Origin of the sequence: Novosphingobium resinovorum (genome assembly GCF_001742225.1) — a bacterium.
Classification (GTDB): domain Bacteria; phylum Pseudomonadota; class Alphaproteobacteria; order Sphingomonadales; family Sphingomonadaceae; genus Novosphingobium; species Novosphingobium resinovorum_A.
The window spans coordinates 170,345-284,439 of sequence record NZ_CP017078.1; the positions used below are offsets into that span (position 1 = coordinate 170,345).

Sequence of the window (114,095 nt, forward strand, 5' to 3'; positions counted from 1 at the left end):
CTGATGGCCGAGCGTATGCTGGTATCAGTGCAGACACTTCAGCGTCTCGAAGCTGGCGATCCGACGGTGGGCCTGGCCGTACTCGCCAGTGCCCTTCATGTGCTCGGAATGACCCAGCGCCTCGGCGAACTGGTCGCACCTGATACGGACCGAGCGGGGATCAGCGAAGACCTCGCGCGGCTGCCCAAGACGACCCACGCCGTCAGCAGCGACGATCTGGATTTCTGAGGCCGATGCCTACGGTCCGCAGCTATGTCTTCGTGTATCTCGCTGGCGAGCCCGTTCCAGCGGGGCTGCTGACAATGACTGACGAGCCGCGCAACAAGTTTGCGACCTTTGCCTATGGTCGCCGCTACCTCGCGCGCCCTGACCGCATCCCTGTCGATCCGGTGGCGCTGCCGTTGCATGATCCCGGCACTGAGGTGACATTCCGGACCGAAGAGGGCTTTGCTGTGTTCGGCGGGATCCGCGACGCGGCTCCCGATGGCTGGGGGCAGTACCTCATGTACAAGGCGATGGGTGACCGTCTGCCGAGCGAGATCGATCTGATCCTTGCCTCGGGCGATTACAGAGTGGGGGCACTCGCGTTCGGCCCCACGCCTGAGCGACCCGAGCGTATCACGCCGTGGGGCACAGGCGATGCGCCAGGCGAGCGCTTTACCTTGGAGGAACTAGCGGAAGCCGCTGAGCGCGCGCAGCACGTCGATGAGCTCGACGAGAACCTGCGCCGCCTGTTAACCGCCGGATCGTCGCTCGGCGGCGCGCGCCCCAAAGCGGCAACCGATATCGACGGACAGCCGTGGATCGCAAAGTTTCAGGCACGCAACGACACCTTCCCGGAATGCCGGGTTGAGCTGGCGACCATGCGTCTGGCGGCAGCATGCGGCCTCGACGTTCCTGCACTCGATTTCCAGCGCGTTCTTGAGCGCGACATCTACCTGATCGAGCGGTTCGACAGAGTGTCGCACGACAATTGGCTGGATCGACGGCCGTTCGCATCAGGCTTGACCATGCTCGGCGCGCACGAAAGCGAAGTCAGCCGATACAGCTATGCCGATCTTGCCGCCGTTCTGCGCCAGCACGGCACGCAGGTTCGCCGCGATCTCCATGAGCTGTTCCGCCGCATGGTGTTCAATATCCTCGTGACGAATGACGACGATCATTTGCGCAACCACGGCTTCCTGTTCGACGGCACAGGCTGGCGGCTTTCGCCCCTCTATGATGTCGTACCCAAACCACAGGTGGGACTTGATCGGCGTCTGGTTCTGGGTGTCGGGCCGCAAGGCAGGGACGCCACCATTCCCAATGCACTCGCAGGCGCAGCCGCTTTCGCGCTGAGCGCTGAGGAAGCCTTAGCCATCGTCGAGGACATGCGCGCACGGGTTGCTGCAGGTTGGGAGCAGCAGTTCAAGAACGCCATGGTCAGCGCGGCTGACCGCGGACGCTTTGCCACGTGCTTCCGCCTCGCCACCGAGGGCCGCTGACGGATCAAACCAGCCGCTTGCGGACCCCAAAGGTGAACGAAACGATCGGCGACTTCCAAATACATCTTTCGCTTAGACTTGCAATCTCGAGAAACATTGCGCTACAGGGTTCCCGTACCACTTTTACAAATAGTAACGGTAAGGATTATCGCCCCGTTGCAATGGTTTGCCGCTTTGCACAAAGTTGCGCCTCGTTGCGAAACAACAGCTTAAGCCGAATTTCAGGTTTTCAGAGACTCGCACGGCCAATTTCCTTACCCTTCCCTCGTTGGTGGGAGCGTGGCGATGGAGAGCTGGCGGGAGCGATATCTCGGGATCGAGGCGATCCCCGACGCGCTGACCGAGGCGGAGATCGAATTCTTCTTCCGCCTGGATGCAGCCGGCCGCCGTCTCGTCGCGAGCCGCCGCCGGCCCATGACGCGCCTCGGACTGGTCCTGCACATCGGCTTTCTCCGGATGAGCGGCCGGCACCTGCCCGCTCTCGAACGGGTGCCGTCATCGGTCCTGGCCTATGCCGCTGCCCAGGTTGGCGGAACGGCCCCGCAGCTGGCGACGCTGCGCGCCATCTACCGCCGGCGCCCGACCTTGTTCGCGCATCAGCGCCTTGCCGAGTCGGCGACCGGCTTCCGCGCCGCCGGCGAGGCGCAGCTGAGAATGCTGACGGCCTATCTCCGCCGGCAGGCCGAGACCGAGTTCGTTCGCGAGCAACTGGTCCTGGCGGCGCGCCGCTGGCTCTACGACCGCTCGTTCCTGATCCCCGGGGATCGCAGTCTCGAGCAGATAGCCGCCCGGGCGCAGGATCATGTCCTCGGCGAGCTGAAGACAGCGGTCGAGGCTTGCGCCGGCAAAGATACAGCCGCAGGATGGGCAGCTAGGCTGAGCGGCAACGGTCCGAACGCCGGTGAGGCCCTGCTCGACTGGCTGCGCGTGCCGGCGAAGGGCTTCGGCACACGCGCGTTGCGTGACATGCAGAACCGGATCGCCGAGCTTCGCAACCTGGGCGCCGAGCGCATCGTCCTGCCCGCAGTGCCGATCGAACGCATGCGCCAACACGCGGTGCGTATCGCCCGTCGCAAGGCAGCGACGCTGCCGCGGCTTGGCGAGCCGCGGCGCACGGTCGAGATCGGCTGCTGGCTGCGGCTCCAATTGCTCGAGGCGACCGACGCGGTCCTGATGCAGACGAGCCGGCGGATCGGCCAGCTGTGGAGTCAGGCTCGCCGCGCTGTCGAGGACCGGGCGCTCGAGCAACTCAGGCAATACCGCACCGGTGTCGGCGAGATCATCGGCGCGCTCGACGATCCCGCTCTGTCCGATCGCGAGTTCCGGCAGAAAGTCTCGGTCGCGGTGCAGCCGCTTCGCGCGGCGCCTGCGAGCCAAGGCAAGGTCCAGGCGATCCGCACCCAGATGGCCGCGACAACCGGACCGTTGCGCCTGCTGCTCAAGCAGGTCAGCATGCTCGACCTTCAGATCCCGGCCGATCACCCGCTCAAGCTCGCGCTAACAACGCTGGAGGAAGCCTACGACGAGCGTGAGCCAGGGTTGATGTCCTGGGAGGCTGTCCCGTTCCCGCAGGCACAAACCGGGGTCTTGCAGGCGGCGAGGACGCCGGCGGAGCGCCTTGCGGCCTACGAGGTCGCCACCGCCATGCTGCTGAAGCGCTCGCTCCGCAATGGCTCGATCAGCGCGCCGCACAGCGTTCACCACCGCAGCGTCGCCGCCAGCTGATGCCGAGCGCGCAATGGCACAAGGCGCGGCCGCAGGCGATGCGGGATAACCGCTGGACCAATTCCATCGAGGGTTACCTCGGGCGGTTTCGGGGAAGCGCTGTCGCTGCGGGCGACGATGCTCGATGAGGCGATCGGCGCCGGCGAGGTGAGCATCGTCAACGGACGGTTCCGCACCCGGTTCTCATCGCTCCTGCTGGGACGGGACGCCACCGGCGCCGAGGAGCTGGAGGCGCTTTATGCCGCCGTCCTTGCGATGGGCACCGAGAAGAATGCGGCCGAGATGGCGCGCATGGTCGACGGGGTCAGCGACGATCGGATCGAACTGGCCATGCGGGCTGTCGAGGAGAACGGCCACCTTCGCACCGCCAGCGACGCCGCGGCCGCGGCGATGCTCGCTCACCCGATCGCCGCGCAGTGGGGCTCGGGCGTCGCCGCCTCGGCCGACATGATGAGCCTCGATGCGACCCGCAAACTGTGGCTTGCGCGGATTGAACCCAGGCGGCGCGGGCCTGCGGTCGGCACCTACACCCATGTCAGCGACCAATGGGCGGTGATCTACGATCAGCCCGTGCTGCTCAACGAGCGGCAGGCCGGGGTCGCCATCGAGGGCGCGCTCAAGCAGAAGCTCTGCGAGCTGCAGCGCCTGGCCGTCGACACCCACGGGTTCACCTATTTTCGCGATGGCTGCGGCCAAGCTCCTCGGCTTCGATCTCGCACCGCGCCTCGCGGATATCGCGAGCCGCAAGCTGCATCTCCCGCACGGCGTCCTCGTTCCTCCAAGCCTTGAACCGATGGTCGAGCGTATCAGGATCAGTCGGGCTGCCCGGCAGGGTTGGGACGGGCTCCTCCATCTGGTCCTGTCGCTCAAGGCGGGTGATGGCTCGGCCGCGACGATCATCGAGCGCCATGGCAGCGCCGCCAGGGGCATGCCGGTCTACGAAGCTGGAACCCTGCTCGGCAAAGTGCTGCGCAGCCTGTTCCTGCTCGACTACCTGGTCAAGCCGGCGTTCCGCAGGGAAGTGCACCGCAACCTCGCGCAGGGCGAGTCCATGCACCAGCTGCAGCGCGCCATCTTTGCCGGCCGGATCGAGGCCAAGCATGGGCGCAGTCTGCGCGAGGTGGCGGCGATCTCCGGCGCCCTGACGCTGCTGACCAACATCATCATGGCCTGGAATACCGCGGCAATGCAGCAAGTCGTGACTCGCGACGGCGCGGATAGCTTCCCGCCGACGCACCTGGCCCGCATCGCGCCGGTCGCTTTCGGGCACATCTGAAGTGGACCCCGAATTTGGGACCGGTTGACTAATTGGATTTCGGGCCGTTCCGTTGCAACAAACGGAGCGGAGAATGACCCAGAGAACGAGACGTAAGATCGATGCGGCGCTGAAGGCGAAGATCGCGCTGGAGGCGTTGCGGGAACAGGCGACCGTTGCGGATTTGGCGCAACGCTACGAGGTCCATCCCAAGCAGATTTACGCGTGGAAGAAGCAGCTGCAGGAGCAGGCTGCCCGCGCGTTCGATCCGGGCATTGGCCGGGACGACGAGAGCGCACGCGAGCGCGAGATCGAGAAGCTTCATGCCAAGATCGGCCAGCTCACCGTGGAGCGCGATTTTTTAGCCAGGAGGTCCGGCAGATGAGCGCCCCGGACCGCAGAGCGTTGCTCGACCGGGACAACGACGATCTGTCGATCCGGAAACAGTGCAAGCTGTTGAGCGTGGCGCGCTCGGGCGTGTATCGGGCGCCGCGGCCGACCGATGACGACGACCTGGCGCTGATGCGGAGCATCGACGAGCTGTTTATGGCATGGCCGTTCCTGGGCTGGCGGCGGATGGGACGATGCTGCGCGCCGACGGCTGGCGGGTGAACCGCAAGCGGGTGCAGCGGCTGATGCGTACGATGGGGATCGTCGCGCTGGGGCCGAAGCCCAGGACGACCAAGCCCGCGCCGGGCCACAAGGTCTTCCCCTATCTGCTGCGTGGCCTGGCGATCGAGCGGCCGAACCAGGTGTGGTGCGCCGACATCACCTACATCCCGATCGGGCGCGGGTTCCTCTACCTGGCCCCGTGACCGCGAAGCTGTGCGGATTGGCGATTTGGGATTTCAGCGCCACAGCCCTTCGAACCGGCGGCCGGCGGTGCGGGTGTAGCGGGTCGCCGGTGAAGAACGCTGAAGCCGGCAGGAAAGCGTAGGTTTTGTCGAAGTCCAAGTAATCGGAATCACAAGGTTGTGTGGGGATTTGTGGCAAAAGCGATGCCGCGACCTCCCGGACGACACGCCCGTCATCCTCACCGATCTGGCCAGCTTCGACGCCCTGCTGGAGGGCTGCGCATGACCGCCCCCGCCATCTCCCCCACCGTCACCCATTTTCCAGCATAGCTCCCGACCGCATCTGCAATTACGCTCGTATCGGGAACGCTCGGAGTAGAGGTTGTGCGCTAATCTCCACCCCCACTCATTCCGACAATCCCCCTAGGGCTTATCAATATTGGAATGAAAAACCGTCGTAGGTTACTGTAATTGCTGGGGCAGAATAGCTTCCCATGCTTACGACGAGGGTTCTATTAATCGACCCGATCCGGCGCTTCTCGCTCAAGCGCCTTCGCCACCTGATCGCGCGTCCAAACGTTGAGATATTCGGGAGGATTGGGCGGGTTCGAGTTTGCGATGCGGGTCATCGGCTTCGGAAGATTAAACGGAGCCGCCCGCAAGTTCGCAAGCCTGAACCCTCCTGATTGGATGTCGGCCACGTTCTTCAGGCCATCGACGTTATCAACGATCAGGTATTGAATATCGGACTTGGCGAAGTTGTGCAGCGCCTTCGTGATGTCTGCAAAAGACAGGTGGAATAGAACGTGCCGGCACAGCCACACGTCGGCTTTCGGTAGCACATCGTCCACAAAGTCGATCACTTGGAACTGGCGGGCGTCCGTACCGTGTTCCGACTGTAATTTGCTGATGAGATCCGGCACGATGTCTGCGCCGATGTAGTGCATCCCGTCGGGGAGCTTCAGGTGCCGCATCCAGTTTAAATCGCCACAGGGTGCATCGAGCAGCGTGCCGACCTTCAAGTCACGCAACAAGTTGGGCAGCGCCGTGGTCAGCATATTCGTGGCAGACACCTCGCTTCCTGACCCGCTAACCGACTCTCCGCTTTGCCAGCGGTTCTCGGCGAATATGGTTGCAAAAGCTGTCTTGCGATCGGCGTATTCGCTGCCAGACAGATAGACGGTCTTACGCAGCAACGGGTACATCGCCCGCCAAGCGGGACGCACCAGCGCCGGATGTTTTGCCGCGAATCGCTTGATTGCCGATTTAAACATGATTGCCCCCGGAGGAAGATCTTACACAGCGCCACCCCTGCCACCTAACGAGATATTCACCGTCATCACTCCGGCCCCTGGTCCTGATCGTGGCCAACCTCGATCTGCATGTGCCGCCGCTCGAACGTCTGTCAATGGGCACCGAAGGTAACTGCGTATATGAGGGGTGATTGAGTCAAGGGGATTTACGTTATAGCGCACCTTATGGGCTGGACGGATATCGGGTCTGGGCTCGTTGCATGATCAGGCGCCATTCTGACGCCGGCTCCAACTTATATTCGGTCAGTGCACGAGGCGACTGAACCATCATCCCGCATGCTGCGGACGAGAGCCCAGGGGGGCGGAACCATTCTCACGGATCGGCATGGATTGCCCGGCAGTTACGCGGTCCGCCTTCCCGGCATCCGGCAGGGTCTGCAGACCCTGCGAGGATTTGCGGTTTCTCCTGACTATGCGGTTTTTGTGATGGCTCCCTCGATTATGACGCCTGAGCTGATGAACTTCCAGAACGCGACGATGAGCTTGCGCGCCAAGGCGACGATGGTTGACTTTTTCATGCGACCTCCATTTTCCTGGACGCGAGCCTTGAACCATTTGGTCAACCCGGACGCCGGTTGATGATGGATCCAAAGCCAGGCGATCTGGATCAGGGCTGTCCGAAGGCGCGGATTGCCCGCTTTGGAGACGCCTTGCTCTCGATTGATCTGGCCGCTTTGCCATGGCGTCGGCGCTAACCCTGCATAAGCTGCGACCTGGCGGCGATTGTCAAAATGCCGGCATAGCCCTTCTGTCCACAAAACAGGTGCGGCCTCTGACCCGATGCCTTTCAATGAGAGCAACAGGTCTGGTCCGGATGGGCGTTGAAGCGTCCCGGGTTTTCCGGAGGCGGTTTCAATTGAGTCATGCGACCATATCGAGGTTGTCTCTGGCCGCATAGTAGTTGGCTTCGGCTTCGGCGGGCGGGACATGCCCGATGGGGCCGAACAGACGACGGTGGTTGGCTCTGTTGCAAAGATTGGCGGCAGTCAGAGGTAGGCTGTCGCTCTGCGCCGATCAGGCGGCTGCTGCGAAATGGTGGTTGAGCATGCCCATGGCCTCCGTCAGCGCCGAGGGCCCAATGCCAAAAGCTCTCTCCACAAGGCGCACCTCGCCCCTGATGCCGGGCTGCAGGCACCAGGGGCGAGCCTGTCCTTTGCGCAGGGCTCGCATGACTTCGAATCCCTTGATCGTGGCATAGGCCGTGGGGATCGATTTGAAACCGCGCACCGGCTTGATCAGTATCTTGAGCTTTCCGTGATCGGCCTCGATCACGTTATTGAGATACTTCACCTGCCGGTGGGCCGTCTCCCGGTCCAGCTTTCCTTCGCGCTTCAATTCGGTGATCGCTGCACCATAGCTCGGCGCTTTGTCGGTATTGAGCGTGGCAGGCTTTTCCCAGTGCTTCAGGCCTCGCAGGGCCTTGCCCAGGAACCGCTTCGCTGCCTTGGCGCTGCGGGTCGGCGACAGGTAGAAATCGATCGTGTCGCCCCGCTTGTCGACTGCCCGGTACAGGTAGGTCCACTTGCCCCGCACCTTGACGTAGGTTTCATCCAGGCGCCAGCTCGGATCAAAGCCACGCCGCCAGAACCAGCGCAGCCGCTTCTCCATCTCCGGGGCGTAGCACTGGACCCAGCGATAGATCGTCGTATGGTCGACCGAAATGCCGCGTTCCGCCAGCATTTCCTCAAGGTCGCGATAGCTGATCGGATAGCGACAATACCAGCGCACCGCCCACAGGATCACATCACCCTGGAAATGGCGCCACTTGAAATCCGTCATCGTTCCGTCCGTCCAATCTCCGCCAAGCATGCTCAAGCTTCACGATTTTTGCAACAGAGCCCTCGGACCCGATCCCGGATATTGCCTCGCCCTACGCCCGCAGGACAAAGAGGGTCGCCAACATAGTCGGCCTTCTGGGGCACGGCACAGGCGGACGCCCGGGAGAGCGCTTGATGAACCAGCTCGGGATGCCGGTCAGCGACGACACCATCCTTCGGCACTTGAAGCGCATGGCTTTACAGATCGACGACGAGCCCCCCGCTCGGATCATCGGTATCGATGACTGGAGTTGGAGGAAATCGTGGCGCTACGGCACGATCATCGTTGATCTCGAGCGCCGAAAGGTCATGGACATTCTCGAGGACCGGAGCGTGGCGAGCGTTGCACAATGGTTGAAGCGGCATCCCTCCATTGAGGTGGTCAGTCGAGATCGATGCGGGCTATACGCGCAGGCTGCTCGTGAAGGTGCCCCGCAAGCGTCTCAGGTGGCTGACCGCTTTCATCTCTTCCAGAACCTGCGTCTTGCGATCGAGGAACAGATGAGCCTCTCCGGCCGAGCTACAGGCAGGGCACTGCTGCCAGACGAGGACATCGAGACTGATCATGACGATCGAGCTTTGCATGAGGAGGCGCCTGGAATGCGGTTGCGCAATCAGCTTCGACGGACACATAGGCAGTCCCGGAAGGAGGTGTTCGAGACGGTGCACGCCTTGAGCAAAGAAGGCCTGACCTGCTCGGAGATTGCGCGTCGCACTGGATATGGCCGCCGCAGCATCGCGAAATGGCTGACGTTTGAAACGCCACCCGACCGACGCAGGGGAGCGTTGCAGCCGACATCTCCCCTGTATTTCGAAGCCTTTCTCACCCAATGTTGGAAGGACGGCAACCGCCGTGGGCGGCATCTGTTTCATGACATCAAGCATCGCGGGTACACCGGCAGCTTTTCCAATCTTGAACGCCTCCTGGCAACCTGGCGCCGCGCCGAGAGACCGGAATCGGATAAGGATAAGGATAAGGATGATGCGGCGCCGGCTCGGGTTGGCGTCGTCGACAGTACATACGATAATGCGCCTGTGCGTGATCCGCACACTGGCCACTGGATCTCGCCGGTTGTCGCCGCTGCTCTCTGCATCAAGCCGCGCGGCGCGCTGACCGTCAATCAAGAGCGGAAAGTGGACGCCCTCAAGCAGGGATCAGATACCTTTGCGACTTTGCGCAGCTTATCCATGCGGTTTCGCGGAATATTTCATAGCCGAAATTCGGCAAGGCTCGAAGATTGGATTGATGATGCCATTCATTCTGGCCTGGTTTTCCTGGCCCGTTTTGCCCGCGTCCTTCGCCGCGATATCGACGCCGTCTGTAACGCCATCGACCTGCCTTGGAGCAATGGTCAAGCGGAAGGTCAGATCAACCGACTGAAGACGATCAAGCGCGCTATGTATGGCCGAGCGGGTGCAGAGCTTCTCAGAGCGCGGATGATGCCCATCCAATTGTCCGATCTCCACACAAAGTGAGGCAGACCCTTTTATCGTCCCTCCGAATGTTCGATATACGAACACTTGTTCGATACGGATAGAATATGCTATTCAGTTCATTCGTCAAGGCCGACGCAAGCCAACCAAACGAGACAGACGCTCGATGCGTTGGAACCGGGACTGAAATGCGCGCACCAAGGAGCGCGAACACTTGCGACTTGAGTGGAAGAATCGAAGAACTCGGTGGGAACGACACAAACGTGCGGTCGTCGACAGCTTCACCGAGGTGCTTCACCAAGACAGTGGCCTTCCGCCTGAGGGCTAAGAATCGCGCCATCTGAATTAGAACGCCACGATGTGGCCGGGAGCCGATTGATGCAAGATATCCCTCAGATCCTTGGGATCGTGAACATGACCAGCGACTCCTTTTCTGACGGAGGCTTGTTCTTGGATGAGCAGTCCGCGATCGCGCACGCGAATGGATTATGGAAGCATGGCGCCAACATCATTGACCTAGGACCAGCCGCCAGTAATCCAAACGCTGAGTTGGTGGATTCTAAAGAGGAAATTCGGCGACTAAGTCCAGTTATCACCGTGCTTCATAAAGCTAAGATTCCCGTCTCGGTCGATAGCTTTCGAGCAGAAACCCAGCGCTATGCAATTTCGAGAGGAGTAGAATTTCTGAACGACATCACGGGGTTTTCCGAGCCTAGCATTTACGCCGATCTTGCAGTGGCCAAATGCAAACTCATCGTCATGCATTCGATGCAAGCTGGCAACCGTGCAACAGAATCTGACTTTTCGCCACACGAGGTGTGGCTGCATTCGTTTCGGTTTTTTGAAGAGCGTATCGCTACCCTAATTAACGCTGGTATTGCGCCAGAGCGGCTCATTTTGGACCCAGGCATGGGATTCTTTTTAAGTGCCAATCCCGAAGCGTCTCTTCGTATCCTCGCTAATCTAGAGGACTTTTCACATAGGTTCTGCTTACCGCTCTTAATATCCGCTTCTAGAAAGTCCTTCTTAAGGAAGGTAACAGGCAAAGCTGTTGAGAAAATCGGGTCAGCGACGCTTGCAGCGGAGCTGCTCGCTGCTATGGCGGGAGTTAGTTATATTCGTACTCACGACGCTGGAGCATTGGCTGACGGCCTAGCGGTGTTATCGGCTGTGAACTCGAACAAGGGTCACTTCAGCAGCAAAGGCTGACCGCCGGAACGGTCTCATCCCCCAATGGCCGCAAGCACGAGCGGTACAAGAAACCACGATCAATGCATCGGATATTTCAGAATTTTATTGATTGCCTTTCGAGCGCGTCGAATTCAGATGCTCTTCGCGATGCCATGTCGCAGGCAGCAGCGGCGTTCGATCTGTCCTGTTTCGCGTACCTCTCCATGCCGGATAAAACAGGAGGCCAGGCCGGGTTAATATCAAACTATCCATTAGCTTGGACAACCCATTATTTGCAAAGGCATTATGAGCGCTTTGACCCCGTGATCGTTCAGGCACTCGGCCAACCCGAGCCTTTTGAATGGGGTCTCGGAATCGGATCGTTGGCGCCCTCAAAATGGGTCGTGCGGCTGAGCGGAACAGGAAAGTGTCGTAAGGGGCATTATTTTCTTTCAAAAGTCCCATTTGGAATTAGGTTGACGTAGCGGTCTGAGGCCGCCGTTTGCGACGGCGTCGGGCACGGAGAAATCGTAGCGCCCGAGGAAATTGATGTGACGCCAGGATATCGGCGAGAGTCGAGCGATATCGGCGGGCAGTGGCGGCGTCCCGGCCTCACTGAGTTGGCGCACGGTTTCTTGCATGTAGACAGCGTTCCAGTGGACGATGGAGTTGAGGGCGAGACCAAGGACGCCAAGCTGCTCCTCCTGGCCCTGGCGCAGAGGGCTTCTGATTTCGCCCCGATCGCCGTGATGGACGCGCCGACCGAGCTTGTGGCGCAATTCCTGCCGGTTGAGCTGAACCAATATCCGCCGGCGGAACGGTCGATCGTCGATGTATCGCAGGATGTGCAGCGTCTTGATGATGCGCCCCAGTTCAGACAGCGCCTTGGCCAGGGTCGTTGGGCGGTCTTTGACCTGCAGCATGCGCATGACGCCTGCGGCCTTGAGGTGGCCGAGCTTGAGCGATCCGGCCAAACGGATCAGGTCGGACCAGTTTTCCCTGATCAGATTGATTTTGATCCTGCCCCAGGCAATCTCATCGAATTGTCCGTAGCTCGCCTGGCGGTCGATGCGCCACAGCTTCGCGCCGCCGATGTCCGCCAGACGGGGGCTGAACCGGTAGCCCAAGAGCCAGAACAGCCCGAAAATCGCGTCGGAATAGGCGGCTGTGTCGGTCATGATCTCCAGAGGTTCGAGCTCGGTTTCCTGTTCCAGCAGGAGAGCCAGGACGACCAGGCTGTCGCGCAGCGTTCCAGGGATGACCGCTCCGGCCAGACCACTGAACTGGTTGGAAATCATGTTGTACCAAGTGACGCCGCGCTCCTGGCCGTAATATTTGGGGTTGGGGCCGGCGTGTATGGCGCTCGACGGAACGACAAACCGCATGCCGTCGGCGCTGGCCACCTCGCCTGCGCCCCAATGTTGGACGATATCCAGGCGACTGTGAGCGGCAACGATCGCGGCGTTGGCCGCGGCTATGGTCTCGGGCCGAATGAAATTCTGACCGACCCAGGAAAGCCGGTCGCGACGCAGAGCCGCAAATTCCGGGCGCACAACCGGCTCAAGGCCGATGTTACAGGCGCCGCCGACCAGGGTCGCGCAAAGGCTTATCTCGAAGTGCTCGACGGTGGCCTGACGCTCGCTCAGATGGGTAAAGGACTTAGCAAATCCGGTTCGCGCCATGACTTCAAGCAAGATGTCGGGCATCCCCGCCTTCGGCATGCGCGTTTGGACGGCGGCGCGAAGCGCACGAAGGCGCTCGGGTTCATCAAGCTTGTCGAGGGGCGTGACCACAATCTGGGTCTTGTCGGCGACCGTCTCGAAACGCAGGTCCAGATTGTCGCCCGCGCGCCCGGCGACATGACGATATGCCTCATCGAGAAGGCGGGAGAGACCGTCGATCTCAGTGTCGGCTTCCAGAGATCGGCCCAGGGCGCGTGCTACCATCAATCTGGAATTGTGCCAGGACTCGCCCTCGAGCATCCCGCGCCGGGGATCCCCGTATCGGATGCCGGGCTTGGCGAACACGTCGCGACGCTTGATCGCGAGACGCCATGCATCGATGATCGCGAAGACATAGGCTTTCGGGTCTCTCACCCTGCCTTCATGATCGAGGGCATGTTGCCTCCACGCCTTTGGGATCGCAGCGGTCGGTGCGCCGCGCATCTTGGCGAGAGACGACCAGTCGTCCACGCCCTTGAGGTAGCTGATCGCGGCCTTGACGTTTTTGCCGCCCGGGGCGGCGTCGATCTCGATGCGGGTGGTGATTTCAAAGAACAATCGCCGGGCGCCCCGCCATTTTGTTCGCAGTTGATCATATGGCTTGGTCTCTGCGGGCTTGGCGATTGCCTCCACCTTGGACATGGCGGCCTCGATGTCGGGACGGGGCAACCGCTCGAAGAGCACGTTTCGCCATTCATTGAGGGGCAGCCCGTCGTCGGTCAAAACCAAGAGACCCATCGCGTGGAGCAGCATCGCTGCGCCATCGAGATCGCGCAGGCTACGCAGGCGGGCCTGCTTGTCGGCGGCTTCAGCCCCCTTCACCAAGTCGGCAAGCAGAGCCTCGGCCAGCTCGGCAGCGTCGTCCTGGGCCGCCGCTTCGAGCGTATGGAAGAGCGCGGCTACGGTCGCGGTTCGACGAGGCTCCTGAAGGACAGCGATAGCCGAAGGCTTGCTGACGCGCGCCACCCGCGCGAGGCGCTCAAGGGTTGTGGCTGGAACACCGCGTGGTGGCGCCGGTCGCAGATTGAACGCCCGGACCGCATCGAGCCGATCAAGATGGCGGAAAAGCTCGGTCGGCATGCGCTTGGAGGGAATGGTCCGCAGCGCGTCCAAGGCGGCGAACGTGGATGTGTCGCCATCGTCAAACAGAGCGGCGATGCGCGCGCGCTGGTCATCGCTCAAGCTGGTGACCAGATGACACCAAAGCCTGGTCCGCGCACGATCGCGGATTCTGCCGACCAATCGCTCGACGACCGTGACGCCCGGCAGCAGCACCTTGTTGGCGATCAGCCAGGCCGCAGCTCGATCAATAAGGGGGCCGGGCCGATCGTCGCCGCTCCAGCAAAGGGCGTAGAGCCATCGGGTCAATCGGAACCGCGCCACCGCGTTGTCGCCAAAGTCCGTGAAGCCGCAGTGCGTCCGGATGAGCGCGAGGTGCCGGATGCGCCGGCTTCCCGCAAAATAGGCTTCCACGTCCGTGCCGGGTTCAAGAGCGAGTTGTTCGATCACGGCCGCCAGGACCGACGCGGGGATTTCGGCGGGCGAGACTGGAAATGCGCCCAGAAACCGGGCGCTGGTCAGCATCACCGCAAAGCCGAGCCGATTGTGGTCGCCGCGCAGAGTTCCAATGAGGTCGCGATCAGTTTGGTCAAAATGGAAATATCGCGCGAGCTGGTCGGCCGACGGTTCGCCGTCGAAGCGGGCAAAGCCCTGACGCTGGGCGTCAGTGAGGTGACGGGTGGGCATACCGTGCGAAACTTTCAACTTTTGCGAAGGCGGAGGCTTGTGCCGAAAAGTAAGGCTAATTTCTTCGCAAAACATATGTGCGAAATGAAATCATTTTGCAGTAACTTTCGCACGTCCCTTGGAGCCGCCGCATGAAGCTCGGCTATGCACGCGTTTCCACCGAGGATCAGAACCTGGAAATCCAGCGCGGTCGTCTCTCGGAGGCTGGCTGTGAGTTGATGTTCGAGGAGAAAATATCCGGAGCCGCTCGCGGCCGACCAGAGCTCGAAAAGCTCATGGGACACCTGCGCAAAGGCGACGTCCTGGTGGTCGCTCGCCTCGATCGTTTGGCGCGATCAACCATTGAACTTCTGCACATCGCGGAACGCATCAAGGAAAAGCAGGCAGGTTTACAATCGCTTGATGAACCTTGGGCCGATACCACGTCCCCGTCCGGCGTGATGATCATGACCGTGTTCGCTGGGATCGCCCAGTTCGAGCGGGCCCTCATATTGAGCCGAACCGACGAAGGTCGAAAGGCTGCGAGGGCGCGCGGCGTGGCTTTCGGCCGCCCAAAGAAAATGCGACCCGATCAAGCTGAGCTCGCTCGCCAACTCGTGCTCGAGGGCAAGTCCATCAGCGCCGTCGCAAGGACTTTCAACGTTCACCCGGCGACCATCTATCGCTGTATCGAGCCAAGCGGTTCCTTATGACACTTTTCTGTTCCGCTCAGCCGCACAACCCATAAAGGCAGTCATCGTCGCTGCTAGAATAGGCAGCAGCGGACGCCATCCAGTGCCGAGTAGTTTTTGCATCGGCGACTGTATCCCGGTAGCGGTCACGGCCAAGGCGAGAAGGGCAGGGGCGACGAGACCTCCCGCGTCGGCGGCTAGCGCTGGAACGAAGCCGATTGAGTTGATCGTCGCGACAACGAAGAAGCCTGCAACGAACCACGGAATACCGATGCCCTTGGTCCGCTCCCCTTCTTGAGGGGGAAGGAAGTATGCGACCAGAACGAGCACCGGCGCCAGCAAAGCAACGCGCGTGAGCTTGACGACCGTGGCGGTCTCTCCCGCCGCCGGGGAATAGGAGTAACCGGCGCCCAGCACTTGAGCAACATCGTGAATCGAGGCTCCGAGCAGGAAGCCCGCCTGCCTGTCGGTAAGTCCAAGAAGGTGGGCGGCGATCGGGTATAAGATCATGGCCAGCGAACTCATCGCCGATATTCCGACCAGCACAAGTGTGAGCTGTGCCTGAGACACCCGCCGCTCGCCAAGGACCGCATAGACGGCAAGCGCCGCCGAGGCGCCGCAAATCGCAACGGCGCCGCCGGCAAGGACTCCGAAGGCCGTCCCGGAACGAAGCCAACGGGCGGTCAGCATCGCGGCGATCATCGTCGCTACGACCACCAGCGTGAGCGAGGCGAGCGCGGAATATCCCAGGTCTGCTATTTCCCCGAGGGTGACGCGGGTGCCCAGGAGCACGATCGCGACGCGAAGCAACGTACGCGATGCAAGCCCGAGGCCGGCGGTGAGGCGTTTGTCGGCGCGAAGAAAGTTCAGCGCCAAGCCGACGAGCAGCGACATCAGGACGACGGGCGCACCGTAACGATCGGACAGATAGACGGCAGCAAGCGTCGCCAGACCCGTTACTATGAGGCCCGGCGCATAGTCGCGCGGCTTCGTCGCCGGATCCGGGGCGGCGTCGCCGTACAGGTCGGCGGCAAAAAGTGCGGCATCGGGGGATCGTTTCATCAGCCTTTTCCACCGTGGTTCGGCAAGCTCATTACTCCTAATGTGGCACGTAGCTTTCACTCAGCCGGATTAAACCCGGGTGATCCACGAGCAGCGATGGCGGACTTGTGAAGAGACCGTGGATCCCCTGTTGTCTATATCGAGGGCTACGATAATCGGCGACGCATCCATTTGCCATCGGTTATACGGCTCCGAAACAGCCGAACTACGAAGGGTGAAAACCCGGGTCGATCAAAACGCGGCAACATCATCATAAAACTGTGGAAGCGGTCCCTTGGGGCAACCTCTTCTTCAAGAGCTGATGTCGCATGTCCAGCCAAAGGGGCCGCTGCAATCAGGGCCGCGCAAGATTGGAGGCCGAATTCATAACACGAAGGCGCCTGATTGCTTCGGACAGCTCGAAAATCCTCTGGTGGTGATGATGTGAACTTATTCATTGGCTGGGCGATCTGGCGGAGACGGTGATCGTGGAACAGCCTCGTTTCTTGCTTGTGGAATCGTTTTGCGGCGCTGAGCGCGCGGGCGATATCGCCTATCGCTCAAAGAAAGACGAGGCCTTCCTTGCCGCCGGCATGTTCACCAGCAACAGCCAATACAAGAAGCCGCTGAGGCGGCCGATGCGGAGCACTTCGCCAGAGACAATGCGAAACGATCCGATATGCTCGACGTCGAGCACGTGTTCGTGGGCCAGAAACCTCGGCGTGGGACTGCTCACCCGGACCATCAGCATGGCCGCGCCCGCATCAAGATCGGCATGGCCAAACTGACCGATAACTTCCATGCGTCAAAGCGCGAACTGCGCCCGCTTGATCGCAAACTGCAGCAGGGGCCCGCCAGCGGAAATTTGCTACTCAGCACCCCCGAACGGCCTCCAAATCACGCCGCTTCCCAGCCTGACGTGCTCAACAGGGCCGGCGGAAGCCATCGGTTTTGAAGCGTCCAGCTTGAACGGTAGCATAGCCTGTGCTACGTGCACCGCACGCTCAGATCTCGAACGCGTTCGACATTCCCGCGGAAAAGCCCGCCAGCGGCACGGTGTCTTCCGTCATTCGAAATGCAAAACGCTAAAAAAATGGACAATGGGTTTGATCGTAAGAACGAGCGACCCGATCTAAGAGTACTGTTCTAATTAAATAATTGCAAGGATCAATTTCCCTGGATACAGGAAAATAAAGTCACCTTTCGGGGGGAATTATGGATACCATAGAGCTTCTCGAAAACTGCATCGATGAACGGATTGGAGAAGGAGTTCTTCGAGTTGACCGCCGAGCCTACACAAATCCGGATCTGTTAGAGTGGGAATTCGAACATATCTTCGAAGGAAACTGGGTATATCTCTGCCATGAAAGTCAAGTTTATCGACCGCGAGACTTTCTGTCGTTGACCGTGGGTCGCCAGCCGGTGTTGGTAACACGTAACAAAGAGGGCGAGCTACGGGCCTTCATCAATTCCTGTGCTCATAGAGGTGCGTTAGTCGCGCGTGAGACCACAGGGAATCGCGCTGCATTTACCTGCCCGTTCCATGGCTGGACATACGATCTGGACGGCCGCCTGGTTGACATCCCTTTGGAGGAAGGGGCTGGCTATCCTTGTCAATTCAACAAGAGCGAAATCGGATTAACACCTATCCCCCGACTGGAAAGCTATCGCGGGTTCGTGTTCATATCATTTAACTCTGACGTTCAGCCTTTAGGTCAATGGCTCGGAGATGCTACGACTTTCATCGATTTGATCGTTGACCAGTCTCCGGATGGATTGGAAGTATTGCCCGGTACAGCTACTTATACCTACAAAGGTAATTGGAAGCTTACGTACGAAAACCAAGCTGATGGTTATCATGCTGTCACTACCCATGGGAATTATATCCGTACCGTGTTAAATCGGCAAACGGAGAACAGGAAGGGCAGTATGACGGCTGATCAGCCGTCGATGGATCTATCTGAACTTACGCGAAGTGATGGCGGATTTTATGATCTTGATCACGGACACGTAATGCTTTGGTGGGATTGGGGCGATCCGAAGAGCCGACCCAACTTCGGACAGTATGATAATTATAAGCAGAGCGTCGGTGAAGAGCGGGCGAACTGGATGGTGAACCGCGCGCGCAATCTAATATTATATCCCAACGTTCTGTTGGCCGACCATATGTCGATGCAAATACGCGTTTATCGACCACTATCGGTGGATCGGACAGAGGTAACTATTTACTGTCTCGCGCCTAAGAATGAATCTCCGCAAAACCGCTCGCATCGGCTGCGCCAATACGAAGACTTCTTTAACGTCACGGGCTTGGCTACATGTGACGATGCCGCAGAGTTCGAGGCGCAGCAAGCAGGAGCTCAAAGCGGTCGGTTCGTACCCTGGAGCGACTTGAGCCGTGGGCTGGCGCACATGATCCACGGGCCTAATGAGCTTGCCAGCCGGCTGGGGATCAATCCCCGTTATTCCGGTTCTAAACAGGAGGATGAGCCGATTATGTGGGCCCAGTGCCGTCATTGGCGAGACACATTGCTTTCTAATGTTTTTCAGGAACAGAATAGAGCTCGGTCTCTGGTAAAGTAACCTTTTCCGCGGGGGAATTATGGAGAAATTTCTTGAGTTCATTCCAGAGGTCGTCGACTTTCTCAATACTGAAACGTATTTTGTCGATCGGCAGATGTGGGATGAGTGGCTTAACCTGTTTTCCGAGGATTGCGAGTATTGGCTACCCTCTTGGGAGTCAGACACGCAGCTTATCACCGATCCGCAGACGGAAGTCTCACTTATCTACTATAGTGATCGAAGCGGTTTAGAAGACCGGGTATTTCGATTGCGTACTGGAGCAGTTTCATCAGCTACACCGATGTCGCGCACGGTTCACATCACAAGCGGTGTTCGTATCCTTTCGGTATCTGGATCGGCTCTTGAGGTGGCTGCAAGTTGGGTATGCCACTGGGTTTGGCGTAAGGAATTCAACACCTATGCCGGACACTATGAATACATCCTCGAGCGAACCGGTGATGTACTTAAGATCAAGCGAAAAAAGATCGTCTTGATAAATGACGTGATTCCGAGGGTGTTGGACTTTTATCACATTTAAGAGGCGGTCGGAATATGCACAAACAGGAGGCCGGTGCCTCGGCAGACGGGGGCAGAGCCAAACACACAGCCTTACAAATACGTGTCGTAGTCCTCGCTTTCTTGGCAGCTCTGCTGGATGGTTTAGATCTACAGATAATCGCTTACGCAGCGCCCGCCATAGCTAAGAATTTGAGTTTAACGGAAACGTCACTTGGGATAATCTTCAGTGGTGGTTTTGCTGGCCTCGCTGCTGGTTCGATACTTGTTGCCCCTTTGGGAGACCGTTGGGGTCGACGGCCGATAATAATATCTTGTCTTGTGTTATTTGGCGCATGCGTTTTAATCACGCCATTCGCAGCCAATGCGCAGCAGCTCTTCGTGCTGCGGGTTTTGACGGGTCTCGGCCTCGGCGGTGTGATGCCCAACGCCATCGCGATCTCAATGGAGTTCGCGACATCCCGTTTACGTGCCTCCATGGTCTCGTTCACCTATTTCGGATTTAACATCGGAGGAGCAGCAGGTGGAATAGTGGCAGCCACCTTGATCCCATTAGTGGGATGGAAGGGAATGATGTTCATCGTCGGTCTTCTGCCGTTGATGCTCGCATTGATTCTGTTCTTCTTTCTGCCTGAGTCACCTGAATATCGTGCAAACAAGGAACGTGCGCCGAATAGGACCAATAGCATTCGTAATGCTCGGCGCGACGGCACCAATGAGTCTGCTGAGGATGGGCTTGCTTTGCGATCTTCCCCGATTCGCGAGATCTTTTCCTTAGAAAATAGAAGAAACTCTGCTTTGATGTGGCTGGCAATGTTCGCTAACTTGTCGGTGGTTTTCGGAATTCTGCAGTGGCTTCCGACCCTCCTTAACCAAGCTGGTTTTGCGTTGGGCAGCGCAAATTCATTAGTCGCCCTCTCATGGATATCGACGGTTCCTGGCGTGGTCCTTTTACTTTATGTAGCAAAGATGGTTGGACTTCCGAGGGCTGTAGGCCTGTTCCTGTGCGTTGGAAGTGTCGTGATCTTTGGGCTAGGAGTGGTCATAGCAACCGCCGCAAGCGATGCAATGTGGCTGCTTATGGTCGGAATTGGCATGACGGTCACTGCGGCGCAGGTCGGTTTTTACTCGCTGCTAACTGCCGTCTATCCGGGTTCCAGCCGCGTCACTGGGATTGGCTGGGCGCAGGGAGTTGGGCGCTTGGGCGCTGTTGTAGGCCCATCAGCGATAGGCTTTCTATTGGCTGGGGGCACGAGTACGATAGCTCTCTTCGCTTACTTCTCGATCCCCGTGCTGATATCAGCAGTTGCGGTATGGCAGGTCAGGCCATTGCGCTTAGCTGCGTAGGTCAGGAGCTGGGCACCTCTATCCAACCAGGGACCTCCAAAAACCCCTCGCCAACCCGGGCCTTAGAGTCCGTCTCGAATCTCATACGTAACGACCGAGCCGTCTGACGAGGATCAGGGCGGCAGCGGCATAGAGGAAGGCTGTTGCGGAGCGGATTGTGTGCTCGAAGTCCTTTGCGAGGCGGCGATTGCGGTTGATCCAGGCGAAGGTGCGCTCGACGACCCAGCGTCTGGGATGGACGACGAACCCGGTCTGATCGGCGAACTTGCGGACGATCTCGATGGCGATCGAGGTGGCGTCCGCGACGCGCGCGCTGTTGTAGGCGCTGTCGGCGAAAGCGCGTTCGACGAAGGGATGCCGCAGTCGCGATTGCTTGAGCAATGGCACCGCGCCGTCGCGATCTTGCACATCGGCCGGGTGGACGAGCAGTGCGAGCGCACGTCCGTCGGTATCGACCATGGCGTGGCGCTTGCGCCCCATCACCTTCTTGCCCGCGTCGTAGCCGCGTGACCCGCCGGCCTCGGTCGTCTTCACGCTCTGGCTGTCGATGACCGCTGCCGACGGGCACGGCTCCCGACCGAGGCGAACTCGGTCAAGCTGGACCAGATGATGGTTGAGGCTTTCGAATACGGAACGATCCCGCAGTTCCGAGAACCACCGATAAACCGCGCGCCAAGGCGGAAAGCTGTCGGGCAGAAGCCGCCACGGGCAGCCGGACCGCAGCACATAGAAGATCGCCTCGACGATCTGGCGCATCGACCAGCGCCGCCGCCGACCACGATGTCGGGGCGGCGGCAAATACGGCTCGATCAGTCGCCACTCCGCATCGGTAAGATCACTTCCATAGCGAAGGTTCGCGCGGCTATGCTGCGTTCGGGCGGTCGGGGTCCACATCGGTTCTTCCAGATCAGGTGTCGCAACCCCTGTGGAATCATACCGGAGCCCGATCGTCCACCCTCATTACGCTGCCGTTTCGAGACAGCCTCTAAGCAATGGTCGAATATCTCTAATCAGGGGGGCTTTGGTGTATGCTCCCCTGGTTGATGATCGTCGTGTAAGTTTGTTGGTTCGCATTCCAGTTGAGAGCTGATGTAACGGCTCTGTTGCAAAGATTGGCGGCAGTCAGAGGTAGGCTGTCGCTCTGCGCCGATCAGGCGGCTGCTGCGAAATGGTGGTTGAGCATGCCCATGGCCTCCGTCAGCGCCGAGGGCCCAATGCCAAAAGCTCTCTCCACAAGGCGCACCTCGCCCCTGATGCCGGGCTGCAGGCACCAGGGGCGAGCCTGTCCTTTGCGCAGGGCTCGCATGACTTCGAATCCCTTGATCGTGGCATAGGCCGTGGGGATCGATTTGAAACCGCGCACCGGCTTGATCAGTATCTTGAGCTTTCCGTGATCGGCCTCGATCACGTTATTGAGATACTTCACCTGCCGGTGGGCCGTCTCCCGGTCCAGCTTTCCTTCGCGCTTCAATTCGGTGATCGCTGCACCATAGCTCGGCGCTTTGTCGGTATTGAGCGTGGCAGGCTTTTCCCAGTGCTTCAGGCCTCGCAGGGCCTTGCCCAGGAACCGCTTCGCTGCCTTGGCGCTGCGGGTCGGCGACAGGTAGAAATCGATCGTGTCGCCCCGCTTGTCGACTGCCCGGTACAGGTAGGTCCACTTGCCCCGCACCTTGACGTAGGTTTCATCCAGGCGCCAGCTCGGATCAAAGCCACGCCGCCAGAACCAGCGCAGCCGCTTCTCCATCTCCGGGGCGTAGCACTGGACCCAGCGATAGATCGTCGTATGGTCGACCGAAATGCCGCGTTCCGCCAGCATTTCCTCAAGGTCGCGATAGCTGATCGGATAGCGACAATACCAGCGCACCGCCCACAGGATCACATCACCCTGGAAATGGCGCCACTTGAAATCCGTCATCGTTCCGTCCGTCCAATCTCCGCCAAGCATGCTCAAGCTTCACGATTTTTGCAACAGAGCCGTCTAGCGAGAAGCGGACATACCGCCGATCAATGCGTAGGTCCGGAAGTGACCCAAAGCGGACACGCCGGTGGCAGTTGGTGGCGGTCGCCACGGCTAGTCGATCACCCGATCAGCCCCGAGCGAGCGCACCAGCCCGGCGTTGCCCGCGCTGCAGACGCCAGTGACCTCAGCGCCGAAATACTTAGCCAACTGCACGCCGTAGGCGCCAACACAACCCGAGGCACCGTTGATCAGCACCTTCTGGCCTGGCTGGATCCTGGCCCGGTTGAAAAAGTCGAGCGCCGTGACGCCCCCAAACGGCACGCCTGCCGCGTCCTCGAACGAGAGGCCCTCCGGCATTAGCGCGACGCACTCGTCCTCGCGCACCAGCTTGTACTCGGCGTGGCAGCCAAAGACGTCGATGCCGAACACCCGGTCGCCCGGCCTGAACTTCGTCACCGCCTGCCGACTGCCTCGACCGTCCCGGCGAACTCGACGCCGAGCACCTTCTTGCGCGGCCCGAAGATGCCGAGCACCAGCCGCCCGGGGATCGCGAACGGTTTCGGCATGTTGAAGGCCCTCAGCCGCGCATCGCCCGAGGTGACCGAACTCGCCGCCAGCTTGACGAGAAGGTCGCGCCCGCCCGGCACGGGCTTGGGCACCTCCTGGATCGAAACGACATCCGGGGGGCCGTATTTCTTGTAGACAGCAGCTCTCATGGCATCCTCCTTGAAGGGGCGCGGGGTTCAGTCTTGGGATTGGCTTGGGGTCGGCCGTCAGCCCTTGGGCGGCTCGGCCTTCCACTGAAAGACCTCGCCGATCGGCACGCCGAACACTTCAGCGATGCGGAACGCCGCTTCCAGCGACGGCGAGTATTTGTTCTGCTCGATGGCGGCGATGGTCTGCCGGGTCATGCCGATGCGATCGGCCAGGTCCTGCTGCGTCATCTCGTCATGGTCGAAGCGCAGCCGTCGGATCTTGTTGGAAATCGGCGGCGCGGCCATCAGCTCAGCACCCGGAAGCGGATGATAATGATGATCTCGGCCAGCACGTTGGCAGCGACGGCGGCCAACAGCAGCGCGTTGGCCATGACGATGGCAAAGCTCCCGACCGGATCGGTTGGAAAGCCTGCCGCAAAGTCCCTGCCCCAGAGCAGTGCCGACGCCGAAATACCGAGTACCGCCCACTCGAACAGCGGCTTGGTCATCCTGGCTGCGCCGCTCTCCATCTGCTTTTCCAGCTCGTCGGGGCTGGCGCCGAAATCCTTGAGCCGACGCCGGGAGGCGAGCAGGTTCAGGCCGAGCAGCAGCACGACCGTGATCCCCATGCATACGAGGAACAGCGTCCACAGCGCCTGCCCATCCAGCACGCGCGCGCCGACGCCGCGCCAGACTTCAGAAAAATAGTATCCCCACACCACCAGCGTGGTGACGACGGCGATCCAGGCGGTTTTCTCGCGGAAGGACATTTGACGCCTCCGTGCACAATTTCTTGGGCGCTATATCTAACATTTCTTACGACATGTCTAGTATTTTTGACATGGTGACGAAGCTTTTAGGCGAGATGCCGCCCGAACGCCCAAGAGCGAAGTCGCGACGTTTTTCCCAGCCCGTGAGTGTCTTGTCGGGCACTGAGACCAGCGGCCGCTTCTGGCGCAAGATGCCAGGATGTCCTGCCTCCCTCATGTCCGCGTCTGGGCAGCGGCCTTTTGGGCGGCAATGACAGAAATGGGGACACGTTGCCGTCGCAGTGCGGCCGCCACCTCAACGGCGGCTTTCCCAGCCTCGCGGCCCAGAAGCCGTCAGGCAGGAATTCACCCCTATTCAGCCCTACATTGGGCGAACGGCCAGCCCGGCGGCGAGAGTTTCCGAAGCCCCCTGCCCTATCCAGCCTCGCCGAAATTATGGCGTTCGCCAAGACGCCGAGGTTGTTGGAAGCCGACCGTCAGGGTCAACAACCTTTAGAACCGGACCATCCGACTGGTTCCAGCGCCAGAGTGCGACACAGCTTCCACCTGGAGACATAAAAGAGGGATAGATGACCCCATCGACCTTCGCGTCAAAAAGCATTTGATATGCGGCATGCGTGGCAGCGACAGCCCCCTTGTCCAATTCCGACCGCCACTCCGTCTTGTGAATGTCCTGGTCGAAGCCCCATTCGTCGAGAACTACGGGATCGGTCGTGTCGACAAGGCGGGCGCCGGTCAGCTCGAGTTGAGCGATCAATGCTGGATGCTGCACGAACCCTTGGTTGTATTCTGCCCAGGCGGTCGACAATTCCCGCGCGGCGTAAATCGTGTGGACGCCGATCGGATTCCAACGGCCTCCAAAACGAGCAGCGCCCTCCCCCGATAGCGGTAGATGTGACCAGCGAGGAACGTAGGCTCGCCACAAAATGATCGGCTTAAGGTCTGTCAACTCAGGCATAGACGCCCGAGCGCACAGCCTCCAGATAGGCCAAGACCTGATCTGCCTTGCCGTCTCCCACCAGATCGTAAGCCGTCTTGCCCGCCCAGCCAGGAATTGGTTGGTGCTTAAACCAGATTACCGCACGATTTTCGTCGCCAGCCATCTCTGCGGCCATAGCCAGGATACGCACGATCGGGCTTAGCGCCGCGTCCACCTTCCGGGTGGCGGTTTTGGCGGTGAGCGTATTTCGGGCAATTCCGACAAGCTTGGCCAGCTCCGACTGTGTCACGCCGAGCTGTTCGGACAGCCGCGGCGCCGACAGGAAGGGCGAGCCGCCATCGCCAAACCGAACTGCACCTATCTCGAGACCCTGGGGCTGCATGAAGCACTCCAATCATCCATTTTTTGAGCACGTTTCATGCAATATGCGCTCAAACCATGCTCATTTCAAGTCGACCTGATCGGGCAACTCCATGCAACTAGGTTTCGCGATCCCACTTATCGATGCTCTTCCTCAAATTATCGCTGACCTCGAGCCGCTTCTGGGTACGATCGAGCCGTTGGGCGGCGCCCAGTTCGCCTTCGGCCTCCGTGACACCCGCCCCCGCCGCTTTGGCCGCGTCGAGTTTGGCCCTCAACAGCGCCATGATCATTGGCCAGGTCGAGAATTTCCCTTCCTTGGCCCGCTCCGTCAGATTTCGCAGGTAGCCCCCTGGCGACTTGATCTGATCAGACTTCTGGTAGATCGCGGCGATGGTGATTGCAGCCTGCTGTTCACCCAATGCCACTCGCGCGTCTTCCCAAGCGCTGGGGCTGATCCCCAACACCGGACGGGCCAGATCCGCCGCGGTTAGGAAATCTCGCCAATTACGAATGCCGCCGCCGCCCTTCACCAACCACAGCAGGTTCGGACAGGCATCCAGCACGATACCCAGAGGCAGTTCGCGCTTCGGCAAGCTCCGCAGGTTGTCAGATCCACCGGCGCTGCCGCTCGCTTCGTCTTTTATTCCTAAGCCGCGTTCAGATTCAGTTTTAGATTCGGTATTTGAATTCTGTATGTGGCGCTCAGTTTGAGACTCATTGGTATTCAGATTCTGTGATTTTACGAAGGATTCCAATACGTCACGGATTTGCGTCCAAAGGTCGTCGAGTTCTGCAGCTATGGCTTCGAGAACCTGGCGCGGCGCTGTCCTGGGTAGGCGGCCGACGATCGCCTGGTACTCCAGATGCACGCCGCCCCAGTTGCCAGGAACGCCCTCCTCAATACCGGCCTCGATCATCTTGACGATGTCGCGGCGGCAGATGGTTAACCGCTCCTTAACGAGCTTGTACGCCTTTTTCTCGGCGCGCATCGCTTCAGCGAACTCTTTGAACTCGTTGGCACGGGCGACGATCGGTGAGAGATCAAAGCCATAGGCTTGCTCAACCTCTCCGCCCTGCCCCTTGCGCGCGTAGCGCTTGCCATTGGGGCTATCCCGGCGGACGATCAGTCCGCAGTCAACCAAGTTGGCGAGGTGACGCCGCAACGTCGCCGGCGACATGCCATTGGCGCGACCGATGAGCATTTCATTGGATGGCCAGACGATCAGGGCGCTATCGCCATAGAGGGCGGTTTCCGGGTGGAAAGATAGGAGTGCGTCCAGGATGGCGAGTGCCCGATCGGACGCGCCTAGGGCAAGCCTGGCCTCCTTGATATCCCTGAACACATGCCACTTGTGCACGGTCGCATCTGGAGCTGCACTCTGGGCCGCCACCTGACTTGCAATCATGCCAAGCGACATCGGTCGCCGCCCAAAAGGCGTCGTTGCGGTATGCGTCTGCATTGTCTTTCACCTTGTGTAGGGCAAAAGAATTCCGGCCGCTGAAGCGGTGAGACCCGATCAGGGTCTTGACTGCGATTTCGGGAAGTGCGATTCTCGCGTTACCACACGTCGAGAAGGGCTTCCGGAATTCGCTTTCGGGGGCCTTTTTCTTTTGCGATTGGTCCAGGCGGTGAGGAGATCCCCTCGCCTATTGCTTCTGTTCTGTATCTCCCTCTTCATTGGCAAATTCGGAATAGAGTGCGTCGAGACGCGCTGCGACAAAAGCGGCGAACTCAGGGACGCGCCTTTCGTCGAAAGTGATTGCTGTGTGGGAGCCGCGACGCTCTACGAGCGCCGCCCGGCGCCCCTCTGGCGTGTTCCATGCTCCACCCTTCGATGAGCGTTCAGCACTTGGCGCCGTCACCTTGAACACCATGTTAAAACGGGTGTCGCTGTCGGCCGCCCGGAAGCCCTCGGAAGCTACGACGTCATCGATCCTGGCACCCGTCTTGGATTTATCAATGGCTTCAGCCAGTGTGTGCCATCGAGCACGCCCAGCTTTCACGGCCGGCCCAATCTGCCGTGCCAGTTCCTCGGGGATACGTCTGGCAATAGAGATGTACCGGCTTAGGTCCGATTTGTCGGTGGATATCGCTGACATGATCACTGCGCGTTCGTAGCCGGAGTCCTCCAGGCGCTTGGCGAAGAGCGCCTTCTCGATAAACGAAAGGTCAGCACGATCCAAATTCTCGCGGCCTTGGGCGACAACCACTTCATCGTCTGACAGATCACGAACGATCGCCTTCACCGGGTGCGCAAGTCGCACAAGCGCACGCAGGCGGCGTCGACCGTACGCGATCTGGAAGCGACCCGGAGCAGCCGGACTCGGCCGGACTAGGATGGGCACCTGCTGTCCGTCTCGCTCAATGCTCGAAACCAGTTCGTCAAAGCCAGGGTCGATCTCAGCCGGCAGGCGGTCGGCTATGGGCGAGGGATCAATCAGTGCAGGATCAAGCGAGACGACGTGATCCCCAGTAAGAAGCTGCTCCTGAAGTTTGGCAGCCGCTCGCGCGCCTTGCGTCAATTCCTGAAGCGAGGTGCCCATTGCACCGATCGCGCCACTACGGACACGTTCAGGATTTTTAACAGCCGAGCTGTTCGACGAAGGGGGGGCGGCCTTCCCAAGAAAGAGGGAGTTTAGCGCGTCCTTGCGGCTCATGCTTTGCCTCCTTGGAACTGGGAGAGTTGGGAGCTCCCAACAAGGCCATTTGGCAAATTTTGTGCATAAGAGTTGGGAGCTCCCAACTTATGGCCGTTCACTGAATATAGGTCGACAGTCATGGCCGACCCCAAGCTGCTTTCATCAGATGCTCGATCTCGCCATTGACCGCGTCGAGTGCTTCCATGGCACGATCATATGTGGACCTGGTGAGGTTTTCCCGGCCGATCTCGTAAAGGGTTTGCTTGGTGAGACCGGCGTCGGATACCGCGGCTGACTTAACCATTGCATTTGTCAAAACGTGGTCGCCAAACAGATTGCGGAGCAGCGCGGCTACTTTGGTCTGAGGGCCATCCTGCGGTTCGTATCGCGTCAGGAGATATCGGATAAAATCATACTGCAACCGGCCGCCAGCGTCGCGCACAACGCCCAGCAGATCCCGCGTCATGAGAAGAAACTGGCTCATCGACGCCACATCCAGCATTTGCGGATGAACGGTTACCACCATTGACGTGGCGGCGCATAAACCGCTGAGCGTTAAAAAGCCAAGCTGAGGGGGGCAGTCAAGCACAACGACATCATAGTCATCGGCCACCTCGTCCAATGCACTGGCGATGCGCGCGAAGAAAATCCCATCTCCGGACTTTGTGCCATCCATCAAGGCCCTGGGCGTGGTGTGCTCGAATTCCATGAGCTCGAGATTGCCGGGCACCAGGTCCAAGCCATCGAAGTAGGTTTTTCTGACGACGTCCTTAAGGCTCTTGCGACCTTCATCATAGCGGATTGCTGCGTAGAGAGTTTCGTTGGCGCCAACATCGGTTTCAGGGAGCACTCCAAGTAGGGCGGAGAGGCTGGCCTGGGGATCAAGGTCAATGGCGAGTACCCGATATCCCTGCAGTGCGAGATACTGGGCCAAATGAGCAGAGGTTGTCGTCTTGCCCGAGCCGCCTTTGAAGTTTGTTACTGCAATGACCTGCAAGTGTTCTGTTCCGCGTCGGTGCGGAATAAAATCAGTCGCTTCTCGGCCCCGCGTGCCGCTCGCCAACAGCGCACGTATCTCATTGATCTGGCCCAGCGTGTATAGGCGGCGGCCGTTACTCGTGGTTTCAGGCTGAGGTCCCTCGCCGGCGAGCGTCATCTTCCGAAGTGTTGAGTCTGAAACTCGCATCAATCGGGCGGCCTCACCGGATGTGAACCGCCGCAAGGTCTTTTGTGACGTTGGCGGAAACATCGCTTGGCTCAGCGCTTGCAGTTGGGCGCTGAGGAGTTCAGCATGGGCGCCGATGGTCTCATCAGCATCGGCGTTTTGCTGCGGCTCGTTGGCAACACTTGTGTTCACGGGCGTTTCTCTCGTCACGGAAGTTCGGCCACACATGCCAATTTACCGTGACGATACCGAAGCTGCGCGCGCTTGCAAGGAGTTAATGGTTAACAACTCGTTCTGGTGGATAACGCTCGCAGGACCCCTTCTGCCAATTTATGATTATATTCCAGAACGTTAGCCATAGTCTGAACCTACTCGGTCGGGCACAACGCGTCCGCGAAAAAGTGGGGTTATCCGAGGTCACCGTAGACATCCGAGGCGCTGGCTTATCACTTCGCCCTAATATTGCTGCGACTCGGCAGCAGCCACCAATTGGCTGCAAGCCCATTTGAGTTGTGCCCCGCGACGCTGCTTAACAGGACCATACTTGTCCGCAGCAAAACGAGAGGGCATTTCCTAGATGACCTTAGGCGAGTTAATCTGGTTTCGAAATTTCGGTTTTCCGAAGTTCGACCTGATCTCACTTGCTACCGCGAACCCAGCGGGGCTAGCGATCACAGGAAGCCTAAAGTATATGTCTCGTGAGACGGCACGTACCGTCTCGGGGCTTAGTAACCCCTCACAAGTCGGCTGATGCCACCGGAACGGCGTCAACTCCCCAAACCTATGGTCGGGGAGCCTGTGGCGTATGCAACAGGTTCTCGGACTAAAGGCCACAGGGACCGTACTTGTGCGGTTTACTAACTCCCCGATCACCAGGAGTAAGGAGGCTATCGTGGGGGCGTACCACGAATTCGGCCTTCTCCCTCGGGGAAGTAATGCCGAAGAACCGTGCAACGTCGAGCTCTCGCTCCGAAGAACTCTCGGTCGTCACCGAATGGTCCAAGTGCGAGCTCGAAGCGCTTGTGGCGGATGGCATCGTGCGGTACCGCGCAGCAGCGGCCACAGCTCAGAAGGCACATAACCGTTGGCGCCGATTCGTGGGTGCCGGGAATGAAGCCGAATACTCTATCCGACTAGTAGAATACCGCCGCGCACATGCCGACTGCGAAGCCCACCGTGTCGCGCTCAATCATCTCATCGATCAGTTGGGCTATATTCCCACCGTAGCCACCAGCACGCCGTCACTGCATACGGAGTCACAGTAGAATCCATTTCCGGTGCACAGCCACTCCGACTGCCTGGTAGGTGTTCACCACGTTGAGCCGCGCGCGAATGTTCTGCAGCTGGTATTCTACAGCGCGTTTGGTGGTGTTTCTAAGCACGGCAATATCGGCATTCGATTTGCCGTGCAGGAGCCAGGACAGGGTCTCAAGTTGGGTCTCGGTGAGGGGGCAGGCGGGGGCGCTCATCATTCCCTGATATCGGTCGCGGACGAACCCGTCGATGAAAGCGCCGAGCGCGAGGGTGGAGAAAGCGTCTCCCAAGAGTTCACCTTCAGCCTTGGTCTGGCTTGATGCGAAGGTGATCAGCGCGCGTCGGCCAAATCCGCCAAAGATCGGAATCGAGACCCCTGATCGAATTTCGAAGGCACGCGCGTTACTGTAGAACGCCCGGTGTTCCTTTCGGAGTGCCACCGGCGGCCGGGTCTCTGACCACCCAAAAGCTCCCCGTTTGGGATTGACCGCCTCGATAATCGGATCGATCGAGAACAATTGATGGTCGAGGTAATGTCGCTGCCACTCCTCGGGATAATTGGACAGACCGTAGACGTTGGCCTCGTGCACCGACAGGTAGGTAAACCAATCGAAGCCATGCTCATTGGCGTATCGTTGCAGGGTCTTTTGCACGGCCTCTCTATCTCGGGCCAGCGATAACCAGTCACGCAATAGGTCGAACTTAAGCCGTCTCGACACCCCCATCCGGCAGCCCCCGATTACATGATTAGTTTTATCATATTCTGTTGGACTAATAACAACTCCGTTGGCGCCTTGTCTCCCCACGATGGGAGAACCGATTTGCGGAGTACCACGGCTGCGTGGTTGATCGTACCGATGAGGGCCTTCGGTAAACCGAAATAGCCCCGAACGTCTGTTCCTGATTGGTTGCCGCCATACCAAAGCGGAGAGCCAACATGCGTCTTATCGCGGTCCAAAACCAAGGCCTGACTAGAGATTCTCATCTCATCGAGCAGATGCACGTGCTGCGTGCCCGCGTCTTTCGCGACCGCCTGGGTTGGGATGTTGATGTCGCCGGGGGGCACGAGGTTGACGACTACGATGCGCTAAACCCGGTCTATCTTCTGGTGGTCAGCGACAGCACCAAACATGTGGTTGGCTGCGCGCGGCTTCTGCCAGGATCCGGGCCGACGATGCTGGGGCGCACGTTTCCGGTTCTTCTTGATGGTGGGCCGCTTCCTAGCGGGCACCACCTCATAGAGAGCTCCCGATTTTGTATCGACACCGATGTGGCTGGAGCAAACACCGCGCGCGGGCTCCACCAAGCCACGATGATGCTCTTCAGCGGTATTCTGGACTGGGCCATTGCGCATGGGTACTCCCAAGTCATGACGGTGACCGATCTGCGTTTCGAGCGGATCCTCAAGCGGGCAGGGCTCCCTTTCTCGCGCCTGGGGTCGGCGCATCCAATCGGCAATACGATGGCCATCGCCGGCATTGTCCCGGCAACTGAAGAGACGGCCTTCTCGGTGCGACCAGCCGGCTATCTGCCGCTTGGTCAGTCACTGATCGCCGCCTGAAATCACCTCCTGCTTTCCATGTCCGGAGGAACCATCGTGTCCAACCGCCAATCTCATCAGCGCCTGGTCCACAAACTGCGCGAAGCCCTGGGGAGCACGCTCTGTAACGCACTCGACGACGCACTCGTCGTCGAGATCATGCTCAATCCGAATGGCCAACTCTTTGTCGAGCGGATCGGTGAGGCAATGACCTGCGCCGGCACTCTGGCGGCGCAGGCCGCAGAAACCATCATCGGCACGGTTGCTCATGCACTGGGGACTGAAGTCAACGCGGCCCGGCCGATCATCTCTGGCGAACTGCCAATTGACGGACACCGCTTCGAAGGCCTGTTGTCGCCGGTTGTCGCGGCGCCGGTCTTTACCATACGCAAGCGAGCCACGCGCCTCTTCCCGCTCCAAAGCTACGTGCTGGACAGGATCATGACCGATTATCAGGCCGCGATGATCCGGAACGCAGTGGAAAGCCGCATGAACATCGTGGTCGCCGGTGGCACCGGGACCGGCAAGACGACCCTGACCAATGCCGTCATCGCTGAAATTGTCACGGCCAGCCCGGAACAGCGCCTCGTCGTCCTCGAAGATACTGCCGAAATCCAGTGCGCCGCCGAGAACGCAGTGTGCCTGCACACCACCGAAGAGGTCGACATGAACCGGTTGCTGAAGTCCACCATGCGCCTTCGACCCGACCGGATCATCGTTGGCGAGGTGCGAGATGGTGCGGCCCTCACACTGTTGAAGGCCTGGAACACCGGGCACCCCGGCGGCGTCACCACCATCCACGCCAACAATGCGCTTTCGGCATTGACCCGCCTCGAGCAGCTAACGGCAGAGGTCAGCCAGCGCCCCATGCCGGAAGTGATTGGCGAAGCCGTAGACCTGGTCATCTGGATCGAGCGCGTTCCCAAGGGGCGCCGGGTGCGGGACCTCCTGCTGGTCGAAGGCTATCGCGATGGCCGCTATCGCGTCGAATCCTGCAATCCGGAGGACAGTCGCGATGTCGCGTAAGACACTTGGAATCGCGATCAGCGTGCTCATTGTCGGCGCGCTTTGTACACAACCGGCGCTGGCGAGCGGGGGAGGGGGGTTGCCCTGGGAAGCTCCGCTCCAGCAAATCCAGGAGTCGATCACGGGGCCGGTTGCCGCAGCGATAGCACTCGCGGCCGTCGCAATCGCCGGCGGCATGCTGATCTTTGGCGGCGAGCTTAACGATTTTGCCCGACGGCTGGTCTATGTGGTGCTGGTTGCCGGCATTCTACTCGGCGCCACCCAGATTGTTGCCCTCTTCGGCTCGAGCGGCTCGTCCATTGGCCAGGTAGAGAACCCGGACCCGGGTTTGGTGCGGATCGATGGCTGAGGTCGCCAGCCGACTGCAGCGCGTCCGCATTCATCGCGCCTTGTCACGGCCGAACCTGTTGTTCGGCGCCGACCGCGAGCTCGTGCTGGTCACCGGCCTTGCCGCCGTCATCCTGATCTTTGTGGTCCTGACGCCGATCTCGGCCATTGTGGGCGTGGCGATCTGGATGCTGGTGATCGGATTGCTGCGGATGATGGGCAAAGCCGATCCGCTCATGCGCAAGGTCTATCTCCGCCACCTTCGCTACCGGCCTAGTTACCGGCCGACCGCATCCCCTTGGCGCCGGTACTGAGGACAGGGGACATGGTGGCGCTTAAGCAATTCCGCAATACGAGCCCTGGCTTCTCCGATCTTCTGCCCTATGCAGGACTAATCGACAATGGTGTGCTCCTGCTCAAGGACGGCTCGCTTATGGCCGGCTGGTATTTCGCCGGACCGGACAGCGAGAGCGCAACCGACATCGAGCGCAATGAAGTCTCAAGGCAGATCAACGCCATCCTTGCCCGACTGGGCTCTGGTTGGATGATCCAGGTCGAAGCACTGCGCATCCCGGCCACAAGCTATCCCACACGCGAACAATCGCACTTTCCCGACCAGGTGAGCAGGCTGATAGACGACGAACGGCGCCAGCGGTTCGAAGCGGCTGACGGGCATTTCGAAAGCCAGCACGCCATCATACTGACCTATAGGCCACCCGAACCGCGAAAATCCGGGCTGGTCCGCTATATCTATTCGGACGCGGACGCGCGCAACGAGCGGTTCGGCGACAGCGCCTTGGGCGCCTTCAACACGGCCATCCGCGAATTTGAGCAGTACATGGCCAATGTGCTTTCAATCCGAAGGATGGTGACGCGAGAGGCAACCGAAGCGGGCGGCACCCGGATCGCGCGCTACGACGAACTGCTGCAATTCGTGCGCTTCTGCACCGTCGGGGAAAACCACCCGGTTCGCCTGCCGGCAATCCCGATGTATCTCGATTTTCTGGTGACAGCCGAATTTCACCACGGACTGACGCCGCTAGTGGACAACCGGCATCTCGCTGTTGTCGCCATAGATGGATTTCCCGCGGAAAGCTGGCCAGGCATCCTCAATGTCCTCGACGCCATGCCATTAGGTTATCGCTGGTCATCCCGCTTCATGTTCCTCGATCCGCTTGAGGCGCGCCAAAAGCTGGAGCGCACCCGCAAGAAGTGGCTACAGAAAGTCCGGCCGTTCATGGACCAGCTGTTCCAGACGCGGTCGGGAGCCATTGACCAGGATGCGGCGCAGATGGTGGCCGAAGCCGAGGATGCGATCGCGGAGGCCAACTCCCAGCTTGTTGCCTATGGCTACTATACCCCCGTCATTGTGCTGTTTGGCGAAGACGACGACCTGTTGCGCAAACAGGCCGAAGGCATCCGTCGTCTCATCCAGGCCGAAGGGTTTGGGGCTCGCATCGAGACGATGAATGCCACTGAAGCCTTTCTGGGATCATTGCCCGGCAATTGGTACGCCAATATCCGCGAGCCGTTGATCAACACCCGCAACCTTGCCGATCTCATCCCGCTCAACACGGTTTGGGCCGGAAGCCCAGTTTGCCCATGCCCATTCTATCCCGCCGGGTCACCACCCCTGATGCAGGTGGCCAGCGGCTCGACGCCGTTCCGGCTCAACCTGCATGCGGGCGACGTCGGTCACACGTTGATCTTTGGCCCCACCGGGTCGGGCAAATCCACGCTACTGGCGCTGATTGCAGCGCAGTTCCGCCGCTACGAGAATGCCCAGCTATTTGTCTTCGACAAGGGCCGGTCGCTGTTGCCACTGACGCTGGCGATTGGCGCCGATCACTACGATGTCGGGGCAGGGGAGGGGCTCACCTTCTGCCCGCTGGCATCGCTTGAAACGGACGGCGACCGCGCCTGGGCCACCGAGTGGCTCGAAACACTGATCGAACTGCAAGGCGTCAAGATCACGCCCGATCACCGCAATGCCATCGCCCGCCAACTCGGATTGATGGCGCAATCGGAGCGCCGGTCGCTCTCGGACTTCGTTTCTGGCGTGCAGCAGCGCGACATCAAGGATGCGCTCCTGCACTACACCGTCGATGGCCCGATGGGACACTTGCTTGATGCCGAACAGGATGGCCTGACGCTGTCCTCATTCCAAACGTTCGAGATCGATGAGCTGATGAATCTGGGCGAGCGCAATCTCGTTCCTGTCCTGCTCTATCTGTTCCGTCGTATCGAGAAGCGCCTGACCGGAGCACCGAGTCTCATCATTCTCGATGAAGCCTGGTTGATGCTTGGCCATCCAGTGTTCCGAGACAAAATTCGAGAATGGCTCAAGGTTCTGCGCAAGGCTAATTGCGCCGTGGTCTTGGCCACTCAGTCCATCTCGGACGCAGAGCGCTCCGGCATCATCGATGTCCTCAAGGAATCCTGCCCGACCAAAATCTGCCTTCCGAACGGGGCGGCGCGCGAGGTGGGCACACGAGAATTCTACGAGCGGATCGGCTTCAACGACCGGCAGATCGAGATCGTCGCCGGGGCCATGCCGAAGCGGGAGTATTACGTCGTTTCCCCCGATGGACGGCGTCTTTTCGACATGGCGCTTGGCCCGGTGACGCTCAGCTTTGTCGGGGCCAGCGGCAAGGATGATCTCAAGCGCATCACGGCGTTGCATCAGGAATTTGCTGGCGACTGGCCGGCCCATTGGCTCGCAGAACGAGGGATCGCCCATGCGCATGACTTGTTTGTCTAGACTGGCCTTCGGGCTCCTGCTCTACTCAGCTGCGGTGCAGGCGCAGGCGGCGGGACAACTTGTTGGTGCCACCGAATTCACTCAGATCCTGAACAATGCCGAGTTGGTCGGGCTCGCCGGCCAGTCCGGCATTCAGATCGACAATCAAGTGACCCAGATCGCTCACCAGGTCGAGCAGATCCAGAACCAGCTTCGCATCTACGAGAACATGCTGCAGAACACCCTTACCCTTCCCGAGCAGGTCTGGGGCCAGGTGGAGAACGACCTCAACCGGCTGCGTGCCATTGTTGGGGAAGGGCAGGGGATCGCCTTCTCGATGGGCAATCTCGACGACGTGTTGCAGCAGCGTTTCCAGAGCTACGCCCAACTGAAGGACGGTCCTCTCTCCGGTGAGGATTTTTCATCCGCGTACCAAAGCTGGTCCGACACCACCCGCGACACGATCGGGGGCACTCTCAAGGCTGCGAACCTGACAGCAGAACAATTCTCGTCGGAGGAAGCGACCATGGATCGACTGCGGACGATGTCCGGCACGTCTGTTGGGCAAATGCAGGCCCTGCAGGTCGGTCACCAGATCGCCACCCAGCAGGTCGCGCAGATGCAAAAGCTGCGAGGGCTGGTGTCCCAGCAGATGACGATGATGGGCACCTGGTACCAGTCCGAACAGGCCGCCAAGGATCTAGCCCAGACCCGGCGCGAAGACTTTTTCAGCACCACACGTCCACCAACCTCAGGTGGACAACAGATGGAGCCTCGCTGGTGAAGCCGATCGTTCTAATTGCAGTCGCTGTGTTCGGTCTCGGCGCAGTCGTGGCAGTCGCCCTGTTCCAGGCAACCTTCAAGACCGAAACTACTCGCACCAGGACGCTCGACTACTTCGATTCCGAGCGACCTCCAACACACGGTGGGCAGCAAATGAAACCCCGGTGGGGCGGTTAATGCGCTGGACCTCATCGCGCACGGCCTGGGTGCTGCTCATCGCCGTTTGGGTTGTTGCCTTTGGTCCGGCTTACGGCCAGGACGGCGCTGTTCTGACTAACCTTGAGAACGGCATCGCCAATGCAGCGGCAGGGTGGGAGACCACCATCATGCAAGCTGCGCGATCGCTATTTTGGATCCTTGCTGGCATCGAAGTCGGCATTGCGGCCGTTTGGCTGGCCATCCAAGGGGCGTCGCTTGACAATTGGTTCGGCGAACTGGTGCGACGCATCCTGTTCATCGGCTTCTTCGTCTTCGTACTCGAACAAGGACCAACGTTTGGCCGCGCAATCGTCGATAGCCTTTTCCAGATCGGCTCCAGTGGCGGCTCGGCCTCCCCCGTCGATGTGTTCAATGCTGGTATTGCCGTAGCATCCGACATGTCGCACGACGTGCGCTTCGGCTTGTTTGAGGACAATGCCCTCGCGATCGCGGCGGTGTTCGCTATGATCGTCGTGGTCATCTGCTTTGCCTTGGTTGCCGCCATCTTCGTCGCCGTGATGGTGGAAATGTACGTGGGGCTGCTCGCCGGCATGATCATGCTGGGCCTGGGTGGCTCGAGCTTCACCAAGGATTTCGCCGTTCGTTACCTGGTCTATGCCTTCAGCGTTGGCATGAAGCTGATGGCGCTTGTCATGATCGCCCGCATTGGCTCAGAGGTACTGATTGAGATGGCTGATGCCAGCTCGAGTGACGACAAGTTCCTGACCTCGCTCGCCATAGCGGGCATTGCTGTCGTCGTGTTCATGATCTCGATCTATGTGCCCGCCATTATCCAGGGCGTTATCCAGGGTGTTTCGATCACCAATGGCGGCGAGACACTACGCCCAACCTTTGGTTCTGCGCAGTTTGGTGCCGGCGTTGCGGCCATGGGTGCAACCGCAATGGGCGCTGGCGGCCGCGCCGCAGCTGGAGCCTTTGAAAAGGGTGGCTTTACAGGTGCTGCCGCGGCCGGATCGGCAGCAATGGCATCGACCGCCATGCGGGGACTTGCCGCGACTGCCTCGGCGGTCAAGGACCAGGCCATAGGCGGGCCCGGTAGTTTCGGCACCACCACTATGGGCCTGGCCAATGCCAAACTCGCAGCCAGCGACGCCCGCGCAAAACCCTCTTCCTCCGGCCAAAAGGCCGGCAAGCCGTAAGGCGCGCCGGAGCATCGAGCAATTCCCATGCCCAAGCATATGTCCGCAGACAATCCTTACCTTGCCGCGCGACTTGAGTGGAACGAACGCTACGGCGGTTTTGTCCGGGCTGCCAACAGCTGGCGTCTGGTCGCCGTCATCTCGATGGTCATGGCCCTGATCGGGATCAGCTATGCGCTCTTTCAGAGCACTCAGGTCAAGCTGGTACCCTACATCGTCGAAGTCGATCGGTTAGGAACCCCAGCGTTGGCGGGTTTCCCCGAGCAAATCGAGTATGCAGACCCGCGGGTCGTGCGATCCATGCTTGGCGGCTTTGTCGCCGGGTTCAAGTCGATCACGCCCGATGCCGTCGTCCAAAAGCAATACATCGACCGCACCTATGCGTTGCTGCGGACGACCGACCCGTCGACGGAAAAGGTGAATGCCTGGTTTCGGGGCGCAAATCCATTTGAGCGGGCCCGGACCGTCACGGTCTCCATCGAAATCAACAACGTCGTAGCCCTGTCCAACCAGTCCTACCAGATCGACTGGACCGAGTTCGAGCGCGACCGACAGGGCAAGGAACTCGCGACCAGGCGCTTTCGGGGCATCGCGACCGTAACGCTCTCCCCACCACTGGATGAGGCCACCATTCGCCTCAACCCCATCGGCCTTTACATCCGCGACTTCGATTGGACGGCCCAGCTGTGATCTTACCCAAGTTTTTTGCCATGACACCAATCCGACAGCACCACGGCCGCACCCTCGTGTCGCTCGCCTGCTTGTTCCTCACGTCAAACGTGGCCCTGGGGCAGGACATGACTGCCAATGAGACCAAAGGCACGAGCCTATCCAGCCAGTGGCAACACGGCGAAGGGCTCGTCACGCACGGGCCAGACGGCAAGGTTGTGTTCCTCTATGGGGAAGTGCAGCCGTCCGTCGTTTGCTCGCCCCTTCAGGTTTGCGACATCGAGCTGCAACCAGGGGAGGTCGTCAGAGATGTACTGGTCGGCGACAGCGTCCGCTGGAAGGTCGAGCCGGCCACCTCCGGCGCAGCCGGCGCTCAGGCCGTGCATCTGATCGTCAAGCCGTCGGAACCTGGTATCGAAACGTCCATGGTGGTGACCACCTCGCGGCGCACCTACCACATCCGTCTCAAGTCCCATCATGCCGACTACATGGCCCGGGTGGGCTTCGAATATCCCGACGATGTCGCGGCCCGGCTCGACGAAATCAACCAGCGGATGGAAGCCAGCATCATCGGCGGGGCAGGGGTCCCGGCCGAGAACCTCGATTTCGGATTCCGCACCGATGGCGCTGCCCGCTGGAAGCCCACCCGCATCTATACCGACGGGCTCAAGACCTACATTCAATTTCCCTCGGCGCTTGCCGGCAGCGATGCGCCGGTCCTGTTCGTGATCTCCGGCGGCGAAAATCGGATCGTCAACTATCGGCTGCAGAGCAACATGATGGTCGTCGACTACCTCATCGACCACGCAGTGCTTGTATCGGGCGTCGGCAACCGGCAGCAGAAAATCACAATTCGGCGGGGACAATGAAAAAGATCGCGCAGTTCGTTTTCGCACGGCAGATGCTCATTTTGGTGGGTCTGGCAACGAGCCTGGCCGGCTGCCAGACCTTCGGTCTCGGCACCTCTAGCGTCCTGGTCAGTACCGACCATGCACAAGTATCCGCGGCAGCTGCAGCTGTGATCGCCGAGGATCTGGTCGGGCGTCTCGCTGAGGTCGTCGGCCCGGGCACCGGCACGGTTTCGCTCCAGCCCGACGACTCGGCCTTTGCCCTCGCCCTGGAAACATCATTGCGGGACTGGGGGTATGCGGTCGCGGTTGATCAGAAGACCGATAGCGAGACCATCATACCAGTCGCCTATGTGATCGACGCATTCGAGGGGAGCGTGCTTGCGCGCCTCTCGACAAATACCGTCGATCTCGGTCGCGCCTATTCGCTGACCGAAACCGGTGCAACGCCAGTGAGTCCCCTATCGGTTCTGCAGCGCAGTTAGGAAGGCAGCAATGGCATCGCTCGATATCTCGTCGGAGCCGCGTGGTGGTACAGGCGGCCCCAAGGTCCGTCGCCTCAACCGCCTTCCTGTCATCATCGCCATTGCCCTCACGGTGATCTTTTCGGTGGTCATCATCTATGGGATTTCAACGAGGGGCATCTATGGACCGGGAGGGCAGGGGCTCGATGACACCGGTGGACTGCCCGCCAGCAGCTTCGGAGACCGTCTCAAACAGGGCGTACCCGACGGGGTCATCGAGGCACCGCAACCGGAGCCCATCCGCGTGCAACCAGAGCCGACGCCTGTTGTCCCCGCGGCAAATCCTTTCCAGCCAGCACCACCAGCGGCATCATCCCCAACGCCGACTGGCCCAGTTGTGGAACCAGAGGAGGATTGGCGCGCCCGACTGCATCGGGAGCAGGAGGAGCAAATGCTGCGCGAGCTACATCGGCAAAGGATGGCCAGTTTGCAGGCCGACCAGGCGGCACAGGACTCCCCTACTGCCGTCGATCTCAAGGACTTAGCGGTCCGCAGCGGCGAACCATCGAACCCTGCCGCACCCGGGGCAGGGCGCCCTGACCTTGCGGGCCTCTATGCGGCTTCGTTGCAAGGAGCCGGGCAAGAGAACGTCGATCCCAATGGTCAGGCTGCCAAGGAGAATTTTTTCAATCAGGATCTCAAGGATCTGGGATATCTGCCCAATCAGGTCGTGGCACCGATTTCGCCCTATGAGCTAAAGCGGGGCTCGGTTATTCCCGCGACCTTGATCACGGGCGTTAATTCCGACCTTCCGGGGCGGATCATCGCCCAGGTCAGCCAGCACGTCTATGACAGCGCAACGGGACACCATGTCCTTATTCCACAGGGGACTCGGCTCTTCGGCCGCTATGATTCCAAAGTCACGTTTGGACAGCGGCGGGCGTTGGTCATCTGGACGGACATCGTTTTTCCGAACGGCTCAACGCTTCAGATCGGCGGCATGGCGGGCGCCGACATGCAGGGGTACGGTGGGTTCTCTGACCAAGTCGACAACCACTATTTTGAGGTGTTTGGATCAGCGATTCTAGTCGCTGCCATCGGCGCAGGCATCGACATGGCCCTTCCGGATGACCGAGGCTCAGCAGACAACAGCGCCACAGATGCCGCTCGGCGATCATTTGCAGAAACTTTCAGCGAAGTCGCAGACCGCACCATTGGTCAGAACATGGATGTTCAGCCAACATTGGAAATCCGGCCGGGATACTTGTTCAATGTGTTGGTAGACCAGGACATGGTATTCCCGGGTCCATTTTGACGAATAGGGATGGTGGATAGCGAAATGGTCCTGCCGAGGTGATCCGGACATGTCCGATTTGGGGCCGGAGAACGAACCCGCTGCGCGGGAGGGTGGCCGCGGTGGGATAGCGGCCAGCGCCACCTTCGCCTTGAACACCGGCGTGTGATTGCGGCGGGGTCGTCTCGTCATACTCGCTCCTGCTCGCGGCCATATTGGCCGCCATCAGGCACAAAATCCACTCAGGCAACTGTCCGAATTTCCCGAGCCACCTCTTCTCGAGATGGCCGAGCAAATCGAGATGCTAACGACGCGTATCGAAAAACTCGACACGAAGATTGTCGCGGCAGTGAAGGCAGATGAGACCGCCCGGCGACTGACTAGCATCCCAGGCGTCGGACCGATTATCGCTGCGACAGTCCGAGTCACCATTCAGGATCCCCCAGCATTCAAAACGGGCCGCGATCTTGCCGCCTGGATCGGAATTAGTCCGCGAGCCAACTCCGGCGGTGGCAAGGAGCGGCTTGGCCGAATATCAAAACAGGAAATAAGCAGTTGCGTACGCTGCTGATCGTTGGCGCGACGTCGAACCTAGAACAAGCTCGCAGGGGCGTGGAGCTGCCCTCGTGGATCATCTCGCTGATGGCACGCCCGCCATATACGGGTCGTAGCCGTCGCGCTGGCCAACAAGATTGCCCGCACAATCTGGCGCTTCTCGTCAAAGGCGGCACCTACCCAGGCACCCACGATCATGACGAGCGCATAGAACAAAAGGAATTCCGGCTTCTCGCGCCGGGATCAAGCGGCAAGGTGCCAAAGCATGATGAACCCGAGGGACGATATCTCGATGCCGACCAGACCGTCTGACGCACTGCGCCTTCGAGCGCGTGAATTTGATTAGGCGATCGGTATCGCGGATCTCATCGTGGCCAGCGGTCAAGGGCCGCGCCAATAGGCCGGACATATGACTGCACCGTCCGACGGCGATTTATGCGACGAACACCTTGCTAACCGGGCCGTTCCACATATGCGTCAGAGCCAAATTTACACGCCGAAACACACCGCATCCCGCTTGCCCTCATCACAGAAATTGGCCTTCCTATACAGACCCTGTTTCGCAAACGACCCAAGCAAATGGCGACCATCGGGAAGTGAGCCGATGGTCACCGCCTTAATGATTTACCGGATCGAGCGAGGTGATTGTGGCGTTCAAGTCCGGCACAATGCGCCGAACTTGCGCTGCGATGAACATAACTGCCACCGGGTCTCCGAATGTGCCGGCAGACGGGGGCCCGATCACCCGCAGGGTTTTTTTGAATCGTGCCATCGCTTCCAACGCCTTCGCAATTTGCGGTAACATCGAAACCCAAGCCGTTTTCGTGCACACTTAGCATGCCCTGCTCGACGAGCGAAACGAGGACAGGATTATCGGACAAAGCGGATCTAGCATCTAGACCCGTACAGTTTATCACCAGATCGTAATCTCTGCGTAGCCGCGTCTTGTCAGCGCCGACTTGCATATCGGCTGTCACATTCAATGATTTTGCCGGTGCGTCGACATTAAGGAGGGTGGCAGCAAGAAAACGGACGCGGCCCTTTGCCTCTGCTTTGCGAACCATTTTATCGTTCATCACAGGGGCGCGAAAGCGATGCACATCATAGTAGACCCGCAGCTTTTTCAGGAAGCGTTGCTGCTCATCGATCGGCAATTGCGGCCAAAGCTTCCATACCGTGTCCCGAACGGCGTCGAAAGGATCATGCCAGCTTCCGCCCGCTTCCTGCACGCGACTGATTTCGGTACGCAGGGCGCGGCACCACCGACGGATAGAAGGAACTTCGTCCGCAAGAAAAGTGGGAACTGGCGCATCCGTATTCGGCACTTTCGGTTTTGCTGCCGCCGCGTCCTCGGATGGGCGTTCAACAATGTCGGGAGCATGTGCTGAGGGGCGTAGTCCGCGTCGGGAAATGACCGTTATATCGCATTGAGGGCGCTCCCGCAGCAATGTCGAAACAACATCAAGCGCGGTCAGACCACTGCCGACGACAAGAGCCCTGGCATTGTCAGCGACGTCGAGCAGACGCCGCGGCTCAAGCGGGTTGGCTACGATCGCCGGGTGCAAGTGGGCAGAAGCGGGAAACGGAGCGCGCAAGGAAGGCTCAGGATTGCCGGTCGCGATAACTAAAAGCTCGGCAGTCAGAACGCCGTGTTCTTTGGTCTCAACCTGATAAATCTCGTTAGCGCAGGTGACAGAGATGGCGACATCACGGACGTGTCGAAGCGTCGACCCGCACTTGGCCTCGCGCGCTTGCTTTGAAACTGTGTAGGAAAAGAACGAGCCGAGGTCGCCGCGCCGAAGGAATGCGTGTCCTGCAGGACCGAGGCAATCGGGGTCTCGATCGAGGATCCGCTCTGCCAAGCACCACTGCAACAACTCATCGGGGCAGGCTGGGTCTATCATATGGCCTTCCAGCGGTCCGTTGAGTCGGTGGTCTGGATCCATTGTTGAATAGGCTAGCCCCGCTCCGATCACTTCGCGTGGTTCAATAACGGTGATCGCAACTGGAACGTCGGTTGTACGCAGGACTTGAACCGCCAGGGTTGCCGCGCTGAAGCCGCCACCCACGATGATCATCCGTCGCATGGCGGCACCTTTGATAGGGGTAGAAACCTCGGCATCTTGCATTTGGGCCTCATCTTGGTTCATCTAATCGCTCCGGCTTCTTTTCGTCATGTGGACACTGCCTGCCGCAGTTCGACATTTGACTCCGTTGTTTTTGCATGGCTCCCAGAAAGGAGCCTAACCACCTGCCGCCGTCATCAACCCCGTTCGCGCTGGGCGACAGCACGCCGGTTTGGGCGCAGCCCTCAAGGAATTGGCATTGCAGGCTTTCTGAGTTTGCATGTGACGCTGCTGGTGCTCGGTTTTGTCCCAATCATGCCGCTTGTCGGACAGGAACCGTCGGTGTGGCGTCGGCCAGAACGACCTAGACCTTCTCCAGGGCGTCGATTGCTTCTGGCGTCTGCGTCAGCCGGTGGACCAGTCGCAAGGATCCGGCAGCGGTGAAGCCGCCATCCACCGGGATCGCGGCGCCGTTCACAAAGGTCGAATCGCTTGACGCCAGAAACAGCACCACTTTGGAAATCTCGTCGATTTCACCATGCCGTCGCGCAGGGCTGGCGTGGCGCATCGCTGTGAAATGGGGGAAGCCAGCGGAAAGCTCACTGATGATCGTGCCCGGGCAGACCGCATTCACTCGGATTCCGAATTCGCCCAACTCGGATGCGGCGGTGCGCGTTAGGCCCAGAAGCGCAGTCTTGCTACAGGAATAGGCCACGCATTTCACGCCCACGAAGGATGCCAGCGAACCGATGTTGATGATCGAGCCGTGCCCGGCCGCCTTCATTACGGAGCCGACATGCTTGATACCTAGAAATGGCCCGGTGATGTTCACGCCCATCACGCGGGACCAATCCTCAATTGATGTATCCAGCGTACCGTGCTGGTTAATAATTCCGGCATTGTTGACCAAAATTGAGATGCGGCTCTTCCAGTCCAGCACCGCCTGAACGACGCCCCGCCACTCATGCTCTTGCGCGACATCCAATTTGAAAAACTTGATTTCGTGACCGGCCTTCCGCATTTCTGCTGCGAAACGCTCACCTTCTTCGATCAGCACGTCGCAGATCGCGACGGCCGCTCCAGCTTCGGCGAACAGCCGGGCTTGGGACGCCCCCTGACCTCTTGCGCCCCCGGTGATGATGGCGACCTCTCCCGCAAGCCTTTCCATGTGTTCAGCTCCCCCTTCACTCACAGCTCTGACTAGCTCCAAATTTAGCGTGGTCGTGAAACGGAAAGCAATTCCTCTATTGATCGTCTTTTAGATTTCACCTACCGTTCGCGAATTTTCGATACCCGTTTGCCGGTTCGACAAATTAACATGCCGTAGCATGCTCAATTTGCTGCAGATTTTTGATAGAAATTCGGAAGCGGCGGTGTGCGGCCCCCGGTGAACATGCTTAAATCAGAATGATATATTAATATTGACCAATTTTCCGATACAGCATAGCGTTCTTCCGCAGGGCTCAGACGACAGTTGGTAGCCAGGCTTTAGAGCGCTTCCGTTGTCTTGGGCGGAACACCTTTTTGAGTGGCACGGAGAAAAGTCGACCGCCCCCGCGAGGTGTGAGCGGCTCTGTCGGTGTCGGAGATGCGGCCATCTGCAATGCTTGTGAAATATCCCATCGTCACGCAGCTCAAAATCGCCTTTCCCGGAGTTTCGATCTCGGTGCTGATCGCCGTCGCGGCGCAGTTTCTCTCGGAGCATTACGGGGCCCCCGCGATGTTGATGGCATTGTTGCTGGGGCTGGCGCTGAACTTCTTGTCTGAAGAAGGAACGCAGACCGCCCCAGGCGTCGCAATCGCCTCAAAGACTATTCTGCGTCTCGGGGTGGCGCTTCTTGGTGCGCGCATCTCGGTGGATATGCTGAGCGGCCTGGGGGGCTGGATGATCATCCTGATAATATCAGGAGTCGTGGCGACGATCCTGTTTGCCCTGGCCGCATCGCGTTTGTTTGGGCGTGGGTGGGGCTTTGCATTGCTGACCGGCGGATCGGTTGCGATATGCGGTGCGTCTGCGGCTATGGCCATCGCTTCGGTTCTGCCAAAGACCGAACGATCCGAAAGGGATCTGATCTTCACCGTGCTTTCGGTCACGGTCCTATCGACCGTTGCGATGATCCTTTATCCAATCTTGTCACAGGCACTGGGTTTTTCATCGCGCGCGGCTGGGGTTTTCTTGGGCGGGACCATCCACGACGTGGCGCAAGTGGTCGGCGCTGGCTTCTCCATCGACAATGAAACCGGAGAAAACGCCACGCTGGTCAAACTGGTGCGCGTCGCGATGCTGGCACCGGTTGTCTTGGCTATCTCGATTGTCGTGCGACCGTCGGAGACATCCCAAGCACCGGACAGCCAGAAACGGCAACCTTTGCTGCCCAGGTTTTTGATCGGGTTTCTTGTTCTTGCCGGCGTCAATTCGGTTGGTTTTATCCCTGACAGCGTCGGCAACTATCTGGCGGAGATATCCCGATGGGCATTGTTGATCTCGATCGCGGCGGTAGGGATCAAGACATCGCTTAAAAAGATTCTCGGGGTCGGTCCTGTCGCCATTGCGCTGATCGTGCTCGAGACGCTGTTTCTGGGGTCATTCATTCTTGGCGGGCTGCAACTGCTGGTGTGACCGACGCGACCTGGCAGGCCGCGGTGCGCAACTGGCCGGGCGGACTAATGGTGGAGCAAAAGATCGGCATGTCCAGCGCACCTGAAGCTTGGGTGGTTGCTGCAATAGCAGCCTTCCTTATTGGCATGGCGAAGGGCGGTTTGGCCAATGTGGGGGTTATCGCCGTTCCCTTGATGTCCCTGGTCAAGCCGCCGCTTACCGCTGCCGGATTGCTGCTCCCGATCTATGTCGTTTCTGATGCATTCGGCGTCTGGCTTTATCGGCACCGGTATTCTGCCTCCAATCTGCGCATCCTGATTCCTTCGGGATTTTTTGGGGTCCTGATTGGCTGGTTATTGGCCGGGCAGATCTCCGACGCGATTGCCAGTGTCATTGTTGGTTTCACCGGCTGCGGCTTCGTGGCTGTGCTGCTGGCACGACGAGGGGTGCCATCGGTGCCGCGTCAAGCCAACGTGCCCAAAGGATGGTTTCTGGGGGTGGCCACCGGCTTTACCAGCTTTTTGACTCATTCCGGTGCGGCGACCTTCCAGATGTTCGTGCTGCCGCAACGGCTGGACAAGACCATGTTCGCGGGCACATCAACGCTTACCTTTGCTGCCATAAACCTATTCAAGATTCCGTCCTACTGGGCATTGGGACAGCTTTCGACTTCCTCGGTCATGTCCGCGCTAGTGTTGATTCCGGTGGCCGTGGCCGGGACGTTCGCAGGTGTTTTTGCGACGCGCAGGCTATCGACATCCTGGTTCTTCATTCTGGTCCAGGCGATGTTGCTGGTGGTCTCCATTCAGCTTCTGTGGAGGGGAATGTCGGATATCCTGAACTAGCTGGAGATCGCAATGTCAGAACGCTCAATCAATCAGAATGTAATCTTGACATAGAATACCGTTCCGATTTATTGCTTCGAGTGAAGCTGCCCGTCCGCTGAGATGTCATGACATTTTCCCCGCTTGATTCCGCCCTGCTTGGACCGTTGTTCGCGACCGATGAAATGCGCACGGTCTTCTCCGAACGGCGTTTTTTGGCGGGAATGCTTCGTGTTGAAGTGGCCCTGGCGCGCGCGCAGGCGGCAGAGGGCCTTGTCAGTTCGGAATTGGCCGACGCGATCGAGGTTGTTGGTACTGCCGGGTTGGACCCCGAGGCGATGGCGGCGACTACTCGCATGACAGGAGTGCCCGCAATATCGTTCGTCCGTGCGGTGCAATCGGCCCTGCCGCCCTCACTGGCGGGTGGATTTCATTTCGGCGCCACCAGTCAAGACATCGTGGATACGGCCCACGCGCTCCAGCTGGCCGAGGCACTCGATATTATAGAAGTCGATTTACACGCCACTGTCAGCGCAATGATGAATCTGGCCGCTGCTCACTGCAATACACCCTGTATCGGGCGCACGGCCTTGCAGCACGCAGCGCCAGTTACGTTCGGCTACAAGGCGTCCGGCTGGTGCGTTGCCCTGGCGGAGCATCTGGTGCAGCTTCCCGCGCTGCGAAAGCGGGTTCTGGTGGCGTCGCTAGGGGGGCCGGTTGGTACCCTTGCCGCGATGGAGGAGCGGGCCGACGCTGTACTGGAGGGTTTCGCTGCGGACCTGGGGTTGGCCATTCCCGCCCTGGCCTGGCACACGCAGCGGGCCCGGATCGTCGAGGTGGCCAGTTGGCTGGCCATATTGCTGGGAATTCTGGCAAAAATGGCCACCGATGTCGTTCACTTGTCCTCCACGGAAGTGCGCGAGCTTTCCGAACCTGTAGCGCCGGGCAGGGGGGGCTCCTCGGCGATGCCTCACAAGCGGAACCCGATTTCCTCGATTACCATCCTGTCCCAGCATGCTGCGGCAGGGGCCCAGCTCTCCATTCTCGTGAACGGCATGGCCAGTCTGCACGAACGTCCGGTGGGGGCGTGGCATTCGGAATGGTTGGCTCTGCCGACGCTGTTCGGCCTTGCCGGCGGTGCCGTGCGCGAGGGCAGGTTTCTGGCCGAGGGGCTGCTGGTCGATGCCGACCAGATGGGTCGCAATCTACAATTGACCAATGGCCTGATTTTCAGCGACGCGGTAGCCGGCCAGTTGGCAAAGCACTTGGGTCGGGCCGAGGCTTATGCCGCTGTCGAGGATGCCGCCGCCGAGGTGTTGCGTTCAGGCGGCAGCTTTCAGGGTCAGCTGAACCAGCGCCTGCCCGATCACCGCGACGCTATCGCTATTGCTTTTGATACGACGCCGGCGATCCAGGCCGGGGCCGCCCGCTGCCGTAGTGCGCTGGATCATGTGGCTCGTATTCTTGGACCCGCCTCTACCATCGGATTTCAAGGAGGCTAATGACGTGACGACACTGTTTGAGGCGACGACCATCCCGATTTGCGAGGGCCCGCGCGACCAGACCGCCGAGATCCTTTTCGAGATGCCGCCGGGTGCGTGGGATACCCATTTTCATGTTTTTGGCCCAGTTTCATCGTTTCCATACGCAGAACACAGGCTCTATTCCCCACCGGAGTCGCCACTTGAGGATTATCTGGTGTTGATGGAGGCTTTGGGGATCGAGCGCGGCGTTTGTGTCCATCCGAATGTTCATGGTGCCGACAATTCGGTGACGCTCGACGCAGTTGCGCGGTCCGATGGTCGTCTGCTGGCGGTGATCAAGCCACATCACGAGATGACTTTTGTTCAGCTGCGGGACATGAAGGCGCAGGGGGTCTGCGGGGTACGTTTTGCCTTCAATCCGCAGCATGGCTCGGGCGAGTTGGATACTCGTTTGTTCGAGCGTATGTTGGACTGGTGCCGCGACCTAGGCTGGTGCGTAAAATTGCATTTCGCGCCCGCTGCGCTGGACGGTCTGGCTGAACGTTTGGCGCGCGTCGATATTCCGATCATCATCGATCATTTCGGGCGGGTGGACACCGCGCAAGGTGTGGATCAGCCGCACTTCCTGCGTTTGCTCGATCTGGCCAAACTGGACCATGTCTGGATCAAGCTTACGGGGGCAGATCGTATTAGCGGTTCCGGCGCGCCATATGACGATGTCGTGCCCTTCGCGCACGCTTTGGCAGATGTGGCGCCCGACCGCCTCCTCTGGGGTTCGGATTGGCCGCATTCAGGCTATTTCGATCCGAAGCACATACCCAATGACGGCGACTTGTTGAACCTTTTGGCGCGTTTTGCCCCCGATGCTGAACTGCGTCGTAAGATCCTTGTGGACAACCCGCAGCGCCTGTTCGGGGCTGCTTGAGGAGCCGAGCCGATGCAACCTTTCGTCTACGAAACAGCCCCAGCGCGCGTCGTTTTCGGGCGCGGCACTTCGCAGAATCTGCGGCGGGAACTTGAGGCCCTGAATTTTGGCAGGGCGCTGGTTCTTTCCACGCCCGACCAAAAAGAACAATCGCTGCGAATTGCCCAGGGCCTGGGTTCTCAGCTGGCGGGGTCGTTCCACGCCGCTGCCATGCATACGCCTGTCGAGGTCACCTTGCAGGCGCTTGAGGTGCTGAAGGATGTGCAGGCCGATTGCATCGTGGCGATTGGCGGCGGCTCAACCATTGGGTTGGGCAAGGCACTGGCCCTGCGCACCGATCTGCCGCAGATCGTCGTCCCGACGACTTATGCCGGCTCGGAAATGACGCCGATCCTGGGAGAGACGGAAAACGGGCTGAAGACCACACAGCGTAATCCCAAAGTGCAGCCGAGGGTGGTTCTCTACGATGTGGACCTGACTGTGACGCTTCCGGTGCAGGCCTCGGTTACATCAGGCATGAATGCGATCGCCCATGCGGCCGAGGCATTATATGCGCGGGACGGCAATCCGGTGATCTCGCTGATGGCCGAAGAGGCGATCCGCGCGCTGGCCCATGCCCTGCCGCGTATCGTTGCCACTCCCGACGATATCGAAGCGCGCAGCGATGCCCTCTATGGCGCGTGGCTGTGCGGAACGTGCCTGGGTTCGGCCGGAATGGCGTTGCACCATAAGCTCTGCCACACCCTCGGCGGAAGTTTCGATTTGCCACATGCCCCGACCCACACGGTCATCCTCCCCTATGCGCTCGCCTATAATAGTGATGCGGCCAGGCCCGCAATGGCAGCCATCGCGCGCGCGCTGGGCATGGCGGATGCAGCGATGGGCATGAGAGCGTTGTCCATGCGGTTGGGCGCCCCGACATCGCTGCGTGAGTTGGGCATGGCAGAAGCCGATCTTGACCGCGCCGCCGACCTGGCCACGCAAAATGCCTATTGGAACCCGCGACCCATCGAGCATGGGCCGATTCGTAACCTTCTGGGACGGGCCTGGGCTGGAACTCCGGTCTGAAGGACCTAGAGGACAGTCAATTCATTGATCTGAAGTCACCAACGAGGAGATATGGGATGAACGAGAACATTGCGATCCGCAAATTGGGCCGCCGACTCCGATTGGGCATTGCCGGTGGCGCGGGTCATTCGCTGATTGGTCCGGTTCACCGGGAGGCGGCTCGGCTTGACGATTTGTTCTCTCTCGATGCTGCGGTGCTGTCCAGTAACGCGGAACGCGGGGATGCTGAGGCCGCGGCTCTCGGAATTCCGCGCTCCTATTCGTCCACCGCCGAGATGTTCGCAATGGAGAAGGCTAGGCCCGACGGTATTGAGGCCGTTGCCATAGCCACGCCGAATGACAGCCATTACCGGATTCTGTGCGAGGCGCTGGACGCCGGGTTGCATGTAATCTGCGACAAGCCTTTAACCTCCACGAAGGCCGAGGCCGACGACGTGCTGGTGCGGGCGAAGGCCGCGGGCAAGGTTGTGGTCCTGACCCACAATTATTCTGGCTACGCCATGGTACGCCAAGCCCGCGCCATGGTCGCCGCCGGTGAACTTGGGAAAATCCACCAGATTCACGGGGTCTACGCTCTGGGCCAGATGGGCCGTTTGTTCGAGGCCGACGAAGGGGGCGTGCCTCCGGGGATGCGTTGGCGGATTGATCCTGCGCGCGGTGGCGACAGTCACGCCCTGGTGGATATCGGCACCCATGTGCACCATCTGGCTACCTTCATCACGCAGTTACAGGTCGTTGAGGTAATGGCCGATCTTGGGCCGGCGGTTCAAGGCCGCGCGGCCCATGACAGTGCCAACGTCATGTTCCGTATGGAAAACGGAGCTTTCGGATCGTTCTGGGCCACCAAGGCGGCATCGGGGGCCAGCAAGCTGGCGATCGAAGTCTACGGTGACAAGGGCGGCGTCCTGTGGGAGCAGGCCGACGCCAATAACTTGCTACATATGCGGCAGGGCCAACCCCCAGCCCTGATTGGTCGACAAGTTGCCGGGCTGCATCCTGCGGCAATCCGCGCGATGCGGGGGCCGGGTTATCATTTCGTGGAAGGCTATCGCGAGGCCTTTGCGAATATGTACGTGGATTTCGCCGAACAGATCTTGGCCATGATGGGCAAGGGGGCCGCAGATCACCTGGCATTGGAAGCGCCGTCGGTCGTGGACGGCCTGCGCTCCATGGCGTTCATCGAAGCCTGTGTGGCGTCGTCGCAGGACCGCCAATGGCGGCAGGTGGAGCAAGTCAGTTGATCTCTCAGCGGCTTCGGCATTTTTCCCGGGCTGGCGGCTCCCCGCAGCTCCCTCCGGTGGAAAGAACGGGTAATCAAAATAATATTCTGATTTTAAAGGATGTTCCAGACAGCTGATTATTCCTGAAATTTAGGGCTCTTTCGGCTGTAGCAATTGACTAAAAGCCGAATTTAAGGGTAATTAAACAAACGCTGTTCGTATTATTTAAACAGGTGAGTGATGGCGATATTCCTGGAAGGCTGGCCGATGGTTTCATCTGAATACCCGGCCAGAAGCGTTGAGGCGCACCCGGCCTATCTGACGCCAGACTATGTTTTCACGCGAAAGCGTGCGCCGACTCGACCGCTGCGGTTAATTCCTCAGTCTGCGACGGAGCTGTATGGCCCGGTTTATGGACAAGAGAGCGTCCGTCCGGGGGATAACGACCTGACCCGTCAGCACGAAGCTGAGCCGGTGGGGGAGCGGATTCTGGTGACGGGGCGCGTGACCGACGAAGACGGGCGGGGTGTCCCTAATACGCTGCTAGAGATCTGGCAGGCCAATGCCGCCGGTCGCTATATCCACAAGCTTGACCAGCATCTTGCCCCGCTTGATCCAAATTTCTCGGGGGCAGGGCGTACGGTTACGGGGGCTGATGGCTCTTATTCCTTCATCACGATCGTGCCGGGCGCCTATCCGGTCGTGGGGCTGCACAATGTCTGGCGCCCGCGCCACATCCATGTGTCGTTGTTCGGTCCGTCCTTCGTGACCCGCTTGGTTACCCAGATATATTTCGAGGGCGATCCGCTGCTGAAATATGACACGATCTACAACACGGCGCCCGACATCTCGAAGCGCAGCATGGTGGCGCAGTTGGACATGGGCGCCACGCAATCCGAATGGGGCCTGACCTATCGCTTCGACATCGTTCTGCGTGGGCGCAACGGCAGCTATTTCGAGGAACCCCATGACCACTAAGACCCCACTGACCATCACCCCCTCGCAGACTGTCGGGCCTTTCTATGCCTATTGCCTGACCCCGGAGGACTACGGGACGCTTCCACCGCTGTTCGGCGCGCAGCTTGCGACCGAGGACGCCGAAGGGGAACGGATTACGATCCAGGGAACGATCACGGACGGAGAGGGGGCCATGGTTCCCGATGCCTTGATCGAGATCTGGCAGCCGGACGGGCAGGGGCGTTTTGCTGGAGCCCATCCAGAGCTGCGGAATTCGGCCTTCAAGGGCTTCGGGCGCCGCCACTGTGACAAAAGCGGAAACTTCAGTTTCCAAACCGTGAAGCCTGGCCGGGTGCCCACTGCCGACGGCGTGATGCAGGCACCCCATATCGCTTTGTCGATCTTCGGCAAGGGATTGAACCGCCGGCTCTATACGCGGATCTACTTCGCAGACGAGGCATCGAATGCCGAGGACCCCGTTCTGTCGATGCTGTCCGAGGATGAGCGCGTGACCCTGATCGCCACCTCTGAATCGCCCGCCGCATATCGCCTCGACATCCGCCTGCAAGGCGACGGCGAAACGGTGTTTTTCGAGGCCTGAGTCGGCCGGCAAGTTTGCGGGGATCCGTCCGCCGCAATTGTGTTTCGCTATAGACGCCACGGCTGCCGCATGCCGCCGGGTGGAAGGGCCTTGCAAGGCCTGTCAACGGCGGAGTAAAATCCGGCCAGGCGGCGGAGTAAAACCAGGCCACTTGTGGCCCACGCATGAGACACCCGGGAGGGCGTAGCCCAAGCGGGGGTCTCATGCGTGTGCGGCGGTTTTCTGGGGGTTCAGCCAGCCTTGCGGGCGCGGCTTTGAGCGAGACGATAGCTGTCGCCGTTCATCTCGAGGATGTTGACGTGGTGGGTGATGCGATCGAGCAGTGCACCAGTCAATCGTTCCGATCCCAAGGTCTCGGTCCATTCGTCAAACGGAAGATTGCTGGTGATCAGGGTGGCACCCCGTTCGTAGCGTTGCGAGATCATCTCGAACAGCAGCTCCGCGCCGGTCTTGGAGAGCGGCACGAAGCCCAGTTCGTCGATGATGAGAAGCTGGCAGGCGGCCATCTGCTTCTGGAAGCGGAGCAGACGCCGTTCGTCACGAGCCTCCATCATCTCGCTGACCAGGGCGGCCGCTGTGGTGAAGCCGACGGACAGGCCCTTCTGGCATGCGGCCAGGCCGAGACCGAGTGCAACATGCGTCTTTCCTGTGCCGCTCGGGCCGAGCGCAATGACGTTCTCGCGCCGCTCAATCCATTCGCATCGGGCCAGTTCCAGCACCTGCATCTTGTTGAGCTTGGGGATAGCGGCAAAGTCGAAGCTGTCCAGGCTTTTGACGACGGGGAATTTGGCGGCCTTGATGCGGCGCTCGACCTTGCGGCGATCGCGTTCGATCATCTCCCTTTCGGAAAGCCGGAAGAGGTATCCGATATGATCGACACCCTCGGCGGCACATAGCCGGGCCAGTTTCTGGTACTCGCGCTGGAATGTCGGCAGCTTCAGGGTCTTGAGATAGTGCGCGAGAAGAATCTCCGGTGCTTCGACGGTCATACCGCTTCCTCCTCATGCGCGGAAAGCAGGCGCATATACGCTTTCGCCGATGTCGTCTCGACCGTCGCCCTCGGCAGGTAGGGGTAGATGGACAGGTCCAGTCGAGGCGGTCGACGTTCCACCCGGCACAGGATCAGATGTTTGACGGCATCGAAGCCGATGGCTCCGAGCTGGAGGGCCTGTTTTACCGCCGCATGCAGGTCTGCAAGTTCAAAGCTCTCCAGCAGGCGCAGGACCTGCACGTACTCACGCCGGCCGTGCTTTGCCATGCGGGCCTCCATCAGACGGCGCAGCGTGGCGAACTCTTCCGGCAAGTCCCAGCCCTGGAGAGGCGCTGCCTGATCCAGCGAATTGATCTTTTGCTCGATCAGCGGCAGGTAATGCACAGGATCGAAGATGACGTCTTCTCGTTCCCAGCTCCGGGGATGGCGGGCGATAGTCTCGCCGCGGCAGCCGATCACCACTTCGTTGACATAACCCCTGACCCAGACATCCTGATGGCCATAGGCGACCGGGACGGAATAGTCGTTGGTCTTGTAGCGAACGAGCGACTGGGCAGTGACTTTCGCACTCGCCTGATCGCAGGCATCGAATGGAGATGCCGGCAACGCACGCATGGCAGCCAGATCGCGCTGCAGTCGTTCCCCGATCGTCTCGCTCTCACCACGCAGCCTGTCGCGCTGGCGCTTGCGGCATTGCTCTTCCAGCCAGGCGTTGAACGCCTCCCATGTCGCAAACTGCGGGATCGGCACCATGAAGTTGCGCCGGGCATAACCGACGAGACCCTCGACGTTCCCCTTGTCGTTGCCCTTTCCCGGACGACCATAACGATCCCGGATTAGGTAGTGGGACAGGAAGCCGCTGAACAACGCAGCCCGCTTGCGGGTGCCGTCGGGCAGGATCTTGGCGACAAGGCAGCGGTCGTTGTCGTAGACAATTGATTGCGGTACGGCCCCGAAGAAGGCAAAGGCGTGGATGTGGCCGTCGACCCAGGCTTCGGCCACCGCCGCCGGATAGGCTCTGACGTAGCAGCCATCGCTGTGGGGCAGATCGAGTACGAAGAAGTGGGCCTTCCGCTCCACGCCGCCGATCACCACCATCGCCTCGCCGAAGTCGGCTTGCCCATGACCCGGCGGATGCGACAGCGGCACGAACACCTCCTGGCGACGCTGATCCCGCTCGCGCATGTAATCCTTGATGATCGTGTAGCCGCCGGTGAACCCGCGCTCGTCACGCAGCCGGTCAAACACTCGCTTGGCCGTATGGCGCTGCTTGCGCGGCACCTTCACGTCCTCATCAAGCCAGTGATCGATCGTCGAAACGAACGCATCCAACTTGGGCCGCCGGATCGGTGATCGCCGCTGGTAACCGGGAGGCGTCGAATAGGACAGCATCTTGGCAACGCTGTCGCGCGATATGTTGAAATGCTTTGCAGCCTGACGCCGGCTCATGCCTTCCGAGCAAGCCAGTCGAACCCTCAGATATAATTCCACGGTGTAGATCCCCAGGCCCTCCTGCATACGTCGCAGAAGGAAAATAGGTGGCCGACTTTTACGCCGCCCGAAGCGGGACAATCCCGCCGCTACCGTGGTCTAATTTTGCACCGCCGCTCTCAAACGCTTCTAACACCGACAAATTATTGGTGTAGGTCAATCAGGGTAGGGCCAGACCAATCTGGCGCTGGGTTGAACGTGCCACATTACGGAATTTCGATCACCATCTGGCCTTGGCCGGCTCAGTCACAGGGGTCTTTCGCGAAAGTATGCGGAAGCGGGAAGGGAATGTCCCAAATCTTCCGCAGCCTGCTTCAATGGTCCTGCCGCTTCGATAATTGCGTCGCGATCGAACACCGCTGTCGGTCCCGCGACTGAGACTGTTCCCGCTATGCGACCGTCGGTCAGGCGGATCGGCATGGCGATGGAACTAATTCCGGGAAGAAGGCTATTGACGGCAAAGGCGTAGCCGCGCTGACGGATTTCTTTCAACGCTTCCAGCAGCTGGCTTGCCGAAATGATGGCGCCGGGACCGGACGTAGGTTGCGAAAATCCCTCGGCCGCAACTTTCATCAGCGCCTCATCGTCGCTGAAGGTCGAAAGCCAGGCCAGTCCACTGGCGGAGGTTGCCAAATGTGCGGTGCCATTATTGTCACTGCCGGGGTCGTAGCGAAGGCCGCTGGTGGCACCTTGCGCCTTGGCAACAAAGACAAGTTGTGCACCATCCGTGACGCTGAGGCGGATTAATTGCCGTGTGCTGGCCGCCAGCCGTTCCAAGATGGGATGAACGATCTCGGCCACCCCACTTTGAGCAAGATAGCTCAGAGCTATGGCGGGAAACTTCATGCGTAAAGCATAAGCGCCTTTGGCAGCATCCTGAAAGACGTAGCCATAGCTGACCAGCTGGTTCAGAATGCGGTGGGTTCCACTCGCCGGCATGCCTATTGAATTTGCAACTTGGCTGACGGACAGACCTTCCGGAAAAGAGGATAACAGTTCAAGAATCGAAAGACCCCGCTCAAGTGTCGAACTCATAACCTGTCCTCTGCCAGACGAAACATCATTGTGGGGTGCCACACGGAACAGCATTATTGGGCTGTTTCAATCACTTCTTATATATATCTTGCGGGCTGGCGCCAGCCAAGCGTTCAATGAATGTCCACGGCTTTGGCGGATCGCACAAGGGATACCATACCGTTCCGATAAAAATAATAATGCCATTCCGGTATTGACCGATATTATTTTTTAGCGGATTGTTCTGACAGTAGAAATCGAAGTTTACGAAAAACACTCTTCGGCGAGGCTGTTATGGCGATTTCGCGACAGGCTGGCTATGCTGGTACTGCTTGTGAAGGAATGGCCTACTGAACGGTGGCCCTTCTGAACAAGTCGGAAATTTATGACTATGCGTAAATTGCTTGTCCCATCGGAGCGTTCTGTCGCGGCGGAATACGATGTGGTGGTCGTCGGGTCTGGCGCGTCGGGACTTGCTGCGGCTGTGACTGCGGCCCATCATGGGCTGCGCGTAGTGGTATTGGAAAAATTCCGTCAGTTCGGCGGCACCTCCGCTTGGTCAGGGGGTTGGCTGTGGGTGCCACGCAATCCCTTGGCGACAGAGGCTGGCATTGTGGAAGACAAGGATACACTTCGACAATTCCTGACGGCCGCAATGGGCGAGCATTATCCTCGAGAGCGAGTTGAAGCGTTTCTGGATGCGGCTCCCGCCATGGTTCGCTTTTTCCGCGACGAGCTTGCAATGGCCTGGACCGACGGCAATCGGTTGCCTGACATGCTTGGCAGGTTGCCGGGTGCTGGCACTGGTGGTCGATCCGTAACGGCCGCGCCGTTCGACGGCCGCAAGTTGGGGGCAGAGGTGCATCGAATGCGGCCGCCCAAGCCCGAAACATCGTTTCTGGGAATGGGGATCGCCTCGGGTGCCGACCTGTCGCACTTCATGAACACTACGCGTTCCTTTCGATCGTTCTTTCATGCTGCCCGGCGAATGGTTGCGCATCTGTGGGACCTGGCGTTGCACAGGCGCGGGATGCACCTGGTCGGAGGGAATGCGCTCGTGGCCCGCTTGGCTGAGATCGCTTTCCGTCAAGGGATTGAGATTCATACTTCGACGCCAGTTGCGCGGCTGATGCGCGCGCCGGGCGGGCGTGTTTTGGGAGTTTCGCTCACCGATGGGCGAAGCATCCGGGCGAGGTCCGGCGTGGTTTTGGCCGCAGGTGGGTTTCCTTGGGATCCAATCCGCCGCCAGCAACACTTTCCGCACAATCCGACGGGTCAGGAACACTGGCCAGCGGCCCCATCTGAAAACTCCGGCGACGGCATCCGCATGGGGGAGTGGATTGGGGGCGTGGTCCACCGCAATCTCGCCCAACCGGCAAGCTGGGCACCGGTGTCGATCGTACCTTATCCCAATGGTCAGTCTGGTCACTGTCCGCATTTGCTCGAACGCGGCAAGCCTGGAATCATCGCTGTCCGTGCAAATGGCCGTCGCTTTGCCAATGAAGCCAACGGCTATCACGAATTCATGGGTGCGCTTCAGCAGATAACGCCGGAAGGCCAGTTGCCGCGTTGCTGGCTGATTGTGGACAGCCTGTTTCTGCGGCGTTACGGGCTGGGAATGGTCAAACCCGCGCCGGTGCCGTTCCGGCATCATATCCGCTCGGGATATCTCAAAGTCGGCGCCAGCCTCGAGACGCTTGCCGCGACCTGCGGGATCGACCAGCAGGCACTTCTCCGCACTGTGGCAGAGTTCAACAAAAATGCCGAAAACGGTACGGATCCCGAGTTCGGGCGCGGAGAGACCCCCTTCAATCGCGGTGTTGGCGACCCCGCGGTCAAGCCCAATCCATGCGTGGCCCCGATCCGCAAAGGCCCATTCTATGCCGTCGAGATCCGCACCGGAAGTCTGGGGACGTTCATGGGGCTGACGGTTGATAGCCGCGCCCGCGTTGTCGATGCAGAAGATCGTCCGATCGAGGCTCTTTATGCTGTTGGCACCGATGCAGCTAGCATCATGGGCGGCACCTATCCGGCGGGAGGCATCAATCTGGGACCCGGAATGACCTTTGGGTTCGTGGCTGGCCGGGACCTCGCTGGGCTGGCGCCGATCAACGAAGGCCAACAGGAGAAAGCGGCAAACTCTATCTGAAGTTCGATCGGCACCTCGCTCAGAAAAGACGATACCTGCCCAGAGTACTGTTTCGCCAGTTCTATATCCGACAGACACATCGCAAGCCCCGCTCCATCCAGTTGATGGCGGTATGGAGCGTTCACGATCGTCAAAACAGTAATCGGAGACCTGTTCATCGATGCAGCTAGACGAGTATTCGGGCTGGCAAGATTTCTATACGCAGCGGATTGGCCCAGAGTAGCGACCGACCATTTCATCCACGGTGAGAAGCTGAATGCCTACAGCGGTAGCCTGGGCAATCAGCATCCGATCAAATGGATCTTTGTGAATCGGTGGAAGGCTATCGACCGCGACAGCGTGTTCGCTGGTTATCGGCAGCTCCACATATCCATTGTCGAGCAAGCCTCGGCGCAACAATCTCGGATCGACCTGAAAATCGTCTCGACCCAAACCCCGCTTGATGGCAACTTCCCAGAGGCTGACTGGGCTAAAGACAAGCTCCGTCTCCGGATCCTCCAGCACATCACGCGCCGCATTGGGCAGCCGATCCGGCTCACCTGCCGCCCAGAGCAAAATATGCGTATCGAGCAGAACCTTCATTCGCCGGAGCCGAATAGCTGCTCGATCTCATCCCCACCCATGCGGTCAAAATCGTCTGGCACGGTAAACTGCCCGCTCATGAAGCCCAGTCGGCGCGCTTCCGAAATGGCGGGCCGATCGAGTGGCACGACCCTCACCATGGGCTTGCCAGCTTTGGCGATAATAAAAGACTCTCCCTTTGCCGCCCGCTCGATTAGACGCGAGAGGTGCGTCTTGGCGTCATGAATGTTGACCGTTTGCACCGTCATCTCCTGTTTGACTTAGTTTAATGAACTTAGTTCATTCATGCTTTGGCCGCAAGTCCGATTGAATGTGATTGAACGCCATGGCCACTGGAACACCAAATAGGCGTGTCCACGCCGTCACCGCCACCCTCTGGATGGCGACGATATTGGTCGAGCCGGTCCACCAGCCATTTGCCGTCGCCACAGTTACATCCGGAGTAAACAACATGGAATGTAGGACGGGCCAAACCAGCAACTGTTCGTAGCAGAGCAGCACGGCTAGCCGCAGGCCGTCGAGCGTGACCACGGGGTTTCCAAAGAAATCCGCATTGGCGCCATCGGAAGTCCAGGGCTGCCACATCGAAACCGGCACGGGCATGCGCTGGCGGTAGAGTACGGCTGAGCTTCCTGCCGCGACCGAGACCATGAGGTTGTCGTAACCCGTCTCGGTCAAGACTACGGCGCCGCCAACAACTGTCACGTCGAGATCCGCAAGCCCCCGCCGCCACAGAGCCTCGATGGTCGGGGTCCAAATGCCAAAGGCACTCTCAGGCAGTACAACGACTTCTGCACCGTCGGCCGCGGCTTCCCTAACCAATGCCATCGTCGAAAGTTGCTGGCCATAATCGGCATATTGATCCCGTCCCGAAACGAAGCTCGTGTCGATTCCTCGCCACCTGGCCGGCGACGCGGGATCTGTCCACGTAACTGCAGAAAAAAGCGCGAGTGCGCCGATGATGACAATAGCAGGCCACCGAAACCTGGTGGTGGAGACCATCAGCACGACGATGGTCACGCCCAACCCCCACCAACCCCATCCCGGGAATATGATGCCAGTTGCGGTGACTGGATTGGCCCACCCCACAATTCCGAGTGGCGGCACCGACATCAGCACATTGGCGAGAACGTAGTTGCGGGCTTGTCTCCACCCCTCTCGCCTCGACCAGCAGGCAGCATGGACGCCGACAAAGGCCAGCGACGCACCCACCCATAGTGACAGGCCCAGGAGAATATCGCTTCCGAAGAAGTTGGAAACGCCTTGGGGCAGTCCGCGTGAGGCACCAAGAAAATAGGCGCTGGCAATGAGTGCCGCGCTGAAACGCGACCCCGCCAAACTCCACACGGCCGGGAACACCATGGCCAAAGGCAAGGTCCATGGATCCCCGCTCCAACCGACAACACCAATTGCCGTGGCTCCCAGCGTCAGAACCAGGAGCCGACCCGGGCTATTGCGCCATGACCGCAACGGGATTGGCCAGACCGAGAATGCCATCGTCCGGGAGCGGCCCGAAATAGCGCGAGTCATAGGAGCCTCCGAAGGGGGAATGCAGAAAAACGGAGTTAGGCGGAACACGGCCACCTGAACATGCAGGCAGCGACCGGCCAGCGGCGTCGACTGAATGAACAGCCGAACTCGGCAAGATAGCGCCATCGATGCGGACGGCCGTGTCGATTTCGATGTCCTGGCCCGCAACCGCAACAACGGTCTTGATCAACGGCCCGGTGCCGCCGGGGCAGAGCCCCTTCGGCAGGTAGCCCCGCTTGACGGCCAGCACGAATGCCAAGGTCTCTGGCGGACAGATGAAGACAAGATCGCCGGCAGCCACCTCTCGATCGAGCGGTTCGATCCGCCAGAGCCCGAGGGGGTAGCTGGGCGTGAGGTTGAGGCGCAGTCCTCCCCAAAAGCCCGCAACGAACACGGAGATGACAATCCCGGTGCCGATAGCCAGAATGCCGGCGGCCGCCTTTTGCTGCCGCATCGTCACAAGCCTCGCGTCACGGTGCGTTGACGTTCGAGCGCCTGCCGTTCTTTCACAGCCTGCTCGGTCTTTTCATGCGCTGCCAGCTTCTGCCCGGCGCGCATGGCTGGCCAGGCGCTGGCCAGTTTTTCACGTTCGTTGGGTTTCAGGCCTGCGGCCATGGTATTAAAGGCCGGACCGTCAGCTCGATTGGCATTGATCCCCAGGAGGCTCGATCCCCGAAGCGCTCGGCAATGGCGGCGTTGAATCCATCAAGCTCTGCCTTGACCATTTTGTTCGCCAGGGCGAAGCCGAGCGCCGATGGCAGGTCGTTGCGGTCGATCGCGTCGCGCACCTTTTCCAGGGCTGCCGCTGCATCTTGTGACAAGGATGGAATGTCCACTCGAACACGAGCGCGCGACTTCTCCTCGTCGGCTTCGATCCGCGCCGTCGCGTTTGCCCGCAAGCGTAGATAGCGCTCAATCTCGACCCGCAGAGCCGAACCGTTCCGTTCGGCGTTCGAGCGGTCGGCCTTCTCCTGTCGCGAGGCCAGCAGTCCGGACCTACCCTTCAAGGCCCCGAACGCTGCCGGCCTCTGTTCGAGCTTATCCAGAACCGACTGGCGATGCTCTGGATCGGCGATCACCGCATCGAACTTCATGGTCGCCAATACCACTGGCGGATCGGCGAAAGTGTTGCGGAAACGGTCAGAGACTTCCTCCCATTGGCGTTTGCAGGCTGGATCGGCAAGGACCCGCTCCTCGACGATATCGCTGACGGTTTTGGCGAAACTGCCAATGCCTGGGATCATCGGTTCACTCCTGACTATGGTCGCGGACGAAGCGACTTTGACAACGCTGATACGCGCGCCGACCGCGACAAGCCGACTAGCGACGTTGGCCAGCCGCGCCTTCTGACGCAGGGCCCAGCGGTGGCGATCGGCGACCAGGGTTCGGGCCACCCGAATGGCATGCAGACCGCGCGTGGTGGCGTATCGAAGCGCGGCGGAATAGAGCTGGCCCTGCTCGTAATCCAGGGTCGTTTCCTTGGCATTGCGCTGCGCAAGGATTTTGATCAGACCGCCAACCTTGTCGAACGAGCGACGGCCATAGTAAAGCGCGACGTCCTCGCGGTGCCGGGTCATGGCGACATAGGTCAGATGCTTGTCCAGCGACAGTGTCGCCAACACTTTCACCCGATCTACGGTGGCCCCCTGGCTCTTGTGGATGGTGGTGGCATAGCCATGATCGATATTGCGGTAGAAGCGCTGCTCGACCTCGACCCGGCGGCGGCTGTCACTGGGACCATCACCAATTTCGGCAACGATCCGCCCGCTGCTCGCCTCAATGACGCGGGCAATCATGCCATTTTTGACACCCAGAGATCCCTCATTCTTGAGGAAAACAATCTGGTCGCCAGCAGCAAAAAGCCGTTCACCATCCTCGGTCCGGAAGGCGTGACCCGGCTCGATCAGTCCCCGCTCGATGAGCTTACCGCGGGCTAGAACGTTCAGTGCGCGGACGTCCTTGCGGAGATGGGCAAGGATCAGTATCGACTTGGTCGGATTGTAGTCACGATTCCAGTCATCAATCAGGCTAATGACAGCCTCAGTCTTGAGCGCGGAACCCAGGACCCTGCCCTGATCCGTGTAGCGCGTGATGGCCTCGGCAACATTGCCCCGCGCAAAATCCAGCGACGCGTCCCGCATCCATTGCTGCTTCTGCCGATAGATGTTTTCCAGTTCCGCGTAGCCGACGCGACCGGCCAGGGCACGGAAGGCCGCACCGGCTTCGATGGGCTGCAACTGCTCAGGATCGCCGACCAGCACGAGCTTCGCACCGGTGGCCGCGACCACGCCCACGAACTCGGCCATCTGCCGGGAGGACACCATGCCGGCTTCGTCCAGCACGAACACCGTACGCTCGTCGAGCAGATCCCGCCCCTTGCTCCAGCGCAACTGCCAGGAGGCCAAGGTGCGGCTGTTGATCCCCGCTTCCTTATCCAGTCCTTCCGCGGCCTTGCCTGCGAGCGCGGCGCCGACGACCCGATAGCCAGCCGCCTCCCAGGCTTCGCGCGCTGCCGTCATCATCGTGGTCTTGCCGGCACCGGCGCGGCCGACCACGGCGGCAATCCGTTCGTGTCCGGTCACGTGCTCGATCGCGGATCGCTGTTCGTCCGAGAGCCGGACATGCCTCTCAAAGATCGACCGGACGATCTGCCGCTCGACCCCAAAGCCCCTGCTCTCAGCCAGGAGGAATGCAGAATCGGCCATTTCCGCCTCGATGCGGATCAGGGCGCGCGTCGTGTTGCGAGATCGCAGAATTTCACCGGTGTCGAGGTCGACCCGTTCGCGCTCGAGCCGTACGATCTCCGGATCCTGTAGAACCCGTGTCATGATGCCGGCGAAGGTTCCCGCATCGTCGATGTAACGATGCACGAGCTTTGCCAGGTCACGCTCATCGAAGACGCTTCGCTCCCGGCTGACCATGTCCAGAACGATGGCTGGATTGCGCTCGATCTTGCGGGCGGATTTCAGGCGTTGCGCCTCAAACAGTCTAAGGCGGTCGAGTTCGGCGTCGCGCCCCTCGCGCTCAGCCTGTCGCTGGATCGCTTTGGCGGCCACCCCGATATGGATGGTCGGTGCGATGTCGATTCCGCGCTCCGCATAAGAGCGGCCATCAACGCGGACATCATGGCCATTGAGCGCGAGATGGTGGTTCTGACAATTGTACCAGGCTTGGCGAATGGCCAGGAACTCATCCTTGTCGCCGGCCCAGAGTCGATAGACGATCTGCCCGGATCTGGTGCGCACCACCGCGCCATCCTCACCAATCACCGGAACCTTTTTGGCACCAAATCCGTCCTCGGTCAGCGGCCTGAGACTGGTCATCAGATGCACATGGGGATTGCCCGGGACGTCGTGATAGACCCAGTCCGCCACGATGCCGCGCGCCAGAATTTGTTCCGCCACAAACTGGCGCATCAGCGCGATGTTCTGTCCGGTCGTTAGTTCGACCGGCAAGGCAAGAATGAACTCCTTGGCCAATTGCGCATCAGGGCGCTTCTCGAAATTCTCGACCCTATTCCAGAACGCCTCCGCCGCGCCGGCCACCGAACGCTCGGCGATCATCTGTCGCGCCCAGGCGGGAGCATCCGGGGGCAGAAGGAATTCTTCATGCACCATGCCCGGCTTGCGCGAATAGTCGATCACCCTGCCCTCGCCCTCATGCTCCATGCGCGCACAATGCCGATAGGCAGCGGCAGCGACAGCGCTGCGACCGGAACCGCGGCTGATGAGTTGGGGAGTGAAATGGGTGATGGCCAACGAAGCAGCTTCCCAGAGTGAGAGTTCGGTCGCTCACCCAGAACCGTTCCTTGCCTTCCGGCGGAGCCCGCACGTTGCATGGCAACGTATTACTGCGCCCTTGGAGCCGTTCTGTCTGAACGGCGGGATAGTCGCAAAAAAGCTCAGTGATGCCGACTTCGGTTTCCCGAAGCTGCGCTTCGGGCGCTTTGCGACCATGATTGCTCAGCCTTCAGAGGCAGACCAATCATTGGAGGACCGCACAAATGGCAAAACCTTCTGCGCGCCTGCGCGATGAAATCGCCAGGCTTCAGGAACAGCTCAAGCAAGCAGAAACACGAGAGGCCGAGCGTATCGGGCGCGTGGCGCTCAAAGCCGGCCTTGGTGACATAGAGGTCGCCGACGCCGATCTCTTGAAGGGCTTAGAGGAACTGACCGCACGGTTTCGGAAGGCGACGGGGGCGAAGGCGCCCAGCTCTGGCGCGCCTGGGGGCGGAACTCCGGTGGGCTGAGAGAATGATGCGAAACGCAAGGGCTGAGGATCGCAAGAAGGACACCAGGGAGAAGATCCAGCTTGGCGGCCTGATCGCCAAGGCCGGGCTTCGTTACGAGAAACGGGCACTGCTTCTTGGCCTGCTGATTGACGCAAGGCGCCGCTTGACCGGCGATACAGCGGAGCGTGCGCGCCTGCTGGCTATTGGAGAGGAAATCTTTCGCAATGATCGCCAAGAAGCTGACGCTGCTGATCATGCCGATGCTGTCGATGACGGCAGCGGTTTGGACGCTGATGGGGATCGAGCAGTGGACAGCGGGACTGGGAACAACCCCTGACGCCCGCATGGTTTTGGGTCAGATCGGCATTGCTCTGCCCTACACGCTGGCCGCTGGTATCGGGATTATTTTCTCGTTTGGATCGGCTGGCTCGCCGTCAATCCACTACGCCGGCTGGGGCGTGGCTGGAGGCGGCGTGATCGTCGCGCTGATCGCGACAGCACGCGAAACAATCCGGCTTTCTGCCTTCATTGATCGGGTGCCACAGGGCACGCTTCTGAGCTATGCCGATCCGGCCACCCTTATCGGTGGGATGATCGCACTCGGCGTGGGATTGTTTGGCCTGCGCATTGTCATGCGTGGCAACATGGCCTTCGCTGGCAACGCACCAAAGCGGATCTTCGGGGAACGCGCCGTTCACGGTGCCTCGAACTGGATGACGCAAGCGGACACGGCAAATCTCTTTCCCGAAGCTGGTGGTATCGTCATCGGCGAACGCTATCGGGTCGATAAGGACGTGATTGCCGAACGCGCCTTCCGTTCCAGCGACAGAGAGAGCTGGGGAGCGGGAGGAAAGAGCCCCCTCCTCTGCTTCGACTGCGCGTTCGGTTCCACCCATGGTATCGTCTTTGCCGGATCAGGGGGCTTCAAGACCACGTCGGTCACCATCCCGACGGCACTCAAATGGGGCCATGGTCTGGTTGTGCTGGATCCGTCCAACGAGGTGGCGCCGATGGTGAGCCGGCATCGCCGGGCGGCGCGGCGAACAGTGGTTGCGCTCGATCCGCTCAATCCCACAATCGGGTTTAATGCCCTCGATTGGATTGGCCGTTTCGGCGGCAGCAAGGAGGAGGATATCGCGGCCGTTGCGTCCTGGATCATTACCGAAGCTCCCCGCGCCGGCTCGGCCCGTGACGACTTCTTCCGGGGCGCGGCGCTGCAACTGCTCACGGCACTCATCGCGGACGTGTGTCTGTCCGGACATACGGATGCCGCGGATCAAACACTGCGTCGTGTGCGGGCCAACCTCGCCGAGCCGGAGCCAAAACTGCGTCAGCGCCTGCAGGCGATCTACGACAATTCGGGCTCTGTGTTCGTCACGGAAAACGTCGCGCCGTTTATCAATATGACGCCGGAGACCTTCTCGGGCGTCTACGCCTCTGCCGCCAAGGAAACGCATTGGTTGAGCTACGAGAACTATGCCGCGCTCGTGTCAGGCGATGCATTTTCAACCGACGACCTCGCCGCCGGCACCACCGACATATTCGTTAATCTCGATCTCAAGACCCTGGAAAACCATCCAGGCCTGGCTCGCGTCATCATTGGAGCTCTGATGAATGCCATCTACAATCGCAATGGCCATATCGAAGGTCGCACCCTCTTCCTGCTCGATGAGGTCGCGCGACTTGGCTTCATGCGAATTCTCGAGACCGCGCGCGATGCCGGCCGAAAATACGGCATCACTCTTCTGCTGCTCTTCCAGTCGATCGGCCAGATGCGAGAAGCCTATGGTGGCCGGGACGCCACCAGCAAGTGGTTCGAGAGCGCGTCCTGGATGTCATTCGCCGCGATCAACGATCCCGAAACTGCGGACTACATCTCGAAACGGTGCGGTGACACGACGGTCGAAGTCAGCCAGGTCAGCACCAGCGCAAGATCCTCCGGATCGTCCCGCACCCGATCCAAACAATTGTCCCGACGACCACTCATCCTGCCGCACGAAGTTTTACAGATGCGAGCCGATGAGCAGATCGTTTTCACCGCAGGCAATAGACCTATCCGATGCGGCCGCGCGATCTGGTTCCGTCGCAAGGACATGAGCGGGCGGGTGGAGACAAACCGGTTCGACAGAAGCTGAGATGAACAATCGCCTTCGGCGTTGCCGTTTACCACAGGGCGCCGACCGTCCCTTCGGCGCTGTATGGGATGCGCGTTCCGGCCTCTGCCATGCTGCGCGGATATCCGCTTCGGCCCTGTCGGGCTGGAAAACGGCAAAGAAGAGAGGGGCTCGTGACGTCTGCATCCATCACCAAGGTGAATCGCCGTCCGCCTGGCGATTCCAAACTCTGATTGGACGACGATTCTGCCATCGGCCAGAATCGTCCAATGACCGAAGCGCCCCAGGACATCTATTTGCGCCGCATCGATCCGAGCCGGAACATGGCACGCTACTATGCGCTCTCAATCCAACCCACCCTGTTCGGCGGCAGTTCGGTGGTGCGCGAATGGGGGCGGATCGGAACCAGGGGGCAATGCAAGGTCGTGCTTTTCGACGACGTCGAGCAGGCCGAGCGGATCAGAGATAGGATCGAGCGTTCGAAGCGGCGCCGAGGCTATTGCGAAGTCGGGTCGTCCTAGGCATCGGCATATCGGGCGATGCTAAACTCGACTGCGAATAAATTCGAAGCATGAGCAGATCAAAAAGAAGAGGCTTACGCCCCCTCCTCTGATGCCAGCGCTTCATCGCGCTGCCGGATGAGTTCGGCAAGCTCGGCGTCCAGCACCAGGCGTTCTTGGGGCGTGAGCAGGCAGTGCCGCAGCTCGGCGCGCAGTTCTTCGATGCTGTCGATGATGATCATGACCGTCTCTCCTTGTCGTTGACGGCAAGGGCGGACGCGCGTGCGAGGCCGGGGCAAGGCTCGCTCTTGCGACCGGCAGAGCCGGCGGACGGAGGAACCGAAATGCGTAGCATTTTGGAGGGGCCGTTCGGGCTTGCGGCGGGCCGAGGAGCCGTAGGCTGGGCCGCAACAGAGAGGAGAACCGCGATCCCGGCCAGGGATCGCGTCCGTCAGGCGGATCGAAGATCCGGCCCTAAAACTGGTGGGCATCAGGCAGCGGCGGCTAACCCATCTCCGCCTCAATGCCGAGGGCCTTGAGGCGGGCTCGATCGCCGATGTCTACGACCCCGTCGTCGTTGGACAGGAAGCTGAAGCCATCGTTCCATATCTCGCCGAGGTGCGGACATGTTCCGTCGGGCCACACCGCGATGTCGTCGGGATGAAGGGAATGTGTGATGGCGGGGCCAACTTCGGTCATGTGCCTGGATCCTTGTGATGCCGGTGGTTCTTGCCTGAACTGGCTGAAGCCCCGCCTCTGCGGCGGGGCCCCTGCGATCGGTGCGATCAGTCCCGGTTCGGCCGCGACCAGATCAGCTGGAGGCCTTCCTCGCCCTCCACCTCGATCAGGGTGGCGTAGATCGGGGCGGGGAAGCTGGGATCGTCCAGCTTGATCGAGAGGTAGTCGCGCTCGGTCTCCTTGGAGACCTTCTGCCAGGCCGCACCTAGCTCGGCGGCGCCCGAGAAGATGCGGAAGTGGGGGCCTTTGTCGGAGGGGTTTTCGACGCGTTCAAGGCGGGCCTTGACGTTGAGGGTGAGGGTCTTGATCGAACCGGTGAAGCCGTTGGCGGTGGTGGTGAAGGTGCCGATGGTTGCCATTTGTCGCATTCCTTTGGTTTCTCGGGCCGCGACCATCGCGCCCTCGATGGCGGTCGACAGACCGGAGGCGTTCGACCCGCACCCAAAGGGCCGAAATGCAATGGAGGGCGGCCGGGAAAGGCTTTCTTGCCCCGCGAGGAATGACGGCGCAGCCGGCAGGGGATGAAAGTCGAGACCGGTTGTTGCGGGGTTAAGAGCGAGACCGAGCGCAGCGAGTTCGGCCTTCGGTCAGACCAGCCACATCGAGGACGCGAATGGACGTACCCGTCGCAGGAACAACCGGAATGCAGACAGGCGACCCCATGTCGGAAACGTCTTGCCACCATCGGTAACGCGCGGTCAGATGATCGCCAAACCCGTCCCCTTGTCTGGCACCGACTGCGCCGGGAATCCGCCAACCGATGCCTGGTCCGGCCCTTCTTCATTGCCGATCGACCGCCTGATGGGTCTGGTGGCGGGGATTTGACGGTGGCTGCGTTCCCCACGCTCTCATGCTGGACAGCCGATCCATCCGACAGAGTCAGGCCCGTTGCCGATATCGCGGGTGGGGCGCACCCCTCACTGGTTGCGTCTGACTGGACGCAAGAACTGACCCAAAGTCCTCGTCGCAAGGCGGGACCTTTTGTCAGCTATCAACAGAGGAGCAGTGTCGACGCCTCACGCGGCGCTATCGGGCTGAACCATAGCCGCCCGCCATGGCCGGAGGAGTGGATCGGGTCTCAAGCAACATGTCGCCGCTACCCGCACAAGCGCAGCAGCCCGGTATCATCCTATTGCAGTCGTGTCGGCCGGAAGCGTCACTGCCTGTGCGAATTGTCAACACGCACGAAATGTTCTAATGTACCAACAATTCTGACCGCTAGGAATGGCGACATGACCATCACCACATTATCCAGCCGAGAATTTCAGCAAAACGCCAACCAGGCGCAAAAGGCCGCCCGGAGCGGCCCCGTCTTTATCACCAACCGGGGCAAGCCGACGCAAGTGCTGCTGAGCATCGAGGAATACCAAAGGATCACCGGACAGCGCCGGAGCATCGTCGCGGCGCTATCCATGCCGGGACTATCGGATATTGAGGTGGAGTTTCCGCGGTCGCGTGAAGTTCCCCGTCCGGCAGATTTCTCCTGATGTTCGTGCTCGATACCAATGTGATTTCCGAACTGCGCAAGGCCGGTGACGGCAAGGCAGACGCTAATGTCGTCGCGTGGCTCGACAGCGTGGACGCCGCAACGTTCTACCTATCGGCGGTGACGCTCATGGAGCTTGAACTCGGCATTCTGTTGATGGAGCGGCGCGACCCGAACCAGGGCGCCCGGCTGCGCACCTGGATGGATCGCCATATCGTTCCCGAATTTGCCGAGCGGACCTTGCCGGTGGATACGGCCGTGGCATTGCGGTGCGCCCGGCTTCATGTGCCCAACCCCTGCGCCGAACGGGATGGCCTCATTGCGGCGACAGCACTGGTGCATGGGATGACGATCGTCACGCGCAATGTGGCCGACTTCGAGTCGACTGGGGTCGAGATCATCAATCCCTGGCGCCACTCAGCCTAGTAAGGTGGGTCCGATCGATTGCCGATCGTCGTCGTAGGCTGCGGGTAAGTATGCGCTGGCGGACCGGGGAAGGCTCACCTTCCCCGGTGACAACAGGAGCTTGGAACATCAGGCCGCCGCGCGCTCTTCGGAGGCTGCCGGCTGCAGAGCATGCAGAAAATTGACCGCCCGCTGCGCATGGGCGGCGGCCTGGAAGATGGCGCGCTTGTCATCGGCGAGGACCTTGAGCCAGTTTCCGAGATAGGCGGCATGGTCCGGGCGTGGCTCGAGCTCTGGCACGATGCCCAGATCGGCGCAAAGCAGCGCCGAGCCGATTTCCGCGACGAGTTCCTCCCGCGCCCGCTCTGATCTGTCCTTTGAATAGCGACTGAGATCGCGGCCGACGCGGTTCGGTTTCGCCGTCCAGTGGATCTTATGCCGATATCGGCATAACACGCATTATGCCGTAAGTCGGATTATGCCGCATGGCCGAGCTTTTCGGCTGTCACGCCGGCTTTCGGCCATGCGGCAGTTCGGCATAATCAGAGCGCTTCGAGGAAGGCGAGCAGTTCGTCGCTGGGACGATACCGCCCGGGATGTGTTTCCGGGCCGGCGACCTGAGAAAGCGCCTTTTCCTTCAGCCGCATGTCGGCGTGTATATAGATCTGGGTCGTTTCCACGGATTCGTGCCCGAGCCATAATGCGATCACGGATTGGTCGACGCCGTGATGGAGCAGTTCCATCGCCGTGCTGTGGCGAAGCGTGTGTGGCGTGACGCGTTTGCCTGCAAGACTCGGACACGCTTGTGATGCCTTCAGGCAATGCTTGCGCACCAAGTGCTCCAAAGCATCACGGCTGAGCGCCTCGCCCCGGATCGACGGGAACAGCGGGCCATCGCCGTCGCGGCGCTCGCCGATCCAGCTCTGGATAAGCTTGGCCGTATCGCGACGAAGAGGCGTACTGCGTTCTTTCCGGCCCTTGCCGATGCACCGGATATGAGCGCCGGTGCCGAGGATCACGTCCTTGCAGCGCAGGTTGATCAGTTCGGACGCCCGCAACCCCGTCTGAAGCGCAAGCAACAGCAGGACGTGATCACGTCGCCCCACCCATGTCATTCGATCCGGTGCTGCCAGCAGCGCCGCTATCTCCCCAGCGTCAAGGAACGTCACGCTCCGCTTCACATACCGCTTGTTCGGCATCGAGAGAACGCGCTGACAATGAAGAAGCCAGCTCGGATCGGTCAATGCAACGTAGCGGAAGAACGAGCGGATAGCGGCAAGACGCGTATTGCGGGTGCGGGCCGTGTTGCCGCGCGCCGTTTCCACATGTGTCAGGAAGTCGGCGACAAGATCGGCATCGAGATCTTCGATCGTCAGCTTCGTGGGTGGCTTTCCACACCGTGAGCTTGCGTACCGGATCAGCAGCCGGAATGTGTCTCGGTAGCCAGCGACGGTGTGATGGCTTGCTTCCATCTGCGTTAAGAGCCGATCGGTGAAGAAGCGCTGGATCAGCGCGGGGAAGTTGGTCGCCTTCATCGGGTTTCCACCTCCGCCGCCACGCCTGTTATTCGAGCGGAGGCCAGTTCCAGCAGCTCCGGGACCGCTTCCAGATACCAGTATGTGTGGGCGGGGTGCGCATGACCGAGCCATGTCGTGAGCTTGATCATCTCGCGACCGACGTCTTTGCCCGACCGATACCAGCTCAGCATGGTACGCACCGCGAAGGTGTGGCGAAGATCGTGGATACGTGGTCCACGACCGTGCCGAAGATGAAGCTGCGGCTGCCGCAGCCCGATCTGCTGGCAGACGTGCGCGAAGTTGTAGCGTGCGCCGCAATCGCCAAGACGACGCCCCTCACAGGTCACGAAGAATGCTTCCGGCCTGCGCCCGAGCAGCCGATCCCGCTCGCGACCATAGCTTTCCAGCCGTTCCACGACGCTCGGGGCCAGCGGCAGCAACCGTTCTTTGCCGAGCTTGCCCTGCCGGATACGAAGCACTCCGGATTCGGCATCGAGATCGTGAGGATCGAGACCGAGAGCTTCGCTGATCCGAAGTCCGGTCACGGCGATCAGGCCGAAGAGGGTTGAGCAGGTCAGGCCGCGCAGGCCGTAGACCGATGGCAGCGTCCGCGCTTGGTCGATGATCGCGACGATTTCGGCGTCACTATAGATGTATGGATGCACACGCTGAACGCGACCCGGCACCAATCCCCGGGGCGGAGCCTCGTGTCTGGAGTCCATGCCGTGCAACCACTCAGCAAATTGGCGGGCCACCCTGAAGCGCGTTGCCCGTGTTCCTGGACTTGCAGAGGGAAGGCTTTCGAGCCAGCGCATGATCAGGCTGGCGCTGACGTACTGCGCACCGCCGTTGTCGGCGAAGGTTACGAAGCGGCGAAGTATCCGTTCATCGGTGCTCAGATTGGCGCCGAGTTGCCTTCTGATGGTGAGATAGCGGTCCATTTCGGCAAGGAAGCTCATCGTGCCACCTCCGAGGTCGGCCAAGGCTGCGCAATGGAACGCAACCCGTCCGTGTCGAGCTTCGCGTAGATCATCGTCGTTGCCCGCGACCGATGCCGCAGCAGATCGCCGATCTCTTCCAGTGAGGCGCCGGCACGAACCATGTTCGTCGCCAGGCTGTGGCGCAGAACATGCGATCCCACATAGGGTGTCGGCGGCTTCACGCCCGTCGCCGCGAACGCCTCCTTCAGTATGGCGTTAATGACCTGGCTGTCCTTGAACGGACGGTTGGGCGCCCGATGCGTCACGAACAGCGTGCGCGTGGTCGTTGAGGTTCGTTCCACCTGTAGATACCGGGTGATCGCTTCGCCGACGTCCGGTGGGATTGGCAGCCGGTCATGTTGCTGCCCTTTTCCACGAACCAGAAGTACGCCGGCGCGCCAGTCTATGTCGCACAACTGGACAGCGATGACTTCCGGCGCGCGCAGGCCGAGGCGGGCCATCAACAGCAGCATGGCGTAGTCACGGGCGCCGCGCCGCGGATTGGTGCGCACGGAGGCCACGACGGCCTCCACCTCATCGGGCGACAGATAACGAGGGAGCCTTGCGCCCCAGGGCTTGCGTGCTCTGGGGACGCAAAGCGACAGGTTCGTGGTCGTATGGTCCTGCGCGAACAGATATTGGAAGAAGCTGCGCAGATGCGTTGCTGGCGTCTTGTCGCGGAACGGGCGCTTGCGCGCGAGTAAGTGCTCCATGAACGCGACAACATCCTGCGCGTTCAGCGCCGGCAGGTCGAGCATACGGTCGCCGAAGCGATGATCGAGAAAGCGGTCCGCGAACCTCAGCACATGATAGACAGAGCGGGGGCTGAGGCCGCGTTGCCGCAGAAGGTAGGTTTCAAAGCTGTCCAGCAGTTCGCGACGTTCGGCCTGTGCGGGTGTCAGCGGCGGTCGTGTCGCCACTCCTATCTCAATCAGATGCGTGACGAACAGTCTGGCAAGGTTGGGAACCTTGATCTGGCTTTTCGGCGTGGTCGGCAACCGCCGTCCCAGTTCGACAGCCAAGTCTGGCGTCAATGCCGAGGGCGCAATGCCCTCGGCGTCGAGCAGGCGACCGAAGCGCCGCAATAGATAGCGGTAATTCGTCAGCGTGTCCGGCTTGTAGTTTCTGGATGCAAGGCTTTCTTCAAATGCCGCGAGATACTGATCGAGACATGTGTGATCGGGTTTTTCCATTTCTGTGCTCCATCTTGGTGGAGCAATAAACTTCGCGCCGAATCCCCGCTCTGTGACCAGTCGATCTTCTGCTTAGCGGCAAGTGTGACCAAGACCTTCCCTCGATTTCATGTCCGATGTGCTGACGCGCATATAGAGTTCTTGACGTGGTGTCCTCGCCTTTCGTATCTACAATCATGGGGATTGCGAGCTCCCCACGAGGCGCCAGCCGAAGATCGCGTTCCTGTTCAACCCCGGCGACGGAGGAACGCACATGCCTGCGCCTAATGCCATTTCGTTCGACAAGCTCGCCCGCATCATCGGAACCCCTCGCGCACCGCTCTTGATCGACGTGCGCTCCGAGGAAGATTTTGCCGCCGATCCAAGGTTGCTCCCTGGCGCCACCCGGATCGACGACCAGGCGCTCGCCGCCCTCGCTCCGCAGCTCGCCGGGCAGCCATCCATTGCTGTCTGCCAGGCCGGCCATCGGCGCAGCCAAGGCGCGGCCGCCTGGCTGCGCGCCGAAGGCTGCCCTTCGGAGTATCTCGAGGGCGGGTTCGAAGCCTGGCGTGCGGCCGAGCTACCCCTGATCGATCCCGCAAAGCTGCCAGCGCGCGACGCGCAGGGCCGCACCATCTGGGTCACCCGGTCGCGCCCCAAGATCGACCGCATCGCGTGCCCCTGGCTGATCCGGCGCTTTCTCGATCCCCGTGCGATCATCCTCTTTGTGGCGCCCGCCGAGGTCGTCGGCGTCGCCGAACGCTACGATGCTTCGCCCTTCGACATCGAGAACGTGTTCTGGAGCCATAGGCGCGAACTTTGCACCTTCGACGTGATGCTGGCCGAGTTCGGCCTGAATATTCCCGCGCTCGACCGGCTGGCCGACATCGTCCGCGGCGCCGACACCGCCCGGCTCGATCTGGCGCCCGAGGCCGCCGGTCTTCTTGCAGCCTCGCTCGGTCTGTCGCGGATGTATTCCGACGACCTGGAGCAGCTCGAAGCAGGCATGCCGCTCTATGACGCTTTCTATCGCTGGGCTCGTGACGCAACCGACGAGACCCACAACTGGCCCACCAACAAGCCGAGGCCGGAGTGATGCGGGACCGCGCTTTCCCCACCCTTGCGGAGGCCACCCGCATCTGGGCCCGAATCGGGCTCCTGAGCTTTGGCGGGCCGGCGGGCCAGATCGCGCTCATGCACCGCATCCTCGTCGAGGAGCAGCGCTGGCTGGGCGAGAAGCGGTTCCTGCATGCCCTCAACTACTGCATGCTGCTGCCTGGCCCGGAGGCGATGCAGCTCGCCGTCTATATTGGCTGGCTGATGCACCGCACGCTCGGCGGCATCATCGCGGGTTTGCTCTTCGTACTGCCCGGCATTGTGTCGATCATGGCGCTGAGCTGGATCTATGCGCTCTACGGCAATGTTGGCGCCGTCGAGGCGCTGTTCTTCGGGCTGAAAGCGGCGGTGCTGGCCATCGTCGTGCAGGCGGTCATCCGCATCGGCTCGCGCGCCCTGAAGAACGGCGCAATGATCGCCATCGCCGCCGCCTCGTTCGTGGCGATCTTCGGTTTCGCGGTGCCGTTTCCGCTCATCATCCTTGTGGCGGGTCTGGTCGGGTTCTTCGGAGCGCGTGTGGGGTTGCCCGCCTTCCATGGCGGCGGCGGCCACGGCAAGGTGGGCGAGGTCCAGGTCGATGACGCCGATACCCTCCTGGGCGAAGAGTCGCCCGCCCACACGCAGGTCAACCGCGGCTGGGCGTTTCGCATCTCGGCGGCGTTCCTCGCGCTGTGGCTGGTACCGGTCGCCCTGCTGTTCGCGGTCTTCGGCCCCGCGAACGTCTTTTCCCAGATCGCGGGCTTCTTCAGCATCATGGCCGTTGTGACCTTCGGCGGCGCCTATGCCGTTCTGGCCTACGTCGCGCAGGAGGCGGTGCAGAACTACGGCTGGCTCGCCCCTGGCGAGATGCTGGACGGGCTCGGCATGGCCGAGACCACGCCCGGCCCGCTGATCATGGTGACACAGTTCGTGGGCTTCATGGGCGCGTTCCGCAACGCGGGCGGCCTGTCGCCGCTGATGGCGGGAACGCTGGGCGGGCTTCTGACGACATGGGTGACGTTCACGCCGTGCTTCCTCTGGATCTTCCTCGGTGCGCCCTTCATCGAGCGACTGCGCGACAACAAGGTGCTGTCGGCAGCGCTGACGGCGATCACCGCCGCCGTGGTGGGCGTGATCCTGAACCTCGCAGTCTGGTTCGGCCTGCATGTGGTTTTCGACGAGGTGCGCTCGATCACCTCCTTCGGCCTCGATATCGACGTGCCCGTCTGGTCTACACTGAACCTGCCTGCTGCGGTGCTGGTGCTGGCCGCTCTTATCGCAGTGTTCCGCTTCAAGCTCGGACCAGTGACCGTTCTCGCTGGATGCGCGGCCGTTGGCCTGGTGCTAGGGGTGACGAACATCGCCTAAGGTGACCCGCTCTCACCATCCAAACGAGAGCCAAGGGCAACGTCGAAAGATCGATAAAGGTGTAAAACCCGCCGCTCGCAGAATCCGCATTCGGATAATCGGATCTCAACCGTACTAATCCCAACGGGTTCTTCAGCGTACCTTGAGCTTCATTGGGCGGCGGATTATGCCGAGCGCGAAGAGGACCATGGCCTGCAATTTCAGTATTACGCACCCGAAATCGGCATAATCCGACTTACGGCATAATGGATATGCTCGTGACTGAGGACAGCGACATAGGATGCCGCATCCCGGAACGTCTCGAAGGGCGGCATCTGGATATGATCGGTTGAGGGTGCATAGAACGCCTGCGACCCGCCATTGCGAAGGTCAGCACCGGCGTTGGTGAAGAACCGGTCGGCGCTTTCGATCCGTTCCACCGGATCGGAAACAGGTGCCGGCCGATGATAGTAATGCTCGGGCAGACCATCGATCTGTTCGACGTTGAACACGCCATAGGCGCGCAGGAATGGAATGTCCCGTTCAACCTCATCCCCGCGTGCGTCGGTTTCGGTCTTGGTAAACCGGCTGGCATAGATGACCGTGGCGCTGCTCTCGCCCTTGCGGACATGGGCGCCGAGCTCGCTGGCCTGCTTGAAGGTCATCCAGATCGGCGCGACATAGCCCTGCGCCATTGCCTCCGACCAGAGAAGCAGCACATTCATGCCGCTATAGGGCTCACCATTATGGCGGAGCGGTCTGGTAATGCGTCCCGCCGTGTTCCCAGCAGCCCATGGCTGCACCCAGGGGCGCACGCCCTCCTCCAGCTGCGCGACGATCCTCTCGGTGATCCGCGCGTAGATGTCGACGCGGGTTTCGCTTTTCTCTTTCCTGCTCATTTTCATAAACCTCCATTGTGGAGGCCGCGCCGATCGCGGCCCCGTCACGGCGGGCGACAAGCCGGACCGGTCAGGGGGATCGCGCACCCCGACAGGGGCCGGAACGAGAGAGGAGGACGGCAAAGCCGTTGCGCGATGCACCGGGTCCGGCAAGACCGATGCAGGGACGGGGATCGAGGGCGCATCGACAAGAAGAAGGGCGGCGCAGCGCGCCGCCCGGATGCTGTCCGGAGAACGGCCGGTTCAGTGGACCGACCGGCCCCCGCTGTAAGGATCGTAGATGTAGAGTACCGCGACCTCGCCCTCGTCGAGCTCCTCTTCGGGGAGCACGCCATATTCGTCGTCGGACTGGAAGAGGATCACGGTGGTCATCAGTGTGCGGGCGAGGTTCCAGGCGTGCTTCTGGGCGAGTTCGAGGTTGTGCGACATCTGAGGGCTCCATCTTTGGAACGGGCCAATCCCGCTCGATGGCTCCTCAAAGGTCCGGCGCCCGGGCGCGATCACCGCAGAGGCGGAGCCGGCGCGGCCGCACGCTTGCGTAGCGGACCCCTCGTGGGTTGATCGTGGAAGATCCGGAGCCGGGCCAGGACGCCATCACAAGAGAGCGGAATTGGACCGCGGATGGGGCCGACTGGGACAAATAACTGACAAGGCTGCAGGAGCCTGACTGGTGTCGAAACCGCTGCGCCCTGATCGTCATGATGATGAAGGTCGGGTATCACCGACGCGCAAGATACTGCCTAGGCGGGCGAACGGATCGCTCAGAAACACCGCGACAGGATCAACGAAGTCGAGGGCCTGCGGGCACTGCTCGAAGAGATAGAACGCTATAGCGGCTCTGGCACGTCCAATTAGGACGTGAACCCATAAATCAGGATCGACCGAAATGAGGTGACTTTGCGACGGTCCGCTTCAGTGCGTATGGGCGGAGCCGGCGCCCCGCCCAATTGCGACTCAGCCGAGCGCCGCCATCTGCAGGTCAGCCGCCTTGCGGTCGACGGTCTGGCCCGGGTTCTCGACGGTCCGCTCGAAGGGCTTCCAGGTTTCGCCGATGACGACCGCGTAGGCCGCGACGGCGCCTTCGGCTGCCATTCTGAGGGCGTGAGATTGAACGCCCATATCGGCCGCGAATTCGCGCTTGCGCTGGGCGGCGCTGTCGAAGCCGACCGGACCACCCACGTCTTCGTCTCGGGCGTCATTGGCGGACTTGGCCGTGGCGTCGCGGGCCTCTGTCACCGCCCGGCTATAGAACTGACCAGCGCCATGGGCGGACCCGACATAGGCGCCCACAATCCGCTGCAGGTGGATCTGCATGGCCCGTTCCCCCAGCCCTTCGCCGAGACTGTCAGCTGTCTCCATAATCAGGCGCTCGTGCAGCTCACGGATACCGTTGCTGTCGAGAACGGGAAGGCCGAAGCTTTCCGAGATCGTAGAGGCCTGGTTGGCGTCCGGGCAGGCAAGCCGGACCATTTCAAGTGTGGTGCCCTTGCGGAATTGACCGCCCTTGGAGGAAGAGCGGGTGGTGCTAGTGGTCCTGGTCATATGAGTGGTCCTTTTTCTGCGCCGAAGGCTCGGACCGGCCCCATGCCGGTCGTCCCTTCGGGTGCGGTCAAAGAAAACCGGCAGGCCAGCGGCGGCTTCAGGGTCCGGGGGGCGACAGGGGCGAGCAGGCCAGGTTTGCGAACCAGCAGGGCGACAGCCCTCGCGCAGGGCGCGGGCCTGGCGTGACGAGACCGGCGACCCTGGCCGAAACGCGGCGCGAAGCGGCCTTGAAGACGACGCCTGCCGGTTTAGACCGCTCCACAAACCCGAGGGGATGACCGGCATGGGTGCTGACCGGAACGACTGCAACAGCAAAGGACCGCGAACCGGACGGCACACACCATCCGATCGTTCACCGGATGACCGATCTGCATCACCGCACTCGATGTGCTCCCACCTGCCCGGCCTCAATCGCGATATGAGGATTGGTAAGCCGGCTCGCACCTGCAATAGCAACATCCATGACCAGCGATGACGATGATTATGTCTATGACGAACTACGCGGCGAATGGCGCCCGGCCTCGGAGCTTGCCGCAGAAGCTGCGGCAAAGAGCGAAGTGCGTGACGCCCCGGAAATCTGCTGGCCGATGGCGATGCCGTTGTCGTACTGCACTTAACTGGGGTCTGCCTCACTTTGTGTGGAGATCGGACAATTGGATGGGCATCATCCGCGCTCTGAGAAGCTCTGCACCCGCTCGGCCATACATAGCGCGCTTGATCGTCTTCAGTCGGTTGATCTGACCTTCCGCTTGACCATTGCTCCAAGGCAGGTCGATGGCGTTACAGACGGCGTCGATATCGCGGCGAAGGACGCGGGCAAAACGGGCCAGGAAAACCAGGCCAGAATGAATGGCATCATCAATCCAATCTTCGAGCCTTGCCGAATTTCGGCTATGAAATATTCCGCGAAACCGCATGGATAAGCTGCGCAAAGTCGCAAAGGTATCTGATCCCTGCTTGAGGGCGTCCACTTTCCGCTCTTGATTGACGGTCAGCGCGCCGCGCGGCTTGATGCAGAGAGCAGCGGCGACAACCGGCGAGATCCAGTGGCCAGTGTGCGGATCACGCACAGGCGCATTATCGTATGTACTGTCGACGACGCCAACCCGAGCCGGCGCCGCATCATCCTTATCCTTATCCTTATCCTTATCCTTATCCGATTCCGGTCTCTCGGCGCGGCGCCAGGTTGCCAGGAGGCGTTCAAGATTGGAAAAGCTGCCGGTGTACCCGCGATGCTTGATGTCATGAAACAGATGCCGCCCACGGCGGTTGCCGTCCTTCCAACATTGGGTGAGAAAGGCTTCGAAATACAGGGGAGATGTCGGCTGCAACGCTCCCCTGCGTCGGTCGGGTGGCGTTTCAAACGTCAGCCATTTCGCGATGCTGCGGCGGCCATATCCAGTGCGACGCGCAATCTCCGAGCAGGTCAGGCCTTCTTTGCTCAAGGCGTGCACCGTCTCGAACACCTCCTTCCGGGACTGCCTATGTGTCCGTCGAAGCTGATTGCGCAACCGCATTCCAGGCGCCTCCTCATGCAAAGCTCGATCGTCATGATCAGTCTCGATGTCCTCGTCTGGCAGCAGTGCCCTGCCTGTAGCTCGGCCGGAGAGGCTCATCTGTTCCTCGATCGCAAGACGCAGGTTCTGGAAGAGATGAAAGCGGTCAGCCACCTGAGACGCTTGCGGGGCACCTTCACGAGCAGCCTGCGCGTATAGCCCGCATCGATCTCGACTGACCACCTCAATGGAGGGATGCCGCTTCAACCATTGTGCAACGCTCGCCACGCTCCGGTCCTCGAGAATGTCCATGACCTTTCGGCGCTCGAGATCAACGATGATCGTGCCGTAGCGCCACGATTTCCTCCAACTCCAGTCATCGATACCGATGATCCGAGCGGGGGGCTCGTCGTCGATCTGTAAAGCCATGCGCTTCAAGTGCCGAAGGATGGTGTCGTCGCTGACCGGCATCCCGAGCTGGTTCATCAAGCGCTCTCCCGGGCGTCCGCCTGTGCCGTGCCCCAGAAGGCCGACTATGTTGGCGACCCTCTTTGTCCTGCGGGCGTAGGGCGAGGCAATATCCGGGATCGGGTCCGAGAATGTTTGCCGCCCGCACTGCCGATAACTGCAACGCCAGCGGCTCAACCGAAGCCTTACCGTCACTTCATTGCCTTGGATCGGCAGGTCCTGAAGACTGCGGTACGACCAGCCGTGCCGACGTGCGCTCTGTTTCCTGCAATCTGGACAAATGCCCGAGGATGGTCCGCAAGCCGACACAACCCAGTCACCGTCGCCGTTGGTTGCGATGCTTTGGACCTTGATGCCCGGACCGGGCGACCATTTTGATTTTGTTCTCATGCACGCCAATAGCGAAGTGCCTGCTAACGATCTATTCACCACACAAAGTGAGGCAGACCCCATTTCGACGCCGCGTCCCGGCGTCACCGAACCACGCGACGTGACGCGCGTGTTCAAGCTCATCAGCGCACCGTGGACGAGAGCGAGGTTTAGTGACGTTGTTGGCCTTGCCTTGCGCTTCGATGCGCTGACCATTCCCCGCCCCGGCATGGTCAATGAAATGGAGTGGAGCGAGGTCGATTGGGATGCCGAACGCTGGACTATTCCAGCCGTCAAAATGAAGACCGGTTGGGACCATGTCGTGCCTTTGTCACGGCAGGCAGTAGCAATCCTGCGCAGCGTTCAGAAGCTGACCGGGCATCGCCGGCACGCATTTTCCTGCTCGAAGGACGCGCCGCTATCAAACAACACGCTCAACAAACGCTTGCGGCTGCTTGGCATTGACACCAAGACTGATCATTGTGCCCACGGATTCCGGACCACCTTCTCGACCCTGTCTCACCACGAGGAGATCAAGGACGCCAAGGCATGGGATGGCGATGTCGTCGAGCTGCAGCTCGCGCATCTCGACAACTCTACTGTGGAAGGGCTCTACAAGAAGCACGGACCGCTCGCGCTGATCGGCTCGCGCACGAAACTGATGCAGCATTGGGCTGATCGGATCGACCACTGGCTCGATCCCAAGAGGGTGATGCCGATCAAGGGCGGCGCGCAGGCCTGAGCACCTATCATCAGGCGTGGTTAATATGCGCAGTTCTATATGGACGGGTTGAGGATGGATTTCCATGGCGGGCGAGCCGCATTCGATCAAGATCATCGACACCGAGATCTGCAGCGCCAGGCTGAAGGCGGAGCATCCGGAGTTATTCCACTACACCGACCGCGGCGGCTTCGAGCCGATCGTGAAGACAAACACGCTGTGGGCGACGCACTTCCGCCATCTGAACGACGACCTCGAGATCGCAACCTTGAAGCCGCAGCTGCAGGAGACGATGTCGGCGGTCCTGGGGCGCGAGGTCAAGAAGCAGAACTCCGGGACCAGAAACCAGTATTACCACGCCGGCGGCGCCGCGCCGATGGCCCGCGATTTCGTGAAGAGCCTCTACGCGTCCACTTTCGAGCGGGACGATCCCCAGTTCGCGGTTGACGCCTACACGACATCGTTCTCGACACATGCCGCCGACACACCGTACGAACGGGAGAACGGCCTCGAGAGCCAGTGGAAATTCTATGCGCATGACGGTTTCTGTCTGGTGTTCGATACGGACAAGCTCGGCGATCTGCTCGGCGGCGAGTTCGACAGGCTGGACTTCACGCACCTGAATCTGGAGGACGTCAGGTATCTGCGGGACGGGGCGCGGCTGCCGGACTACTTCGATTTCATCGAGCCGGCGCTGCAGGTGGTCGCCGAGCAAATCTTCAGGAGGTTTCAGAAGCAGGAGATGGGCACCATCGAATTCCTGCGATGCGCCACGCTGCTGAAGCGGTCGAAATTCCGCGCGGAGCGCGAGTTCCGGATCGTCGCCATCCCCGGCGCGCCCGGCTATCAGGAGCAAAGCGCTCGGAAATACCCGGATGTGTTCGTGAAGAGGTCGATCGCGGCGATCGAGGACGCACCCAAGCGGCATATCACGCTGTTCGCCGGTGCGGAGGCCAAACTGCCGATCAAACGCGTGATCGTCGGTCCCTCGGAACGGCAGGCCGAGAATGCCGAGTTCGCCCAGTCCATCGTAGGCTGCGAGGTCGTCCTGTCGAAGCCCCGGCCCTGACCGTCTACCGGATCAGGTTCGAGCGTCAATGGGGCACGTCAGTCGTGATGACGAAGCGAAGCTGTTGAAAGGATCGTCGATAATGCCAAGTCTGGCCGGCACGTACGCACCGCGCAGATCCGTGCGATCAATCCTTGGCAAGGTCGCTCAGCTGATCCAGCGCCGGACTGCTGCCGTAGACGTAGACCCCGCATTCGGTCCCCGCGTATGCCCATGCGAGCAAGGCTCGTATCCCGCAAGCAGCGCACCGCGCCTCGTCTTAGATTCCAAGCCCGGCAGATATCCACCCCACGCCGCCAAAGCCCGCGCGTCCCCTGCAGCGGAAGAAGCCGCCGCGACGGTGGCCGACCGCATTCGTGATGTCGCGATACCTGAGAGCAACGATAACCTTCACCCACGCGTACAGGCCTGGATCGCCGGTCACAAGAACGGCAGAAAGAGCTCGAGCTAGAGAACAGGAATCGCCGTCGGGACATCGGTTGGGCGTCACCCTTGATCCCTGACCTGACAGAGCGCGATCTCTATCGTTTCAGAGCCACCAGCGCGATATTTTGTGCAGTTGAGAAGGCTGGTGGCACAATCGAGAAATCGTCAGCTTCAGGCAAGGTAACGTTCTTGATCGACGGGCACCAAGTCGAGTGCTCAATCGTTGAAAAGATGGTGCAGTCTCTCAAGCAATGGGAGGAACAACGCAAATGGACGCTTTCACCGACTATTGTAAGTCGGGACTGGATTCTTCAGGCTTTCTGCGGGGCTGTATTTCATTCGATCTCGGCCGCAATTTCGCCGATCGCGTCATAAACCAGATCGAGTTCGCCCGCCGTGCTGCAATATGGCGGCATGATGTAGATCGTGTTGCCAAGCGGCCGGACAAGCACCCCCCGCGCGAGAAAGCCCCGATAGAGCCGGGGACCGATATCGGCCATATAGCCGGCATCAGTCGCTGCGATGTCGAGCGCTGCGATGGTCCCGATCTGGCGGACATTCGCAAAACGCCGGTCGTCGCGGAAGCCATCGAGGCCTTTGGTATGGAAAGCAGTCACACCCGCGATGCGCTCCATCACAGGCTCTCGCTCCCAAATCTCTAGATTCGCGAGAGCGGCCGCACAAGCGATCGGGTTCGCAGTATATGAACTGGAATGAAAGAAGGTCCTAGTTCGATCCGTTGAATAATGCGCGTCGAAAATGTCTGCGCGGCAGAGAGTCACCGCCAACGGCAGTGAGCCTCCGGTAAGCCCCTTAGAATAACACGCGATGTCCGGCGCGACGCTAGCCTGCTCGCAAGCAAACAGTGTACCGGTCCGTCCCCATCCTGTCATCACTTCATCGGCGATAAAGAGAACGCCGTGGGCTTCGCAATTGCGTTTCATTTCCGCAAGAACCCAGGGAGGATAGATCAGCATGCCGCCTGCGCCGAGGATCAAGGGTTCGACGATGAACGCGGCGATCGCCCCCTTCCGGCATGCTGCGTTCAACGCATCCAGTGTCGCCTGCTCACGGCCCACGGATGGAAATGGAAGCCGCTCGACATCGAACAGAAGGGGATCGTAGGGCGCATTGAAGACACCACGTTCACCAACCGACATACCGCCGACCGTATCGCCATGATAGGCGCCTTCGAGAGCCAGAATACGGCTGCGGCTCTCACCTTGGTGTCGCCAGAAGCCAAGCGCCATTTTCAACGCGACTTCGACCGACGTCGACCCACTATCAGAAAAAAAGACGTATTCAAGCGCCGGTGGCGCAATCCTAATGAGATGTCTTGCAAGCTTTTCTGCCGGCTCATGCGTAAAGCCAGCGAAGACCACCTGATCGAGACGATCCACTTGGTCCTTGATCGCCTGCACTATGTGCGGATGGCGATGCCCATGGGTCACGACCCACCAAGAAGAAATGGCGTCGAAGATACGGCGACCGTCGGCGGCCTCGAGCCAGGCGCCCTCACCTCCGGCGATCAGCACCGCCTCTGGCTGTAATGCATGCTGAGTGAACGGATGCCATACGGGAGACATCGATTTCATCCGGCAGAGTCCTTCAGGAAATCACCAGTATTAAAATGGAGCGCAAAGGCCGCCCGCAGCACGTCACCGGTTAGCGGCGCGAGATGTGGAAGACGGCCAAGGCGCCGGGCATGACCCATTTCGATGATGATCCGCTCGGATTCGGCATTCTCGTCACCAATGAAGACGATGCCCAGAAGCGGAATGCCGCGAGTGCGCAGAGCCTCTATCGATAAGAGGCTGTGATTAATTGTTCCAAGTGTCGTGCGGGCACATAGCGCCACCGGCGCTCGCCACCGCCCGATGACATCGATGTAAGCGACTTCGCGCGTCAACGGCACCAGCAACCCGCCCGCCCCCTCCACGATCAGCGGCCGGTTCGTCTTCGGCAGAACGAGCGCGTCTGGATCGATGGTAATGCCGTCTATCTCGGCAGCAAGATGCGGCGAGGCCGGCGTCTTCAGCCGGTAGGCTTCCGGCAACACGCGTTCTTCGGACAGACCGGAAAGCCGCAGGACCGTTTGCCTGTCTGTCTCCTCCAGGAGACCGGCCTGGATCGGCTTCCAATAGATCGCACCAAGTGCACTAGCGAGCGCGGCCGAAAACACAGTCTTGCCAACGCCCGTATCGGTACCAGTTACAATAATGCGCGCAGTCATGCGGCTTTCCGCATGTCTTCAGCCAGTCCTGCAAACAAATCTACGACGATGGCCTCATCGACGTTCGCCGTCAGCGCGATGCGGAGGCGCGCAGTGCCCTCGGGAACGGTCGGCGGACGTATCGCCCGGATATCAAAACCTCTGCGCTGCAAGGAAGCTGCGAGAGAGACAGCTGCCTGATCGTCGCCGATGACAACTGGAAGAATATGCGAACCGGAGGGCTCGATGTTGCAGCGACGGCGAAGCTCGCTTCCCGCGAATTGAACCAAACGGGCGAGTCGATCCCGGCGCTCGGGATTGGTTCGGGAGAGTTCCAGGGCCACGCGTGTGACCGCGGCCATCAGCGGCGAAGGTGCGGTCGCAAAGATGAAAGGGCGGGCGCGGTTGACAAGAAAGTCGCGGATAATTCTCGGCGCAAGGATAAACCCGCCAACCGTGCCAAGTGCCTTGCCGCAAGTATGCAGTGTGATGACATTGTCGCGCCCCTCGAAGGGTGCAGCGAGCCCCCGCCCCTGCGGCCCTAGCACGCCGGTAGCATGCGCCTCATCGATAACGACCATGGCCTCGTGGCGATCCGCAACAGCAAACAGTTCAGCCAGGTCAGGGCTGTCGCCGTCCATACTGTAGAGGCTTTCAACCGAAAGCCAGGGCCGACCTTTGCCTCCGGCCGCACGCCAGCGGACGATCGCTGCATCGAAGGCGTCGACATTTTTATGCGGAACCCCGACGAAATCAGCACGTCCCCGACGCAGACCTTCGTGGACGCTTGCATGGATCAATTCGTCATGGACCACGAGATCCCCACGTTGCGGCAGAGTCGAGAAGATTGTGAAATTCGCGACATAACCGCCACCAAAATAGAGCGCCAGGAAGTACCGTGGCTCCTTGCAGATCTATGGTATGTCTCGCGCTTGGCACGTCGCTGTTGTCGCCGACCCATACAATCTTGCCGTCGAGAACAACAAGTGCATCTGCTGGGCGCTGATCGTCGGCCGACTTGTAAATTCGCCCGTTGATCAGCCGAGTCGGTGCCGTTTCATCGTTCGTCAACGCACGCTCTCCTTAGGAAGCCGAAAGATCCACCACTCTCCGCTGCAGCGCGGAAAGAAGACCCTATAGTCGGTCTGATCACCTGCCGTCGGTTCATTCGAATGCGCCTTATTCGGGCTGCGGCAAGCAATTCATCCGAACACAGACCAGTTCATTTCCGTCGTAAGGGTCTGAAGAGCGGCAGTCCCAAACTTGGAATTGCCGTGCTCGTTTAGACCAGGCGACCAGACCGCAACGGACGCTACGTCCGGCACAATCGCCAGAATGCCTCCTCCAACGCCACTCTTGCCCGGGACACCAACACTGAAAGCGAAGTCACCGGAACCGTCATAGTGCCCGCAAGTCAGCATGAGAGCGTTGACACGACGAGCGCACTGCGGCGACACTACCGATCGGCCGGTGGAAGGATTAACGCCACCGAACGCAAGGTATCGACCTGCGAGTGCAAGTTGCCGGCAACTCATTGCTACCGCGCACTGGTGAAAATAGACCCCAAGCGCGAGTTCGGGGGGATGAAGAAGATTCCCGCACGCCATCATAAAATTCGCCAAGGCGAAGTTCCGGAATCCTCCGGTCTTCTCAGCAGCGGCCACTTCGGAATCGATTAGTATTCCATCGTCGTCCGACAAAAACCGGAGGAATCGGAGCGTTTCCCCGATGGCTTCCTTCGGTTCATGTCCAGCGAGTAGAACGTCACACAGAACGATGGCCCCCGCATTGATGAATGGATTTCGCGGAACGCCATTCTCGTACTCTAACTGCACGATCGAATTGAACCGATTTCCCGAGGGTTCACGACCCACCCGTTCCCACAGCGCATCCCCGATCTTGCCGAGAGCCAATGTAAGCGCGAACACCTTCGATATGCTCTGGATGGAAAACGGTTCCTCTGCGTCGCCGACCGAGATTACTCCTCCGTCCCGCATGGCGACCGCAATACCGAATTTCCCAGGATCAATCCTGCCGAGCGGGGCGATGTATTCCGCCAACGCGCCGTAATCGCGCCTCACCGACACTTGGCGTAGGATGGCATCAAGGATCATCCGTAAAGACTGGTTTTGATCCAAACGTTCGGTCTTCGCCGCCGACGGCGATGCCATCACTTCAACCAACCTCCTCAATGGATACCCTCTCCGATCCACGGGGCCTCGGTTCGATCTGAGTTCATCCGAGGTACCCAGTTATATCGGCAAAAACGAAGCCCGCTCGATCTGCCTGCTGGGCGAGCAGAGAACCCTGATGCCTTTCCGACGCGGCCAGGCGACCCATCGCCCGCTATGGATGGAAGACCCTGCCACGACAACATCTGCTGTTCGCACCCAACAACTGCATTCCAAGCGCGCAACTTCGCGCCGTCGCCTCGGTTCGTTATACGAACAACGGTTCGAATATTTGCGTTTTTTTCGCATCAGCACAAGCCCAAATCCCCATGCTCCGGCGGCACGGCGCTTCTCCCCTTTGGGACCAAATATCTTGAAATTAGCGGGAGAATGCTTTAGTCATGTTCTATATAAGAACGTATGTTCGATAAGCGAACGAATGAGGATGAGGATGTCCAAAGTGAGATTCGTCCAGCCGGACGGCCGAGACAGCGTGATCGAGGTAGTATCCGGGGTCAGCGTTATGCTCGCCGCGGTCCGCAATGGTGTACCCGGAATCGAGGGTGAATGTGGCGGTTGCCTTGATTGCGCTACGTGTCACGTCTACGTCGACATCGCGCAGGTCGCCGCGCTTCCCTCGCCCAACGACGATGAGCATGAGCTCTTGGCCACGGTCGCATCACCACGAAAATCGAATAGCAGGCTGAGTTGCCAACTCAAATCGCCATTTCCCACCGAGACGCTCACGATCTATGTACCAGAGGCACAATCATGACTGGTCTCGTCGTCATCGGGTCGTCATATGCAGGCGTGCAAGGTGCACTCTCCGCACGCGATGCCGGATTTTCCGAGCCAATCACGATCGTTTCCGACGAAGAATGGTTGCCCTACCAACGTCCCCCGTTGTCGAAAGATTTTCTTGTCGACCTCGCGACGACAGAAGAAAACCTCGTGTTGCGCGATAGAGCTTTTTTCGCCAATAAAGCTATCGATTTATTGCTCGGCGCCCGCGCCATGGAGATCGACAGACGGTCGCGAAAGATAGTGCTTGGCGACCGTTCCGAACTGGTCTTCGACAAACTCCTGATTGGGACCGGATCCCGTGCGAGAAAATTGCCTCTTCCAGGAGCCGATTTGGAAGGTGTCCGATATCTGCGGACAATGCAGGACGCGATCGCTCTCAAGACTTCCTTGCGGCGCGCTTCTGAAATCGTCGTTGTCGGTGGCGGGTTCATAGGTCTGGAGGTAGCAGCCTCGGCCTGTAAGCTAGGGAAGAGGGTCACCGTGCTCGAAAGCGCATCGCGAATCTTGGAGCGGGCCGTATCACCGACTGTCTCCGAATATCTGCTCAACATGCACCTGCAGCACGGTGTGGATATAGCGGTTGGCGAAACGGTGGTATCGATCGACGGGGAAAACGGCCGCGTCGCTTCGGTTAGCGGCAAGACTCGGGGGCGAATCCCGGCCGACCTCGTCTTGATCGGCGTTGGAGGCCTTCCAAACGATCAGATCGCGAGAAATGCGGGCTTGAGATGCACGAACGGAATCGTAGTCGACGACCACGGGGGCACCAGCGACCCCGACATCTTCGCCGCAGGAGATTGCGCAACGCACTACAACACTTTCGGGCGCGATTGGCTTCGTCTTGAATCCGTTCAGAACGCCCAAGATCAAGCAAAAGCCGCGGGTCTAGCGATCGCCGGGAACGCAGCCCCTTATGCGACCGTGCCGCGGTTTTGGTCCGATCAGTACGACGCGAAGCTGCAAATAGTTGGGATATCACACAACTTCGACGCGCAGGCGATACGGGGTTCGATCGGCGACGGAAAATTCTCGGTTTTCTACTACAAGCAGGGCAAGCTGATCGCGGTGGACAGCGTCAGCCGACCTGGAGACCAGATGGCCGCTCGCCGGCTCATTGCAGAGGGAATATCCCCGCACCCTGACCGGATTGCTGACCTGTCCTTTGACCTTAAATCCGTTCTCAGATGATCGGGCGACGATGATGTATGGTCTGAAGATGCGGGATCTTGCTAAGCAAGCGGCTGGGGCACGGTACGGCTCACACGAAATGCCAAAACTCAAGCGGAAGAAGCGAGAGGGACCCGAGTTCATCGAAAGCTTGTCCCCCGTCAGCGCCCCTGAGACAAATTGAGGGACTTCAGGTAGGGAGGATTGATGGTTCATCGTAGCCGTAAGGAGCGAGATGAAACAGAAATCCGGGCCGGGCAAAGCGCCGGCAGAACAGGTGCTGAAGGACATCCGGCGTCGGACCCGTCGGCAGTACTCGGCGGAAGAGAAGATCCGCATCGTGCTGGAGGGACTGTGCGGCGATGAGAATATCTCCGAGCTGTGTCGCCGCGAGGGCATCGCCGCCTCGATGTATTACGGCTGGTCGAAGGAGTTCCTTGAAGCTGGCAAGCGCCGGCTGGCGGGCGACACGGCGCGCGCCGCGACCTCCGGCGAGGTGAAGGATCTTCGTCGCGAGGCCACCGCCCTCAAGGAGGTCGTGGCCGATCTGATCCTGGAGAACCGTCTGCTTAAAAACGTATGGCTCGCCCCGTCTGCAAGTGTTTTGTTAATTTGGCTGATCAATCTGCACCAACGTATCCGGTCTCAGGAACGTATCCTGGCCAAGATGGAGCTCCGCGCATTCCGATCCTCATAAGCATGACGGCGATTATCGCCATTTTTTTAATCAGGTTTTCGAAATGCCGTTCGACTGTCGGCCATCTTCACACTACCACCCACAGACATTCGAAGGTCTTGGACGTCATATATGTTGAACGGTCCTCGACCGGTTGTGATTATGCAGGCTCTCTCACCGCCACTGCCTCGAAAGCGGTACCGTTCCGCAGCACACACCAGATAATCCGCGCCATCTTGGCAGCCAGCGCGACGACGACCTTGTTGATATGCGCTCTTGCCAACAAACTCCGCAGCCAGCTTCCAAGGATTGTCTGACCTTTTGACAGCGTCGGCAACGCTGCTCTGGCACCGTGGATCAGCATCTTGCGCAAGTAACCATTTCCTCTCTTGCTGATCCCCAAGAGTTTAGGCCGTCCGCCGGTCGTCATCTGACGGGGCACAAGGCCAAGCCAGGCAGCAAGATCCCGACCATGGCCAAATGCCTGCGCATTGTCGATCGCCGCCACGAAAGCTGTTGCGTTCAAAGGACCCACACCCGGGATCGTCACCAGAAGCCTGCATGCTTTGTCCGAGCGGGCATAAGCCTTGAACTCCTCATCAAACGCCGCGATGCGACGATCCAGATCGTGCCATTGACCTTGCATGTCCTCGATGAGGGTCCGGATTCTTGGGCTGACAGAAGCAATATCTGCATCCATCAACATCGCGAGGCTAGTTTCCAACTTTCTGCGGCCTCGAGACATGATGATCCCACGCTCCAGCAAGATGGCCCGCAATTGATTAATGAGCGCTGTTCGCTCTGCAACAAGGCGATCACGCGCGCGATGTAATATCTGCATGTCGAGTTGTTCTTCGCTTTTCAGTTCAACGAAACGCATCGCTGGCCGGCTGGCGGCCTCGGCGATCGCTTCCGCGTCACGATCGTCGTTCTTCTGCGCTTTGACGTAAGGACGGACATATTCCGGTGGCATTAGCCGTACCTCATGCCCCTGTTTCTGAAACAGGCGTCCGAGGTGATGAGCCCCACCACAAGCCTCCATTGCAACCACACAGGCCGGTAGGCCCGAAACGAATTTGATTACGCTCTCACGCCGCACGCGACGGCGCAGGAGAACGCGCCCCGCTTCGTCGAGACCTGCCATGCTGCAGCTATTCTTCCCAAGGTCGATACCCAGAATTGCGATCTGCATTGCTCTACTCCTATGCTTGATGGATCCTGAGCAACAATGCGCCAGGAAGGAGGGGCGAGCCATTCCATAAGTATGAACGGGGATGGGGAGGACGAGGCATGAGGTATCCTGCATCCGTGAAGGCCGAGATCATCCAGCTGGTCGAGCAATCGCACCTGCCGGCCAAGCGCACGCTGGACAAGCTCGGCATCCCCCGCGCCACGTTCTATAGATGGTACGATCGCTACCGCGAGGGCGGCATTGAGGCGCTCGCTGACCACCGGTCCCGACCGGACCGCGTCTGGAATCGGATTCCGGACGATGTGCGAGGCCAGATCCTCGACCTGGCGTTGGAGGCTCCCGAGCTGTCGCCGTGCGAGCTGGCCGTGCGGTTCACCGACGAACGAAAGTACTTTGTCTCCGAGGCTTCGGTCTATCGGCTGCTGAAGGCGTACGACCTGATCACCAGTCCGGCCTATGTGGTGATCAAGGCGGCGAATGAGTTCAAGGACAAGACAACCGCCATCAACCAGCTCTGGCAGACCGACTTCACCTATCTCAAGATCACCGGCTGGGGCTGGTATTATCTATCGACCGCGCTCGATGACTTCTCGCGCTACATCGTAACTTGGAGACTTGGTCCCACCATGTGCGCTCCCGACGTCACGGCGACGCTCGAACAGGCGCTCGCGGCCGCCAGCCTCGATGGCGCCACCGTCGTGCATCGACCGAGGCTCCTCTCGGATAACGGTTCGTTATACGTGGCAGGCGATCTCGCCACGTGGCTCGAAGACAAGGGCGGAGCATGTGCGGGGCGCCCCGTATCACCCGCAGACCCAGGGAAAAATCGAGCGCTGGCACCAGACCCTGAAGAACCGCATTCTGCTCGACAATTACTATCTGCCTGGAGACCTGGAGCAGCAGGTCAATGCCTTCGTCGAGCATTATAACCACGTGCGCTATCATGAGAGCATCAACAACCTCACTCCCGCCGACGTCTATTTCCGCAGGGCTGAGATGATTCTCGCCGAACGTCAGCGCATCAAGCGCGCCACCATCGCAAACCGTCGCTTGCAGCATCGACTGCAGGCCGCTTAAACTCTACCCCCTGATGAGCCAGAGCCTCTTTTCTCGAAATGCCTGATTAGTCTCAAGTTATCTGACGACGGACAATCGAAAGCTTAGATAGTGGGTCTTCGCGTCCTGCAGTCCTGTCGATTGTAAAGGCCTCCCTCTGTAGTCTTCCGTGAAGAACTCTGATCTCAGGCCGGATTGATCAAAAGTTCCGGAGAGAGCACGGTCAGGATTTGGCGCAATAAGGGCCTGATCCATCGGATGAGCCGGCGGAAATTGTAGCCGGCAGCGATGTGCCGGGTGTCTCCGACCGAGCAAAAACCTCGTCCGCGATCTCTAAATCTTCAAAATTTCAGATGCTTTTTGTAGGCCACGGCGTCCATGTCGCGAACATCGATGCTAATGCTGTAAGTGTGCAACAGAAGTTCGACAAGCGTTTTGCGTATTGCGACGCTCAGGGCCTCCTTCTGTTGGGGTGTCCTCCCGACAATCATGTAAAACGAAACGTGAAAGAAGGACTTCGCCTCACCGGCGACGAGATAATTATCGAAAGCCTGGGCGCGGATCTTTAAATCTTCAGCTTTGACGATACCTGTGGCAGCGGCCGCGCGATGAAGTTCCAAAAGGATTTCAGATAACGGTGGCATGCTCTGGTCGAGCGAATAGTGACAAACGATGTGCGGCAACGAAATTGCTCCTTGGGACCGCGTTACGGGAAGATTTGCCCTGACTATCACAATCGATCAAATGGCGACGTACACCGTTTCATTGGTGCTGAGCAGGTGCACGCCAGACCGATAGATCGGCACTCATCATGTCAAAATAGCTCAAAATACTCGCGTTGCTCCCACTCGCTGACCTCTGATTGGAACCGTTCAATTTCTGCGTTTTTAATGTGAACGTAATAGTCAATAAACTGTTCGCCAAAGGCGTTCCGGAAAAAGGTATCTTCGTTCAGAGCGAGGACCGCTTCTCGCAAGGATGTGGGCAACAGACTAGCCTTGGTCTCGTAGGGCGTATCGGACGACAGTCCAGGATCGAGCGAACGGTCGATTCCATCAAGTCCCGCCAGAATTTGAGAGGACATATATAGATATGGATTGGCCGCCGGCTCGCCTATACGATTTTCAAGACGCGTTGCTTGGTTACTGGGCCCACCAAGCACCCGTATCATCACGCCTCGATCGTCACGTCCCCAAATGGCCCGATCAGGAGCGAGCGAGTACGAGCGATATCGCTTGTATCCGTTAATGGTGGGAGTGGAGAAAACGGCCGACGCACGCGCGTGGCCAAGCAACCCCGCCATGTATTGCTTTCCGAGTTGGGAAAGCCCCTCATCTCTAGACATAAACGCGTTTTCACCATTTGCCACGGAAACCAAGGTTTGGTGAAGATGCCATCCCGACGACATCACGTTTGGAATTCGCGGCCGACACATAAATGTGGCATGATACCCATTCCGCGTGCAGATCTGCTTTACCGCACTGCGGAATAAGGTCACTAAATCCGCAGACTCCATTCCTACGGTCGGTTGGAAAACGAACTCGCACTGGCTTGGGCCAAACTCGATTTCGATTGAACGCAGGGGCAAACCAAGCTCAACAATATCTCGCCTAATCAGCTCTAGGGCCGGCTCCATCTGATCGTAGCGTTGCTCGGTTAGATATTGATAACCCTGCGTCAAGAGGCTTACGGCTGGCGGCTCGCCGGGCTGCCCGGGTAATCCCGCGTCGGTTAACGCGAGACGCGGGCTTTCGAGTTTGAAGATGTGGCATTCGACCTCGACACCGGCTTTAAAATTGTAGCCTCTCCTTTCAAGTTTTTCGAGTACAGATCTATACAATCCGCGCGTAGCAAACGGCACAGGACGTCCGTCGGTAAAGTACAGGTCGCATAAACACCAACCGGTAGTGGGTGCCCAAGGTAATACCTTAAACGTACTGGGGTCCGCCACCATCACGATGTCGCTACCGCCCTGCATCTCCTTCATTCCGAAACCACCGCCCGGAGTGAACACCGGGAATACATTGCGGTTCGAAGTATCCTTGACCAGGAGCGTGGTCGTGACGGAGCAGCCAGCCTCAAGTGAGGCCAACGCCTCGCCTGCGACCAGCGTCTTGCCTCGTAGAACCCCATGTTGATCGGGAAACGAGAATCGAACGGTTTGCAAACCCTTCTCTTCCGCGAGTTGCCGGAACCGAGACGCTGCTTCGTGCTGTTCAGCAGACCATAGATTATAATTCTTGACGAAACTCAAAGTGAACTCTCCCTGGGCTGCGGTTTACTCAGCGGCGGTTAGACGAGAAATTTTCTGCGCGATATCTGATGGCACCGGGGCAGCCCAGGGAGCGCCCCGCCGCCTCTTGACGTCGACTTCCATCCAGTAGGTTTCCCAACCTTTTGTCGGACCGATGCCATCCATTGACGCTGGCCCCTGAATACTTCGCGCATTTGCGTCATCTAGGAACATCAACGGCTTGCCTCCCGAAGCAACCTTTTCGATCTCTTGCCTCAGCAGTTTTCGATACTGGATAATTGCCTTATCAGTTTGACCCAGGTGCTCACGTGTGCGGTTCTGGATTGCACCCATCGACTCCACCGCCCACTGATCGTGGACGTTGATGTCCGCTCCCATGCCGGTATAGGTGTCGGTCGCCTGCTCGTGTGGATCAAACCCGTAGTCGTTGGATTTGTCTTTTCGGGAGCGATACTCTGGAAGTTCGTAGAGTTCCAGACGTTGCTCTCGCATCTTCTCCTTATTCACCGGCGTCGTATAGCTGGTGAATATTCCGTACCAATAGCAATTCTCATCGTCGATCGGCACGTGCCATTGGGTGATCATCATTTCCGTGCTCATCGGGATGACGAACGCTTGCGGAAATAGCTGATTGGTGACACGAACGTGCGTTCGTTCGCTGTCAATTTCGCGCAAAGCAATTAACCGAAGACCGTATTCTGTCAATTCAACGTTGATAATCGGGCGGTCACATTCCCGCATGATTTTTGTAATCGGTATTTCGCTGTCGGCAGACGTGCCGCGGAATTGCTTTCCGTATGCCGTTGATGCGTCCTCGTCTTGGAAGAAACGGTGCAAGAATGAAGAATGCGCCGGATCGATCCCGATCTCGAGCGCCTGCAACCAGTTGCACTCCATCAGCCCCTTGAAGGCGAAGGTGTAAGCTTCGGGCGCGGCGAAGCAGTCAATATCAGGAAACGCCGGCGGCTCGCCCTCACCTAAGTATGCCCAAAGAATACCCCCCTTCTTCATAACGGGGTAGGCGCGCTGCTTGATATTCTTGCAGAGCGACGAGCCTATTGGCTCGGCCGGGGTCTCCAGACACTGCCCGCTTGCGTCGAACAACCAACCATGGAAAGCGCAACGAAGCCCACCGCGTTCGAGCCGCCCAAATGCTAGGTCAGCGCCACGATGCGGGCAGTCACGATCCATCAGCCCATACTGTCCGTCCTCGCTCTTAAAGAGCACGAGGTTCTCCCCAAGAAGCTTGACGGCCATAATCGGCCTGGGGCCATCGAGTTCGTCCACGAGGGCCGCCGGTTGCCAATACATCCGCATCAATTTGCCAGCGGCTGTCGCTGGGCCTACTCGGCTAATGAGATCGTTTTGCTCTTGACTCATCATGGGCTGGATTCTCCTTCGATCTTGATTTCTTCCGGGCGGTATATGTCGCCTCAGCGTAAGGTTGTCTGTCTTTCGGATCTGCTTGAGCGTCTAACTTTCGCCAGCCGCCGCTACGTATCGCGACACTCTCTGCATCAGCTGCTTTCGGCTCTTGTCGCCGTACACATCTGGCTGCGCTTGTTCTCCTCATCAGACAAACAGGCGCATTTCGTTTTGTGCGATATACGAACGTTTGTCCGAAATAAAATGCCTCCACGGCGCTCTGAAAGCAAGCGGATTATTTTGTCGAGCGCACGTATCCGGTTTCATAGCGGAAGTGCCTTCGCTCCGGATGATTTAAGTACTCGCGACACGTTGGGCTTAGCCTCATCGAGCGATCTAGACGCTGCGCGCGGTTCATGCGGTATTCAACGGCAAGATGAAGCTCTCCACCGCGGCGCTGTCCCCAAGTTGCGTGACTGGGTCATCGAAGAAACGACGATGTGATCGGCCATCAGCCGATCAAGCACAGATGTGTTGGCTTTGACCTGAGCCCCTGAACTTCCGCCAAAAATTGGTAGAATCCGTCACTTCAAGGGAGACGGAGATGAAGCAGTCGAGGTTCGGCCAGCAGCTTCTTTAGCTTTGCATTCTCGTCGGTCAGAACCTTCAGGCGGCGGCCTCGGACACATCGAGCCCGCCGTACTTCGCCTTCCATTTGTAGAACGTCGCGCTGCTGATCCCGTACTTGCGACAAACGTCCCCGGTCTTCGAGCCTCCCTCGTGCTCCCGCAGGACCGCGATGATCCGCTCTTCCGTGAAGCGATGCTCGACAACGCCATGTTGAAGGATCTCAATTCAAAAAAATGGTGACGCCCGTCGCGAAGCGACAAGCTGTGGCTCACCTTTGTTCAAGTTTTGAGGTCAACCAGCGGCGGGCGTGTGCGGTCATCGGAGCGGATCGAACCTCGGTACGCTATCGCAGCGTGCGGCCCGACGATGTTGTCATTCGCGCGAGGTTGCGCGAACCGGCCAATATCAGGCGGCGGTTTGGCTACCGTCGCCTGCCCCTGCTGTTGCGCATCGATGGCGTTTTGATCAATCACAAGAAGCTGCGGCGTCTGTACGCCGAGGAGCGGCTTCAGGTTCGACGGCGTGGTGGTCGCAAGAAAGCGCTGGGAACAAGGGCTCCGATGACATTGCCCCAAGGCCCCAACCATCGCTGGTCGCTCGACTTTGTCAGCGACACGCTGACCGACAGCCGGCGCTTCCGCATGCTCGCCGTGGTGGACGATTTTACCCGCGAGTGCATCGCATTGGTTGCCGGTACGTCGCTCCCGGGCACAAGGGTCGGCCGAGAGCTCGATGCGGTGATCGCCCGGCGTGGTCCCCCGCTAACGATCGTCAGCGATAACGGCACCGAATTTACCAGCATGGCCATCTTGCGATGGTCACAGCAGAACAGGATCGAATGGCACTACATCGCACCAGGCAAGCCTCAGCAGAACGCATTCGTAGAAAGCTTCAATGGGCGCCTGCGCGACGAACTCCTGAACGAGACGTTGTTCTCGTCCCTCAACCATGCCGCGAAGTCCTTGCCGAATGGCAGGACGACTACAACATCGTCCGCCCTCACAGCGCGATCGGCAAATCTTTCCACCGGCTACCTACGCCAAGCTCCACGCGTGCGACATGCAACGGGACGGACCGCATGAGCTGATATGGGGCTCCGCGCCCCGTCCCGTTGCATCACCGAGCCACACAGGCTCAAATAATCGAAGGATTTTCTTCCCGTCGCTGGATGAAGCTTGGGGCTCAGGTCAGCTTCCGTAGTCGGACTAATGCAACAGGGTGTCCGGTTTGCCCCGTCGCCAGCCCGCGATCAAGAACGACCGCGATCGCGAACAGACCGATGGCGCCACCCGGCGCTCACCCAGATTCAGTTGCCTTCGCGGACGTGCCGTAAGGGGCTGTACACGTTCCCCTCATTGCGAAAATGTCCACTGGCGAAGCGCGCGTCCCCCAGCACCTTACACATCGAGTTGGGGTGGGGAACCCGTGAATGATCGCTTTAACATCGCGAGGATACTATCCTTATCGAGACTACGGTGGTTCCAGTGCACGCTGCGCATTACGAGGTTGACCGCGCTATCGAGATCCTCCTCACGCATCCCGATCTGTTGAAGGGAATACGGCAAGCCCAATTCTCTGAGTAGCTCGTAAAGCTTGGCGGCCGGGTCCGAAGCACCAACTGCGCAAGATAATCTTTGAATTTCAATTCCTGTGCTTCCCGCATTATACGCTACCGTATGCGGCAGAAGCAGAGCATGCATCGGCGCGTGAGGAAGATCGAATGCTCCACCAAGTATATGGCAGAGCTTGTGGTGCAGTGCCATCGTTGCGCTAGCCAAGGATCGGCCACACAGCCAGCTCCCGTAAAGCGCATCCGAACGGGCTTCCACGTCTTTAGGATTTCTCACAATCCGCTTTAGGCTGCCTACAAGGGCCTCAATACCTTCTTCCGCCAAAACACGTACATCTGCCGCCTGATACAAGCCTTCGACCCCATGAGCGATCGCGTTAAATCCCGATCCTGCGGCAACTAGTGGGGGGACCGAAACAGCAAGTTCGGGATCGTATAAGACGAGTTCGGGCAAGACTTTCGGACTTCGCTGCGTAGTTTTCGTATGGTCGACTGTCTCTCCAACGATTGGTGTCATTTCCGACCCCGAGTGAGTTGTAGGTACGGCGACTTGAATTAAATCCGTTCGGAGCGCGATGGCCTTGCCGAGTCCAATGGCGGAGCCCCCGCCAAAGGAAATCGTACAATCCGCGCGAAAGTCTCTAGAGAGCTTGATCGCTTTTTCTGTTACTTCTATTGGTGTGTGCATTCGGGCTTCCGGGAATACGTTCACAGCCAAGCCCTTAATCTGGTTGGCTATCCGACTGATCGCAGTCATCTGTCCAGAGGTCGACACCAACAGCACCCGACGGCAACCGAGTTTTAGAAGTTCCTCCTCGAGCACAGCGATAACGCCGCTGCCGAACAGCACTCGTGGGCCCGCGCCGGTGTGAATGAATGCTCGCATCTTCGATCCTACCTATTCCCATAGTCATTCTTAGAATGACTAACCTTCGCGGTCCGGGCAGTGGAGTGCGCTGCCTTTGCCGCAAAAAGGTTCGTTTGATGCTGGCCAAACAAACACCCGGACGACGACTTTTCAGCGCTTCGCAATCACTGGCGAAGCCTTATTCTGCAGCGTCAGATTGTTCGTATATCGCACATATGTTCGTCACTGGAGCATATTCAATGGGCGCAAAAAAATCCAGTCCCTCGTTAATAGAAGTTGCTGGTCCGCGTCAGAATTGTTACATTTGTGCGCTTACCGAACCTTGATGGTGCGCTCAATTTCTGAAAAACGCGCTCGATGCAACTTCGCAATTGGTAATGCGGGTTCATTGAGCATTTGAGCGGCAGTACAATAGGCCAATACGCAGCACGCAGGCCTGACACTGAGACCCAAAGCATGCCATAGCCGAGCTTAGGAAGATAAAGTTTAGAGTTACTATTACTGAGGAGCCGCCAAATTGGAAAAGAAGACCACGACAATACATGCAGATGAGAACTCAGAGAGTCCAGATTTCCTGGGAGCACTGGCGCGGGGGCTTAGCGTAATTACGGCGTTCGACGCACAGCATCATCAGATGACATTAAGCGACATAGCCAAAATAGTCGATCTTCCCAGAGCGACAGTACGTCGAGCGCTTTTCACGCTCGGACACCTCGGTTACGTAGAGAATGAAGGGCGCTTATTCCGACTGTCTCCTGGGATCTTGCGCCTCGCCTCAGCATATTTGCAATCAAATTCACTGTCCGCCGTGCTTCAGCCGGCTTGCGAGAGAATTTGTAAGTTGGCGCAAGAAACGTGCTCGGCCGCTGTCCTAGATGACCAAGACGTAGTCATTGTCGCACGAGCATCGCCCCGTCGGGCTACGGCCATGGGGATTGGCATGGGCTACCGCATTCCGGCGGCCTCCGGAGCGCTTGGACGAACGCTACTTGCTGCGCTCCCTGATGACCAACTCAGCGAATTTATCGAGCGCTTAAAGCCGGTGCGATATACCCCGCAAACAATCATTGATAAGCGTGGAATTCGACGCTCTATTCTTGAGGCCAGAAAGCATGGTTATGCCTATTCAGATCAAGAAGTTGAGGTCGGCTATCGATCCATCGCCGTGCCACTTTTAGCTTACGACGGGCGGACAGCTGCGGCATTGCATATAGGCGCACTTGCCGATAGTACGCCGACAAAAAAGATGCTCAACGAATTTCTTCCGTGAGCGTCCGGTGAGCTGTTTTTGCTGATCGGGCAAATCAGGCGATGTTCTGGCATTCGAACCAGCATTAATGCTGGCATTAATACCAGAACAAAGAGGTTTCATGGCTCGCATGGAGATCATGTCCGGTACCGAACGCAGACGACGTTGGTCGGACGAGGCGAAGCTGAGGATACTTGCGGAAGCTGATGAGCCCGGTGCTCGCATTGGCGATGTGGCGCGCCGGCACGACATTCATCCGAGCCAGATCCGCTTGTGGCGGCAATCATTCAGCTATGCCGATCGACCGACGGTGTTTCTCCCGGTGGAAATTACCGAGGAGGTTGGCGTAAGCCAGTCGACTACGGCGGCAACGAGGCCGGCGATCGTCGAGATCTTGCTTCGAAACGGTCGGCGCCTGAAGGTTCCGGTTGACGTTGAGTTGAAGCTGCTTGGCCCGCTGGTCGCTTGCGTGGAGGCGGCATGATCGGGCCATCGGGGAATGTGCGGGTCTATCTGGCCTGCGGAGTGACCGATATGCGGCGTGGCATTGATGGTCTATCGGCGCTGGTCGAGACGGTCGTGAAGGAGGCCCCCGGCTCGGGCGCGATCTTCGGCTTCCGCGGAAAGCGAGCTGACCGGATCAAGCTTCTCTGGTGGGACGGTCAGGGGTTTTGCCTGTTCTACAAGATTTTGGAGCGCGGATACTTTCCCTGGCCGACGGCTAAAGAGGGCGTGGCGCACCTGACGCAGGCGCAGCTTTCGATGCTCGTGGAAGGGATCGACTGGCGTCGGCCGGCGTGGACTTCGGCTCCGGCGAGAATGGGCTAAAACACCTATTTTGCAGGGAATTACTGGCGTTTTTGGCGCAAATCGGCTACGTTTACGGGTATGGAAACAGCGCCGCTGGACAGTCAGGACGAGCTCACTGCTTTGCGCGCACTGGTCGCCGAACAGGCGGCGAAGCTTGAGAGCCAGGAAGCCGAGGTCATCAAGCGTGACTCCATAATCGGACTTCTTCGCGCGCAACTGGAGCTGCTCCGACATCGGCAGCATGGCGCCTCTTCGGAAAAGATCGACCGGAAGATCGAGCAATTCGAGCTGATGCTGGAGGAGATCGAGGCCTCCCGTGCCGAGGCTGAACTGCGCTCCGGCAAAACTCCTCTGCCGGAGTTGGACGACGCATCCGAGAAGCCGAAGCGTAGGCCTCTGCCCGATGGTCTTCCCGCCGAGGAACTGGTCTATGCGGCTCCCTGCAATTGCCCGACCTGCGGTGGCACCTCGTTCCTGAAAGCGCCCGACCGGGTAGTCCAGGTGCTGGAACACGTGCCGGCGTCGGTCAAGATTGTCCGCCATGTCGAAAAGCGCATGATCTGCAGAGAATGCGATACGACGGTGGCTGGCGAGATGCCGACCCTGCCGATCGAGCGCGGCAAACCCGGGCCGGGACTGCTCGCCCATATCATGATCGCCAAATTCGACGATCACATTCCCCTCTACCGTCTGTCGGAGATGTACGAACGGTTGGGGATAGACATCTCCCGATCGGTGATGGCCGACTGGGTCGGCCGCGTATCCGCTTTGCTGACACCACTCGTCTTCTTGATCAGGGCCCATATCGCCGCGCTCGACCGAATACATACGGACGATACCCCGGTCGATGTTCTCGACCCCGGACGGGGCAAGACAAAAACCGGCAGAGTCTGGGTCTACGTCTTCGACGGCAGTGGCTATCAATCCGCCACTCCCGCAGCCATCGCCTATTACTACAGCCCTGACCGCAGGGGTGCGCATCCGGCTGACCACCTGGCAAGCTTCAGCGGCGTCATGCATGCCGACGGCTATGGGGGCTACAAGAAACTCTACGGCAACCAGATCGTTGAGGCCGCCTGCATGGCGCATGCGCGGCGCAAGTTCCATGATGTGATCAAGCTGAAGCCATCTCCGATCGCTGAGGAAGCGCTGTCGCGCATCGGCGCTCTCTACGATATCGAGAACCGTATCCGAGGCATGTCGGCTGACGAGCGTCGTACCCTGCGCCGAGAACATGCCCGGCCCGTTCTGGATGAGCTGAAGGCCTGGATTGAAACCACGCTCTCAACTTTGCCGCAGAAGCAGAAGCTGGCCGAGGCGATGCGATACGCCCTGTCGCGATGGGCAGCCTTGAGCGTCTACATCGACGATGGCCGGGTCGAAATCGATAACAACATTGCTGAACGAGCCATGAGACCGCTTGGAATTGGAAGGAAGAACTGGCTGTTTGCCGGCTCAGACAAGGGCGGTGAGCGCATCGCCAACATTCTGGGGACTGTCAGGAATTCCGTGTGTGAGCGGGCATAATGGGTAAGAAGGAGACCCTGTATGCCTCGACGCAAGGAGCCGGCGATCCCGGCTGATTTACTCGATCAACTCTTGGCCGGCAGCGATGCGGCCAGTGCGCTCCAGCAGGGCGGCCTGCTGGATTCATTGAAGAAGGCGCTGGCCGAACGGGCGCTCAACGCCGAGATGGATTACCACCTTGGCGATGCCTCGCAGGTCGGGAACAGCCGCAATGGCTATGGCCGCAAGACGGTGGTGACGGACACCGGCAAGATCGAGATCGAGGTGCCGCGCGATCGTCAGGCCAGCTTTGATCCGCAACTGATCGCCAAGTACCAGCGCCGGTTTCCGGGCTTCGACGACAAGATCGTCTCGATGTATGCGCGCGGCATGAGCACACGGGAGATCGTCGGGCACTTGCGCGATCTGTACGGTATCGACGTCTCGCCGGACCTGATCTCGACGGTGACCGACGCCGTGCTCGAAGAGGTCGCCGCCTGGCAGGCCCGACCGCTCGATCCGGCCTATCCGCTGGTTTTCTTCGACGCGATCCGGGTCAAGATCCGTGACGAAGGTCTGGTCCGCAACAAGGCTATCCACATCGCGCTAGGCGTGCGTGCCGATGGCGGCAAGGTCGTCCTGGGCCTGTGGATCGAGCAGAACGAGGGCGCCAAATTCTGGCTGCGGGTGATGAACGAGCTGAGGAACCGCGGTGTTGAGGACATCATGCTGGCCGTCGTAGACGGCCTGAAGGGCTTTCCAGAGGCCATCACCGCCGTGTTCCCAGAGACGATCGTCCAGACCTGCATCGTCCACCTGCTGCGCAACTCGATGGACTTCGTGTCGTGGAAGGACCGCAAGGCGCTCGCTGGTGCACTGAAGACCGTCTACCGCGCCACCGATGCCATCGCTGCCGAGGAGGCCCTGACAGCCTTCGAGGCCGGCGAATGGGGTCGGCGCTATCCTGCGATCGGCCAGAGCTGGCGCCGTGCATGGGCCGAGGTTATCCCGTTCTTTGCCTTCCCCGACGAGGTCCGCCGCATCGTTTATACGACAAACGCCATCGAGGCGTTGAATGCCCAGCTTCGACGGGCGGTCAGGGCCAGGGGGCACTTTCCCAGCGACGATTCAGCGACCAAGCTGCTCTATCTGATCTTGAACCGATCCGAGAAAGAGTGGAAAATGCCGCCACGTGAGTGGTCCATGGCCAAGGCCCAGTTCGCCGTGCTGTTCGGAGAACGCTTCATCAAGGCCATGGCAGCGTAATGTTCAACCGCCCGCCCACACACGGAATTCCTGACAGTCCCACATTCTGACCATCATCGAGACGGTCAAACTGCAAGGCCATAATCCGGAGGTCTATCTGACAGATGTCCTGACCCGGATCCAGGATCACCCCAAGGATCGACTTGAAGACCTGCTACCCTGGAACTGGACGCCTGCAAAAGCTCGATGCGAGGCCGCCTGATGGCTCGCTCGAGGTTCGTCTACACACTCAGCCAAGTTGCCGGCATGATCGGCGAGAACCGCGAATTGATCGAAGAAGTGACCACAAACTATGCTATTCAGTTCATTCGTCAAGGCCGACGCAAGCCAACCAAACGAGACAGACGCTCGATGCGTTGGAACCGGGACTGAAATGCGCGCACCAAGGAGCGCGAACACTTGCGACTTGAGTGGAAGAATCGAAGAACTCGGTGGGAACGACACAAACGTGCGGTCGTCGACAGCTTCACCGAGGTGCTTCACCAAGACAGTGGCCTTCCGCCTGAGGGCTAAGAATCGCGCCATCTGAATTAGAACGCCACGATGTGGCCGGGAGCCGATTGATGCAAGATATCCCTCAGATCCTTGGGATCGTGAACATGACCAGCGACTCCTTTTCTGACGGAGGCTTGTTCTTGGATGAGCAGTCCGCGATCGCGCACGCGAATGGATTATGGAAGCATGGCGCCAACATCATTGACCTAGGACCAGCCGCCAGTAATCCAAACGCTGAGTTGGTGGATTCTAAAGAGGAAATTCGGCGACTAAGTCCAGTTATCACCGTGCTTCATAAAGCTAAGATTCCCGTCTCGGTCGATAGCTTTCGAGCAGAAACCCAGCGCTATGCAATTTCGAGAGGAGTAGAATTTCTGAACGACATCACGGGGTTTTCCGAGCCTAGCATTTACGCCGATCTTGCAGTGGCCAAATGCAAACTCATCGTCATGCATTCGATGCAAGCTGGCAACCGTGCAACAGAATCTGACTTTTCGCCACACGAGGTGTGGCTGCATTCGTTTCGGTTTTTTGAAGAGCGTATCGCTACCCTAATTAACGCTGGTATTGCGCCAGAGCGGCTCATTTTGGACCCAGGCATGGGATTCTTTTTAAGTGCCAATCCCGAAGCGTCTCTTCGTATCCTCGCTAATCTAGAGGACTTTTCACATAGGTTCTGCTTACCGCTCTTAATATCCGCTTCTAGAAAGTCCTTCTTAAGGAAGGTAACAGGCAAAGCTGTTGAGAAAATCGGGTCAGCGACGCTTGCAGCGGAGCTGCTCGCTGCTATGGCGGGAGTTAGTTATATTCGTACTCACGACGCTGGAGCATTGGCTGACGGCCTAGCGGTGTTATCGGCTGTGAACTCGAACAAGGGTCACTTCAGCAGCAAAGGCTGACCGCCGGAACGGTCTCATCCCCCAATGGCCGCAAGCACGAGCGGTACAAGAAACCACGATCAATGCATCGGATATTTCAGAATTTTATTGATTGCCTTTCGAGCGCGTCGAATTCAGATGCTCTTCGCGATGCCATGTCGCAGGCAGCAGCGGCGTTCGATCTGTCCTGTTTCGCGTACCTCTCCATGCCGGATAAAACAGGAGGCCAGGCCGGGTTAATATCAAACTATCCATTAGCTTGGACAACCCATTATTTGCAAAGGCATTATGAGCGCTTTGACCCCGTGATCGTTCAGGCACTCGGCCAACCCGAGCCTTTTGAATGGGGTCTCGGAATCGGATCGTTGGCGCCCTCAAAATCGCAAGAATTGTTCGAGGAGGCCGCGAGGTTCGGCATTCGTTACGGTTTTACGATTCCCATTCACAGCAACAGGGGTCCAGTTGCAGCGGTGACGTTTGCCGCCGACGAGCGGCGACCGCAGTTCGAACGAACTATTGGCGAGCACGCACGCGTGTTGCAGTTAATGGCAATGTATTTTCATGCGCACGCCCAGCGGAAAATTGGCAGCAATAGACCCATTACCGGCGCGTCGCTATCAGCCCGCGAGGCAGAATGTCTTGAATGGGCCGCTCAAGGTAAATCCGCCTGGGAGATCGGAACTATTCTCGGCATTTCGCGGCACACAGTCGCAACTTATCTCGAAAACGCCAAAGCCAAACTTGGTGTACGAACAATCGTGCAGGCGGTGGCCCGTGTCACAGAATCCAAATTGATTGGACATCGACCCCATCCGCTGGGTCACCTCCCGTAGTTGCGGGAGGTGACTCAATCATCTTGCTCGCCCTTCAATGGACCCGGTCAATCCAGAGACGGAGGCGGTCCATGATACAGCTCATTACAGCTGACTACTACATCAACTTTATTGGGGTCTGCCTCACTTTGTGTGGAGATCGGACAATTGGATGGGCATCATCCGCGCTCTGAGAAGCTCTGCACCCGCTCGGCCATACATAGCGCGCTTGATCGTCTTCAGTCGGTTGATCTGACCTTCCGCTTGACCATTGCTCCAAGGCAGGTCGATGGCGTTACAGACGGCGTCGATATCGCGGCGAAGGACGCGGGCAAAACGGGCCAGGAAAACCAGGCCAGAATGAATGGCATCATCAATCCAATCTTCGAGCCTTGCCGAATTTCGGCTATGAAATATTCCGCGAAACCGCATGGATAAGCTGCGCAAAGTCGCAAAGGTATCTGATCCCTGCTTGAGGGCGTCCACTTTCCGCTCTTGATTGACGGTCAGCGCGCCGCGCGGCTTGATGCAGAGAGCAGCGGCGACAACCGGCGAGATCCAGTGGCCAGTGTGCGGATCACGCACAGGCGCATTATCGTATGTACTGTCGACGACGCCAACCCGAGCCGGCGCCGCATCATCCTTATCCTTATCCTTATCCTTATCCTTATCCGATTCCGGTCTCTCGGCGCGGCGCCAGGTTGCCAGGAGGCGTTCAAGATTGGAAAAGCTGCCGGTGTACCCGCGATGCTTGATGTCATGAAACAGATGCCGCCCACGGCGGTTGCCGTCCTTCCAACATTGGGTGAGAAAGGCTTCGAAATACAGGGGAGATGTCGGCTGCAACGCTCCCCTGCGTCGGTCGGGTGGCGTTTCAAACGTCAGCCATTTCGCGATGCTGCGGCGGCCATATCCAGTGCGACGCGCAATCTCCGAGCAGGTCAGGCCTTCTTTGCTCAAGGCGTGCACCGTCTCGAACACCTCCTTCCGGGACTGCCTATGTGTCCGTCGAAGCTGATTGCGCAACCGCATTCCAGGCGCCTCCTCATGCAAAGCTCGATCGTCATGATCAGTCTCGATGTCCTCGTCTGGCAGCAGTGCCCTGCCTGTAGCTCGGCCGGAGAGGCTCATCTGTTCCTCGATCGCAAGACGCAGGTTCTGGAAGAGATGAAAGCGGTCAGCCACCTGAGACGCTTGCGGGGCACCTTCACGAGCAGCCTGCGCGTATAGCCCGCATCGATCTCGACTGACCACCTCAATGGAGGGATGCCGCTTCAACCATTGTGCAACGCTCGCCACGCTCCGGTCCTCGAGAATGTCCATGACCTTTCGGCGCTCGAGATCAACGATGATCGTGCCGTAGCGCCACGATTTCCTCCAACTCCAGTCATCGATACCGATGATCCGAGCGGGGGGCTCGTCGTCGATCTGTAAAGCCATGCGCTTCAAGTGCCGAAGGATGGTGTCGTCGCTGACCGGCATCCCGAGCTGGTTCATCAAGCGCTCTCCCGGGCGTCCGCCTGTGCCGTGCCCCAGAAGGCCGACTATGTTGGCGACCCTCTTTGTCCTGCGGGCGTAGGGCGAGGCAATATCCGGGATCGGGTCCGAGAATGTTTGCCGCCCGCACTGCCGATAACTGCAACGCCAGCGGCTCAACCGAAGCCTTACCGTCACTTCATTGCCTTGGATCGGCAGGTCCTGAAGACTGCGGTACGACCAGCCGTGCCGACGTGCGCTCTGTTTCCTGCAATCTGGACAAATGCCCGAGGATGGTCCGCAAGCCGACACAACCCAGTCACCGTCGCCGTTGGTTGCGATGCTTTGGACCTTGATGCCCGGACCGGGCGACCATTTTGATTTTGTTCTCATGCACGCCAATAGCGAAGTGCCTGCTAACGATCTATTCACCACACAAAGTGAGGCAGACCCCTTTATATCGAGACATTGCCCCCTGAAATCGCGGCGCTGCCGTGGCTTGCCGTCATGGCGACATGGTTCGGGACGGGCCTTGTCGAGCCGTTTCAGGGCTTTCTCGCCGCGCTGAGCATCGTGCCGCTCCTGTGGCTAACCACGGTGCGCGGACGGCGGACCGTCCCGCTGGCCGTGTTCGTACCCGTCGCCGCTCTGGCGGTAATCTCCGGCGGGGTCTGGTTTTCCCTGACCGGCGTTGCCGACGACGGCAGGATCGTCATCGATGAAGTAGCAGGCATGTTCGTGGCCGCGCTTGGCGGCTGGAAAAGCCTGCGCTGGACGCTCGTAATCGTGCCGATCTACAGCTTCATTGACCGCATCAAGCCGTGGCCGCTTTCGCAGGTGGAGCTGTTTCGAAAGGCTGATGTCGGCGTTCTGCTCGATGACTGTGCGGCCGGGCTGGCGGTCGCGCTCGCCGTGCTTCTTATCCGCGCCGCCCTCCGGCGCGCGGGCTCCTAAGGCCCTTCTTAGCCCTTGTAGGCAACCAGAACCGCGCCCGCCGCGATCAGGGCAACCCCCGCCCAGTTCGGCAGGGAAAGGTGCTCGCCAAGGAAGATCACACCGAATATCGCGACGAGAACGACGCTCAGCTTGTCGATCGGCGCGACCCGCGCCGCATCTCCCAGCTTGAGCGCGCGGAAATAACAAATCCATGAGCCGCCCGTCGCCATGCCGGACAGGATCAGAAATGTATAGCTCCGGCCGGAGATCGAACTGAGCGCCTGGAATTGCCGCGTGACCGCCAGTATCGCAGCCAGCACGGCCAGAATGACGATCGTACGGATGAAGGTGGCGAAGTCGGAGCCGACATTTTCGACGCCGATCTTTGCGAAGATAGCCGTCAGCGCGGCAAAGGCGGCCGAGGCCAGTGCCCAGAACTGCCAGGACAGAAGGATCGGTTTCATGGAACGTCCTCAGCTCAGATTGCGGATGATGAACAGCCCGGCGAACAGGCCGGAGATCGCAAGGATGACCGACACGGCAGCGTACAGCGCAGCAGTCCAGAGCTGCCCGCGCTCATGGAGCAGCGCCACATCGAGCGAGAATGTCGAGAACGTCGTGAAGCCCCCGAGGATACCGGTCGTCAGGAACAATCGCCAGCTCTGGCCGAGGTCCGCTTTATGAGAGAACCAGCCGAGCAGCAGGCCCATGATGAGCGAGCCGGCGATATTGACGATCAGCGTCCCGGCAGGGAAACCGGTGCCGAGCAGGCGCAGAGCCAAAAGGTTGACGCCGTGACGGGCCGCCCCGCCGATGCCGGCACCTAAAAAGACAGTCAGAAAAGCATTCATAATCACCCCGCTTGTTGTTCAGCAGGGCGCAGACGGGTTGCGATAAGGGGAGAATAGCACCTACCGCGCCGAAAGCGCCCGGTAGGAGTCATCAGCCTCGCGGCGGTTATCGGGGGAACCCCATCCCCATCAAGCTAAGAGAATAGCAGGATTTTCGCGCTTCTGTCACCGCGCAAAAGGTTCGGTTTTGCGCGGGCGATCGAAAAGGCGTTCAGCTCCTTTCCTGCGCGTTGCTCTATCGCAGAAGTCCCCGCTTTTTGCACTATCGCGCCGGCGCGGCCACCGTGATCGTGCAGTGCTGATCTTCACTGGCGGTGCGCGCGGCCTCGGCGCACCGGCCGATCGCCTCGGCGTTGTCGCGCGTGAGCTGCGAGGCGTCGACCACGCTGCGCCAGCCGTCGGGGTCGGCCGTCTGCATTATAGTGACGCCGGCATTCCATCGGTCCTGCCCCATGACGATCGCCGCAACATGGGTGTCGGCCGCAAACGGCAGGATACGCGGCAAGAGCAGAACCAAGAGCGCGCCGGTGACCAGGCCGATCGCGCCGACGATCCACATGCGCAAGTCCTGCGAACGCCGGTCGTAGGCGCTCCTGGTGTAGGCGGCCAGGTTGATAGCCTCGCGCCCGAGATCGCGGCCCGTGTTCTCGAGCTGCTGCGCGGCCGTTCTCACCAAGCTTTCCCCGCTGCGCTCGAGCGCTCGAGCATAGTGCTCTGGTCCCTGCCGAAGAATCGGCGATTGCTCGACGGCCTCAAGCCGTTCCGCGACAAGGGCGAGCTGCTGGACGATGCGGCCGAGATCGGGACCGTAATCGGCCGGCTGCTGGAATTTCTCGAACTGGTCGAACGCCGCTTCCACGCCGCGCCGGATGACGGTCATTTCCGCGCCGAGCTGCGCGCCCTGGGTCTCGATCTTGCGCCGCAAGGCGTCGAAGGCCTGCGCGGGATCGCCAGCCTGGTCGTGATCTTCCTGCTCGAATCCTTCCCTGTCGTCGTCCGTCATGCCGTCTCCTATCGCTCAAGCCCGAGACTGCGGCCGCGCGTAAGCTGCCGCTCCATCTCGCGGGCGATATTCTGTTCCTGCCTGACATGGCTGATGCCGAGTTCCTGGCTCCGGCTGCGCACAATGGATTCCGCCTGCGGATCGCGTTCGAGCGCGCCGGCCATTGTCCGCATCTGGCCTTCGACCTTGCCGCGCGCCTCGTCGTGCTGCCAGCCATGCAAACGCTGTCGCTCGCCGTCGAGCTGCTGCCAATGCTGCACGAAGCGGTCGGCCCTGACGGTCGGGTCCGCCTGCATCGCGCGTTCCCGATCCATGCCGGCCACAAGCTGGCCGACGCGCTCGCGGCCGGAAAGCTCCGTCATGGCGTGCGCTGTCTCCGGATCGTGACGCATGGCCGATACCATGAGCCGGGCTGATCCCGACCGCACCTGGTCGAGCTGCTGGCCGGCCTTCTGCAATTCGGCTTTCTGGCTGTCGAGAACGGGAAGTCCGTCGCGTTCCATACGCTCGGCCGCCGACCAGGCGCGGGCGAAGCGGTCAACCGAACGCTCGAACTCGGATGGCTGCCGCAAGCGATCGGCCGGCCTCTCCTGTCCGGACTTGGCTTGCGCCGGCGCCTCCCGAGCAGAAGCGGAGGGGGGGCGCAAGCTCCCTTCCCTTTCCGGCCTTGCATCCGCTGATGCCTCGCGCAGTCCCTGAGCGGCCCCACGATCAACATTGAGTTGCAACCCGGCGAACATGCCATGCTGGCGCTGCTCGGCCCTCTGCGGCCGCTCCTGGGCCGTCTCGGCCCCATCGCGCGGCTGGCGGCCCTCGGCCGCCACGCCGCGATCGAGTTTGAGGCCGGCAAACCGGCTCCGGCGCTGCCGATCGGGGGCGAGATCCTCGGCGCGGTTTTCCCGCGCGAGATCCTCGCCCCCTTTTTCAGATTCCATGCTCGGCCGCTGCGCCTGGCGCTCCATCCGGACATGCGTCCGATCGCGCGGAATCTCGATCTCGCTGCTAATACCCGGCTGTTCCGCGACCCCGCGCCGCTCGGAAAAGTCGCGGGCGTAGTCGAGTGTCGTTTCCTTCACGCCGGCACGACTGAGCCGCGACGAAAGCGCCTTGCCATCCTTGAACTCGTCGCGGCCGGCATAGAGCTGCGCGCCGTCGCGATGCCGCGTCATGGCGACATAGGTCAAATGCCTGTCCATCGTGCCCGACGACAGCACAAAACTCCGATCGACCGTCGCGCCCTGGTTCTTGTGAATGGTGGTCGCATAGCCGTGGTCGATCGCCTGATAATCCTTCATCGTCACCGATATGGCGCGCGCGCCATCCTCCCCGCTGCGCGCCGCGCCGTCGAGGCGGGCGAGGATGCGGCCCGCCTCGACGGTCTCCACGGTGCCGAGCATCCCGTTCTTCACGCCAAGGTCCCGGTCGTTTTGCAGGAACACGATGCGGTCGCCCGGCGCGAACGCCCGTTTGCCGTCATTGGTCTGGTATGTCAGTTCTCGCCCCAAATGGCCTTGGTCTTCCTGGCCCCGCGCCAGCTCGCCCCGCTCCTGCAGGGTGGTCCTGATCTCGGCATTGATGGCGCGCACATCCGCGCGACGATGCGCCATGGCAACGCGGCTTCCCTCCGGACGCTGCTCGCGATCGGCAAGGTAATCGCGCACGATCTCGCCCCGCGCACCCTCGCGGCTGTCGTTGAAGCGGATAGCGCCATGCCGCTCATAGGCGGCCAGGCCCTCGCCCGTCTTGTGGGTGGCGAACGAAACGGAGGCCTCCCGCTGCCAGTCCACGCGCTGCCGGCGAATTTCGGAAAGCTCGGCATGGCCGATCTGTTCGGCAATCGCCCTGAACGGCGCGCCGGCCCCGATCGCCTGCAACTGCTCATGGTCGCCTACCAGCACGATTTTCGCGCCGACCTTTTCCGCTTCCCCGACGAACCGGGCGAGCTGCCGGCTCCCGACCATGCCCGCCTCGTCGATCACGAACACGTCGCCGCGGCCAAGGGTGCCGCGGTCGTTTTGCCAACCGTAATCCCACGACGCCAGCGTGCGGCTCGCAATACCGGACGATTCCTCAAGTCCCTCGGCCGCCTTGCCCGACAAGGCCGCGCCGTGAACCTGATAGCCCTGCGCCTCCCATGCCTCGCGCGCCGCCGCGAGCATGGTGGATTTGCCAGCGCCGGCATAACCGACAACGGCCGCAATCCGCTCCGGTCCGGTAATGTGCTCGATCGCGTGCCGCTGCTCGTCACTGAGCCGCGCCGTTTCGATCTGGCGCTCGCGCTCGCCGGCGTCCAGCTCCCCCCGCTCAACCTTCCCGGCCGTGTCACTGGCAACACTCGACCGGATCGCCTCATCCTGCCGCCCGATCGCGTGCTCGACATGCCGGCGATCGACGCCATGCGTCCGCGCCACGTTCAACCGCTCGGCCGACGTCGCCATGCCGGATTCGATCTCCACCAGTTCACGGGTCGAATACCGGGCAAGCTCGGTCCCGGCCGGCGCGTTCATCTTTTCCGCTTGCAGCTCGACTAGGGCCGGCGACGCCATGACGGCCGCAAAAGCGTTCCGGAAGGCCTGCGCGTCGTCGTTGATGTAGCGGTGCAGCGTCCGCGCAACGTCATGCCGATCGAACACGCTCTTTTCGTTTGTGATGAGCGTCAGCACCTGCTCGGGCTTCTCCCGGATGAGGTCCGCGTTGCGCTGTGCCGCTTCTTCGTCCAGCCGCGTGCGCGACACGTCGACGCCGCGCCGCTCCATCTGGGTGGCATGGACGCCCATGTGCTCGG

General features: G+C 59.9%; 105 protein-coding genes, 14 pseudogenes and 1 riboswitch (2 of these 120 running past the window's edge). Of the genes and pseudogenes, 64 read left to right on the top strand and 55 right to left on the bottom strand.

Annotation, left to right across the window (positions count from 1 at the left end; genetic code table 11):
• From BES08_RS30260 to BES08_RS30295, 8 genes are all read left to right on the top strand, one after another.
• On the top strand, positions 1–228 hold the 3' portion of the coding sequence (locus BES08_RS30260; RefSeq protein ID WP_156800077.1) for a helix-turn-helix domain-containing protein. 114 nt of this gene lie to the left of the window's left edge; the window shows 228 of its 342 coding nt (coding positions 115–342); its start codon lies beyond the left edge, outside the window; the stop codon is at positions 226–228.
• Between the two features lie 5 nt (positions 229–233).
• A complete protein-coding gene (locus tag BES08_RS30265; protein WP_069710304.1) occupies positions 234–1,484 on the top strand; it encodes a type II toxin-antitoxin system HipA family toxin in 1,251 nt (416 codons plus the stop codon).
• Positions 1,485–1,769: 285 nt separating this feature from the next.
• The gene (locus BES08_RS30270) at positions 1,770–3,209 is read left to right on the top strand and encodes a DUF4158 domain-containing protein (RefSeq protein WP_069710305.1); all 1,440 of its coding nucleotides are present in this window, start codon (positions 1,770–1,772) and stop codon (positions 3,207–3,209) included.
• A gap of 117 nt (positions 3,210–3,326) precedes the next feature.
• Entirely contained in the window at positions 3,327–3,998 is a 672-nt protein-coding gene (locus BES08_RS34575; RefSeq protein WP_069710306.1) for a Tn3 family transposase, read from the top strand.
• A complete protein-coding gene (locus BES08_RS34580) occupies positions 3,892–4,485 on the top strand; it encodes a Tn3 family transposase (RefSeq protein WP_083274944.1) in 594 nt (197 codons plus the stop codon). Before BES08_RS34575 ends, BES08_RS34580 begins: the two co-directional genes overlap by 107 nt.
• Positions 4,486–4,558: 73 nt before the next feature.
• On the top strand, positions 4,559–4,849 hold the full coding sequence (locus BES08_RS30285; protein WP_069710308.1) for a transposase: 291 nt from the start codon (positions 4,559–4,561) through the stop codon (positions 4,847–4,849).
• Positions 4,846–5,076, top strand: a complete 231-nt coding sequence (locus BES08_RS33505; RefSeq protein ID WP_069710309.1) for a hypothetical protein — start codon at positions 4,846–4,848, stop codon at positions 5,074–5,076. Before BES08_RS30285 ends, BES08_RS33505 begins: the two co-directional genes overlap by 4 nt.
• Entirely contained in the window at positions 5,016–5,279 is a 264-nt protein-coding gene (locus BES08_RS30295) for an IS3 family transposase (protein ID WP_083274945.1), read from the top strand. Before BES08_RS33505 ends, BES08_RS30295 begins: the two co-directional genes overlap by 61 nt.
• 494 nt (positions 5,280–5,773) lie before the next feature.
• Here BES08_RS30295 and BES08_RS30300 read toward each other — a convergent pair whose 3' ends face one another.
• From BES08_RS30300 to BES08_RS30310, 3 genes and pseudogenes are all read right to left on the bottom strand, one after another.
• Positions 5,774–6,532, bottom strand: a complete 759-nt coding sequence (locus BES08_RS30300; RefSeq protein ID WP_156800078.1) for a class I SAM-dependent methyltransferase — start codon at positions 6,530–6,532, stop codon at positions 5,774–5,776.
• 449 nt (positions 6,533–6,981) lie between these two features.
• Positions 6,982–7,383 (bottom strand): annotated as a pseudogene (locus BES08_RS32485) (transposase); the annotation flags it as partial.
• Between the two features lie 202 nt (positions 7,384–7,585).
• Complete coding sequence (locus BES08_RS30310; RefSeq protein WP_001389365.1) at positions 7,586–8,350, bottom strand: IS6-like element IS6100 family transposase; 765 nt, start codon at positions 8,348–8,350, stop codon at positions 7,586–7,588.
• Positions 8,351–8,472: 122 nt separating this feature from the next.
• Between BES08_RS30310 and BES08_RS30315 the strand changes: the two genes are divergently transcribed.
• The 3 genes from BES08_RS30315 (at position 8,473) to BES08_RS32490 (ending at position 11,477) form a co-directional block, all read left to right on the top strand.
• A complete protein-coding gene (locus BES08_RS30315; protein WP_420873481.1) occupies positions 8,473–9,864 on the top strand; it encodes an ISL3 family transposase in 1,392 nt (463 codons plus the stop codon).
• A 336-nt stretch (positions 9,865–10,200) separates the two neighbouring features.
• The gene (gene folP / locus BES08_RS30320; protein WP_069710404.1) at positions 10,201–11,031 is read left to right on the top strand and encodes a dihydropteroate synthase; all 831 of its coding nucleotides are present in this window, start codon (positions 10,201–10,203) and stop codon (positions 11,029–11,031) included.
• Between the two features lie 62 nt (positions 11,032–11,093).
• Entirely contained in the window at positions 11,094–11,477 is a 384-nt protein-coding gene (locus tag BES08_RS32490) for an autoinducer binding domain-containing protein (protein ID WP_083274946.1), read from the top strand.
• Here the strand turns inward: BES08_RS32490 and BES08_RS30325 are convergent.
• The gene (locus BES08_RS30325) at positions 11,445–14,459 is read right to left on the bottom strand and encodes a Tn3 family transposase (RefSeq protein ID WP_019054268.1); all 3,015 of its coding nucleotides are present in this window, start codon (positions 14,457–14,459) and stop codon (positions 11,445–11,447) included. The two genes, BES08_RS32490 and BES08_RS30325, sit on opposite strands and share 33 nt — an antisense overlap.
• A 131-nt stretch (positions 14,460–14,590) precedes the next feature.
• Here BES08_RS30325 and BES08_RS30330 point away from each other — a divergent pair, with 131 nt between their 5' ends.
• Positions 14,591–15,151, top strand: coding sequence for a recombinase family protein (locus tag BES08_RS30330; RefSeq protein ID WP_066564861.1), 561 nt, complete (start codon positions 14,591–14,593; stop codon positions 15,149–15,151).
• On the opposite strand, the gene BES08_RS30335 is transcribed toward BES08_RS30330, so the two are convergent.
• Positions 15,146–16,192 carry a YeiH family protein gene (locus tag BES08_RS30335; RefSeq protein WP_069710313.1) on the bottom strand — a complete coding sequence of 349 codons (1,047 nt, stop codon included), beginning with the start codon at positions 16,190–16,192 and terminating at the stop codon, positions 15,146–15,148. The genes BES08_RS30330 and BES08_RS30335 overlap by 6 nt on opposite strands.
• Positions 16,193–16,724: 532 nt before the next feature.
• On the bottom strand, positions 16,725–16,973 hold the full coding sequence (locus BES08_RS30340; protein WP_069710314.1) for a hypothetical protein: 249 nt from the start codon (positions 16,971–16,973) through the stop codon (positions 16,725–16,727).
• 413 nt (positions 16,974–17,386) lie between these two features.
• Between BES08_RS30340 and BES08_RS32495 the strand changes: the two genes are divergently transcribed.
• The 3 genes from BES08_RS32495 to BES08_RS30350 are packed head-to-tail and all read left to right on the top strand — an operon-like array spanning position 17,387 to position 20,596.
• Entirely contained in the window at positions 17,387–18,754 is a 1,368-nt protein-coding gene (locus BES08_RS32495; protein ID WP_083274947.1) for a Rieske 2Fe-2S domain-containing protein, read from the top strand.
• 19 nt (positions 18,755–18,773) lie between these two features.
• Complete coding sequence (locus BES08_RS30345) at positions 18,774–19,271, top strand: aromatic-ring-hydroxylating dioxygenase subunit beta (RefSeq protein WP_069710315.1); 498 nt, start codon at positions 18,774–18,776, stop codon at positions 19,269–19,271.
• 14 nt (positions 19,272–19,285) lie between these two features.
• Entirely contained in the window at positions 19,286–20,596 is a 1,311-nt protein-coding gene (locus BES08_RS30350; protein WP_083274948.1) for an MFS transporter, read from the top strand.
• An 81-nt stretch (positions 20,597–20,677) separates the two neighbouring features.
• On the opposite strand, the gene BES08_RS30355 is transcribed toward BES08_RS30350, so the two are convergent.
• The 11 genes from BES08_RS30355 to repA all read right to left on the bottom strand — a co-directional run bounded on the left by BES08_RS30355 (position 20,678) and on the right by repA (position 29,321).
• Complete coding sequence (locus tag BES08_RS30355; RefSeq protein ID WP_069710317.1) at positions 20,678–21,490, bottom strand: IS5 family transposase; 813 nt, start codon at positions 21,488–21,490, stop codon at positions 20,678–20,680.
• Between the two features lie 256 nt (positions 21,491–21,746).
• Entirely contained in the window at positions 21,747–22,511 is a 765-nt protein-coding gene (locus BES08_RS30360; protein WP_001389365.1) for an IS6-like element IS6100 family transposase, read from the bottom strand.
• A gap of 156 nt (positions 22,512–22,667) precedes the next feature.
• Complete coding sequence (locus tag BES08_RS30365) at positions 22,668–22,985, bottom strand: MDR/zinc-dependent alcohol dehydrogenase-like family protein (protein WP_197524555.1); 318 nt, start codon at positions 22,983–22,985, stop codon at positions 22,668–22,670.
• 23 nt (positions 22,986–23,008) lie between these two features.
• Complete coding sequence (locus BES08_RS30370) at positions 23,009–23,272, bottom strand: MDR/zinc-dependent alcohol dehydrogenase-like family protein (protein ID WP_069710319.1); 264 nt, start codon at positions 23,270–23,272, stop codon at positions 23,009–23,011.
• A 57-nt stretch (positions 23,273–23,329) separates the two neighbouring features.
• A complete protein-coding gene (locus tag BES08_RS30375; protein WP_069710320.1) occupies positions 23,330–23,557 on the bottom strand; it encodes a helix-turn-helix transcriptional regulator in 228 nt (75 codons plus the stop codon).
• The gene (locus BES08_RS30380) at positions 23,557–24,021 is read right to left on the bottom strand and encodes a hypothetical protein (protein ID WP_069710321.1); all 465 of its coding nucleotides are present in this window, start codon (positions 24,019–24,021) and stop codon (positions 23,557–23,559) included. The genes BES08_RS30375 and BES08_RS30380 overlap by 1 nt, the downstream gene beginning before the upstream one ends.
• A gap of 433 nt (positions 24,022–24,454) precedes the next feature.
• Positions 24,455–24,979: an RES family NAD+ phosphorylase gene (locus BES08_RS30385; protein ID WP_069710322.1), complete on the bottom strand. Its 525-nt coding sequence runs from the start codon at positions 24,977–24,979 to the stop codon at positions 24,455–24,457.
• On the bottom strand, positions 24,972–25,343 hold the full coding sequence (locus BES08_RS30390) for an antitoxin Xre/MbcA/ParS toxin-binding domain-containing protein (RefSeq protein WP_069710391.1): 372 nt from the start codon (positions 25,341–25,343) through the stop codon (positions 24,972–24,974). The genes BES08_RS30385 and BES08_RS30390 overlap by 8 nt, the downstream gene beginning before the upstream one ends.
• A 97-nt stretch (positions 25,344–25,440) precedes the next feature.
• Positions 25,441–26,784, bottom strand: a complete 1,344-nt coding sequence (gene repC / locus BES08_RS30395; protein ID WP_069710323.1) for a plasmid replication protein RepC — start codon at positions 26,782–26,784, stop codon at positions 25,441–25,443.
• Positions 26,785–26,971: 187 nt separating this feature from the next.
• Positions 26,972–27,982 (bottom strand): plasmid partitioning protein RepB, encoded by a 1,011-nt coding sequence (repB, locus tag BES08_RS30400; protein ID WP_069710324.1) that lies wholly within the window; start codon positions 27,980–27,982, stop codon positions 26,972–26,974.
• Between the two features lie 118 nt (positions 27,983–28,100).
• The gene (repA, locus tag BES08_RS30405; protein WP_069710392.1) at positions 28,101–29,321 is read right to left on the bottom strand and encodes a plasmid partitioning protein RepA; all 1,221 of its coding nucleotides are present in this window, start codon (positions 29,319–29,321) and stop codon (positions 28,101–28,103) included.
• 743 nt (positions 29,322–30,064) lie between these two features.
• On the opposite strand from repA, the gene BES08_RS34820 reads away from it, so the two are divergent.
• Positions 30,065–30,394, top strand: coding sequence for a transcriptional repressor TraM (locus BES08_RS34820; protein ID WP_083274950.1), 330 nt, complete (start codon positions 30,065–30,067; stop codon positions 30,392–30,394).
• Here the strand turns inward: BES08_RS34820 and BES08_RS30410 are convergent.
• Complete coding sequence (locus tag BES08_RS30410) at positions 30,386–31,036, bottom strand: helix-turn-helix transcriptional regulator (RefSeq protein WP_197524556.1); 651 nt, start codon at positions 31,034–31,036, stop codon at positions 30,386–30,388. The two genes, BES08_RS34820 and BES08_RS30410, sit on opposite strands and share 9 nt — an antisense overlap.
• A 284-nt stretch (positions 31,037–31,320) precedes the next feature.
• On the opposite strand from BES08_RS30410, the gene traI reads away from it, so the two are divergent.
• The 12 genes and pseudogenes from traI to BES08_RS34885 all read left to right on the top strand — a co-directional run.
• Positions 31,321–31,944, top strand: a complete 624-nt coding sequence (traI, locus tag BES08_RS30415) for an acyl-homoserine-lactone synthase (RefSeq protein ID WP_069710326.1) — start codon at positions 31,321–31,323, stop codon at positions 31,942–31,944.
• Between the two features lie 36 nt (positions 31,945–31,980).
• Positions 31,981–32,949, top strand: a complete 969-nt coding sequence (gene trbB / locus BES08_RS30420) for a P-type conjugative transfer ATPase TrbB (protein WP_069710393.1) — start codon at positions 31,981–31,983, stop codon at positions 32,947–32,949.
• A complete protein-coding gene (locus BES08_RS30425) occupies positions 32,939–33,298 on the top strand; it encodes a TrbC/VirB2 family protein (protein ID WP_069710327.1) in 360 nt (119 codons plus the stop codon). Before trbB ends, BES08_RS30425 begins: the two co-directional genes overlap by 11 nt.
• The gene (locus BES08_RS30430) at positions 33,291–33,590 is read left to right on the top strand and encodes a conjugal transfer protein TrbD (protein ID WP_069710328.1); all 300 of its coding nucleotides are present in this window, start codon (positions 33,291–33,293) and stop codon (positions 33,588–33,590) included. The genes BES08_RS30425 and BES08_RS30430 overlap by 8 nt, the downstream gene beginning before the upstream one ends.
• Before the next feature lie 11 nt (positions 33,591–33,601).
• Complete coding sequence (locus tag BES08_RS30435; RefSeq protein WP_069710329.1) at positions 33,602–36,037, top strand: conjugal transfer protein TrbE; 2,436 nt, start codon at positions 33,602–33,604, stop codon at positions 36,035–36,037.
• Positions 36,021–36,800: a P-type conjugative transfer protein TrbJ gene (trbJ, locus tag BES08_RS30440; RefSeq protein WP_069710394.1), complete on the top strand. Its 780-nt coding sequence runs from the start codon at positions 36,021–36,023 to the stop codon at positions 36,798–36,800. The genes BES08_RS30435 and trbJ overlap by 17 nt, the downstream gene beginning before the upstream one ends.
• 175 nt (positions 36,801–36,975) lie before the next feature.
• Entirely contained in the window at positions 36,976–38,157 is a 1,182-nt protein-coding gene (gene trbL / locus BES08_RS30445) for a P-type conjugative transfer protein TrbL (protein WP_069710330.1), read from the top strand.
• Between the two features lie 27 nt (positions 38,158–38,184).
• Entirely contained in the window at positions 38,185–38,847 is a 663-nt protein-coding gene (gene trbF, locus BES08_RS30450; protein WP_069710331.1) for a conjugal transfer protein TrbF, read from the top strand.
• Between the two features lie 20 nt (positions 38,848–38,867).
• Positions 38,868–39,695: a P-type conjugative transfer protein TrbG gene (trbG, locus tag BES08_RS30455; protein ID WP_083274952.1), complete on the top strand. Its 828-nt coding sequence runs from the start codon at positions 38,868–38,870 to the stop codon at positions 39,693–39,695.
• On the top strand, positions 39,692–40,159 hold the full coding sequence (gene trbH, locus BES08_RS30460; RefSeq protein WP_069710332.1) for a conjugal transfer protein TrbH: 468 nt from the start codon (positions 39,692–39,694) through the stop codon (positions 40,157–40,159). The genes trbG and trbH overlap by 4 nt, the downstream gene beginning before the upstream one ends.
• Positions 40,160–40,169: 10 nt before the next feature.
• Positions 40,170–41,453 carry an IncP-type conjugal transfer protein TrbI gene (trbI, locus tag BES08_RS30465; protein WP_069710333.1) on the top strand — a complete coding sequence of 428 codons (1,284 nt, stop codon included), beginning with the start codon at positions 40,170–40,172 and terminating at the stop codon, positions 41,451–41,453.
• A gap of 253 nt (positions 41,454–41,706) precedes the next feature.
• Positions 41,707–42,198: pseudogene (locus BES08_RS34885) on the top strand (transposase); the annotation flags it as partial.
• 397 nt (positions 42,199–42,595) lie between these two features.
• Here BES08_RS34885 and BES08_RS32515 read toward each other — a convergent pair.
• Positions 42,596–44,137 (bottom strand): FAD/NAD(P)-binding protein, encoded by a 1,542-nt coding sequence (locus BES08_RS32515; protein ID WP_083274954.1) that lies wholly within the window; start codon positions 44,135–44,137, stop codon positions 42,596–42,598.
• 280 nt (positions 44,138–44,417) lie between these two features.
• Positions 44,418–45,221, bottom strand: coding sequence for an SDR family NAD(P)-dependent oxidoreductase (locus tag BES08_RS30480; protein ID WP_069710336.1), 804 nt, complete (start codon positions 45,219–45,221; stop codon positions 44,418–44,420).
• A 435-nt stretch (positions 45,222–45,656) separates the two neighbouring features.
• On the opposite strand from BES08_RS30480, the gene BES08_RS30485 reads away from it, so the two are divergent.
• The 8 genes from BES08_RS30485 (at position 45,657) to pcaG (ending at position 53,731) form a co-directional block, all read left to right on the top strand.
• The gene (locus tag BES08_RS30485; protein WP_069710337.1) at positions 45,657–46,673 is read left to right on the top strand and encodes a YeiH family protein; all 1,017 of its coding nucleotides are present in this window, start codon (positions 45,657–45,659) and stop codon (positions 46,671–46,673) included.
• A gap of 68 nt (positions 46,674–46,741) precedes the next feature.
• Complete coding sequence (locus BES08_RS30490) at positions 46,742–47,497, top strand: sulfite exporter TauE/SafE family protein (RefSeq protein ID WP_069710396.1); 756 nt, start codon at positions 46,742–46,744, stop codon at positions 47,495–47,497.
• Positions 47,498–47,604: 107 nt separating this feature from the next.
• Complete coding sequence (locus BES08_RS30495; protein ID WP_069710338.1) at positions 47,605–48,978, top strand: class-II fumarase/aspartase family protein; 1,374 nt, start codon at positions 47,605–47,607, stop codon at positions 48,976–48,978.
• Between the two features lie 4 nt (positions 48,979–48,982).
• A complete protein-coding gene (locus tag BES08_RS30500) occupies positions 48,983–49,885 on the top strand; it encodes a 4-sulfomuconolactone hydrolase (RefSeq protein WP_197524558.1) in 903 nt (300 codons plus the stop codon).
• 12 nt (positions 49,886–49,897) lie between these two features.
• On the top strand, positions 49,898–50,953 hold the full coding sequence (locus tag BES08_RS30505) for a maleylacetate reductase (RefSeq protein WP_069710339.1): 1,056 nt from the start codon (positions 49,898–49,900) through the stop codon (positions 50,951–50,953).
• A gap of 56 nt (positions 50,954–51,009) precedes the next feature.
• On the top strand, positions 51,010–52,194 hold the full coding sequence (locus BES08_RS30510; protein WP_069710340.1) for a Gfo/Idh/MocA family protein: 1,185 nt from the start codon (positions 51,010–51,012) through the stop codon (positions 52,192–52,194).
• Positions 52,195–52,413: 219 nt separating this feature from the next.
• Entirely contained in the window at positions 52,414–53,151 is a 738-nt protein-coding gene (pcaH, locus tag BES08_RS30515) for a protocatechuate 3,4-dioxygenase subunit beta (protein ID WP_156800080.1), read from the top strand.
• On the top strand, positions 53,141–53,731 hold the full coding sequence (gene pcaG, locus BES08_RS30520; RefSeq protein ID WP_069710341.1) for a protocatechuate 3,4-dioxygenase subunit alpha: 591 nt from the start codon (positions 53,141–53,143) through the stop codon (positions 53,729–53,731). Before pcaH ends, pcaG begins: the two co-directional genes overlap by 11 nt.
• A gap of 230 nt (positions 53,732–53,961) precedes the next feature.
• On the opposite strand, the gene istB is transcribed toward pcaG, so the two are convergent.
• The 3 genes from istB to BES08_RS30535 form a co-directional block, all read right to left on the bottom strand.
• Positions 53,962–54,720 (bottom strand): IS21-like element helper ATPase IstB, encoded by a 759-nt coding sequence (gene istB, locus BES08_RS30525; RefSeq protein ID WP_069710342.1) that lies wholly within the window; start codon positions 54,718–54,720, stop codon positions 53,962–53,964.
• Complete coding sequence (gene istA, locus BES08_RS30530; protein ID WP_069710399.1) at positions 54,717–56,213, bottom strand: IS21 family transposase; 1,497 nt, start codon at positions 56,211–56,213, stop codon at positions 54,717–54,719. The genes istB and istA overlap by 4 nt, the downstream gene beginning before the upstream one ends.
• Before the next feature lie 246 nt (positions 56,214–56,459).
• Positions 56,460–57,248, bottom strand: coding sequence for an IclR family transcriptional regulator (locus BES08_RS30535; RefSeq protein ID WP_069710400.1), 789 nt, complete (start codon positions 57,246–57,248; stop codon positions 56,460–56,462).
• Between the two features lie 370 nt (positions 57,249–57,618).
• On the opposite strand from BES08_RS30535, the gene BES08_RS30540 reads away from it, so the two are divergent.
• On the top strand, positions 57,619–59,376 hold the full coding sequence (locus BES08_RS30540) for an FAD-dependent oxidoreductase (protein ID WP_156800086.1): 1,758 nt from the start codon (positions 57,619–57,621) through the stop codon (positions 59,374–59,376).
• A 195-nt stretch (positions 59,377–59,571) separates the two neighbouring features.
• On the opposite strand, the gene BES08_RS30545 is transcribed toward BES08_RS30540, so the two are convergent.
• From BES08_RS30545 to traA (BES08_RS30565), 5 genes and pseudogenes are all read right to left on the bottom strand, one after another.
• Positions 59,572–59,958 carry a type II toxin-antitoxin system VapC family toxin gene (locus tag BES08_RS30545; protein WP_069710344.1) on the bottom strand — a complete coding sequence of 129 codons (387 nt, stop codon included), beginning with the start codon at positions 59,956–59,958 and terminating at the stop codon, positions 59,572–59,574.
• Positions 59,955–60,200, bottom strand: coding sequence for a type II toxin-antitoxin system Phd/YefM family antitoxin (locus BES08_RS30550; RefSeq protein ID WP_069710401.1), 246 nt, complete (start codon positions 60,198–60,200; stop codon positions 59,955–59,957). Before BES08_RS30550 ends, BES08_RS30545 begins: the two co-directional genes overlap by 4 nt.
• Before the next feature lie 37 nt (positions 60,201–60,237).
• Positions 60,238–61,488 (bottom strand): conjugal transfer protein TraB, encoded by a 1,251-nt coding sequence (locus tag BES08_RS30555; RefSeq protein WP_338043885.1) that lies wholly within the window; start codon positions 61,486–61,488, stop codon positions 60,238–60,240.
• A complete protein-coding gene (gene traF / locus BES08_RS30560) occupies positions 61,409–61,942 on the bottom strand; it encodes a conjugative transfer signal peptidase TraF (RefSeq protein WP_069710345.1) in 534 nt (177 codons plus the stop codon). Before traF ends, BES08_RS30555 begins: the two co-directional genes overlap by 80 nt.
• A gap of 2 nt (positions 61,943–61,944) precedes the next feature.
• Positions 61,945–65,246 (bottom strand): annotated as a pseudogene (gene traA, locus BES08_RS30565) (Ti-type conjugative transfer relaxase TraA).
• Between traA (BES08_RS30565) and BES08_RS33510 the strand changes: the two are divergent.
• From BES08_RS33510 to BES08_RS30580, 5 genes and pseudogenes are all read left to right on the top strand, one after another.
• Entirely contained in the window at positions 65,239–65,523 is a 285-nt protein-coding gene (locus BES08_RS33510; RefSeq protein ID WP_156800081.1) for a hypothetical protein, read from the top strand. The pseudogene traA (BES08_RS30565) and the gene BES08_RS33510 sit on opposite strands and share 8 nt — an antisense overlap.
• A complete protein-coding gene (locus BES08_RS30570) occupies positions 65,492–65,737 on the top strand; it encodes a TraC family protein (RefSeq protein WP_069710346.1) in 246 nt (81 codons plus the stop codon). Before BES08_RS33510 ends, BES08_RS30570 begins: the two co-directional genes overlap by 32 nt.
• Positions 65,738–65,741: 4 nt before the next feature.
• Positions 65,742–65,948: pseudogene (traD, locus tag BES08_RS32520) on the top strand (conjugal transfer protein TraD); the annotation flags it as partial.
• Positions 65,944–67,854, top strand: coding sequence for a Ti-type conjugative transfer system protein TraG (gene traG, locus BES08_RS30575; RefSeq protein WP_069710347.1), 1,911 nt, complete (start codon positions 65,944–65,946; stop codon positions 67,852–67,854). The pseudogene traD and the gene traG, both read left to right, overlap by 5 nt.
• 248 nt (positions 67,855–68,102) lie before the next feature.
• Complete coding sequence (locus tag BES08_RS30580) at positions 68,103–68,354, top strand: WGR domain-containing protein (protein ID WP_069710348.1); 252 nt, start codon at positions 68,103–68,105, stop codon at positions 68,352–68,354.
• A 74-nt stretch (positions 68,355–68,428) separates the two neighbouring features.
• Here BES08_RS30580 and BES08_RS33830 read toward each other — a convergent pair whose 3' ends face one another.
• The 3 genes from BES08_RS33830 to BES08_RS30590 all read right to left on the bottom strand — a co-directional run bounded on the left by BES08_RS33830 (position 68,429) and on the right by BES08_RS30590 (position 69,430).
• A complete protein-coding gene (locus tag BES08_RS33830) occupies positions 68,429–68,575 on the bottom strand; it encodes a hypothetical protein (RefSeq protein WP_197524559.1) in 147 nt (48 codons plus the stop codon).
• Between the two features lie 262 nt (positions 68,576–68,837).
• Positions 68,838–69,032 carry a hypothetical protein gene (locus BES08_RS30585; protein ID WP_069710349.1) on the bottom strand — a complete coding sequence of 65 codons (195 nt, stop codon included), beginning with the start codon at positions 69,030–69,032 and terminating at the stop codon, positions 68,838–68,840.
• Between the two features lie 86 nt (positions 69,033–69,118).
• Positions 69,119–69,430 carry a DUF736 domain-containing protein gene (locus tag BES08_RS30590; protein WP_069710350.1) on the bottom strand — a complete coding sequence of 104 codons (312 nt, stop codon included), beginning with the start codon at positions 69,428–69,430 and terminating at the stop codon, positions 69,119–69,121.
• An 873-nt stretch (positions 69,431–70,303) separates the two neighbouring features.
• Here BES08_RS30590 and BES08_RS30595 point away from each other — a divergent pair.
• On the top strand, positions 70,304–70,558 hold the full coding sequence (locus BES08_RS30595) for a type II toxin-antitoxin system Phd/YefM family antitoxin (RefSeq protein WP_069710351.1): 255 nt from the start codon (positions 70,304–70,306) through the stop codon (positions 70,556–70,558).
• On the top strand, positions 70,558–70,983 hold the full coding sequence (locus tag BES08_RS30600) for a type II toxin-antitoxin system VapC family toxin (protein WP_069710352.1): 426 nt from the start codon (positions 70,558–70,560) through the stop codon (positions 70,981–70,983). Before BES08_RS30595 ends, BES08_RS30600 begins: the two co-directional genes overlap by 1 nt.
• Positions 70,984–71,091: 108 nt before the next feature.
• Here BES08_RS30600 and BES08_RS30605 read toward each other — a convergent pair.
• The 4 genes and pseudogenes from BES08_RS30605 to BES08_RS30620 all read right to left on the bottom strand — a co-directional run.
• Positions 71,092–71,400: pseudogene (locus BES08_RS30605) on the bottom strand (zincin-like metallopeptidase domain-containing protein); the annotation flags it as partial.
• Positions 71,401–71,504: 104 nt separating this feature from the next.
• Positions 71,505–72,497, bottom strand: a complete 993-nt coding sequence (locus BES08_RS30610) for a tyrosine-type recombinase/integrase (protein ID WP_037094399.1) — start codon at positions 72,495–72,497, stop codon at positions 71,505–71,507.
• Positions 72,494–73,438: a tyrosine-type recombinase/integrase gene (locus BES08_RS30615; RefSeq protein WP_037094402.1), complete on the bottom strand. Its 945-nt coding sequence runs from the start codon at positions 73,436–73,438 to the stop codon at positions 72,494–72,496. Before BES08_RS30615 ends, BES08_RS30610 begins: the two co-directional genes overlap by 4 nt.
• Positions 73,435–74,652 (bottom strand): tyrosine-type recombinase/integrase, encoded by a 1,218-nt coding sequence (locus BES08_RS30620; RefSeq protein WP_037094404.1) that lies wholly within the window; start codon positions 74,650–74,652, stop codon positions 73,435–73,437. Before BES08_RS30620 ends, BES08_RS30615 begins: the two co-directional genes overlap by 4 nt.
• Positions 74,653–74,905: 253 nt before the next feature.
• On the opposite strand from BES08_RS30620, the gene BES08_RS30625 reads away from it, so the two are divergent.
• Together BES08_RS30625 and chrA are read left to right on the top strand one after the other, a co-directional pair.
• Positions 74,906–75,727 carry a chromate resistance protein ChrB domain-containing protein gene (locus BES08_RS30625; RefSeq protein WP_037094406.1) on the top strand — a complete coding sequence of 274 codons (822 nt, stop codon included), beginning with the start codon at positions 74,906–74,908 and terminating at the stop codon, positions 75,725–75,727.
• Positions 75,727–77,094 (top strand): chromate efflux transporter, encoded by a 1,368-nt coding sequence (chrA, locus tag BES08_RS30630; protein WP_037094409.1) that lies wholly within the window; start codon positions 75,727–75,729, stop codon positions 77,092–77,094. The genes BES08_RS30625 and chrA overlap by 1 nt, the downstream gene beginning before the upstream one ends.
• Positions 77,095–77,336: 242 nt before the next feature.
• On the opposite strand, the pseudogene BES08_RS30635 reads toward chrA, so the two are convergent.
• The 3 genes and pseudogenes from BES08_RS30635 to BES08_RS30645 all read right to left on the bottom strand — a co-directional run.
• Positions 77,337–77,972, bottom strand: a pseudogene (locus BES08_RS30635) (ArdC family protein); the annotation flags it as partial.
• Between the two features lie 243 nt (positions 77,973–78,215).
• Positions 78,216–78,401 carry a hypothetical protein gene (locus BES08_RS30640; RefSeq protein WP_069710354.1) on the bottom strand — a complete coding sequence of 62 codons (186 nt, stop codon included), beginning with the start codon at positions 78,399–78,401 and terminating at the stop codon, positions 78,216–78,218.
• 525 nt (positions 78,402–78,926) lie between these two features.
• Entirely contained in the window at positions 78,927–79,514 is a 588-nt protein-coding gene (locus tag BES08_RS30645; protein ID WP_069710355.1) for a hypothetical protein, read from the bottom strand.
• 461 nt (positions 79,515–79,975) lie between these two features.
• Here BES08_RS30645 and BES08_RS30650 point away from each other — a divergent pair.
• Positions 79,976–80,124, top strand: a pseudogene (locus tag BES08_RS30650) (PhnA protein); the annotation flags it as partial.
• A 19-nt stretch (positions 80,125–80,143) separates the two neighbouring features.
• Here the strand turns inward: BES08_RS30650 and BES08_RS30655 are convergent.
• Positions 80,144–81,868: an ISL3 family transposase gene (locus tag BES08_RS30655; protein WP_155276029.1), complete on the bottom strand. Its 1,725-nt coding sequence runs from the start codon at positions 81,866–81,868 to the stop codon at positions 80,144–80,146.
• On the opposite strand from BES08_RS30655, the gene BES08_RS30660 reads away from it, so the two are divergent.
• Both BES08_RS30660 and BES08_RS30665 read left to right on the top strand, forming a co-directional pair.
• A complete protein-coding gene (locus BES08_RS30660; RefSeq protein ID WP_231958540.1) occupies positions 81,759–82,589 on the top strand; it encodes a tyrosine-type recombinase/integrase in 831 nt (276 codons plus the stop codon). The genes BES08_RS30655 and BES08_RS30660 overlap by 110 nt on opposite strands.
• Before the next feature lie 64 nt (positions 82,590–82,653).
• Complete coding sequence (locus tag BES08_RS30665; protein ID WP_069710356.1) at positions 82,654–83,637, top strand: DUF2971 domain-containing protein; 984 nt, start codon at positions 82,654–82,656, stop codon at positions 83,635–83,637.
• 761 nt (positions 83,638–84,398) lie between these two features.
• Here BES08_RS30665 and BES08_RS30670 read toward each other — a convergent pair.
• The 5 genes and pseudogenes from BES08_RS30670 to BES08_RS30685 all read right to left on the bottom strand — a co-directional run bounded on the left by BES08_RS30670 (position 84,399) and on the right by BES08_RS30685 (position 88,389).
• Positions 84,399–85,658 carry an adenosylmethionine--8-amino-7-oxononanoate transaminase gene (locus tag BES08_RS30670; RefSeq protein ID WP_069710357.1) on the bottom strand — a complete coding sequence of 420 codons (1,260 nt, stop codon included), beginning with the start codon at positions 85,656–85,658 and terminating at the stop codon, positions 84,399–84,401.
• Entirely contained in the window at positions 85,655–86,296 is a 642-nt protein-coding gene (gene bioD, locus BES08_RS30675) for a dethiobiotin synthase (protein WP_069710358.1), read from the bottom strand. Before bioD ends, BES08_RS30670 begins: the two co-directional genes overlap by 4 nt.
• Positions 86,293–87,162: pseudogene (locus tag BES08_RS30680) on the bottom strand (8-amino-7-oxononanoate synthase); the annotation flags it as partial. The pseudogene BES08_RS30680 and the gene bioD, both read right to left, overlap by 4 nt.
• On the bottom strand, positions 87,080–87,346 hold the full coding sequence (locus BES08_RS33515; RefSeq protein WP_156800082.1) for a hypothetical protein: 267 nt from the start codon (positions 87,344–87,346) through the stop codon (positions 87,080–87,082). The pseudogene BES08_RS30680 and the gene BES08_RS33515, both read right to left, overlap by 83 nt.
• Positions 87,347–87,477: 131 nt before the next feature.
• Complete coding sequence (locus BES08_RS30685; protein ID WP_069710403.1) at positions 87,478–88,389, bottom strand: glutaminase; 912 nt, start codon at positions 88,387–88,389, stop codon at positions 87,478–87,480.
• 508 nt (positions 88,390–88,897) lie between these two features.
• On the opposite strand from BES08_RS30685, the gene BES08_RS32525 reads away from it, so the two are divergent.
• The 3 genes and pseudogenes from BES08_RS32525 to BES08_RS30700 all read left to right on the top strand — a co-directional run.
• Positions 88,898–89,221: a 2Fe-2S iron-sulfur cluster-binding protein gene (locus BES08_RS32525; protein ID WP_083274970.1), complete on the top strand. Its 324-nt coding sequence runs from the start codon at positions 88,898–88,900 to the stop codon at positions 89,219–89,221.
• Entirely contained in the window at positions 89,218–90,438 is a 1,221-nt protein-coding gene (locus tag BES08_RS30695) for an NAD(P)/FAD-dependent oxidoreductase (RefSeq protein ID WP_069710360.1), read from the top strand. The genes BES08_RS32525 and BES08_RS30695 overlap by 4 nt, the downstream gene beginning before the upstream one ends.
• A gap of 214 nt (positions 90,439–90,652) precedes the next feature.
• Positions 90,653–90,991: pseudogene (locus BES08_RS30700) on the top strand (transposase); the annotation flags it as partial.
• A 262-nt stretch (positions 90,992–91,253) separates the two neighbouring features.
• On the opposite strand, the gene BES08_RS30705 reads toward BES08_RS30700, so the two are convergent.
• Positions 91,254–92,285, bottom strand: coding sequence for an IS110 family RNA-guided transposase (locus tag BES08_RS30705; RefSeq protein WP_069710361.1), 1,032 nt, complete (start codon positions 92,283–92,285; stop codon positions 91,254–91,256).
• A 68-nt stretch (positions 92,286–92,353) separates the two neighbouring features.
• Between BES08_RS30705 and BES08_RS30710 the strand changes: the two are divergent.
• Positions 92,354–93,362: pseudogene (locus BES08_RS30710) on the top strand (IS3 family transposase); the annotation flags it as partial.
• Positions 93,363–93,682: 320 nt separating this feature from the next.
• Here BES08_RS30710 and BES08_RS30715 read toward each other — a convergent pair.
• The 4 genes and pseudogenes from BES08_RS30715 to BES08_RS32530 form a co-directional block, all read right to left on the bottom strand.
• A complete protein-coding gene (locus BES08_RS30715; RefSeq protein ID WP_069710362.1) occupies positions 93,683–94,024 on the bottom strand; it encodes a 5-carboxymethyl-2-hydroxymuconate Delta-isomerase in 342 nt (113 codons plus the stop codon).
• A gap of 131 nt (positions 94,025–94,155) precedes the next feature.
• On the bottom strand, positions 94,156–95,595 hold the full coding sequence (locus tag BES08_RS30720; protein WP_069710363.1) for a glutamine synthetase family protein: 1,440 nt from the start codon (positions 95,593–95,595) through the stop codon (positions 94,156–94,158).
• A gap of 24 nt (positions 95,596–95,619) precedes the next feature.
• Entirely contained in the window at positions 95,620–96,978 is a 1,359-nt protein-coding gene (locus BES08_RS30725; protein ID WP_069710364.1) for a Rieske 2Fe-2S domain-containing protein, read from the bottom strand.
• A gap of 592 nt (positions 96,979–97,570) precedes the next feature.
• Positions 97,571–97,809 (bottom strand): annotated as a pseudogene (locus tag BES08_RS32530) (transposase); the annotation flags it as partial.
• Between the two features lie 14 nt (positions 97,810–97,823).
• On the opposite strand from BES08_RS32530, the pseudogene BES08_RS30730 reads away from it, so the two are divergent.
• Both BES08_RS30730 and BES08_RS34835 read left to right on the top strand, forming a co-directional pair.
• Positions 97,824–98,495 (top strand): annotated as a pseudogene (locus BES08_RS30730) (IS3 family transposase); the annotation flags it as partial.
• On the top strand, positions 98,429–98,677 hold the full coding sequence (locus BES08_RS34835; protein ID WP_420873483.1) for an integrase core domain-containing protein: 249 nt from the start codon (positions 98,429–98,431) through the stop codon (positions 98,675–98,677). The pseudogene BES08_RS30730 and the gene BES08_RS34835, both read left to right, overlap by 67 nt.
• Before the next feature lie 310 nt (positions 98,678–98,987).
• On the opposite strand, the gene BES08_RS32535 is transcribed toward BES08_RS34835, so the two are convergent.
• Positions 98,988–100,046, bottom strand: a complete 1,059-nt coding sequence (locus BES08_RS32535) for a maleylacetate reductase (RefSeq protein ID WP_083274961.1) — start codon at positions 100,044–100,046, stop codon at positions 98,988–98,990.
• A gap of 499 nt (positions 100,047–100,545) precedes the next feature.
• Here BES08_RS32535 and BES08_RS34840 point away from each other — a divergent pair, with 499 nt between their 5' ends.
• The 8 genes and pseudogenes from BES08_RS34840 to BES08_RS32550 all read left to right on the top strand — a co-directional run bounded on the left by BES08_RS34840 (position 100,546) and on the right by BES08_RS32550 (position 107,065).
• Positions 100,546–101,298, top strand: a complete 753-nt coding sequence (locus tag BES08_RS34840; RefSeq protein ID WP_083274962.1) for an IclR family transcriptional regulator domain-containing protein — start codon at positions 100,546–100,548, stop codon at positions 101,296–101,298.
• Between the two features lie 100 nt (positions 101,299–101,398).
• Complete coding sequence (tnpA, locus tag BES08_RS30735) at positions 101,399–101,761, top strand: IS66-like element accessory protein TnpA (RefSeq protein ID WP_069710365.1); 363 nt, start codon at positions 101,399–101,401, stop codon at positions 101,759–101,761.
• Entirely contained in the window at positions 101,758–102,105 is a 348-nt protein-coding gene (gene tnpB / locus BES08_RS30740; RefSeq protein WP_069710366.1) for an IS66 family insertion sequence element accessory protein TnpB, read from the top strand. Before tnpA ends, tnpB begins: the two co-directional genes overlap by 4 nt.
• Before the next feature lie 60 nt (positions 102,106–102,165).
• Positions 102,166–103,578, top strand: a pseudogene (tnpC, locus tag BES08_RS30745) (IS66 family transposase); the annotation flags it as partial.
• Positions 103,579–103,635: 57 nt separating this feature from the next.
• Positions 103,636–104,859, top strand: coding sequence for an IS256 family transposase (locus tag BES08_RS30750; protein ID WP_069709383.1), 1,224 nt, complete (start codon positions 103,636–103,638; stop codon positions 104,857–104,859).
• A 37-nt stretch (positions 104,860–104,896) separates the two neighbouring features.
• Positions 104,897–105,061: pseudogene (locus BES08_RS32545) on the top strand (transposase domain-containing protein); the annotation flags it as partial.
• A 361-nt stretch (positions 105,062–105,422) separates the two neighbouring features.
• Positions 105,423–106,253, top strand: a complete 831-nt coding sequence (gene folP, locus BES08_RS30755) for a dihydropteroate synthase (RefSeq protein WP_069710404.1) — start codon at positions 105,423–105,425, stop codon at positions 106,251–106,253.
• A gap of 62 nt (positions 106,254–106,315) precedes the next feature.
• Complete coding sequence (locus BES08_RS32550; protein WP_083274964.1) at positions 106,316–107,065, top strand: LuxR family transcriptional regulator; 750 nt, start codon at positions 106,316–106,318, stop codon at positions 107,063–107,065.
• A 123-nt stretch (positions 107,066–107,188) separates the two neighbouring features.
• Here the strand turns inward: BES08_RS32550 and BES08_RS30760 are convergent, their stop codons facing one another.
• Positions 107,189–108,913 (bottom strand): ISL3 family transposase, encoded by a 1,725-nt coding sequence (locus tag BES08_RS30760; protein WP_155276029.1) that lies wholly within the window; start codon positions 108,911–108,913, stop codon positions 107,189–107,191.
• Positions 108,914–108,988: 75 nt separating this feature from the next.
• Between BES08_RS30760 and BES08_RS30765 the strand changes: the two genes are divergently transcribed.
• On the top strand, positions 108,989–109,474 hold the full coding sequence (locus BES08_RS30765; RefSeq protein WP_051796732.1) for a phosphatidylglycerophosphatase A: 486 nt from the start codon (positions 108,989–108,991) through the stop codon (positions 109,472–109,474).
• An 8-nt stretch (positions 109,475–109,482) separates the two neighbouring features.
• On the opposite strand, the gene BES08_RS30770 is transcribed toward BES08_RS30765, so the two are convergent.
• The 4 genes from BES08_RS30770 to traA (BES08_RS30785) form a co-directional block, all read right to left on the bottom strand.
• Positions 109,483–109,920 carry an EamA family transporter gene (locus BES08_RS30770; protein WP_035228575.1) on the bottom strand — a complete coding sequence of 146 codons (438 nt, stop codon included), beginning with the start codon at positions 109,918–109,920 and terminating at the stop codon, positions 109,483–109,485.
• 9 nt (positions 109,921–109,929) lie between these two features.
• Positions 109,930–110,307 carry a fluoride efflux transporter CrcB gene (gene crcB, locus BES08_RS30775; RefSeq protein WP_080723360.1) on the bottom strand — a complete coding sequence of 126 codons (378 nt, stop codon included), beginning with the start codon at positions 110,305–110,307 and terminating at the stop codon, positions 109,930–109,932.
• A 75-nt stretch (positions 110,308–110,382) separates the two neighbouring features.
• Positions 110,383–110,444: riboswitch (Fluoride riboswitch) on the bottom strand.
• A gap of 125 nt (positions 110,445–110,569) precedes the next feature.
• On the bottom strand, positions 110,570–111,310 hold the full coding sequence (locus BES08_RS30780; protein WP_035228572.1) for a DUF6118 family protein: 741 nt from the start codon (positions 111,308–111,310) through the stop codon (positions 110,570–110,572).
• 8 nt (positions 111,311–111,318) lie between these two features.
• On the bottom strand, positions 111,319–114,095 hold the 3' portion of the coding sequence (traA, locus tag BES08_RS30785) for a Ti-type conjugative transfer relaxase TraA (RefSeq protein WP_069710368.1). The gene runs 649 nt beyond the window's last position; the window shows 2,777 of its 3,426 coding nt (coding positions 650–3,426); its start codon lies off the right edge, out of view; the stop codon is at positions 111,319–111,321.

Coding starts and splice junctions, on each gene's coding strand:
- BES08_RS30265 (WP_069710304.1), top strand. CDS start 234: ATGCCTACGGTCCGCAGCTATGTCTTCGTGTATCTCGCTGGCGAGCCC.
- BES08_RS30270 (WP_069710305.1), top strand. CDS start 1,770: ATGGAGAGCTGGCGGGAGCGATATCTCGGGATCGAGGCGATCCCCGAC.
- BES08_RS34575 (WP_069710306.1), top strand. CDS start 3,327: ATGCTCGATGAGGCGATCGGCGCCGGCGAGGTGAGCATCGTCAACGGA.
- BES08_RS34580 (WP_083274944.1), top strand. CDS start 3,892: ATGGCTGCGGCCAAGCTCCTCGGCTTCGATCTCGCACCGCGCCTCGCG.
- BES08_RS30285 (WP_069710308.1), top strand. CDS start 4,559: ATGACCCAGAGAACGAGACGTAAGATCGATGCGGCGCTGAAGGCGAAG.
- BES08_RS33505 (WP_069710309.1), top strand. CDS start 4,846: ATGAGCGCCCCGGACCGCAGAGCGTTGCTCGACCGGGACAACGACGAT.
- BES08_RS30295 (WP_083274945.1), top strand. CDS start 5,016: ATGGCCGTTCCTGGGCTGGCGGCGGATGGGACGATGCTGCGCGCCGAC.
- BES08_RS30300 (WP_156800078.1), bottom strand. CDS start 6,532: ATGTTTAAATCGGCAATCAAGCGATTCGCGGCAAAACATCCGGCGCTG.
- BES08_RS30310 (WP_001389365.1), bottom strand. CDS start 8,350: ATGACGGATTTCAAGTGGCGCCATTTCCAGGGTGATGTGATCCTGTGG.
- folP (WP_069710404.1), top strand. CDS start 10,201: ATGCAAGATATCCCTCAGATCCTTGGGATCGTGAACATGACCAGCGAC.
- BES08_RS32490 (WP_083274946.1), top strand. CDS start 11,094: ATGCATCGGATATTTCAGAATTTTATTGATTGCCTTTCGAGCGCGTCG.
- BES08_RS30325 (WP_019054268.1), bottom strand. CDS start 14,459: ATGCCCACCCGTCACCTCACTGACGCCCAGCGTCAGGGCTTTGCCCGC.
- BES08_RS30330 (WP_066564861.1), top strand. CDS start 14,591: ATGAAGCTCGGCTATGCACGCGTTTCCACCGAGGATCAGAACCTGGAA.
- BES08_RS30335 (WP_069710313.1), bottom strand. CDS start 16,192: ATGAAACGATCCCCCGATGCCGCACTTTTTGCCGCCGACCTGTACGGC.
- BES08_RS30340 (WP_069710314.1), bottom strand. CDS start 16,973: ATGGAAGTTATCGGTCAGTTTGGCCATGCCGATCTTGATGCGGGCGCG.
- BES08_RS32495 (WP_083274947.1), top strand. CDS start 17,387: ATGGATACCATAGAGCTTCTCGAAAACTGCATCGATGAACGGATTGGA.
- BES08_RS30345 (WP_069710315.1), top strand. CDS start 18,774: ATGGAGAAATTTCTTGAGTTCATTCCAGAGGTCGTCGACTTTCTCAAT.
- BES08_RS30350 (WP_083274948.1), top strand. CDS start 19,286: ATGCACAAACAGGAGGCCGGTGCCTCGGCAGACGGGGGCAGAGCCAAA.
- BES08_RS30355 (WP_069710317.1), bottom strand. CDS start 21,490: ATGTGGACCCCGACCGCCCGAACGCAGCATAGCCGCGCGAACCTTCGC.
- BES08_RS30360 (WP_001389365.1), bottom strand. CDS start 22,511: ATGACGGATTTCAAGTGGCGCCATTTCCAGGGTGATGTGATCCTGTGG.
- BES08_RS30370 (WP_069710319.1), bottom strand. CDS start 23,272: ATGAGAGCTGCTGTCTACAAGAAATACGGCCCCCCGGATGTCGTTTCG.
- BES08_RS30375 (WP_069710320.1), bottom strand. CDS start 23,557: ATGGCCGCGCCGCCGATTTCCAACAAGATCCGACGGCTGCGCTTCGAC.
- BES08_RS30380 (WP_069710321.1), bottom strand. CDS start 24,021: ATGTCCTTCCGCGAGAAAACCGCCTGGATCGCCGTCGTCACCACGCTG.
- BES08_RS30385 (WP_069710322.1), bottom strand. CDS start 24,979: ATGCCTGAGTTGACAGACCTTAAGCCGATCATTTTGTGGCGAGCCTAC.
- BES08_RS30390 (WP_069710391.1), bottom strand. CDS start 25,343: ATGCAGCCCCAGGGTCTCGAGATAGGTGCAGTTCGGTTTGGCGATGGC.
- repC (WP_069710323.1), bottom strand. CDS start 26,784: ATGCAGACGCATACCGCAACGACGCCTTTTGGGCGGCGACCGATGTCG.
- repB (WP_069710324.1), bottom strand. CDS start 27,982: ATGAGCCGCAAGGACGCGCTAAACTCCCTCTTTCTTGGGAAGGCCGCC.
- BES08_RS34820 (WP_083274950.1), top strand. CDS start 30,065: ATGCCGAAGAACCGTGCAACGTCGAGCTCTCGCTCCGAAGAACTCTCG.
- traI (WP_069710326.1), top strand. CDS start 31,321: ATGCGTCTTATCGCGGTCCAAAACCAAGGCCTGACTAGAGATTCTCAT.
- BES08_RS30425 (WP_069710327.1), top strand. CDS start 32,939: ATGTCGCGTAAGACACTTGGAATCGCGATCAGCGTGCTCATTGTCGGC.
- BES08_RS30430 (WP_069710328.1), top strand. CDS start 33,291: ATGGCTGAGGTCGCCAGCCGACTGCAGCGCGTCCGCATTCATCGCGCC.
- BES08_RS30435 (WP_069710329.1), top strand. CDS start 33,602: ATGGTGGCGCTTAAGCAATTCCGCAATACGAGCCCTGGCTTCTCCGAT.
- trbJ (WP_069710394.1), top strand. CDS start 36,021: ATGACTTGTTTGTCTAGACTGGCCTTCGGGCTCCTGCTCTACTCAGCT.
- trbL (WP_069710330.1), top strand. CDS start 36,976: ATGCGCTGGACCTCATCGCGCACGGCCTGGGTGCTGCTCATCGCCGTT.
- trbF (WP_069710331.1), top strand. CDS start 38,185: ATGCCCAAGCATATGTCCGCAGACAATCCTTACCTTGCCGCGCGACTT.
- trbG (WP_083274952.1), top strand. CDS start 38,868: ATGACACCAATCCGACAGCACCACGGCCGCACCCTCGTGTCGCTCGCC.
- trbH (WP_069710332.1), top strand. CDS start 39,692: ATGAAAAAGATCGCGCAGTTCGTTTTCGCACGGCAGATGCTCATTTTG.
- trbI (WP_069710333.1), top strand. CDS start 40,170: ATGGCATCGCTCGATATCTCGTCGGAGCCGCGTGGTGGTACAGGCGGC.
- BES08_RS32515 (WP_083274954.1), bottom strand. CDS start 44,137: ATGAACCAAGATGAGGCCCAAATGCAAGATGCCGAGGTTTCTACCCCT.
- BES08_RS30480 (WP_069710336.1), bottom strand. CDS start 45,221: ATGGAAAGGCTTGCGGGAGAGGTCGCCATCATCACCGGGGGCGCAAGA.
- BES08_RS30485 (WP_069710337.1), top strand. CDS start 45,657: ATGCTTGTGAAATATCCCATCGTCACGCAGCTCAAAATCGCCTTTCCC.
- BES08_RS30490 (WP_069710396.1), top strand. CDS start 46,742: ATGTCCAGCGCACCTGAAGCTTGGGTGGTTGCTGCAATAGCAGCCTTC.
- BES08_RS30495 (WP_069710338.1), top strand. CDS start 47,605: ATGACATTTTCCCCGCTTGATTCCGCCCTGCTTGGACCGTTGTTCGCG.
- BES08_RS30505 (WP_069710339.1), top strand. CDS start 49,898: ATGCAACCTTTCGTCTACGAAACAGCCCCAGCGCGCGTCGTTTTCGGG.
- BES08_RS30510 (WP_069710340.1), top strand. CDS start 51,010: ATGAACGAGAACATTGCGATCCGCAAATTGGGCCGCCGACTCCGATTG.
- pcaH (WP_156800080.1), top strand. CDS start 52,414: ATGGCGATATTCCTGGAAGGCTGGCCGATGGTTTCATCTGAATACCCG.
- pcaG (WP_069710341.1), top strand. CDS start 53,141: ATGACCACTAAGACCCCACTGACCATCACCCCCTCGCAGACTGTCGGG.
- istB (WP_069710342.1), bottom strand. CDS start 54,720: ATGACCGTCGAAGCACCGGAGATTCTTCTCGCGCACTATCTCAAGACC.
- BES08_RS30535 (WP_069710400.1), bottom strand. CDS start 57,248: ATGAGTTCGACACTTGAGCGGGGTCTTTCGATTCTTGAACTGTTATCC.
- BES08_RS30540 (WP_156800086.1), top strand. CDS start 57,619: ATGCGTAAATTGCTTGTCCCATCGGAGCGTTCTGTCGCGGCGGAATAC.
- BES08_RS30545 (WP_069710344.1), bottom strand. CDS start 59,958: ATGAAGGTTCTGCTCGATACGCATATTTTGCTCTGGGCGGCAGGTGAG.
- BES08_RS30555 (WP_338043885.1), bottom strand. CDS start 61,488: ATGACTCGCGCTATTTCGGGCCGCTCCCGGACGATGGCATTCTCGGTC.
- traF (WP_069710345.1), bottom strand. CDS start 61,942: ATGCGGCAGCAAAAGGCGGCCGCCGGCATTCTGGCTATCGGCACCGGG.
- BES08_RS33510 (WP_156800081.1), top strand. CDS start 65,239: ATGGCCAACGAAGCAGCTTCCCAGAGTGAGAGTTCGGTCGCTCACCCA.
- BES08_RS30570 (WP_069710346.1), top strand. CDS start 65,492: ATGGCAAAACCTTCTGCGCGCCTGCGCGATGAAATCGCCAGGCTTCAG.
- traG (WP_069710347.1), top strand. CDS start 65,944: ATGATCGCCAAGAAGCTGACGCTGCTGATCATGCCGATGCTGTCGATG.
- BES08_RS30580 (WP_069710348.1), top strand. CDS start 68,103: ATGACCGAAGCGCCCCAGGACATCTATTTGCGCCGCATCGATCCGAGC.
- BES08_RS33830 (WP_197524559.1), bottom strand. CDS start 68,575: ATGATCATCATCGACAGCATCGAAGAACTGCGCGCCGAGCTGCGGCAC.
- BES08_RS30585 (WP_069710349.1), bottom strand. CDS start 69,032: ATGACCGAAGTTGGCCCCGCCATCACACATTCCCTTCATCCCGACGAC.
- BES08_RS30590 (WP_069710350.1), bottom strand. CDS start 69,430: ATGGCAACCATCGGCACCTTCACCACCACCGCCAACGGCTTCACCGGT.
- BES08_RS30595 (WP_069710351.1), top strand. CDS start 70,304: ATGACCATCACCACATTATCCAGCCGAGAATTTCAGCAAAACGCCAAC.
- BES08_RS30600 (WP_069710352.1), top strand. CDS start 70,558: ATGTTCGTGCTCGATACCAATGTGATTTCCGAACTGCGCAAGGCCGGT.
- BES08_RS30610 (WP_037094399.1), bottom strand. CDS start 72,497: ATGAAGGCGACCAACTTCCCCGCGCTGATCCAGCGCTTCTTCACCGAT.
- BES08_RS30615 (WP_037094402.1), bottom strand. CDS start 73,438: ATGAGCTTCCTTGCCGAAATGGACCGCTATCTCACCATCAGAAGGCAA.
- BES08_RS30620 (WP_037094404.1), bottom strand. CDS start 74,652: ATGGAAAAACCCGATCACACATGTCTCGATCAGTATCTCGCGGCATTT.
- BES08_RS30625 (WP_037094406.1), top strand. CDS start 74,906: ATGCCTGCGCCTAATGCCATTTCGTTCGACAAGCTCGCCCGCATCATC.
- chrA (WP_037094409.1), top strand. CDS start 75,727: ATGCGGGACCGCGCTTTCCCCACCCTTGCGGAGGCCACCCGCATCTGG.
- BES08_RS30640 (WP_069710354.1), bottom strand. CDS start 78,401: ATGTCGCACAACCTCGAACTCGCCCAGAAGCACGCCTGGAACCTCGCC.
- BES08_RS30645 (WP_069710355.1), bottom strand. CDS start 79,514: ATGACCAGGACCACTAGCACCACCCGCTCTTCCTCCAAGGGCGGTCAA.
- BES08_RS30660 (WP_231958540.1), top strand. CDS start 81,759: ATGCCCGAGGATGGTCCGCAAGCCGACACAACCCAGTCACCGTCGCCG.
- BES08_RS30655 (WP_155276029.1), bottom strand. CDS start 81,868: ATGAGAACAAAATCAAAATGGTCGCCCGGTCCGGGCATCAAGGTCCAA.
- BES08_RS30665 (WP_069710356.1), top strand. CDS start 82,654: ATGGCGGGCGAGCCGCATTCGATCAAGATCATCGACACCGAGATCTGC.
- BES08_RS30670 (WP_069710357.1), bottom strand. CDS start 85,658: ATGAAATCGATGTCTCCCGTATGGCATCCGTTCACTCAGCATGCATTA.
- bioD (WP_069710358.1), bottom strand. CDS start 86,296: ATGACTGCGCGCATTATTGTAACTGGTACCGATACGGGCGTTGGCAAG.
- BES08_RS30685 (WP_069710403.1), bottom strand. CDS start 88,389: ATGATCCTTGATGCCATCCTACGCCAAGTGTCGGTGAGGCGCGATTAC.
- BES08_RS32525 (WP_083274970.1), top strand. CDS start 88,898: ATGTCCAAAGTGAGATTCGTCCAGCCGGACGGCCGAGACAGCGTGATC.
- BES08_RS30695 (WP_069710360.1), top strand. CDS start 89,218: ATGACTGGTCTCGTCGTCATCGGGTCGTCATATGCAGGCGTGCAAGGT.
- BES08_RS30705 (WP_069710361.1), bottom strand. CDS start 92,285: ATGCAGATCGCAATTCTGGGTATCGACCTTGGGAAGAATAGCTGCAGC.
- BES08_RS30725 (WP_069710364.1), bottom strand. CDS start 96,978: ATGATGAGTCAAGAGCAAAACGATCTCATTAGCCGAGTAGGCCCAGCG.
- BES08_RS34835 (WP_420873483.1), top strand. CDS start 98,429: ATGGCACTACATCGCACCAGGCAAGCCTCAGCAGAACGCATTCGTAGA.
- BES08_RS32535 (WP_083274961.1), bottom strand. CDS start 100,046: ATGCGAGCATTCATTCACACCGGCGCGGGCCCACGAGTGCTGTTCGGC.
- tnpA (WP_069710365.1), top strand. CDS start 101,399: ATGGCTCGCATGGAGATCATGTCCGGTACCGAACGCAGACGACGTTGG.
- tnpB (WP_069710366.1), top strand. CDS start 101,758: ATGATCGGGCCATCGGGGAATGTGCGGGTCTATCTGGCCTGCGGAGTG.
- BES08_RS30750 (WP_069709383.1), top strand. CDS start 103,636: ATGCCTCGACGCAAGGAGCCGGCGATCCCGGCTGATTTACTCGATCAA.
- folP (WP_069710404.1), top strand. CDS start 105,423: ATGCAAGATATCCCTCAGATCCTTGGGATCGTGAACATGACCAGCGAC.
- BES08_RS32550 (WP_083274964.1), top strand. CDS start 106,316: ATGCATCGGATATTTCAGAATTTTATTGATTGCCTTTCGAGCGCGTCG.
- BES08_RS30760 (WP_155276029.1), bottom strand. CDS start 108,913: ATGAGAACAAAATCAAAATGGTCGCCCGGTCCGGGCATCAAGGTCCAA.
- BES08_RS30770 (WP_035228575.1), bottom strand. CDS start 109,920: ATGAAACCGATCCTTCTGTCCTGGCAGTTCTGGGCACTGGCCTCGGCC.
- crcB (WP_080723360.1), bottom strand. CDS start 110,307: ATGAATGCTTTTCTGACTGTCTTTTTAGGTGCCGGCATCGGCGGGGCG.
- BES08_RS30780 (WP_035228572.1), bottom strand. CDS start 111,310: ATGACGGACGACGACAGGGAAGGATTCGAGCAGGAAGATCACGACCAG.